This is a genomic window from Streptomyces sp. NPDC015661 (genome assembly GCF_043077765.1).
In the GTDB taxonomy this organism is placed as follows: Bacteria; Actinomycetota; Actinomycetes; order Streptomycetales; family Streptomycetaceae; genus Streptomyces.
The window spans coordinates 115344-230686 of record NZ_JBIBST010000013.1; the positions used below are offsets into that span (position 1 = coordinate 115344).

Annotated in this window: 96 protein-coding genes and 1 pseudogene (2 of these 97 cut by a window edge); 56 read left to right on the top strand and 41 right to left on the bottom strand. The window is 71.9% G+C overall.

Annotated features, from left to right (window positions below):
- The 4 genes from ACF07V_RS31145 to ACF07V_RS31160 all read left to right on the top strand — a co-directional run.
- Window positions 1-1021 carry the 3' portion of an ABC transporter substrate-binding protein gene (locus tag ACF07V_RS31145; RefSeq protein ID WP_392159029.1) on the top strand. The gene continues 227 nt to the left of window position 1, outside the view, so only the last 1021 of its 1248 coding nucleotides appear in the window; the start codon falls outside the window, past its left edge; it ends in the stop codon at window positions 1019-1021.
- A 13-nt stretch (window positions 1022-1034) separates the two neighbouring features.
- The gene (locus ACF07V_RS31150) at window positions 1035-4013 is read left to right on the top strand and encodes an ATP-binding cassette domain-containing protein (RefSeq protein ID WP_392159030.1); all 2979 of its coding nucleotides are present in this window, start codon (window positions 1035-1037) and stop codon (window positions 4011-4013) included.
- On the top strand, window positions 4010-4774 hold the full coding sequence (locus ACF07V_RS31155) for an ABC transporter ATP-binding protein (RefSeq protein ID WP_392159031.1): 765 nt from the start codon (window positions 4010-4012) through the stop codon (window positions 4772-4774). Before ACF07V_RS31150 ends, ACF07V_RS31155 begins: the two co-directional genes overlap by 4 nt.
- A gap of 111 nt (window positions 4775-4885) precedes the next feature.
- Window positions 4886-5308 carry a secondary thiamine-phosphate synthase enzyme YjbQ gene (locus ACF07V_RS31160; protein ID WP_392159032.1) on the top strand — a complete coding sequence of 141 codons (423 nt, stop codon included), beginning with the start codon at window positions 4886-4888 and terminating at the stop codon, window positions 5306-5308.
- Window positions 5309-5422: 114 nt separating this feature from the next.
- Here ACF07V_RS31160 and ACF07V_RS31165 read toward each other — a convergent pair whose 3' ends face one another.
- Window positions 5423-6694 carry a hypothetical protein gene (locus tag ACF07V_RS31165; RefSeq protein WP_392159033.1) on the bottom strand — a complete coding sequence of 424 codons (1272 nt, stop codon included), beginning with the start codon at window positions 6692-6694 and terminating at the stop codon, window positions 5423-5425.
- 154 nt (window positions 6695-6848) lie between these two features.
- On the opposite strand from ACF07V_RS31165, the gene ACF07V_RS31170 reads away from it, so the two are divergent.
- The 8 genes from ACF07V_RS31170 (at window position 6849) to ACF07V_RS31205 (ending at window position 16698) form a co-directional block, all read left to right on the top strand.
- A complete protein-coding gene (locus ACF07V_RS31170; protein WP_392159034.1) occupies window positions 6849-7145 on the top strand; it encodes a phospholipase effector Tle1 domain-containing protein in 297 nt (98 codons plus the stop codon).
- Between the two features lie 351 nt (window positions 7146-7496).
- Entirely contained in the window at window positions 7497-7985 is a 489-nt protein-coding gene (locus ACF07V_RS31175) for a hypothetical protein (RefSeq protein WP_392159035.1), read from the top strand.
- A complete protein-coding gene (locus ACF07V_RS31180; RefSeq protein ID WP_392159036.1) occupies window positions 7982-8626 on the top strand; it encodes a hypothetical protein in 645 nt (214 codons plus the stop codon). Before ACF07V_RS31175 ends, ACF07V_RS31180 begins: the two co-directional genes overlap by 4 nt.
- 3 nt (window positions 8627-8629) lie before the next feature.
- Complete coding sequence (locus ACF07V_RS31185) at window positions 8630-13342, top strand: putative T7SS-secreted protein (RefSeq protein WP_392159037.1); 4713 nt, start codon at window positions 8630-8632, stop codon at window positions 13340-13342.
- A gap of 28 nt (window positions 13343-13370) precedes the next feature.
- Window positions 13371-13970: a pentapeptide repeat-containing protein gene (locus tag ACF07V_RS31190; protein WP_225804783.1), complete on the top strand. Its 600-nt coding sequence runs from the start codon at window positions 13371-13373 to the stop codon at window positions 13968-13970.
- Window positions 13971-14184: 214 nt separating this feature from the next.
- Window positions 14185-14751 carry a hypothetical protein gene (locus tag ACF07V_RS31195; RefSeq protein ID WP_392159038.1) on the top strand — a complete coding sequence of 189 codons (567 nt, stop codon included), beginning with the start codon at window positions 14185-14187 and terminating at the stop codon, window positions 14749-14751.
- Window positions 14748-15311: a hypothetical protein gene (locus ACF07V_RS31200; protein WP_392159039.1), complete on the top strand. Its 564-nt coding sequence runs from the start codon at window positions 14748-14750 to the stop codon at window positions 15309-15311. Before ACF07V_RS31195 ends, ACF07V_RS31200 begins: the two co-directional genes overlap by 4 nt.
- Window positions 15312-15330: 19 nt before the next feature.
- Window positions 15331-16698 carry a pyridoxal phosphate-dependent decarboxylase family protein gene (locus tag ACF07V_RS31205; protein ID WP_392159040.1) on the top strand — a complete coding sequence of 456 codons (1368 nt, stop codon included), beginning with the start codon at window positions 15331-15333 and terminating at the stop codon, window positions 16696-16698.
- 921 nt (window positions 16699-17619) lie between these two features.
- Here the strand turns inward: ACF07V_RS31205 and ACF07V_RS31210 are convergent.
- Window positions 17620-18195 carry a hypothetical protein gene (locus ACF07V_RS31210; RefSeq protein ID WP_392159130.1) on the bottom strand — a complete coding sequence of 192 codons (576 nt, stop codon included), beginning with the start codon at window positions 18193-18195 and terminating at the stop codon, window positions 17620-17622.
- 52 nt (window positions 18196-18247) lie between these two features.
- Here ACF07V_RS31210 and ACF07V_RS31215 point away from each other — a divergent pair, with 52 nt between their 5' ends.
- From ACF07V_RS31215 to ACF07V_RS31225, 3 genes are all read left to right on the top strand, one after another.
- A complete protein-coding gene (locus tag ACF07V_RS31215) occupies window positions 18248-18601 on the top strand; it encodes a DUF4232 domain-containing protein (protein WP_392159127.1) in 354 nt (117 codons plus the stop codon).
- Between the two features lie 166 nt (window positions 18602-18767).
- Window positions 18768-19346, top strand: a complete 579-nt coding sequence (locus ACF07V_RS31220; protein ID WP_392159041.1) for a hypothetical protein — start codon at window positions 18768-18770, stop codon at window positions 19344-19346.
- A gap of 68 nt (window positions 19347-19414) precedes the next feature.
- A complete protein-coding gene (locus ACF07V_RS31225) occupies window positions 19415-21487 on the top strand; it encodes a M48 family metalloprotease (protein ID WP_392159042.1) in 2073 nt (690 codons plus the stop codon).
- Window positions 21488-21496: 9 nt separating this feature from the next.
- Here ACF07V_RS31225 and ACF07V_RS31230 read toward each other — a convergent pair whose 3' ends face one another.
- A complete protein-coding gene (locus ACF07V_RS31230) occupies window positions 21497-22159 on the bottom strand; it encodes a deoxynucleoside kinase (protein ID WP_392159043.1) in 663 nt (220 codons plus the stop codon).
- Between the two features lie 331 nt (window positions 22160-22490).
- Here ACF07V_RS31230 and ACF07V_RS31235 point away from each other — a divergent pair, with 331 nt between their 5' ends.
- The gene (locus ACF07V_RS31235) at window positions 22491-23624 is read left to right on the top strand and encodes a hypothetical protein (RefSeq protein WP_392159044.1); all 1134 of its coding nucleotides are present in this window, start codon (window positions 22491-22493) and stop codon (window positions 23622-23624) included.
- 40 nt (window positions 23625-23664) lie between these two features.
- Window positions 23665-24153, top strand: coding sequence for a hypothetical protein (locus ACF07V_RS31240; RefSeq protein ID WP_392159045.1), 489 nt, complete (start codon window positions 23665-23667; stop codon window positions 24151-24153).
- Window positions 24154-24169: 16 nt separating this feature from the next.
- Here ACF07V_RS31240 and ACF07V_RS31245 read toward each other — a convergent pair whose 3' ends face one another.
- A complete protein-coding gene (locus ACF07V_RS31245) occupies window positions 24170-24385 on the bottom strand; it encodes a dodecin (protein ID WP_392159046.1) in 216 nt (71 codons plus the stop codon).
- A 281-nt stretch (window positions 24386-24666) separates the two neighbouring features.
- On the opposite strand from ACF07V_RS31245, the gene ACF07V_RS31250 reads away from it, so the two are divergent.
- The 3 genes from ACF07V_RS31250 to ACF07V_RS31260 all read left to right on the top strand — a co-directional run bounded on the left by ACF07V_RS31250 (window position 24667) and on the right by ACF07V_RS31260 (window position 27794).
- On the top strand, window positions 24667-25917 hold the full coding sequence (locus ACF07V_RS31250) for an extracellular solute-binding protein (RefSeq protein ID WP_392159047.1): 1251 nt from the start codon (window positions 24667-24669) through the stop codon (window positions 25915-25917).
- Window positions 25918-26055: 138 nt separating this feature from the next.
- Window positions 26056-26898: a GNAT family N-acetyltransferase gene (locus ACF07V_RS31255; RefSeq protein WP_392159048.1), complete on the top strand. Its 843-nt coding sequence runs from the start codon at window positions 26056-26058 to the stop codon at window positions 26896-26898.
- A complete protein-coding gene (locus ACF07V_RS31260; RefSeq protein ID WP_392159049.1) occupies window positions 26895-27794 on the top strand; it encodes a lysophospholipid acyltransferase family protein in 900 nt (299 codons plus the stop codon). The genes ACF07V_RS31255 and ACF07V_RS31260 overlap by 4 nt, the downstream gene beginning before the upstream one ends.
- Here ACF07V_RS31260 and egtD read toward each other — a convergent pair.
- The 4 genes from egtD to egtA are packed head-to-tail and all read right to left on the bottom strand — an operon-like array spanning window position 27689 to window position 31984.
- Window positions 27689-28654: an L-histidine N(alpha)-methyltransferase gene (gene egtD / locus ACF07V_RS31265; RefSeq protein WP_392159050.1), complete on the bottom strand. Its 966-nt coding sequence runs from the start codon at window positions 28652-28654 to the stop codon at window positions 27689-27691. The genes ACF07V_RS31260 and egtD overlap by 106 nt on opposite strands.
- Window positions 28651-29403, bottom strand: a complete 753-nt coding sequence (egtC, locus tag ACF07V_RS31270; protein WP_392159051.1) for an ergothioneine biosynthesis protein EgtC — start codon at window positions 29401-29403, stop codon at window positions 28651-28653. The genes egtD and egtC overlap by 4 nt, the downstream gene beginning before the upstream one ends.
- Entirely contained in the window at window positions 29403-30728 is a 1326-nt protein-coding gene (egtB, locus tag ACF07V_RS31275; protein ID WP_392159052.1) for an ergothioneine biosynthesis protein EgtB, read from the bottom strand. The genes egtC and egtB overlap by 1 nt, the downstream gene beginning before the upstream one ends.
- The gene (gene egtA, locus ACF07V_RS31280; RefSeq protein WP_392159053.1) at window positions 30725-31984 is read right to left on the bottom strand and encodes an ergothioneine biosynthesis glutamate--cysteine ligase EgtA; all 1260 of its coding nucleotides are present in this window, start codon (window positions 31982-31984) and stop codon (window positions 30725-30727) included. The genes egtB and egtA overlap by 4 nt, the downstream gene beginning before the upstream one ends.
- Window positions 31985-32165: 181 nt before the next feature.
- On the opposite strand from egtA, the gene ACF07V_RS31285 reads away from it, so the two are divergent.
- Together ACF07V_RS31285 and ACF07V_RS31290 are read left to right on the top strand one after the other, a co-directional pair.
- Window positions 32166-33035: a TIGR02452 family protein gene (locus tag ACF07V_RS31285; RefSeq protein WP_392159054.1), complete on the top strand. Its 870-nt coding sequence runs from the start codon at window positions 32166-32168 to the stop codon at window positions 33033-33035.
- A 77-nt stretch (window positions 33036-33112) separates the two neighbouring features.
- Window positions 33113-33286 (top strand): hypothetical protein, encoded by a 174-nt coding sequence (locus tag ACF07V_RS31290; protein WP_392159055.1) that lies wholly within the window; start codon window positions 33113-33115, stop codon window positions 33284-33286.
- A gap of 76 nt (window positions 33287-33362) precedes the next feature.
- On the opposite strand, the gene ACF07V_RS31295 is transcribed toward ACF07V_RS31290, so the two are convergent.
- From ACF07V_RS31295 to ACF07V_RS31310, 4 genes are all read right to left on the bottom strand, one after another.
- A complete protein-coding gene (locus ACF07V_RS31295) occupies window positions 33363-34775 on the bottom strand; it encodes a flotillin family protein (RefSeq protein ID WP_392159056.1) in 1413 nt (470 codons plus the stop codon).
- Window positions 34776-34858: 83 nt separating this feature from the next.
- Complete coding sequence (locus ACF07V_RS31300) at window positions 34859-35089, bottom strand: hypothetical protein (protein WP_392159057.1); 231 nt, start codon at window positions 35087-35089, stop codon at window positions 34859-34861.
- 14 nt (window positions 35090-35103) lie between these two features.
- Window positions 35104-35811: an alpha/beta fold hydrolase gene (locus ACF07V_RS31305; RefSeq protein ID WP_392159058.1), complete on the bottom strand. Its 708-nt coding sequence runs from the start codon at window positions 35809-35811 to the stop codon at window positions 35104-35106.
- Window positions 35812-35890: 79 nt separating this feature from the next.
- Window positions 35891-37162, bottom strand: coding sequence for an MFS transporter (locus ACF07V_RS31310; protein ID WP_392159059.1), 1272 nt, complete (start codon window positions 37160-37162; stop codon window positions 35891-35893).
- A gap of 156 nt (window positions 37163-37318) precedes the next feature.
- Between ACF07V_RS31310 and ACF07V_RS31315 the strand changes: the two genes are divergently transcribed.
- The 3 genes from ACF07V_RS31315 (at window position 37319) to ACF07V_RS31325 (ending at window position 40413) form a co-directional block, all read left to right on the top strand.
- Window positions 37319-38353 (top strand): LacI family DNA-binding transcriptional regulator, encoded by a 1035-nt coding sequence (locus ACF07V_RS31315; protein WP_392159060.1) that lies wholly within the window; start codon window positions 37319-37321, stop codon window positions 38351-38353.
- A 453-nt stretch (window positions 38354-38806) separates the two neighbouring features.
- Complete coding sequence (locus tag ACF07V_RS31320; RefSeq protein ID WP_392159061.1) at window positions 38807-39076, top strand: hypothetical protein; 270 nt, start codon at window positions 38807-38809, stop codon at window positions 39074-39076.
- A 149-nt stretch (window positions 39077-39225) separates the two neighbouring features.
- On the top strand, window positions 39226-40413 hold the full coding sequence (locus ACF07V_RS31325; protein WP_392159062.1) for a thiolase family protein: 1188 nt from the start codon (window positions 39226-39228) through the stop codon (window positions 40411-40413).
- A 192-nt stretch (window positions 40414-40605) separates the two neighbouring features.
- Here the strand turns inward: ACF07V_RS31325 and trxA are convergent, their stop codons facing one another.
- Complete coding sequence (trxA, locus tag ACF07V_RS31330) at window positions 40606-40971, bottom strand: thioredoxin (protein ID WP_392159063.1); 366 nt, start codon at window positions 40969-40971, stop codon at window positions 40606-40608.
- A 114-nt stretch (window positions 40972-41085) separates the two neighbouring features.
- Here trxA and ACF07V_RS31335 point away from each other — a divergent pair, with 114 nt between their 5' ends.
- On the top strand, window positions 41086-42528 hold the full coding sequence (locus ACF07V_RS31335; protein ID WP_392159064.1) for a dihydrolipoyl dehydrogenase family protein: 1443 nt from the start codon (window positions 41086-41088) through the stop codon (window positions 42526-42528).
- 7 nt (window positions 42529-42535) lie between these two features.
- On the opposite strand, the gene ACF07V_RS31340 is transcribed toward ACF07V_RS31335, so the two are convergent.
- Window positions 42536-43162, bottom strand: coding sequence for a TetR/AcrR family transcriptional regulator (locus tag ACF07V_RS31340; RefSeq protein ID WP_392159065.1), 627 nt, complete (start codon window positions 43160-43162; stop codon window positions 42536-42538).
- A gap of 153 nt (window positions 43163-43315) precedes the next feature.
- On the opposite strand from ACF07V_RS31340, the gene ACF07V_RS31345 reads away from it, so the two are divergent.
- Together ACF07V_RS31345 and ACF07V_RS31350 are read left to right on the top strand one after the other, a co-directional pair.
- Window positions 43316-44719 carry a purine-cytosine permease family protein gene (locus ACF07V_RS31345; protein ID WP_392159066.1) on the top strand — a complete coding sequence of 468 codons (1404 nt, stop codon included), beginning with the start codon at window positions 43316-43318 and terminating at the stop codon, window positions 44717-44719.
- A 105-nt stretch (window positions 44720-44824) separates the two neighbouring features.
- Window positions 44825-46486, top strand: coding sequence for an amidohydrolase (locus tag ACF07V_RS31350; RefSeq protein WP_392159067.1), 1662 nt, complete (start codon window positions 44825-44827; stop codon window positions 46484-46486).
- Between the two features lie 159 nt (window positions 46487-46645).
- On the opposite strand, the gene ACF07V_RS31355 is transcribed toward ACF07V_RS31350, so the two are convergent.
- The 5 genes from ACF07V_RS31355 to ACF07V_RS31375 all read right to left on the bottom strand — a co-directional run bounded on the left by ACF07V_RS31355 (window position 46646) and on the right by ACF07V_RS31375 (window position 50075).
- The gene (locus tag ACF07V_RS31355) at window positions 46646-47356 is read right to left on the bottom strand and encodes an HAD family hydrolase (protein WP_392159068.1); all 711 of its coding nucleotides are present in this window, start codon (window positions 47354-47356) and stop codon (window positions 46646-46648) included.
- A gap of 27 nt (window positions 47357-47383) precedes the next feature.
- Window positions 47384-48271 (bottom strand): F510_1955 family glycosylhydrolase, encoded by an 888-nt coding sequence (locus tag ACF07V_RS31360; protein ID WP_392159069.1) that lies wholly within the window; start codon window positions 48269-48271, stop codon window positions 47384-47386.
- Window positions 48272-48514: 243 nt separating this feature from the next.
- Window positions 48515-49159, bottom strand: coding sequence for a DUF305 domain-containing protein (locus ACF07V_RS31365; RefSeq protein ID WP_392159070.1), 645 nt, complete (start codon window positions 49157-49159; stop codon window positions 48515-48517).
- 100 nt (window positions 49160-49259) lie between these two features.
- Window positions 49260-49679 carry a DUF6153 family protein gene (locus ACF07V_RS31370; protein ID WP_392159071.1) on the bottom strand — a complete coding sequence of 140 codons (420 nt, stop codon included), beginning with the start codon at window positions 49677-49679 and terminating at the stop codon, window positions 49260-49262.
- 51 nt (window positions 49680-49730) lie between these two features.
- Complete coding sequence (locus tag ACF07V_RS31375) at window positions 49731-50075, bottom strand: tetratricopeptide repeat protein (RefSeq protein WP_392159072.1); 345 nt, start codon at window positions 50073-50075, stop codon at window positions 49731-49733.
- A 104-nt stretch (window positions 50076-50179) separates the two neighbouring features.
- Between ACF07V_RS31375 and ACF07V_RS31380 the strand changes: the two genes are divergently transcribed.
- The gene (locus tag ACF07V_RS31380; protein WP_392159073.1) at window positions 50180-51145 is read left to right on the top strand and encodes a pirin family protein; all 966 of its coding nucleotides are present in this window, start codon (window positions 50180-50182) and stop codon (window positions 51143-51145) included.
- Between the two features lie 171 nt (window positions 51146-51316).
- Here the strand turns inward: ACF07V_RS31380 and ACF07V_RS31385 are convergent, their stop codons facing one another.
- From ACF07V_RS31385 to ACF07V_RS31400, 4 genes and pseudogenes are all read right to left on the bottom strand, one after another.
- Window positions 51317-51760 (bottom strand): MarR family transcriptional regulator, encoded by a 444-nt coding sequence (locus tag ACF07V_RS31385; protein WP_392159074.1) that lies wholly within the window; start codon window positions 51758-51760, stop codon window positions 51317-51319.
- Between the two features lie 16 nt (window positions 51761-51776).
- Window positions 51777-52358 (bottom strand): annotated as a pseudogene (locus ACF07V_RS31390) (MBL fold metallo-hydrolase); the annotation flags it as partial.
- Window positions 52359-52403: 45 nt separating this feature from the next.
- Entirely contained in the window at window positions 52404-53399 is a 996-nt protein-coding gene (locus tag ACF07V_RS31395; RefSeq protein ID WP_392159075.1) for a GlxA family transcriptional regulator, read from the bottom strand.
- A 308-nt stretch (window positions 53400-53707) separates the two neighbouring features.
- Complete coding sequence (locus ACF07V_RS31400; RefSeq protein WP_392159076.1) at window positions 53708-54838, bottom strand: alpha/beta hydrolase; 1131 nt, start codon at window positions 54836-54838, stop codon at window positions 53708-53710.
- Window positions 54839-54918: 80 nt separating this feature from the next.
- Here ACF07V_RS31400 and ACF07V_RS31405 point away from each other — a divergent pair, with 80 nt between their 5' ends.
- From ACF07V_RS31405 to ACF07V_RS31420, 4 genes are all read left to right on the top strand, one after another.
- The gene (locus ACF07V_RS31405) at window positions 54919-57393 is read left to right on the top strand and encodes a SpoIIE family protein phosphatase (RefSeq protein WP_392159077.1); all 2475 of its coding nucleotides are present in this window, start codon (window positions 54919-54921) and stop codon (window positions 57391-57393) included.
- Window positions 57394-57878: 485 nt separating this feature from the next.
- A complete protein-coding gene (locus ACF07V_RS31410; protein ID WP_392159078.1) occupies window positions 57879-59444 on the top strand; it encodes an MFS transporter in 1566 nt (521 codons plus the stop codon).
- 46 nt (window positions 59445-59490) lie between these two features.
- Window positions 59491-60186 (top strand): transporter, encoded by a 696-nt coding sequence (locus ACF07V_RS31415; protein ID WP_392159079.1) that lies wholly within the window; start codon window positions 59491-59493, stop codon window positions 60184-60186.
- Between the two features lie 164 nt (window positions 60187-60350).
- Complete coding sequence (locus tag ACF07V_RS31420) at window positions 60351-60935, top strand: TetR/AcrR family transcriptional regulator (protein WP_392159080.1); 585 nt, start codon at window positions 60351-60353, stop codon at window positions 60933-60935.
- Window positions 60936-61080: 145 nt separating this feature from the next.
- Here the strand turns inward: ACF07V_RS31420 and ACF07V_RS31425 are convergent, their stop codons facing one another.
- Window positions 61081-62724 carry a long-chain fatty acid--CoA ligase gene (locus ACF07V_RS31425; protein ID WP_392159081.1) on the bottom strand — a complete coding sequence of 548 codons (1644 nt, stop codon included), beginning with the start codon at window positions 62722-62724 and terminating at the stop codon, window positions 61081-61083.
- A 307-nt stretch (window positions 62725-63031) separates the two neighbouring features.
- Here ACF07V_RS31425 and ACF07V_RS31430 point away from each other — a divergent pair, with 307 nt between their 5' ends.
- From ACF07V_RS31430 to ACF07V_RS31475, 10 genes are all read left to right on the top strand, one after another.
- Window positions 63032-64486 (top strand): flavin-containing monooxygenase, encoded by a 1455-nt coding sequence (locus ACF07V_RS31430; RefSeq protein ID WP_392159082.1) that lies wholly within the window; start codon window positions 63032-63034, stop codon window positions 64484-64486.
- Between the two features lie 166 nt (window positions 64487-64652).
- Window positions 64653-65258: a hypothetical protein gene (locus ACF07V_RS31435; RefSeq protein WP_392159083.1), complete on the top strand. Its 606-nt coding sequence runs from the start codon at window positions 64653-64655 to the stop codon at window positions 65256-65258.
- 1 nt (window position 65259) lies between these two features.
- Entirely contained in the window at window positions 65260-66615 is a 1356-nt protein-coding gene (locus ACF07V_RS31440; protein ID WP_392159084.1) for a glutamine synthetase family protein, read from the top strand.
- On the top strand, window positions 66612-67724 hold the full coding sequence (locus tag ACF07V_RS31445; RefSeq protein WP_392159085.1) for a Zn-dependent alcohol dehydrogenase: 1113 nt from the start codon (window positions 66612-66614) through the stop codon (window positions 67722-67724). The genes ACF07V_RS31440 and ACF07V_RS31445 overlap by 4 nt, the downstream gene beginning before the upstream one ends.
- Window positions 67721-68497 carry a gamma-glutamyl-gamma-aminobutyrate hydrolase family protein gene (locus ACF07V_RS31450; protein ID WP_392159086.1) on the top strand — a complete coding sequence of 259 codons (777 nt, stop codon included), beginning with the start codon at window positions 67721-67723 and terminating at the stop codon, window positions 68495-68497. The genes ACF07V_RS31445 and ACF07V_RS31450 overlap by 4 nt, the downstream gene beginning before the upstream one ends.
- A 77-nt stretch (window positions 68498-68574) precedes the next feature.
- Window positions 68575-70002 (top strand): aldehyde dehydrogenase family protein, encoded by a 1428-nt coding sequence (locus tag ACF07V_RS31455; RefSeq protein ID WP_392159128.1) that lies wholly within the window; start codon window positions 68575-68577, stop codon window positions 70000-70002.
- A 100-nt stretch (window positions 70003-70102) separates the two neighbouring features.
- Window positions 70103-70969 (top strand): phytanoyl-CoA dioxygenase family protein, encoded by an 867-nt coding sequence (locus tag ACF07V_RS31460; protein ID WP_392159087.1) that lies wholly within the window; start codon window positions 70103-70105, stop codon window positions 70967-70969.
- Between the two features lie 184 nt (window positions 70970-71153).
- Window positions 71154-72182, top strand: a complete 1029-nt coding sequence (locus tag ACF07V_RS31465) for a dihydrodipicolinate reductase (RefSeq protein ID WP_392159088.1) — start codon at window positions 71154-71156, stop codon at window positions 72180-72182.
- Between the two features lie 58 nt (window positions 72183-72240).
- Window positions 72241-73527, top strand: coding sequence for an aspartate aminotransferase family protein (locus ACF07V_RS31470; protein ID WP_392159089.1), 1287 nt, complete (start codon window positions 72241-72243; stop codon window positions 73525-73527).
- Between the two features lie 613 nt (window positions 73528-74140).
- Complete coding sequence (locus tag ACF07V_RS31475; protein ID WP_392159090.1) at window positions 74141-75739, top strand: transporter; 1599 nt, start codon at window positions 74141-74143, stop codon at window positions 75737-75739.
- 101 nt (window positions 75740-75840) lie between these two features.
- Here the strand turns inward: ACF07V_RS31475 and ACF07V_RS31480 are convergent, their stop codons facing one another.
- Genes ACF07V_RS31480 through ACF07V_RS31490 form a run of 3 tightly spaced genes read right to left on the bottom strand, consistent with a single transcriptional unit; the run spans window position 75841 to window position 78991 of the window.
- Window positions 75841-76941 carry a phosphotransferase family protein gene (locus ACF07V_RS31480; RefSeq protein WP_392159091.1) on the bottom strand — a complete coding sequence of 367 codons (1101 nt, stop codon included), beginning with the start codon at window positions 76939-76941 and terminating at the stop codon, window positions 75841-75843.
- On the bottom strand, window positions 76941-78179 hold the full coding sequence (locus ACF07V_RS31485) for an acyl-CoA dehydrogenase family protein (protein ID WP_392159092.1): 1239 nt from the start codon (window positions 78177-78179) through the stop codon (window positions 76941-76943). The genes ACF07V_RS31480 and ACF07V_RS31485 overlap by 1 nt, the downstream gene beginning before the upstream one ends.
- Window positions 78180-78208: 29 nt before the next feature.
- Window positions 78209-78991 (bottom strand): SDR family oxidoreductase, encoded by a 783-nt coding sequence (locus tag ACF07V_RS31490; RefSeq protein WP_392159093.1) that lies wholly within the window; start codon window positions 78989-78991, stop codon window positions 78209-78211.
- A 235-nt stretch (window positions 78992-79226) separates the two neighbouring features.
- Here ACF07V_RS31490 and ACF07V_RS31495 point away from each other — a divergent pair, with 235 nt between their 5' ends.
- Both ACF07V_RS31495 and ACF07V_RS31500 read left to right on the top strand, forming a co-directional pair.
- Window positions 79227-79838, top strand: a complete 612-nt coding sequence (locus tag ACF07V_RS31495; protein ID WP_392159094.1) for a TetR/AcrR family transcriptional regulator — start codon at window positions 79227-79229, stop codon at window positions 79836-79838.
- A gap of 29 nt (window positions 79839-79867) precedes the next feature.
- Window positions 79868-81961 carry a protein kinase gene (locus ACF07V_RS31500; RefSeq protein ID WP_392159095.1) on the top strand — a complete coding sequence of 698 codons (2094 nt, stop codon included), beginning with the start codon at window positions 79868-79870 and terminating at the stop codon, window positions 81959-81961.
- A 151-nt stretch (window positions 81962-82112) separates the two neighbouring features.
- Here the strand turns inward: ACF07V_RS31500 and ACF07V_RS31505 are convergent, their stop codons facing one another.
- The 6 genes from ACF07V_RS31505 to ACF07V_RS31530 all read right to left on the bottom strand — a co-directional run bounded on the left by ACF07V_RS31505 (window position 82113) and on the right by ACF07V_RS31530 (window position 88630).
- Window positions 82113-84137, bottom strand: coding sequence for a S8 family serine peptidase (locus ACF07V_RS31505; protein ID WP_392159096.1), 2025 nt, complete (start codon window positions 84135-84137; stop codon window positions 82113-82115).
- 333 nt (window positions 84138-84470) lie between these two features.
- Window positions 84471-85376, bottom strand: coding sequence for a S41 family peptidase (locus tag ACF07V_RS31510; RefSeq protein ID WP_392159097.1), 906 nt, complete (start codon window positions 85374-85376; stop codon window positions 84471-84473).
- A 224-nt stretch (window positions 85377-85600) separates the two neighbouring features.
- Entirely contained in the window at window positions 85601-86524 is a 924-nt protein-coding gene (locus tag ACF07V_RS31515; protein WP_392159098.1) for a serine hydrolase, read from the bottom strand.
- Between the two features lie 182 nt (window positions 86525-86706).
- Window positions 86707-87369 carry a hypothetical protein gene (locus ACF07V_RS31520; protein ID WP_392159099.1) on the bottom strand — a complete coding sequence of 221 codons (663 nt, stop codon included), beginning with the start codon at window positions 87367-87369 and terminating at the stop codon, window positions 86707-86709.
- Entirely contained in the window at window positions 87366-87944 is a 579-nt protein-coding gene (locus ACF07V_RS31525) for a SigE family RNA polymerase sigma factor (RefSeq protein ID WP_392159100.1), read from the bottom strand. The genes ACF07V_RS31520 and ACF07V_RS31525 overlap by 4 nt, the downstream gene beginning before the upstream one ends.
- 104 nt (window positions 87945-88048) lie before the next feature.
- Window positions 88049-88630, bottom strand: a complete 582-nt coding sequence (locus ACF07V_RS31530) for a hypothetical protein (RefSeq protein ID WP_392159101.1) — start codon at window positions 88628-88630, stop codon at window positions 88049-88051.
- Window positions 88631-88964: 334 nt separating this feature from the next.
- Between ACF07V_RS31530 and ACF07V_RS31535 the strand changes: the two genes are divergently transcribed.
- Together ACF07V_RS31535 and ACF07V_RS31540 are read left to right on the top strand one after the other, a co-directional pair.
- A complete protein-coding gene (locus tag ACF07V_RS31535) occupies window positions 88965-90335 on the top strand; it encodes a flavin monoamine oxidase family protein (protein ID WP_392159102.1) in 1371 nt (456 codons plus the stop codon).
- Window positions 90336-90464: 129 nt separating this feature from the next.
- The gene (locus tag ACF07V_RS31540; RefSeq protein ID WP_392159103.1) at window positions 90465-91046 is read left to right on the top strand and encodes a TetR/AcrR family transcriptional regulator; all 582 of its coding nucleotides are present in this window, start codon (window positions 90465-90467) and stop codon (window positions 91044-91046) included.
- Window positions 91047-91736: 690 nt separating this feature from the next.
- Here the strand turns inward: ACF07V_RS31540 and ACF07V_RS31545 are convergent.
- On the bottom strand, window positions 91737-92990 hold the full coding sequence (locus ACF07V_RS31545; RefSeq protein WP_392159104.1) for a saccharopine dehydrogenase family protein: 1254 nt from the start codon (window positions 92988-92990) through the stop codon (window positions 91737-91739).
- A gap of 314 nt (window positions 92991-93304) precedes the next feature.
- Window positions 93305-93832 (bottom strand): hypothetical protein, encoded by a 528-nt coding sequence (locus tag ACF07V_RS31550; RefSeq protein WP_392159105.1) that lies wholly within the window; start codon window positions 93830-93832, stop codon window positions 93305-93307.
- Window positions 93833-93995: 163 nt separating this feature from the next.
- Here ACF07V_RS31550 and ACF07V_RS31555 point away from each other — a divergent pair, with 163 nt between their 5' ends.
- Window positions 93996-94313 (top strand): hypothetical protein, encoded by a 318-nt coding sequence (locus ACF07V_RS31555; RefSeq protein ID WP_392159106.1) that lies wholly within the window; start codon window positions 93996-93998, stop codon window positions 94311-94313.
- Between the two features lie 59 nt (window positions 94314-94372).
- Here the strand turns inward: ACF07V_RS31555 and ACF07V_RS31560 are convergent, their stop codons facing one another.
- Window positions 94373-95359, bottom strand: coding sequence for a hydroxyacid dehydrogenase (locus ACF07V_RS31560; protein WP_392159107.1), 987 nt, complete (start codon window positions 95357-95359; stop codon window positions 94373-94375).
- A gap of 362 nt (window positions 95360-95721) precedes the next feature.
- Here ACF07V_RS31560 and ACF07V_RS31565 point away from each other — a divergent pair, with 362 nt between their 5' ends.
- The 6 genes from ACF07V_RS31565 to ACF07V_RS31590 all read left to right on the top strand — a co-directional run bounded on the left by ACF07V_RS31565 (window position 95722) and on the right by ACF07V_RS31590 (window position 104506).
- On the top strand, window positions 95722-96678 hold the full coding sequence (locus ACF07V_RS31565; protein WP_392159108.1) for an ABC transporter permease: 957 nt from the start codon (window positions 95722-95724) through the stop codon (window positions 96676-96678).
- Window positions 96679-96850: 172 nt separating this feature from the next.
- Window positions 96851-97711 carry a carbohydrate ABC transporter permease gene (locus ACF07V_RS31570; protein ID WP_392159129.1) on the top strand — a complete coding sequence of 287 codons (861 nt, stop codon included), beginning with the start codon at window positions 96851-96853 and terminating at the stop codon, window positions 97709-97711.
- Between the two features lie 89 nt (window positions 97712-97800).
- The gene (locus tag ACF07V_RS31575; protein WP_392159109.1) at window positions 97801-99519 is read left to right on the top strand and encodes an extracellular solute-binding protein; all 1719 of its coding nucleotides are present in this window, start codon (window positions 97801-97803) and stop codon (window positions 99517-99519) included.
- Window positions 99516-100958 carry a M1 family metallopeptidase gene (locus ACF07V_RS31580; RefSeq protein ID WP_392159110.1) on the top strand — a complete coding sequence of 481 codons (1443 nt, stop codon included), beginning with the start codon at window positions 99516-99518 and terminating at the stop codon, window positions 100956-100958. The genes ACF07V_RS31575 and ACF07V_RS31580 overlap by 4 nt, the downstream gene beginning before the upstream one ends.
- A gap of 8 nt (window positions 100959-100966) precedes the next feature.
- A complete protein-coding gene (locus tag ACF07V_RS31585) occupies window positions 100967-103234 on the top strand; it encodes a right-handed parallel beta-helix repeat-containing protein (RefSeq protein ID WP_392159111.1) in 2268 nt (755 codons plus the stop codon).
- Window positions 103235-103288: 54 nt separating this feature from the next.
- Entirely contained in the window at window positions 103289-104506 is a 1218-nt protein-coding gene (locus ACF07V_RS31590; protein ID WP_392159112.1) for a Gfo/Idh/MocA family protein, read from the top strand.
- On the opposite strand, the gene ACF07V_RS31595 is transcribed toward ACF07V_RS31590, so the two are convergent.
- The 5 genes from ACF07V_RS31595 to ACF07V_RS31615 form a co-directional block, all read right to left on the bottom strand.
- Complete coding sequence (locus tag ACF07V_RS31595) at window positions 104495-105751, bottom strand: serine hydrolase domain-containing protein (protein ID WP_392159113.1); 1257 nt, start codon at window positions 105749-105751, stop codon at window positions 104495-104497. The two genes, ACF07V_RS31590 and ACF07V_RS31595, sit on opposite strands and share 12 nt — an antisense overlap.
- 213 nt (window positions 105752-105964) lie before the next feature.
- Window positions 105965-107566, bottom strand: coding sequence for a hypothetical protein (locus ACF07V_RS31600; protein ID WP_392159114.1), 1602 nt, complete (start codon window positions 107564-107566; stop codon window positions 105965-105967).
- Between the two features lie 26 nt (window positions 107567-107592).
- The gene (locus ACF07V_RS31605; RefSeq protein WP_392159115.1) at window positions 107593-109494 is read right to left on the bottom strand and encodes a DUF2264 domain-containing protein; all 1902 of its coding nucleotides are present in this window, start codon (window positions 109492-109494) and stop codon (window positions 107593-107595) included.
- 52 nt (window positions 109495-109546) lie between these two features.
- Window positions 109547-111937, bottom strand: coding sequence for a polysaccharide lyase 8 family protein (locus ACF07V_RS31610; RefSeq protein WP_392159116.1), 2391 nt, complete (start codon window positions 111935-111937; stop codon window positions 109547-109549).
- A gap of 21 nt (window positions 111938-111958) precedes the next feature.
- On the bottom strand, window positions 111959-113314 hold the full coding sequence (locus ACF07V_RS31615; RefSeq protein ID WP_392159117.1) for a M60 family metallopeptidase: 1356 nt from the start codon (window positions 113312-113314) through the stop codon (window positions 111959-111961).
- Window positions 113315-113491: 177 nt separating this feature from the next.
- Between ACF07V_RS31615 and ACF07V_RS31620 the strand changes: the two genes are divergently transcribed.
- Together ACF07V_RS31620 and ACF07V_RS31625 are read left to right on the top strand one after the other, a co-directional pair.
- On the top strand, window positions 113492-114616 hold the full coding sequence (locus ACF07V_RS31620; RefSeq protein ID WP_392159118.1) for a LacI family DNA-binding transcriptional regulator: 1125 nt from the start codon (window positions 113492-113494) through the stop codon (window positions 114614-114616).
- 371 nt (window positions 114617-114987) lie between these two features.
- Window positions 114988-115343, top strand: the 5' end (the start) of a protein-coding gene (locus ACF07V_RS31625) for a chlorohydrolase family protein (RefSeq protein WP_392159119.1). Its footprint extends 1117 nt past the window's final position; the window shows 356 of its 1473 coding nt (coding positions 1-356); its start codon is at window positions 114988-114990; its stop codon lies beyond the right edge, outside the window.

The window sequence follows — 115343 nt, forward strand, 5'->3', positions numbered from 1 at the left end:
GATCAACGGACGGAGGATCGAGTACCTGGGCGCCGAGGACGACGGCCAGGACCCCGCCAGGAACCTGGCGGCGGCCCGCAAGCTCGTCCAGCAGGACAAGGTCTTCGCCGTCTCCCCGATGAGCTCGGTCACCTTCGCCGGGGCCGACTTCCTCGACGCCCAGAAGGTCCCGACGGTGGGCTGGGGCACGCTCCCCTCGTTCTGCGGGCCCGCGCATCTCTACGGCTTCAACGGCTGCCTCGTCCCGACGCCCGGCGGCACGCTCAACCAGACCTGGCCCGAAGGCCTCGCCACCGTCCTCGGCGGCGCGCGCGGCAAGTCGGTCGCGCTCATCGCCGGCGACAACGACGCCGGCAAGTTCGGCATCCGCACCTTCACCCAGGGCTTCAAGGCGGCCGGCTTCCAGGTCGCCTACGCCAAGGCCGTGGTGCCCGCGACCTCGATGCCCAGCGACTGGTCGGCGTACACCAAGGAGATCCTCCGCTCAGGACCGGGCGGCGGCGCACCCGACGCCGTGGTCTCCGTGATGCAGACGCCGTACAACATCGGCCTTTTCACCGCGCTCAAGCGGTCCGGCTACAAGGGCGTCATCTCCGACCCGACGGACTACGACCCCGGGCTGCTCGCGAAGGACGCGACGAAGCAGGCCCTCGACGGGGTGCACGTACTGCTGCAGTTCCAGCCCTTCGAGTCGGACACTCCCGCGATGCGGCAGTTCAAGGCCGACATCAGGAAGGCCGCCGGCGGCAAGGACGTACCCCTCAACATGCACATGATGACGGGGTACATGAGCGCCGACCTCTTCCTCTCGATCGCGAAGAAGGCGGGCGAGGACCTCACCGTCGAGTCCTTCCAGAAGGCCGCCGACGGCTTCTCCGACACGGGAACGCTCGTGGGCGACCGTGCCGAGCCCAAGGGGAAGAAGGAGAGCTTCGGCTGCGGCGCGCTCGTCCGGCTGAAGAACGGGCGGTACGAGGTGGCGGTGCCGTTCACCTGCTATCCGCCGATCCCCTTCGGCTGAGGGGGCGCGTCACGTGGGTGACCTGCTGGGCTTCGTCCTGAGCGGGCTGGTCTCGGGCGCGCTGTACGCGCTGCTCGCGACCGGCCTCGTGCTGTCCTACTCCGCCTCCGGGCTCTTCAACTTCGCGCACGGCGCCACCGCCTATCTCTGCGCGCTGGCGTTCTACGAGCTCCACTCCGGCTTCGGCCGGCCAGCCGTCCCCACCGCCCTGCTCCTGGTGTTCGTGGTGGCGCCCGGCCTCGGCTGGGGCCTGGACCGGCTGATGTTCCGCAAGCTCGCCGGGGTCGGCGAGACGGCGCAGATCGTCGCCACGATCGGCCTGCTCGTCGCGCTGCCCGCGGCCGGACTGTGGGCGGTCGAACTCCTGGAGCGGGCGGGCGCCCCGGTCAAGCCCGCCGAGAACCAGTTCGGGCTGCCGGGCGTCGGGCCGAGCCCCGCGGTGTCCTGGCAGCCGCTCGACGGCGTGGGCATCGACTCCGACCAGTTGATCACCTGGATCGCCACCGCCCTCGCGGCGGCCGGCCTGTGGCTCCTCATGCGGCACACCCGGCTCGGCCTGCGGCTGCGGGCCGCCGTCGACAACCGCGCGCTGACCGAGCTGCGGGGCATCAGCGCGGACCGGCTGTCCTCCATCGCCTGGATGCTGTCGTCCGGCCTCGCGGGTCTCGCCGGAGTCCTCGCGACCCCGCTGCTCGGGCTCTCCGCGCACGACTACACGCTGTTCCTGTTCGTCTCGGCCACCGCGGCGGTCCTCGGACGCTTCACATCGGTGCCGCTCGCCTTCGCGGGCGGCCTCGGACTCGGGGTGCTGCAGAACCTGGTGGCGGGGTACGCGTCGTTCGCCGAGGGCATCACCGGCTTCCGCACGGCCGTACCGTTCCTCATCCTCTTCGCCGGACTCGTCGTCCTGGGCCGGCGGCGGCGCCGCGCGGCGGGCACGGCGGCCGTGGACCCGCCGCCGGTCGAGTACCTCGCCGGGAAGGGCCGGGGCCGCCGCTGGGGCGCCTGGATCGTGGCCGGCGTGCTCCTCGGCACGGCGTTCTACACCGTCACCACGCCCTTCTGGAGCGGGATCCTGGCCCAGGGGCTCGCGATCGGGCTCGTGTTCATGTCGTTCACGGTGGTCACCGGTCTCGGCGCGATGGTGTCGTTGGCGCAGGCGACGTTCGTGACCGGCGCCGCCCTGGTCGCCGGGCTGCTGATGAGCCACGGCTGGCCCTTCGTCGCGGCGGCGGCGGTCGGCACGGCGGCCGCGGCCCTGCTCGGCGCGGTGGTCGCGCTGCCCGCTCTGCGGCTCGGCGGCAGATCACTGGCCCTGGCCACCCTGGCGCTCGCCTTCCTGGCGGACCAGGTCCTCTTCCAGCTCGGATGGCTGCGCAACGGCGACACCGGGTGGGAGATCCCGCGGCCGGTGGTCGGACCGGTGGACCTCGGCGACGACCGGGCCCTGGGGCTCGCCCTCGTGCTGCTCAGCGGCGCGGTCGTCGCGCTCCTCAGCCGGCTGCGCGGCTCCCGCTGGGGCCGGGCCGTGCTCGCCGTCCGCTCGGCCCCCGAGGCCGCGGCCGCGTCGGGGGTGTCGGTCGTACGGACCAAACTGCTGCTGTTCACGGTGTCGGCGGGCCTCGCGGGCTTCGGAGGGGTGCTCTACGCCTCGTACAACACCAGGATCACGGCCACGGACTTCACGGCGATGACGGGCCTGGTGTGGCTGGCGGTCGTGGTCGCGGCGGGGGTGCGCAGGCCGCAGTTCGCGGTCGTGGCGGGGCTGGTCTTCGCGGTGGTCCCGCACCTGATGACGACGTACGTGACGGAGTCCGCGCATCTGCCGGTGATCCTCTTCGGCCTGGCGGGGCTCGCGCTGGCGAACGACCCGGACGGGTACTGCGCGGCGCTGCCGTCGAGGCTGGCGGCCCGGCGCGCGGCGAAGGCGGGGGCGGTCCGAGGGGGCGTGCCGGGGGCGGCCCCCGCCTTCGCCGGGGCGGCCCGGGGGGCTGTGCCGGGAGCCTCCGCGCCGCGAAGCCGAGGCGGCTCCGCTGCTCAGGTGGGGGACGGTCCGTACGAGGCGCACGCCGCCACGGCCGGAGGCGCCGCCCCGGGACCGGCCGATGGTCCGTACGTGCCGCACGCTGCTGCGGCCGGAGGCGCCGCCCCGGGACCGGCCGACGGTCCGTACGCGCCGCACGCTGCTGCGGCCGGAGGCGCCGCCCCGGGGCCGGCCGATGGTCCGTACGTGCCGCACGCTGCTGCGGCCGGAGGCGCCGCCCCGGGACCGGCCGACGGCCCCCGCGAGGTGCCGAGCGCGCTCGAACTCGTCGCCGTACGCGCCGGGTACGGCGACGCGCCCGTGCTCCACGGCGTGGATCTCGTGGTCCGCGGCGGGGAGGTACTGGTCCTGCTCGGGCCCAACGGGGCCGGGAAGTCCACCCTCTGCCGGGTGGCGGCGGGACTGCTGCGGCCGGCCGGCGGTCTCGTGCGGGTACGGGGCGCGGACGCCACCCGCGACGCGGCCGTCGCCCGGGCGCGCCGCGGGGTGCGGCTGGCCCCCGAGGGGCGGGGGATCTTCGCCGGACTCTCCATCGAGGAGAACCTGGCCCTCCAGCTGACGGGAGCCGAGGACCGCGACGCCGTGTACGAGCGGTTCCCCGCGCTCGCCGCCCGTCGCACCGTCGCCGCCGGGTCCCTTTCGGGCGGCGAGCAGCAGCTCCTCGCCCTCGCCCCGCTCCTCCAGCGACCGCCCGCGGTCCTCGTCGCCGACGAGCCGTCCCTCGGTCTCGCACCGCGCGTCGTGGACGAGGTCTTCCGCATCCTGGCCGAACTCCGCAGCCACGGAACCGCGTTGGTCCTCGTGGAGGAGAAGGCGGCCGAGGTGCTCGGGATCGCCGACACCGTCGCGTACCTCGCACAGGGCGAGATCGCCTGGTCCGGACCCCGGTCCGAGGTGGACCGGGACCGGCTCGCCGAGGCCTACCTGGGGACGGGAGTCCGCCGATGAGCCACACGCTGCTCCGCGCGAGCGGGATCGACGTCCGCTTCGGCGGCGTCCACGCCCTGCGTGACGTGACCGTCTCCGTCGGACCCGGTGAGATCTGCGGTCTCATCGGGCCGAACGGCGCGGGCAAGACGACGCTCTTCGACGTGCTGTCGGGGATGCGGCGCCCGGACCGGGGAGCGATCGCGTACGACGGCACGGACATCACCCGCCGGTCCTCCGTCTGGCGGGCCCGGCACGGCATCCGCCGCACCTTCCAACGCCAGCAGCTCTTCGGCCAGTTGACCGTCACGGACAATCTCGTCGTGGCGCAGGACTGGCGGGGCGGAGTACGGCCCGCGGCGCGCCGCCGTCGGGAACGGGCCGCGGCCGTGCTCCACGAGTGCGGGATCGACGCGCTCGCCGCCTCGTACGCGGGCGGCCTGCCCGTCGGACAGGCCCGCATGGTCGAGCTGGCCCGCGCGCTCGCCGATCCGCCCCGGGTCCTGCTCCTCGACGAGCCCGCGTCCGGGACGACCGCCGAGGAACGCCGCAGACTCGCCGCCGTCGTACGGCACATGGCCGACGAGGAGAACTGCGCGGTGCTGCTCGTCGAGCACAACGTGGCCTTCGTGATGGAGCTGTGTTCACGCGTCGTGGTGCTCGACCTCGGCAGGATCCTCGCCGAAGGGACACCGGCCGAGGTCCACGCGGACCCGGCGGTGCGGGAGGCGTACCTCGGGTCCGTGGGGGAGGAGGAGGTGCCGGACCGGTCGAGCCGGTGACCCACCGGTTCGCGAGACGGGGCTCCTCCGCTCCCTCGGGGGTGTCAGCACCCGCGGGGTCCCCCGCGTGGGAAGTTTGAGCGGGGCGCTCCGTCCACCCACCATGGGGACATGAGCCACGCATTCCAGACCCGCATCCTCGACATCACCACCGGGGCAGCGGAAAACGTCCACGACCTGACCCGGGAGTGCTCCTCCTTCCTTGCCGAGGTGGCGCAGGGCAGAGACGGGCTCCTGAACGTCTTCGCACCGCACGCGACCACAGGTGTGGCGTTGATCGAGACGGGTTCGGGCAGTGACACCGATCTCCTGGCCGCCCTGCACCAGCTCCTCCCCGCGGACGAACGCTGGCAGCACCGCCACGGAAGCCCGGGTCACGGCCGTGACCACGTGATGCCGGCGATCGTTCCGCCCCATGCGACGATCCCCGTGATCGGCGGTGAACTGGCGCTGGGCACCTGGCAGTCGGTGTGTCTGGTGGACACCAACAAGGACAACCCGGAGCGCCAGGTGCGACTGTCGTTCCTCGGGTAGTGCCGGTGGGGTCAGGACTGTAGGGCCCGGACCATCCGGTCCGGCCCGAGCGGCATGGTGGCCTGTGAGCGGCCGGGCGGTCGGCCTCGGGTGGCCGGGGCGTCCCGTGCCTCGCTACGTGGACCAAGGGGAGGGGAGACGCGGATCGGGCAGGTAGGTGCAGTAGGTCCCCGTGCGGATCGTGCGGTCGAGGTGATCGCCGAGCGGCGGAGAGGCGTCGCGAAGGTGTCCGATGGCCTTCCGCAGAGCTTGGGTCACCGCTGACCGGGCCCGTTCGGACGCAGCGCCTGCGCGCCGGTCATGCCCGCCGAGCCCGACCGCCCGGGAGAGTTCGTCGATCAGGAAGGAGCGCTCCAGTTCGGCCTGCTCCTTCCTGGCGAAGTCGTTGTCGGCCCGGGCCTCCTCGATGTCGCCCTCGATCTCGGTGAGCCGACGGCGGTACATCTGTTTGGCACGGTCGTCCAGGAGGGGCCCGACGTCGCCGGTGTCGCGGACGAGCCTGCCCGAGGCGGCGGGGTCGTCGCTGTCGGCGGCGACGAGGTCGAGGACATGGAACTCGCGACCCGGTGCGGCGAGCAGCCGGGCGAGGTGGTGCATGCCCTTGCTGTCGCGGACGGTCAGGCGCCGACCGTCGAAGACGACCCTCCAGTAGTCGGCCTCCCGGACGAACGCGTTCGGCTCTGCCGCGCTCTGTTCCCTCGCGGTCAGCTCCGTCGTGGTGCCCTCGGGGCCCGATCGCGCCCGGTCGGCAGCCGACACGTCGGTCGCGGGTGTTCCGGCTGTCGACACCTCGGTGGTCGGGGCCCCGGCGATCCGTCCGAACGCGACACGGGCTGCCTCCCGTTCGAGCGCCTCGGCCCGAGTGTTGCCCAGGGCCCGCTGGGCGTCCGCGAGGAGTAGTCGGCATTCGGCGACCTCGTAGGGCGCGCCGATGTCGCTCCAGGCGCGGACGGCGTCGGAGAGCCGCTCCACCCCCTTTTCCCGGGGCTGGTGTGCCGTGGTTGCCAGGAAGGCGTGCGCGAGCATGGCGAGGGTAATGTGCCGATACCAGCCGACGTAGCGGCGAACTTCGTACTGGTCCAGGCCGCATTCGTTCTTCGCGGCCTGGAAACACTCCTCGATCGCCCAGCGCGTCCCGGCGATCCGCACCAACTCCTGAACGGTGGTCTCCAAGGGGGCGTAAGCGAGGTAGTAGGCGATCTCGTCGGGCTTGCGGATGCTGCGCCGGGCCAGGGCCCACCGCATCCGGTGGGGGACCTCGCCCTGGTAGTCGAACTCGGCGACGGTCGGCAGCCGCACCGCCGCCCAGTGGTGGACGCGCGCGCCCTTCGCGCCGTCACCGCACGAGATCTTCTCCCACGCTTCGTCCGGGGCCTGCGCGAACAAGCCGTCGATGCGGGTTCGCGGGGACCCGGCAGAACCTGACCGAGTCGTACACGTACGTGATGCAGCCTACGCACCCGGCGACCGGATCCACCTCTTCGGCTTCAGCGGCGGCACGTACACCGCGCGCCCTGGTCGGCCTGCTCAAGTCGGTCTGTTGCGGCCCGGGGCGGAGAACCTCGTACCGCACGCGACCCCCGACGTGGCCCGCGTCCGCCACGCCGTCTCCACCGACGAGAAGCGCCCACCGTACGAGGAGCACCTCGTCCTGCCGCCGAAGGAGCCGGGGGCGCCGGGCCCGCTCATCGAGGAGGCCTGGTTCGACGGAGGCCACTCCGACGTGGGCGGCACCTTCGACGACGACCCGAGACTTCCCACCGTCGCGCCCAAGCGGATCGTGGACGGCGTCCTCGACGCGGGCCTCCTGCTCGAGAAGAAGGCGTACGGCAGGTGATCCGGCTCGACGCGACGGGAGAACCCCGGCTCTTCAACCGTGGGCCCGCGTACCGGAGATGGCGACTCCCGGCGGGTCCGTCCGGGGATTCGGCGGACGGAGGACCCCTCGGCGGCGGCGACAACCGGCGTCCCGGTGGGCGGCTGCTTCGGTGTCGCCGGGGCTCCTCGCGTGCGTGGGGCACGTGTCCCCACCGGATCCGGTTCGGGGTTCCGATGGGCAGGCGTCCCCACCGGGATCCCGACGGGCGAGTGCTCGTACGGTCGATCCGGGGAACCACGCGGGGAGGGAAAGCGTGTACACACGTGAAACGGGGGAGACCCCCGGTACGACGTCGGGGAGGCGGGGTCGGTGGGCGGAGCGACGGTACTTGCGGAACGGATCGCCGAACGGCGGGCCGGGCTCGGCGATCCGAGGGAGCTGGTGGGGGAGCTACGGCGTGCCGTCGTCCTCGTCCCGGTGGAATCCGGCGGTCTGTGGACGGCCGAGCTCGGTGGGGTCCGGTGGATCTGCGCCTTCACCGACGAGGCGGCGCTCGCCCGGTTCGCCCGGGCTCGTTCCCTCGCCCCCGGCTCGCGGGCGGACGACGCCACCCGCACCTGGGACTATGCGGCGCTGCGCGGCGCGCGGCTGCTCGACGAGATCGTGCCCGCCCTGGGCGTCCCCGCCGGGGTGGCCGTCGACATCGCCGATCCGGAGGGGGCGATGGCCTTCCCGCCGGTTCGGGGCATCGTGCCCGACGACGTGGCGATCGACGTCCGGACCGACGGGCCGACGACCTCTCCGCCCGACGGCCCGGCCGCGGCCTCGGGGCCGACCGCCGGCGGTGACGCCCGATGAGCGGGGGCGGCCAGGAGAACCTGCGGTTCGACCAGGAGAGCGTCAAGCGGATCACCGAGGGGATCCGGGCGGCCACCGCCGAACTCCGCGACATCGGCACTGGCACCGGCTCCGTGCTTGGCAAGGGGTTCTCCGAGCTCTCGATGACCGGCATGGAGGCCGGACACCACGGCCTGTCGGCCGACTTCGAGGACTACTGCGAGCGCTGGGAATGGGGCGTGCGAGCGCAGATCCAGGACGCCAACACCCTCGCGGCGACGCTGGGGCTGGCCGCCGGAATCGTCTGGGAGGAGGACCAGTACCTCCAGGGCACCTTCAAGATCGCTGTGAACTCCGCCGTGGGCAACCCGCACGCCTCGGAGGCGGACATCGTCAAACAGGACTGGGGCGACGTGTTCACGCCCGACTACCTCAGCCCTGACTGGAGCGCCGAGTCCTTCGACCGCGCCGGCGACGACATCGCGCAGACCTGGAAGGACACCGGACGGGCCGTCCTCACGGAGGGCGAGGGCGGGAGCCGGGCGCGGATCCTCAACGAGCTCCTCGGGGTGGACCAGGGCGACTTCGACCGTGCGGTGGACGAGACGTTCGGCCCGTCCCCCGAGGAGAGGGCCCAGCAGCGGAACAGCGGGGGGAACTGAGCGGTGGGCATCGGGGACTTCATCAGCGACCTCACACCGGACGTCGTCGAGGACGCGGTCGAGGACGGGGTCGAGTGGGTCGGCAACCGGGTCGAGGACGCCGGCAACTGGACCGCGGACCGGTTGGACGACGTCGGCTGGGAGTCCGGTGCGGACTGGGTGCGCGAGCAGTCGCGCTCGGTGGCGAACCGGATGGGCGCCGAGGTCGACGAGATGGACCTCGGTCAGACCGAGGACAAGACCACGCTGATCTACGGCAGCCCGTCCAAGCTCCGCTCGACCGCCTCCCACCTGCGCGACCTGCAGGCCTCTTTCGACAAGGTGGGTCAGGGGCTCAAGGGTCTCGACGCGTCCGCCGTGAAGGGCGAGGCCGCGGACGCCTTCCGGGAGAAGGTGGCGGTCGAGCCGCCGAAGTGGTTCAAGGGCGCGGACGCCTTCGGCAAGGCCTCCGACGCCTTGGCGAGCTTCGGCCTCACCGTCGAGTGGGCCCAGGGACAGGCCCAGACGGCCATCGACAAGTGGAAGCAGGGCACCAAGGCGTCCGAAGACGCGGCGAACGCCCATCAGAAGAAGGTCGACGACTACAACAAGGCCGTCGACCGGTACAACGCCGAACCCGCCGACAAGCGGAACCCGGCCTCCCTGCCACCCAGGCCGGGCGCCTTCAGCGACCCCGGCAAGGCCCTGATGGAGGAGGCGCAGGAGATCCTCGCCGAGGCCCGGAAACAGCGCAACGCCGCCGCCGAGACCGCCCGCACGGCGATCCGGGCGGCCCGGGACGCGGCCCCTCCCAAGCCCTCGTACGCCGAGCAGGCCAAGGACGGCCTCGACGAACTACAGGTGATGCAGACGCACTTCGGCGGCGGCATCGTCAAGGGCACGGCCGGACTGCTCAGTTTCGTCCGGAGTGTCAACCCCACCGACCCGTACAACCTCACCCACCCCGCCGAGTACTTCACCCAGCTCAACAGCCTCGCCTCCGGACTCGTCCTCATGGCCAACGACCCGTGGGGCACGGGCAAGCAGATGCTCGACAACTTCATGAAGGACCCGGCGGAGGGCTTCGGCCGGCTCGTCCCCGATCTGTTGCTCACCGCCGCCACCGCCGGCGGTGGCGCGGCCGTCAAGGGCGTCCGGGTCGCGGCCGAGGGAGCAGACCTGGCGTCCGACGCCAACCGCGCCCGCCGCCTGATCGACGGGTCGCCGAACGGCACCCACAACCGCCCCGACGCCCACCGACTCGTCGACGAGACCGACCCGGTGGACCTGGCCTCGGGCCGGATGTTCCTGCCCCAGACCGACGTCTCCCTCCCCGGCACCCTCCCGCTCACCTTCACCCGACGCGTCGAGTCCGGCTACACCGCCGGACGCTTCTTCGGCCCCTCGTGGTCCTCCACCGTCGACGAGCACCTGGAGATCGACGCGCAGGGGGTCGTCCACGTCACGGACGACGGCCTCCTGCTCCCCTACCCGCACCCCGTGCCCGGTCTCCCCACGCTCCCCGAGTCCGGCACCGGCCGTCGGCCGCTCGCCCGCGACGAGCCCGGCGACTACACGCTCACCGATCCGGACACCGGTCTGACCCGGCACTTCGCCGCGCCCGCCGGCACCGAACCGGGCGGCGACGGAGAGGCATGGCTCGTACGGACGGTGGACCGCAACGGCAACGCCGTCACCGTCGACCGCACCGAGGACGGAACCCCGCTCGCCCTCGTCCACACGGCGGGCTACCACGTCGACGTCACGACCGAGAACGGCCGGGTGACACGCCTCGCCCTGCGCCTTCCCGACGGCACCGGACAGGAACTCGTCCGCTACGGCCACACCGACGGCGACCTGACCGCGGTCACCAAGCCCTCCGGCGCCACCCTCACCCTCGCCTACGACGACCGGCACCGGGTGATCACCTGGACCGACTCCAACGGCAGCCGCTACGACTACGCCTACGACGAGCACGACCGGGTCATCGGCGAGGGCGGCGAGGACGGCCACGTCCAGCTCACGCTCGCCTACGGCCACCCCGATCCGGCCACCGGCCACCGCACCACCACCCTCACCACCGCCGACGGACGGGTCACCCGCCATCTGATCGACGGTTCCTGCCACGTCCTCGCCACCGTCGACCCGCTCGGCCACACCACCCGGCTCGGCCACGACGCCCGCGGGAACCTCCTCAGCCGCACCGATGCCCTCGGCCGGACGACCGGCTTCTCGTACGACGACGAGGGCCGACTGCTCACGGTCCTCCGGGCCGACGGCAGCCGGCTCTCCACCGTCCGTGACGACCGGGGCCTGCCCGTGGAGTTCATCGACGCCGACGGCGGGCGGACCCGCCAAGAGTTCGACGACCTCGGCAACCTCACCGCCGTCACGGACCCCGCCGGCCACACCACCCGCTACGCCTACGACGACCGGGGCCACCTCGCCACCATCACCGACCCCTCCGGCGCCGTCACCACCTTCCGCTGCGACCCCGCCGGACTCCCCCTTGAGGTCGGCGATCCCCTCGGCGGCACCACACGGTGCGAGCGCGACGCCCACGGCCGGCTCGTCCGCGTCACCGACCCGCAGGGCGCCGTCACCACCCTGGAGTGGACCGAGGACGGCGAACTCGCCCGGCGCGTCCGCCCGGACGGCACCGTCGAGGCATGGGCCTACGACGGTGAGGGCAACTGCACGGCGTACACCGATCCGAACGGCCTCACGACCCGCTTCGAGTACACCCACTTCGACCTGCTCGCCGCCCGCACCGGTCCGGACGGCGCGCGCCACGCCTTCGAGCACGACGCGTCCCTCCGCCTCACCCGGGTCACCGACCCCCAGGGGTTGACCTGGGACTACACCTACGACCGGGCCGGCCGCACGGTCGCCGAGACCGACTTCGACGGGCGGACCGTCGCCTACGAACTGAATGCGGTCGGGCAGGTCACCGCCCGCGTCACCCCCACCGGCCAGACCATCCGCTACGACCGGGACGCGCTCGACCGGATCGTCCGCAAGGACGCGGCCGGAGCCGTCACCACCTACGCGTACGACGCCGCCGGCCGGATGGTCCGCTCCGAGGGCCCCGACAGCGAACTCGTCCGGCAGTACGACCGCCGCGGCGAACTCAAGGCAGAACTCGTCGACGGCCGCCCGCTCACCTACACCTACGACGACACCGGACGCCTCTCCCGCCGCATCACCCCCACCGGACACGTCACCAGCTACGCGTACGACGCCACCGGCCGGCTCGCCCAGCTCACCAGCGGCGCCCGGCGGATCTCCTTCACCCACGACACGGCGGGACGGGAACTGCGCCGTGCCTTCGGCGACGCCCTCGAGCTCACCACGTCCTGGGACGGGTCCGGGCGGCTGGCCGGCCAGCACCTGACCGCGGGCGGCCGCACCGTCAACCGCCGCGCCTACACCTATCGCGCCGACGGCCACCTCACCGCGCTCGACGACGCCCTGCGCGGCTCCTTCCGCTACGGCCTCGACATCACCGGCCGCGTCACCACGGTCACCGCCGCGGGCTGGAAGGAGTCGTACGCCTACGACGCCTCCGGCAACCAGACCTCCGCGTCCTGGCCCGGCAGCCACCCCGGCCAGGACGCCACGGGCCCTCGCAGCTACACCGGCACCACCCTCACCCGCGCCGGAGCGGTCCGGTACGAGCACGACGCCGGCGGCCGGATCACCCTGCGCCGCCGGGTCACGCTCTCCGGAAGAGCGGACACCTGGCGGTTCACCTGGGACGCCGAGAGCCGCCTCACCGCCGTCACCACGCCCGACGGGACGCGTTGGCGCTACCGGTACGACCCGCTCGGCCGCCGCACCGCGAAGCTGCGGCTCGCCGACGACGGCAAGACGGTGGTCGAGGAGACCCTGTTGACCTGGGACGGCCCGACCCTGTGCGAACAGGTCACGACCGCACCCGGGCTGCCCCGCCCCGTCGCCCTCACCTGGGACCACCGGCACGCCAAGCCGCTGGCCCAGACCGAACGCGTCCTCGGCGCCGACGCCTCCCGGGAGGCCGTCGACGAGCGCTTCTTCGCCATCGCCACCGACCTCGTCGGAACCCCCACCGAACTCGTCGACGAGACCGGCCGGGTGGCCTGGCACAGCCGCGCCACGCTCTGGGGCACCACCACATGGAACAGCGGCGCCACCGCCTACACCCCGCTCCGGTTCCCCGGTCAGTACTTCGACCCCGAGACCGGTCTCCACCACAACTACTTCCGGCAGTACGACCCGGAGACCGCCCGCTACCTCACCCCCGACCCGCTGGGGCTCCTCCCCGCCCCCAACCCGGCTTCCTACGTCCACAACCCGGTCACCTGGTCCGACCCTCTCGGCCTCTCCCCCTACCGCGGGCTCGGACTCAGCGACGAGGCGATGAACGCCATCCAGAAGCTGGAGAACATCAAGGCCGACCCGATCGGCCGCATCAACTCCGAGCCCAACCACAACCACTACTCGGCGGCGCGGCGCGAGGCGGGCGGCGAGGTGGTGGCCCGCAAGCCGGACGGCACCCCCTTCGACCACGTCCAGGACCTCACACAGGCCGCGAACGGACTGGAGAACGTCCGCAAGGCCCTGTGGAAGGAGATGGAGAAGCTACCGGACGGCATGACCGAGCGCGGGCTCGAAGTGCTCCTCAAGAAGCACGACGAGACCGTCTACCACCTGGACCGTGTGAAAGGCTTCCTGCACCAGATCAAGCAGCAGCCATGACCGATCCCAGAAACGGAACAGTGCGCCCATGACCGACGAGAACAGCCACGCCACCGAGGTACGCGAGCGGTGGGCCCGCCCGGAGAACGCCCCCGCCCTCGAGGGCATCCGCGCCGCCCTCGCCGGCGGTGGCGACTGGCGCGCGCTCGTGCGCGAGTGGACCCTGCCCTGGGGCACCGAGAACGATCTGGCCGGCATTCCGCTCGCCGGCGCGGGCCTCGGCGGCGTGGACCTGAAGGACGTCATTCTCAGCTACGCCGACCTGCGTGGCTGCGACCTGAGCGGCTGCGACCTCACCGACGCGTTCCTGACGGGCACCGACCTGCGCGAGGCCACGCTGGTGAACGCGACCCTCACCCGCGTGAACGCCGGGCTCTGCGACCTCAGCGGGGCCGACCTCAGCGGCGCGAACGCGGACGACGCCGTGTTCTCCCGCGCCCGCCTCGTCGGCACCCGGCTGTCCGGCGCCTCCCTGCGCCGGGTGAAGTTCGTCGCGGCCGAACTCGGCGACGCGGACTTCTCCGACGCGGACCTGTCGGACGCCGTGATGGTCGCGGCCAGGACGGCGGGCACGATCTTGGACGGCGCACGCCTGGAGGGGACCCGCCACGGCTCACTGAGGCCGTAGACCCTCAGCTGTCGACGGACCACGAAGGTCCCCTCACCGATCACGAGGGCTGCCGCGAAGGCGGCGGCCCCACCGATCAGCCGTCACCCCGCGCGCCACGGGTGCCGCAGTCGCTTGGGGCCGTGAGGCCGACCGCCGATCGCACCCCCCTCCGCGACCGGTGTCCGAGGCCCGCCGTACTCTTCCCCGGGTTCGACCGCCCCGGGAGATCCGCTTGCCCGTTCACGCTCGGCTCCGTGCCACCGTCCTCGCTCTCATGCCCTCGTCGCAGGCCGGTCCGCCGGAGATCGCGGGGCTGCCCGGGCGCAGGCTGCTCGTCCAGCGGAGCGACGACGAGATCGTGGCCCGGCCCCTGGACGACGCCTTCGTCGCACGCGCAGGGGCGAGTGTTCGCTTCCCCGCGCCCTGGCCCCGGACTCGCGGAACGCGGGAAGTGGCGCCGGACGCGAGTCTGGCCGTCTTCGCCGGGGTCCATGCCGTGCGCGCGGTGGATCCGTCGGGAGCGACGCGTTGGGAGGTCCGCCATGGGTGCTGGTACGGCGCGTGCCGCGAGATGCACGAGGCGTACGACGAGTACGCGGCTCGGCAGGACCATCGGTACCCCGAGAGCGGCTCGGTCGGTTTCTCGGCGGACGGCAGGCTCGTCTGGGCGCACGTACGCGGCCCGTCGTCCGAGGGCGAGCCGAACCCCGACACGGCCGACCAGTGGCTGGTCGTCGACGCCGAGAACGGTCGCGTGCTCGCGCGGGCCGACGCCGAAGCGGCAGCGACCGGTTCATGACCGTCTCCCACGACCAGGACTCCCTTTCCGTACGAGACTCTCGCGGCGCCGTCAAGGCGCTGGACTGGAACGCCGAAGCAGCGATTCCCCGCCACCCGGACGCTCCCACCGCCATCGCCACGGACGGTGACGCCGCCGAGGACGAGGACGAACTGGACGTCTGCTGGGATTGGGCCGGCGGTTTCCTCGACGAGACGACCCTTGCCGCCTCGACTGTCGAGTGCGACGAGGAGTGGGGGCGGGGCCGGCACTGGCTGGTGGACACGACGGGCAGGAACGGTTTCGTGCGGATCGACTGCCCCTCGCCAGTACCCTCCGAGCCGACCGCGCTGGGGGGCGGTGTCCGGTCGACGCTGTCCGGGACTCGTGACGGCCGCGGGTCCACGATGCTGTACGCCATCTCAGCCCACGGCGGCAGGTCGAGGGGTCCTGACGTCGTGGGGACCGGGGCGAATCCGTCGCCCCTGTCCGAAGGAACAAGGCAGCCGGAACACATCCGGACACTCCCTCCGGATCTCGCGCGGAGCCCCGACCGCGGTCGGCTTGCGGGGCGGCGGTGACGGTCGCATAGTCCGAGGTATGGACGCGCGTGAGGCGGCGCTCCGACAGGCTTACGACCATGCTGTCCGATGGCTGGCGAGCCTGCCCGACCGTCGGATTCCCGCCCGCGCCTCGGTCGACGAGATCGTGAGTGCGCTCGGTGCCGAGCTGCCTGCCGGCCCCGGCACGCCCGCCGACGTCGTCGACCTGCTGGCCACGGCCTGCGAGCCGGGGCTCACCGCGTTCCCCAGCGGCCGCTTCTACGGGTTCGTGGTGGGCGGCACCGAACCGGCCGCGCTGGCTGCCGACTGGCTGGTCAGCGCCTGGGACCAGAATTGTGTGATGCGCACCGTCTCGCCCGCGTACGCGGCGGCAGAGGAAGTCGCCGGCGCCTGGTTGCTCGATCTGCTCGGCCTGCCGAGGAACAGCTCCGTGGGCTTCACCACGGGTGCGACGATGGCGAACTTCACCTGCCTCGCCGCCGGGCGGGACACGGTGCTGCGGCGCACCGGCTGGAACGTCGCCCGCCACGGCCTCACGGGTGGCCCGCCCGTGCGTGTCGTCGCCGGCAAGTCCCGGCACATGGCCATCGACCTGGCGTTGCGCTACCTCGGACTCGGCCGGCCCGACCTGGTCGCGGCGGACGATCACGGACGCATCGAACCCGAGGCCCTGCGGAAGGTGCTGACGGCCGGCGGACAGAGCCCCACGATCGTGATCCTCCAGGCCGGCGACATCCATTCCGGCGCCTTCGACCCCTTCGCCGCGAGCATCCGCGCGGCGCGCGAGGCAGACGCCTGGGTCCATGTCGACGGCGCGTTCGGACTGTGGGCAGCCGCCGCGCCGCGCCGCGCCCACCTGACGGCGGGCTGCGCGGACGCGGACTCCTGGGCGACGGACGCCCACAAGACGTTGAACGTCCCCTACGACTGCGGACTCGCCATCGTGCGCGACGCGTCCGCGCTCCGGGCGGCGATGGGCCAGCGTGGCGACTACCTCATCCAGCACGAACACGGTGACCCCATCGACAAGGTGCCCGAACTCTCACGGCGCGGCAGAGCGTTCACCGTGTGGGCCGCCCTCAGGTCCCTCGGCCGATCAGGCGTCTCCGACCTCGTCGAACGGCTGTGCCGCCACGCCTCGGCGTTCGCCGCCGGCATCGCCGGGATCGAAGGCGCGACCGTCCTCAACGAGGTCGTGTTCACCCAGGTCTGCGCCGAGTTCGGCAGTGACGAACGCACCGACCGGGTACTCGCCCGGCTGCTCGACGACGGCACGGCGTGGATCAGCGGCTCCACCTGGCACGGCAGACGCGTCATGAGGATCTCGGTGAGCAACTGGTCGACCACCGACGAGGACGTGGCGCGCACGCTCGACGCGATCCGTCGCGCGGCCGCCGGGGCCTGACGACCGTCGCACCGCCCGTCGCGGGCCTCCGCACCCCACAGTGCTACGAGCTCCCGTTCCCTGACGGGGCGTTCTGGGGGGCGCCTGCGTGTGATGGGCCGTATGTCCGTCACCTGGACGGATTCACGTCGTGGCTTCCTCCTCAGCGGCACGGGGTTGCGCGACCCGGATTCGGGCGGGGTGCGCCTTTCGCGTGCGCCTGTACTGTGCGGCGCCACCGCAGGTGCAGCATGTCGAAGGAAATGGCCGATGACGCGTCGCCCCAACATTCTGCTGATCGTCACCGACGAGGAGCGGGCGGCGATCCCCCGCCCCGATCGAACGCCACCTCGGCCAGGTCGTGGAGCGACACCCTGAGCACGCCCTCTCCTGCGTTCACATGTCCGCTGGTCGCCCCTGCCTCGCGCTCGCCGGGCCGCGCGGTGCAGGGCCGGATCCAAGCACCACATCCGCTGGGCCTATACCACCCGGATCGCAGCCCTTCCCACCGACGAGTTTCGACGGCCACGCGGTGCTTGTCCTTGACCACACCCCCATGGCTGCCCGAACCCCTCGCCCGTCTCCTGGCCGGTCTCGCCGATCAGGGACCGACCTCCGGGAGGCCGCGAACTCACCCCGCCGATGGCTCTTCCCGGGCATCCGGCCCAGCCCGCACCACCGCGCTGATCCGACTCGCTGAGGACCTGCCGCCGGCCGTCCTCGCACCGATGCTCGGCCTCCATGTCATCACCGCCCGGCAGTGGCGCCGCGGCGCGTCCGCCGACTGGACCGCCTACCAGAAAGCCCGCCGGTCCAGCAGCCGGACGACCTGAGCCCTCCGTCGTTCCTCGGGTAGTGCCGGTGGGGTCGGGACTGCGGGCACGCGTGCGCGGAGGTGGCGGACGCCGGTTCGGGGGCACTCGGCGCGCCCCGGCCATCCGCTCACCGGTCCCATGACGGGCAGGAGTCCGAGGAGGAGAAGCCGACCGCTGCGTGCTCGGTGGACCGGGGCACCGGTGCCCGGATCGAGGCGGTCGGGCTGTGGTGCCGGGTGCCGGGGCGAGCGTACGGTTGAGGAATGGTCGAGGCCCGTTCAAGGCTGCCCGGCGGAGCCGGGGCGGAACGGGACCGCGAGGGTGAACCGCGTGGCTGCGGACGATGTGCGAAGCCGCCGTGGTGGACCGGCAGAGGAGAGAACATGGTTGCCGCGAAGTCTCCACGGCCGAGGACGTGGAAGCACAGGGCCGCGCTTCCGGTCGCCACCCTCTTCGCCGCGTCGCTGGCCATGACGGCCTGTTCCTCCTCCGCCCCGACGCCGACCGCGTCGACCCCGTCGGCTCCGCCCGCGCCGTCCGGTGGTGCGAGTTCCCCGTCGGCTCCGCCCGCGCCGTCCAGCGGTGCCGGCTCCCCGTCGGCCCCGCCCCCGTCGTCCAGTCGTACGAGCTCTCCGTCGGCACCGTCGTCGCCGGGCGCGAGCACGCGGTCGTCCAGCCCGAGCGGCTCGTCCAGGGAGTGCACGACCGGCCAGCTCTCGGCCGCCCTGACGAGTCCCGAACCCGCCGCGGGCTCGATCTACGCGACCCTGGTCTTCACCAACCGCTCCACCGTCACGTGCACGATGACCGGCTACCCGGGCGTGTCCTACGTGGCGAAGAACGGTGTGCAGTCCGGCAACGCCGCCGTACGCGAGCCTGGCACGAAGACCTCCGTCACCCTCCCGCCCGGCGGACGGGCGAACGCCTCACTGCGCGACGCGAACGGCATCAGCGGCTACGACCCGGCGCAGTGCATGCTCTCTCCCGCCGAGGGCCTGCGGATCTACCCGCCGGATCAGACGGCCGCGCTCTTCGTCCCGTGGAAGACGGAGCACTGCGCGGGCCCGACCGTGCACGCGCTGACCGTCGGACCGGTCCAACCGGGCTGACCCGGCCAGAGGCCCGGCCGCCACGTCCGGCTGTCGTTCCTGGGGTGACGCCGGTGGGAAGCGCGCGCCACGACGTCGGGAGCGGTCTCGGCGGGGGGTTCCCAACACCACGGTAATCATGATGAGTTGAGGGAAGAATCGGATGACGGGGGAGGCGTCTGATCACATGCGCGGATACGAGTGCCAGGGCCGGGACGGCGACGTGCGTCGCCATGACAGCGGGACGGCGACCCGGCTCGCACGTCGTGCCGTGGAGGTGGCGGCGCCGCACGAGCTGCCCCAGTTCCCGATGACGGCCGAGGCCTTCCACCAGTCGTCCGCGAAGCACCGGCTGTGGCCGGTCCACCGTGACGAGCCGTTGGCGATCGGCCTCGACGTGGTCGCCGCGCTCATCAGCACCGCGGCGCTCTCCGCGGCGGTCCAGGTCCTCGACCACCTCGCCCAGCGGTCCACCGAGCAGGCCGTGGACACCACCCGGAACCGATTACTGCCCCGGTGGTTGCGCCGCCCCGGCCGACCGGCCCCCGAGCCGGCCGCCGTGCCCGTGGAGGCGGAGCGGCTGACCGCCGAGCAGCTGACCCGGCTGCGCGAGGTGGCCAGGCAGGCGGCGCTCCGGTGGCGGGTGCCCGAGCAGCAGGCGCAGGCGATCGCCGACGGCATCGTCGCCGAGCTCGCCACGCTGCCCCCGGAGCGGCAGGACGCCGGCGAGCCGGGCGGGGAGGGGCCGGCCGAGGCCGCCCGGTGAGGCGGCGTACGCCGGGACCGGGGGCGCGCGGCCGCCCGGGCCCGTTCACGCTTCCCTCCGGCACGTCCGTGCGCTTCGCGCTGCTGATCGCCGCGATGGCCACCGTGTCGGCCCTCCTGGTGAACGGCACCTCGTCGGTCCTGCTGTCCTCGGTGCGGTGGGAGGAGCTGCAGGAGTACCACGACTGCTACGCCCGGGCGACGGAGGCGGCGGCCCGTGAACGCGACTCCGCCACGGACATCCGCGTCCCCACCGAGCTCGACATGGGCGACTGCGAGGACCCGCGCGCCGGGTCGAGCCGACTGGTCACCGCCGGAGTCTCGGCCGGCCTGCTCCTCGCCCTCCTCGCCGCCTATGCCGGACTGCCCCGGTACCGGATCCGGCGGCGCGGCTACCGGCCGCTCAGCGGGATGCCCGAGCTGTCCGCGTATCTGGCGGGTCTGCTCCGCGAGTCGGGCGTCCGCGCGCGGGTCGGCTTCCTCGCGGAACCACTGAATCCGGCGGTCCACGCCCTCGCCTTCGGGCGTCTCGGACGGCGCCGGGTGGCGCTGAGCGGCGGGCTGCTCACCCTGTACTCCCTCGACCGGGGGGCGTTCCGGAGCATCGTCCTCCATGAACTGGCGCACATCCGCAACCGGGACCTGGACATCGCCTTCCTGACGCTGATCCTGTGGCGGGCGAGCATGCCCACGCTGGGGGCGCTGACCGTCGTGGCGGCCCCGGCGTCCCTGCTTTTCGGTGCCGCGCTCGCGGGCTCCGTCCTGGCGTTCGCGGCCCAGCTGCCGTTGCTCGCGGCGCTGGTGGTCCTGCTCAAGAACGCGGTGCTGCGGAGCCGGGAGCTGTACGCCGACGCGCGGGTGACGGAATGGGAGGGCTCGGCCGACGGTCTGCGCAGACTGTTCGGCGCCGCTCCTGCCGGGGAGGGCGGGAAGACCGGCCGTGGTCTGCTGAGCGTCCACCCGCCGCTCGCGCGGAGGGCGCGGGCGCTGGCCGACCGCGGGGTCCTGTACGAGGTCGGCTTCTGGGACATGAGCGCGGTCGGGGCGGCGGGCGCCTTCGTCTACGACATGGTGAGACTGGGGCCGATCGGCGGCGGCAGCCAGGCCGGACCGGTCGCCGAGCTCGCCGCGACGGTCCTGTCCGGGGTCCTGGTGGTGGGCGCGGCGGGGACGGTGCTGTGGCAGGCGGCGGCGCACGCCCCGGGCTCCCTCACCCCGGCGCGGGTCCGGCGGGCCGGCCTCGGCCTGGGCCTCGGCCTGGGCGTGTTCCGGCTGCTGTCCCCTTCGATGGCCTTCAGTGCGGTGAGCGTGGGCGGGAGAGGGATGTCGCTGGCCGTCCCGTACCTCGCCCTGACGAGTCTGTGCGGCTGGGCTCTCGTACGGTGGCTGGTGCTGGTCGCGCGGGCCTGGGGCCCGGTCCTGGCCCGCGGCCGCCGGCCACGACGGGTGCTCTGGACGGTTCTCGCGGTGAGCGCGGCCGGTGTGCTGCCGATGGTCGGCTTCCTCCTGACGCTTCCGCTGATGACGCTGTACGCGGCGGCGTTCATCGCGCCGTCGCTGCCGGGCGCGCTGGTCTTCCTCGGAGGCACCGGGGTTCTGGCGTTCACCCGCATCACGTCGCTGGTGGTGCCGGTGATGCTCACGGCCGTGGTGGTGCCGCTGGTGGGGCAGTACGTGTCCTGGCGTCCCGGTGCCCGGCACACCTTCACCGGGTTCGGCCCGCCGGGGCCACCGCCTGGGGTCCTCGTCCGCTTCGGCGTCCCGGTGGCACCGGCGGCCGCGGTGTCGGCGCTGCTGGTGGCGGCGACCGGCCTCCCCGCCGCCGAGCTGATGGTGGTGGGCGTGCTGATCGCCGGCCAGGTGGCGGCGGCCTTCTGGGCGGGCCGGGGCCACGCGCCGATCCCGCTAGCCCGGGGCGCCCTGGCCGCGTTCGGGGCGGGCCTGCTCGGCATGGAGGCCTTCGGGGTGCTGATCAGGCTCATGGGCTGCCTCTCCCCGGGCCCCGACGCCTGCGTCCCGCTCCCCGGCGCGGCCCCCTTCCGTCTGGCCCTCACGACGGCCGCCGTCGGCACCCTGCCCGCCTGGGTCGTCCACGCGCTCGCCGTCCGGGCCCGCCGGGCCCGGACGTGGATCCGGCAGTAGGGCGCCGGATCAGGCCCGGCGTCCGGTCGCCGCCAGGGCGTCCTTGACCTCCCGCGCCACACGGGCCGCGTCCTCGGGGTTGTTCACCACGTCCGTGTGGTTCATGTCGACGACGAGGACCTCGCTGGCCGAGTAGTGCTTGTGGACCCAGTCGTCGTAGCCGGACCACAGGGTCCGGTAGTACTCGACGAGGCTCTCGTCCTGCTCGAAGTCGCGTCCCCGCAGCCCGATGCGGTGCAGCACCGTCTCGAAGTCCGCCTTGAGGTAGACCATGAGGTCGGGGGCCTTGCGGTACGGCAGGCCGTCGATCTCGCGCATCATCTCGTCGAGCAGGCCCTCGTACACCTGCATCTCCAGGGAGCTGATCCGGCCCAGGTCGTGATTGACCTTGGCGAAGTACCAGTCCTCGTAGATGGAGCGGTCGAGCACGTTGTCGCCCTGCTTGTACGCCTCCTTGATCGCGGCGAACCGCGTCTGCAGGAAGTAGAGCTGGAGCAGGAAGGGGTAGCGCTTCGCCTCGATCTCCTCGGGGCTCGCCGAGTAGAAGAGCGGAAGGATCGGGTTGTCGTCGACGCTCTCGTAGAAGACGTCGCTGCCGAGCTCCTTGGCGAGGATTTCGGCCACGCTCGTCTTGCCGATCCCGATCATGCCTCCGACGCAGATCACCGGCATACCTCACTTCTCCCTGGGGGTCTTCTGTTCGTGCCGTGGACGGGGTGAGCCGGGCTTCCCGCACCACTGAGACGCACGCCGGTGGTCACACGATTCCCGCGATGCTCGTGATCAACGTCATGAAGACCGTCAGGCCCGAGCCCCCCCCCGCGACGGGCCGCAGCCCCGTGGCCGCCCTGCATCTTAGATGACGATTTCGCCCTACCGTGGCGGTCGGTGCACCGGGCGGGCGTCCGACCGCCGTACCGGGCCGATGCCTCCGGGGCCGTACCGGGCCGGGAAGGACCGCGCGCCCAGCATCGCCACCGAACCGGCCCTGGAGGATCCGCGCATGACCCGCACCACGCCCCCGCGCCCCGTCGACATCGAAGCGGCGTTCCCCGCCCTCGCCCGGCACCGGCGCACGACGACGCGGCTGCACCCCCGGCGGGGCAAGGCGAAGCCGGAGGAGAGCTCGGTGGCGGGGCCCCTGCTGTGGCCCGCGGACGAGCCGTGGCCGGTGTGCACCGCCGTGCACCCGAAGGGCACGGGGCACCTCCTCTCCGACGTACGGCTCCGCCGGCGGGTCCAGGACGAGGCCCGGGGACGGGACTTCACCGTCGAGGAGCGGCGGCTCCTCGACGGGCTGACGCGGGGGAGGCACGTCCCGGCGCTCCGCGACGAGGACCCGCTGCCGATGCTGGCCGTCGCCCAGCTCCACACCCGGGACGTGCCGGACCTCGTCGGCCCCGGAGGACACGACCTGCTCCAGGTGTTCTGGTGCCCCTTCGAGGTCCACGGCCCGGAGCGGACCGTCGACGTCCGGCTGCGGTGGCGCCGCGCGGCCGACGTCGGCACCGTCCTCGCCCCGCAGCCCGAACCGCCGGTCGCGGGGCGCGAGGAGTGCGTCCCGACGTCCTGCGTCCTCCACCCGGAGCAGGTCGTCGAGCACCAGTACCTCGGGCTGCTCGCGGAGGGGCTCCAGGAGGAGATCGCCGAGTGGGAGGAGGGCCTGCTGGACGAGCTGGACGAGCTGGACGAGCTGGACGAGCTGGACGAGCTGGACGATCAGGACGAGCAGGACGAGGACGCGTGCGACCCCTCCGTGTCCGTGACCTACGCGACGTACGAGGAGTACGAGGCGGCCATGGCCGCCGCACGCGCGCGGGAGCCCGAAGAGTTCGACTACATGAGCGACCTCTCGATCGCCCCGGGCTGGAAGGTCGGCGGCTTCGCCTCCTGGCACCTGACCGACCCCCGGCCGGTGGACTGCCCCACCTGCGGGACGCCGATGCCGCCGCTGCTCACCGTCGCCGCGGTGGAGTGCGACGGCGCCTCACGGAGCTGGCTTCCGGTCGAGGACCGCGACGCCGCGGGCGACCCGCGGGTGATCGACCCGGTCGGCGTGTACCTCGGGCGCGGCCTCATGCGCGTCCACACCTGCCCCGCCGACCCGACCCACCCGCACCGGCTCAGCTTCCAGTGACCCGACGGAGAACCCGCCCCGCGGCTCCTAGGCTGGGCAGGTGACTTCGGACAACAGGCCCCTGGCCGTCTTCGACCTCGACAACACCCTGGCCGCGACCGCGCACCGCCAGCACTTCCTGGAGCGCAAGCCCAAGGACTGGGACGCGTTCTTCGCGGCGGCGCCGGACGATCCGCCGCTGGACGAGGGCGTCGCGCTGTGCCTGGAGGCGGCCGAGGAGTGCGAGGTGGTCTACCTCACCGGGCGGCCGGAGCGGTGCCGCCGGGCGACCCGGGAGTGGCTGGCCGGGCAGGGTCTCCCGGAAGGGCCCGTCCACATGCGGCGCAACCGCGACTTCCGGCCCGCCCGGGTGACCAAGGTGGAGATCCTGCGCCGCCTCGCCGTCGACCGCACGGTCAGGATGCTGGTCGACGACGATCTGGCGGTGTGCGACGCGGCGGAGGCGGCGGGCTTCCGTGTCGTACGGGCCCGCTGGGCCGAGCCCTCCGAGGTGCTGAGGGAGGCTCAGGAGAAGGAGGGTCGCACCTGACGGTGCCCGGACCCGGTCAGTCTTCGTCCTCCAGGCGGAAGCCGACCTTCAGGCCGACCTGGTAGTGCTCGATCGCGCCGTCGACGAGGTGGCCGCGTACCTGCGTCACCTCGAACCAGTCGAGTCCCCGCAGGGTCTGGGAGGCGCGCTGGATGCCGTTGCGGATGGCCTGGTCGATGCCCTCGGTGGAGGTGCCGACGATCTCGGTGACGCGGTAGGTGTGATTCGACATGGGGGCCGAACTCCTCTCGGTGCGGTCCCTCCACGGTGCCCCAGGGCGCGTCGGCGCGCGACACGACGGGGGCCGGGCGATCCACGAGTAACTACCGACGGTAAGCGAGCAGGCCGTCCGTCCGGATGCCGAACGGGATCGTCAAGGACTTGACCATCCCGTTGGTCCAGACCAGAATCCAGTGCCACATACCCGCGCGAACACCCCGTTCGGTCCCCCCATGCCGGGTCAGCCCCCCATGCGCACGACCCTGTGCTGAACCTGAGCAGAAGGTGACCTACGTGAAGAATCGCCATCTCGCCTGCCCCCTGGCCGCCGCCACCGCGCTCGCCCTCGCCGGCTGCGGCATGCTGCCGGGCGGCGACGGCGGGACGAAGACCGTGAACATCTGGCTCATGCGGGACAGCGTCAGCGAGGACTTCCTCTCGCGCTTCACCGAGGCGTACGAGAAGGAGCACACCGGGGTCGAGCTCGAGTTCACCATCCAGGAGTGGACCGGCATCGGCAAGAAGGTCACCGAGGCGATCCAGGGCTCCGGCGGCCCCGACATCATCGAGGTCGGCAACACCCAGGTCGCCCAGTACGCCGACACCGACAAGCTGTTCGACCTCACCCTGGAGTCGGTCCGCGACCTCGGCAGCGAGGACTGGCTGCCCGGTCTCGCCGAGCCCGGCAGCATCGGCGGAGCCCAGTACGGCATCCCCTGGTACGCGGCCAACCGCATCGTCATCTACAACAAGGAGCTGTTCGAGGACGCCGGCCTCGACAAGCCGCCGGCCACCCGCGCCGAGTGGCTCGACGACACCGAGAAGCTCAACAAGAACGGCTCCCAGGGCATCTACCTCGCCGGACAGGACTGGTACACCCTCGCCGGCTTCATCTGGGACGAGGGCGGCGAACTCGCCGACGACAGGGGCGGCCAGTGGGCCGGCGCGCTCGACAGCCCGGCCGCCCAGCGCGGCATGGCCTTCTACAAGGAGCTCCAGTCCCTCGGCTCCGGCCCGAAGAACGCCGACGAACAGACCCCGCCGCAGGCCGAGGTCTTCGCCAAGGGCGATGTCGCCCAGCTCATCGCCACGCCCAGCGCCGTCGCCGCCATCCTCAAGGCCAACCCGGACCTCGAGGACAAGCTCGGCTACTTCCCGATACCCGGCAAGCAGGCCGGCCGTCCCTGCGCCGTCTTCACCGGCGGCTCCGACCTCATCATCCCGGAGAACGCGCCCCGGCGCGGCGCGGCCCTCGACGTCGTCAAGGCGCTCGCCGGCGAGAAGTGGCAGACCGAACTCGCCCGCGCCATGGGCTACGTGCCCAACAAGAAGAGCCTCGCCTCCGTCGTCGCCGGCCAGGAGGCCACCGCCGTCATGGCGAAGGGCGCCGCGCGCGGCCGGGCCACGCCCAACTCCCCGCAGTGGGCCGACGTCGAGGCCGACAACCCCATCAAGCCGTACATGACGGCCGTCCTCCAGGGCGAGGACCCCCTGAAGGCGGCGAAGAAGGCCTCGACCGCGATCACGGACACCCTCGCCGAATAGCATTCAGCGTTCGCACACCCGCGAGCCCCCGGACGGTCATGTCGAATCCAGCCGGCGACGGAAGAAGTAAGGGGCCGGGCCACCGCTCACGCGGCCCGGCCCCGCCCCTTCCCCTTCCGTCCGCCGGAGGAGCCCGCCATGTCCGCACCGACGCACACGCTCGCCGTCCCCGCACAGCCCCTGGCCGTCCCCGCGCAGCCCCAGGCCCGCGACCTCACGGCGCAGGACGCGACCCCCGCCGAGCAGCCCACGCCCCGGTACCTCGTCGGTCTCGCCCGGGACCGGGAGGACGTACGGGCCGCCCAGCGGCTGCGCCACCAGGTGTTCGCCGGTGAGATGGGCGCCCTGCTGGACGGCCCCGAGCCCGGCCTCGACGGCGACGCCTTCGACGCGTACTGCGACCACCTCCTGGTACGGGAGGAGAGCACCGGCGAGATCGTCGGCACCTACCGGATCCTGCCGCCCGACCGGGCCGCCGCCGCCGGGCGCCTCTACTCCGAGAGCGAGTTCGACCTCACCCGGCTCGCGCCCGTCCGCCACGACCTGGTGGAGGTCGGCCGCTCCTGTGTGCACCCCGCGCACCGCAACGGCGCCGTGATCGCCCTCATCTGGGCCGGCCTCGCCCGCTACATGACCCACACCGGCCACAACTGGCTCGCCGGCTGCTGCTCGATCCCGCTCGCCGACGGCGGCACCCTCGCCGCCACCACCTGGGACACCGTCAAGGCCAAGCACCTCGCCCCCGAGGAGTACTGGGTCACCCCGCACAAGCTGTGGAGCCCCGACGGCGTCACCCGCCCCGAGGGCCGCGCCGAGCTCCCGCCGCTGCTCCGCGGCTACCTGCGGCTCGGCGCCTGGGTCTGCGGCGCCCCCGCGCACGACCCCGACTTCGGCACCGCCGACCTCTACGTCCTGCTCTCGCTGCGCCGGACCAACCCGCGCTACCTCAACCACTTCCTCTCGCTCGCCCCGGCGCGGTGAACGGGTCCACGGCTCCCTCGCCGTGGCTCCCCACGGCGCCCTGCACCCCGGGGCACTGCGCCGCCCACCCGCCCGGCGGCCGTGACCACGGGTGGGAACGGGCCGGTGCGGTCCTCGCCGCGGCCCGGCTGACCGCCGGGATCGGCACCGTCCTCGTCGGCATCCTGCTCGCCCCGGCCGCCGGGCTGCTCCCGGCGGCCGTCCGGCTCGCCCTCGTCCGCGGCTGGCTGCGGGCGGTGGTCCGCGCCTTCGGCGTGCGCGTGCGGTACGAGGGGACGGCCGCCGCCGTCGACGGCCCGCTGCTCGTCGTCGCCAACCACGTCTCCTGGCTGGACATCCCCCTCGTCGCCGCCGTGCTGCCCGGCCGGATGGTGGCCAAGGCGGAGGTCCGCCGCTGGCCCCTCCTCGGCACGCTCGCCGCCCTCGGCGGCACCCTCTTCATCGACCGCGACCGGCTCAGGGCCCTGCCCGGCACCGTGCGGGCGATGTCCGGAGTGCTCGGCGGCGGGGGCCGGGTGGTCGTCTTCCCCGAGGGGTCGACCTGGTGCGGGCGGGCGCGGGGGCGCTTCCGCGCGGCCGCCTTCCAGGCCGCCCTGGACAGTGGATGCGCCGTGCTGCCGGTACGGATCGACTACCGGCCCACCGGAGCCGCGGCGTACGTCGCGGACGATCCGCTGGGCGCGTCCTTGTGGCGGGTCGTCAGCGCACGGCGGATGGTCGCCAATATTCGAATACTGGATCCGATATCCAGTATTCGGTATCCGGACCGGCGTTCCCTGGCCGCCGCCGCTCAGCGAGCCGTCGCCAGGGACAGCGCGAACCTGCCCTCGTCGTCCGTCCACCAGCGGGCCAGCTCCAGGTCCGCGGCCGCCAGCTCCTTCCGTACACCGGCCTGACGGAACTTCGCCGACACCTCGGTCCGCATCTCCTCGCCCGCCGCGAACGGCACCACGAGATCCAGCTCGGGGATCTTCACGGTCAGCGCGCGGCGGGCGCGCAGCCGCATCTCGATCCACTCCTGCTCGTCGTCCCAGACCGCCACGTGGTCGAAGGCGGCCGGATCGGCGTCCGCGCCCAGCTCACGGTCGATCACGGACAGCACGTTCTTGTTGAACTCGGCCGTCACCCCGGCCGCGTCGTCGTAGGCCGCCACGAGCGTGGCCTCGTCCTTCACGAGGTCCGTGCCGAGCAGCAGCGCGTCGCCCGGCGCGAGCATGGCGCGGACCGAGCGCAGGAAGGTGTGTCGCTCGGCGGGGAGCAGATTGCCGATCGTGCCCCCGAGGAAGGCCACCAGACGCGGGCCCGGCGTCCCCGGCAGCGCGAGGCCCCGGGTGAAGTCGGCGACGAGCGCGTGCACCCACAGGTCCGGCCGGTCCGCGAGCAGCGACTCGGCCGCACCGACGAGTGCGGACTCGCTCACGTCCACCGGCACGTACGCGTCCAGACCCGGAAGGAGCGCGTCGATCAGGAACCGCGTCTTCTCCGAGGAGCCGGAACCCAGCTCCACCAGCGTCCGGGCGCCGGTCGCGGCGGCGATCTCCGGTGCCCGGGCTACCAGGATCTCCCGCTCCGCGCGCGTGGGGTAGTACTCGGGCAGCCGGGTGATCTCCTCGAAGAGCTCGCTGCCCCGGGCGTCGTAGAACCACTTGGGCGGCAGCTCCTTGGGGGAGCGGGTCAGACCGTGGAGGACGTCGGCGCGGAGATCGGCGCCGGCGGCGTCCGCGGCAAGGGTGCGGGTCAGCTGGAACGGGCTCACGCGGACGGCTCCTTGAGCGGGGTGAGGGTGACATCGGCGCGGTCGGCGGTGACGAGCGTGTACTCGGGCACCTCCCGCCAGCGCGGATCGTCGTCGTACGGTTCGGAGGCCACGGCCACCCGGCCGGGGCCCGACAGGTACCAGAGGCTGTTCCGCCAGGCGGTCGCGGCGATCCGCTCCCCGTCGGTGAGCAGCAGGTTCAGCCGGGAACCGGGGGCCGCGGCCGCGACCTCCCGCACGGTGTCGGCGAGGGCGGCCCCCGGCTCGTCCCCGGCCCGCAGCCGGTGCAGCACGAGCGCCCACAGCAGCGCCGAGTCGGTGCGCGCCTCCAGGCGCAGCAGTTCCCCGGCCGGCAGCCCCCCGGCGAGCGCCGCGAGGGAGTCCGGCCAGCCCCCGACCGCGCCGTTGTGACTGAACAACCAGGGCTCGGCGCTGAAGGGCGCCGCCGCGGCCTCCCCGTCGGCGCCCGGGAGCGTGGCCCCCCGGACCGCCCCGAGGAACGCCCCGGAGCGCACGACCCGGGCGAGGTCCGCGAAGGACAGGTCGCCCCAGATCGGGCCGGCCCGCCGGTACCGCGCCGGCACGGGATCCCCCTCGGCGTACCAGCCGACGCCGAAGCCGTCCGCGTTCACCACGCCGCTGTCCTGGGTACGGGGCTCCCAGGACTGGCGCAGCAGGGCGTGCGGCGGCCGGACGAGCAGCTCTCCCAGCGCCACCGGCCCGCCCACGTACGCGAGATGACGGCACATCAGTCCAGCTCCGCGGACCGCGCCGTACGGAAGCCGGAGAAGATCTGGCGCCGCACCGGCAGGTCCCAGTTGCGGAAGGTGCCCCGGCAGGCGACCGGGTCCACCGCGAACGAACCGCCCCGCAGCACCTTGTACTCCGGACCGAAGAACACCTCCGAGTACTCCTTGTACGGAAAGGCCGTGAACCCCGGGTACGGCACGAAGTCGCTCGCCGTCCACTCCCACACGTCACCGATCAGCTGCCGTACGCCGAGGGGCGAGGCGCCCGCCGGGTAGCTGCCCGCCGCCGCGGGCCGCAGGTGCCGCTGCCCGAGGTTCGCGTGCTCCGGACCCGGATCGGCGTCGCCCCACGGGTAGCGGCGGGAGCGCCCGGAGACCGGGTCGTGCCGGGCCGCCTTCTCCCACTCCGCCTCGGTCGGGAGCCGGCGCCCGGCCCAGCGGGCGTAGGCGTCCGCCTCGTACCAGCTGACGTGCAGGACCGGCTCCTCCTCGGGGACCGGCTCCGTCACCCCGAACCGGCGGCGCAGCCACTGTCCGCCGTCCTTGCGCCAGAACAGCGGGGCCCCGATGTCGTGCTCCCGGATCTGCGCCCAGCCCTCCGGCCGCCACCAGCGCCGGTCCGTGTAGCCGCCGTCGGCGACGAAGGCGAGATAGGCGCCGTTCGTGACGGGTGTCGTGTCGATGTGGAAGGCGGGGACGACGCGGGCATGCGCGGGGCGCTCGTTGTCCAGGGCCCACGGCTCCTCCGAGGTCCCCATGGTGAACGGACCGCCGGGGACGAGGACCTCGGGAGGAAGCGGACCGGACCGCAGCAGCGGAGGCGGGGGAGCGGTCAGCGCCGCCGGTCCCTTCCGCAGCTGATGGGTGATCAGCATCGTCTCGTCGTGTTGCTGTTCGTGCTGGGCGATCATGCCGAACGCGAAGCCCGCGTCGACCAGTGGTCGCCCCTCCAGCGGGGTGCTCTCCAGGACGTCGAGCACCCGTGTCCGTACGTCGCCGGCATAGGCCCGGGCCTCGCCGGGCGAGAGCAGCGGCAGCGACGGGCGGGAGGCGCGCGGGTGCTGGAACGCGTCGTACAGCGAGTCGATCTCGGGCCGCAGCGCCTCGCGCCCCGCGACGGCCCGCCACAGCCACTGCTCCTCCTGGTTGCCGATGTGCGCCAGGTCCCAGACCAGCGGGGACATCAACGGCGAGTGCTGCGCGGTGAGTTCGGCGTCCTCCACGCAGGAGGTGAGGAGCGCGGTGCGGTCCCGCGCGACGGTGAGGGCGTCGAGGGCCCGCCGCCGCAAGGCCTCGGGGTCTGCCCCGGTCTCGGTCGCGGTCATGACGCCACCACCTGGAGGTTGTCGGCCGGGCAGCTCCCGGGAATCACGTACCGCTCGTGGAAGGCGGCGACCGCCCGCCGCACCTCCTCGCTCGCCCCGATCCGGGGCAGTGCGTCGAGCGCGGCGGAGAACACCGCACGAGCGGCGGCGTGCAGCTCGGGATCGGTGAGACCGTCACGGGCCGCCGCCAGCCAGAGCGGATTGCGCGGGGCGGGAGCGGAACCCGCCTGCTCCGCGAGGGGCTTCACCGCCCGGTACACGGTCTCCGCCGCCTCCGGATCGTCGAACACCGCCGTCGTCACCGCAACCGGCACCATCCAGCCGTCCGGCCCCGGCTGCGCGTCCACCATCCGCAGCTCCAGATGACCCCGCGGCCGCACCGGCGGGAACAGGGTCGTCATGTGATAGCGCAGATCGTCGGCGTGGGCCGGACGGGGGAGACCCGTCCGCAGCCACTCCCGGAACGTCAGCCCCTCCGGCACCGCCCACGGGCCCTCCTCGGCCCGTACGCACATCACCGGAGTGTCCAGGACGTGCGCCGCCCACTCCGCGCGCGGCTCCCCGTCCGGCGGCGGGGCGAGCGCCCGCCGCGGGTCGAGGTCCGTCCACAGCGCCTGCCGCGTCGAGCGCCAGCCGGTGCGGCGCCCACCGTGCACCGGGGAGTTCGCGAAGGCGGCCACGAGCACCGCGCCCAGGAGGTGGGCGAGCTGCCAGCGCCGGTGGTAGCCGAGCGGACCCGGCTCCTCCAGGCCCGCGTCGAGGCAGATCTGCACCGAGGCCGAGTCGCACATCATCGCCCGCCCGGACGGTCCGGTCCGGTCGAGCGCGGTCTCCATCGCGTCGTACCGCGGCTCGTGGAGCACCCGGCCGCGCGGGGCGTGCCAGGGATCCACCCCGTATCCGCTGAGGGTCAGGCCGAGCGGCCCGAGCGCCGCCCGCACCGCGCCCAGGTCGGCGGCGAGCGAGTCGAGGCACTCCATGAGCGAGCCGGCCGGGCGCGAGCTGAGCTCCAGCTGCCCGCCGGGTTCGAACGTGAGGGCCGACACCAGCGGCAGGGCCCGTACGGTGTCCAGCGCGGCCGCCAGCCTCGGCGGCCGTACGGGAAGACGGGGGTCGCGCAGCTCGTGCACGAGCCACTCCAGCTCCACCCCCACCGTGCGGGGCGGACCGGTCTTGAAGCAGATACATCGCAGCAGGTCCTCCGCCTCCGCCTCCGTGAGAGGGGGGCCGCCACGCGGTATGCCGCTCGGCGACATCCGTGCACCTCCTGGTCCTCGGGGTCGAGCTGCTGCTTCCACCTAAAGCCACCACGGGGCGGCGTGCAAGAGCGCCCCGGAGGCGCCGCATGCGCCCCCTGCGCCCCTGCTCGTCCGAATTTCCCCGCAGCCCCCGAAAACCCTTTGTTCTCACGCATACGAAACGATCAAGCTGGGAGACATGAGTGCACGACTGCGCGAGATCGCGCGGCGGACCGAGGAGATCGTCGCGGCGGGCCACTACCGCGCCCCCGACGGCCGCACCGTCTCCCTGACCGAAGACCTGGCCGCGGCCCTGGCCGGAACCCGACTCCACGGCCCCGCCCCCGTCCCGGTCACCCCGGACACCGACCGCACACCCACCCTCACCGTCACCCCCGAGAGCAGCCTCGCGGCGGCCCGCCGGATGACCACGGCCGACACCACCCGCCCGGTCGCCGTCCTGAACTTCGCCTCGGCCCGGAACCCGGGCGGCGGCTACCTCAACGGCGCCCAGGCCCAGGAAGAGGCCCTCTGCCGGTCCTCCGCCCTCCACGCCACCCTGCTGCGCGCCCCCGACTACTACGCCCACCACCGGGCCGAGCGAAGCGAGCGGGGGGTCCCCCCGGCCGGAGGCCGGGGGAGGGACGCCTTCTACACCGACCGGGTCATCCACTCGCCCCGGGTCCCGGTCTTCCGCGACGACCGCGGCACGCTGCTCGCCGAGCCCTTCACCGTCGGCTTCCTCACCTCACCCGCACCCAACGCGGGCGTCGTCCGCCGCCAGACCCCCGAGCTCGCCGGCCGGCTGCCGGCCGTCCTCGCCTCCCGCGCGGAACGCGTCCTGGAGACGGCCGCCGCGGCCGGCTACCGACGGCTCGTCCTCGGTGCCTGGGGCTGCGGCGTCTTCCGGAACGACCCGGCGGAGGTCGCGGGCACGTTCAAGGCCCTCCTCACCGGCGAAGGCCGCTTCGCAGGCCACTTCGAGGAGATCGTCTTCGCCGTCCTGGACCGGGCGTCCGGCACCCCGACGCTCGCCGCGTTCGAGCGGGTCCTCGCGCACCCGCTCTGACATGCGGGTCTCCCGCCCCCGTGCCAGGCTGAGGGCATACGGACCACTGTCCGACACCCGTCACGGGAGGCACGATCGTGGGCAAGAAACAGACCCGGACGAACCGGGGAGCCCGTACCGGCGGCCATGAGCACCGCACCGAGGCGGCCGCGAAGGAGAAGAGCGCGCCGACGCCCACGAGAGACGTGGCACCGACGCCCCTCGTCGAGCACGCGTCCCACCGCAAGGAGCGCAAGTTCGGCCACAACTGAGGCCACGCTCGGTCCACGGGATCGCACGGACGGGCCCGGTGCCAGGGACGGCGCCGGGCCCGTTCGTCGCTTCCTCCTACTTGTCGTCGCCCACAGGGATCTCCACGGTCTCCTCGGGGCGCTGGACCGGCAGAACCGCCCCGGCCACCTTCTCCTGCGTTGCCGGGCTCATCGTGGCCAGCAGCTGGCGGGCCAGGCCGAGGCCCGTCCCGCCCATCGTCAGGGCCTTGGCGAAGACGTCCGCCATGCCGTCGGCGCCGTTGAGCAGCACCATCTGGTCGACGTTCCCGAAGGCGGAGGCACCCGCCGAGACGATCTCCGGCCACTTCTCGGCCAGCTGCTGGGCGACCACGGCCTCCTGGTTCTCCGCGAGCGCCGCCGCCCGCGCCTTGATCGCCTCGGCCTCCGCCAGACCCTTCGCACGCGTCGCCTCGGCGATCGCCAGGCCCTTGGCGTGCTGTGCCGCGGCCTCCGCCTCACCGGTGAGACGGGTCGCCGTCGCCTTGGCCGCGCTCGCCAGCTCCGTCTCCTTCGCCTCGGCCTCGGCGGCCGAGATCCGGGCGTCACGCTCGGCCGCGGCCAGCGTCCGGGTCTCGTACGCCATGGCGTCGGCCGGCTTGCGGACCTCCGCCTGGAGCTGCTGCTCCTTGCGGTGACCCTCCAGCTCGGCGACCCGGGTCTCCTGGACGACGACCTCCTGCCGCGAGGCGGCGTCGGCCAGCGGACCGGCCTGCCGGGCCCGGGCCGAGGCCTGGTCCCGCTCGGCCTGGTAGCCCGCCTGGAGGATCTCGCTGTCGCGGGTCGCCTCCGACATGCGCGCCGCGGCCTGCTGCTCGGCCTCGGTCGCCCGCCGGTTCGCCTCCGCCTGCGCGATCCGCGCGTCCCGCTGGACGGCGGCCGCGTGCGGGGCGGCCAGGTTCTTGATGTACCCGGTCGGGTCCTCGATCTCGTGGATCTGCAGCGAGTCGACGATCAGACCGAGCTTCTCCATCTCCGTGCCACAGGCCGACCGCGCCTGCCCGGTCAGCTTCTCCCGGTCACGGATCATGTCCTCGACCGTCAACCCGCCGACGATGGCGCGGAGATGACCGGCGAAGACGATGTGCACCCGCTCCGACATCAGCTTCTGCTGGTCGAGGAAGCGGCGGGCGGCGTTGGCGATCGACACGAAGTCGTCACCGACCTTGAAGATCACCACACCGCGGACCTTCAGCGGAATGCCCTGGTGCGTCACGCACTCCACCGACAGCTGCGTCTCGTTGAGGTCCAGTGACAGCTTCCGCACCGCCTGGACGCCGGGGAGCACGAGGGTCCCGCGACCGGTGACGATACGGAACCCCATGCCGTCGCCGAGGCCCTCGTTCTTGTGGTTGGAACCGGAGATGATCAGCGCCTCGTTGGGTTCCGCGACGCGCCACATCAGTTTGAACACACCGATCAGAACGGCGAGAGCGCCGACGACGACTCCCGCCAGAATGCCGATGCCCATGGACAAGGTCCCCCTTCACCGGAGCCGTGCGGATCCGGTGAAGGGAGTGTGCGCCCGTGACGGGCGCACACTCAACGGTTCGGTCAACTGTCGTACGCGGCTGTGACATAGACGGTGCGTGGAGGGAGATGTTCCATGACCATCACCACCGTTCCGACCTCGATCCGCTCCTTCGGCGTGGCGGGATACGCGAGGAAGTGCTCGGCCCCTCCGCGGATCCGGACGATCACCTCGCCGACGAGGCCGGGGCCGACGGTGCCGGTCACCCGGCCGAGCAGTCCCACCATCGAGCTGTGCATCGACGCGTCGTCCATGGCTGAACGGTACGTCAGATCCAGCCGTCCAGGGCGGACATGAACCCGTCGAACTCGTCCCGGTGGACGGTGTGGCCCGCCCCCTTCACCGTACGGAGCTCGAATCCGCGCTCCGCCAGCATCCGGGCGTGCTCCGGCCGGACCAGGGTGCTCGGATCGGCGAGGGTGACGAGGGAGGGCACCACGGGCCGTACCGGCCACAGGTCGGCGCCCACGAACGGCGTGAGGCCGTGGGCCGTCCGCTCGTCCCAGTCCCGCACCGACGCCATCTCGACGTCCACGTCCTCGTCCGGCCAGTGCGGGTTGAAGCCCTTGATCTGCTCCCGGGTCATCGACTTGCCCCGGACGAAGAGCTCGGCCCGGTAGCCGCACGGGCCGGACGCCAGATGCCAGGCCGGGTCGGAGTACACCGCGCGGGCCGGTGCGAGGCGCTCCACCGCCTGGGCGAGGACGAGTCCGCCGAGCGAGTGCCCGATCGCCAACTCGGCCCCGGTGGGCAGGGATTCGACGAGGTCGTCGGCGTGGTCCGCCGGGCGGTACGCCTCCGGGCCCGCGGCCCGCCCGCTCGCCCCGTGCCCCCGCAGGTCCACGGCGATCACCCGGTAGCCGCGCTCCGCGAGCGCCGGACCGACCCTGCGCCAGGTGCGGTGGTCGGCCATGATGCCGTGGACGAGCAGGGCCGTCCGGTCACCGGACCCCCACGTGGTGGTGTGCAGGCGCACGCTGCCGCCTTTCCTGCGGTGCTCGGCGGGCGCCGACGGGGTCGACGCCCGCCGTGGGACGGAGCGCGGCCGACGCCGGTCAGCGCACGCTGCGGATGGGGCGCACGGCCAGCGCGCCGAGTACCGACAGTACGGCCGCGACCACGAAGAGCGCCGTGTATCCGCCACTCAGCGACACGATGAGCGAGGCCACGAAGGGGGCGACGATCTGCGGGCCGGCGTTGGCGACGTTGAGGACGCCCATGTCCCGGGCCGCGTCCTCCGCCTTGGGCAGCACCATGGTCACCAGGGCGGTGTCGACGGCCATGTAGCAGCCGAAGCCGAGGCCGTTGACGACGGAGAAGGCCAGCATCGCGGTCCAGCTGGTGGAGAGGGCCGGGATGAGCAGCGCGACGGCGGCGAGCGCGGCCGAGGCGCCCACGAAGAGCTTGCGGCGGTCGAAGCGGTCCGAGAGCCAGCCGCCGAGGACGGTGGAGACCACCATGGCGACCGAGTTGACCGGCATGAGGATCGCCACGGCCTCCTCGGCGCTCAGCCCGGCGGGCAGCTCGGTGTGGTCCTTGAGGATGTACAGCTGGAAGCCGGCCACCGCGAAGTAACCGAGGATCAGCAGGGCGCGGCCGATGAAGGCCCAGCGGAAGTCGTGGTTCTTCAGGGCGCTGCCGAAGGCCGCGATCTGCTGCTTGACCGGCATGGGCGCCTTCGGGGGCATCCGCTCCTCACGGGCGCAGGTCGTGAACAGCACCGCGGTGGCGGCGACGATCGCGCCGAAGACGAGGTAGCCGGTGCGGTAGTGCTCGGAGAAGGCCGCGCCGAGGAGGGCGCCGATCGTGGAGCCGATGGGGAGGCCGAGACCGACGGCGGCGGAGGCCTTGCCGCGCGCGGCCACGGGGACCCGGTCGGGGACCACGGAGGTGATCGCCGCCTGGTAGATGTTCATGACGGCCTGCCCCAGACACCAGGCGATGGTGACCAGCAGGATCGTGTGGACGCTGCCGAGGAGCAGCATCACCGGGAGGGCGAGCAGACCTCCGGCGAGGATCCACGGGTTGCGGCGGCCGGAGCGGTCCGAGAGGGCGCCCGCGACGGGGTTGAAGACGGTGGCGAAGATCGCGGATATGCCGGAGACGAGGCCGAAGTTCGCCACCTTGTCGGCGGGGTCGATGGCCTCGATCTGGAGCGCCAGGAGCATGCCGGGGACGCCGATGTACAGCGCGTACATCGCGGTGTTGCCGGCGAGCAGCAGGGGCAGCAGGCCGCGCGTCGGCCGGGGGGCCGCGGAGGAGCCGGGGGCGGTGGTGGTGCCGGGGGCGCCCGTCTCGGAGCCGGTCCCGGGGGAGGAAAGGGCCACTGTGCCCTCCTGAGGAGATCGCCCGATGCGGGGGCGAGAAGCGGATGGAACGAGGGAGGTGACACGTGTCAGTGACTCGTGTGAGCATTGTGTAGCACTCAAATCCGGCCATCCGCCAGACCCCGGGCCGGATTGTTCTGGAAAGATGCCGGATCGATGAGCAAGCCAACCGAACAGTCCCCCGAACGCCCCACCGGGCGCGCGGTCCCGACCAGCGCCGACGTCGCGCGCCTCGCGGGCGTCTCCCGGGCCACCGTCTCGTACGTCCTGAACAACACCTCGGCCGTCCGCATCAGCGAGCCCACCAGGCAGCGGGTGCGGGAGGCGGCCGAGGAGCTGGGCTACGTCCCGCACGCCGCGGCCCGCAGCCTGCGCGCGGGCCACAGCCGCATGGTGCTGCTCCCGAGCCCGCACGTCCCCGTCGGGCCGCTGTACAGCCAGTTCTTCAACGACCTGCAGTGGGCCCTGCGCCGCCTCGACTACACGGTCGTCCAGTACGGCAGCGTCGGCCTGGAGGCCGAGGACGCCGCCCGCGCCTGGGCCGAGCTGCGGCCGGTGGCCGTGGTCTCCCTCGGCGAGGTCGAGCTCACCGAGCAGGGCGTCGAGATCCTCAAGCGGTCCGGGGCCCGGGCCGTGATCACCCTCGGCACCCAGCGCGTCGCGGGCACCCACGCGCTCGTCATGGACCAGGGGCGGATCGGCGAGGTGGCCGCCGAGCACCTCCTGGAGACCGGCCGGCGCCGCATCGGCGTCGTCGTACCCGAGGAGCCGGGCCTCGGCATGTTCTCCGGGCCCCGCCTGGAGGGCGCCCGCCGCGCGGCCGAGGGCACCGGCGCGACCGTCGTGCCCGTGCCGCTGCGGTACGAGGAGGAGTCGGCGGACGCCCTCGCCGCGCGGTGGCGCGAGCTCGGGCTCGACGGCGTCTTCGCGTACAACGACGAGTACGCGATGCTCCTGATGCGCTCGCTCCAGGACGCCGGGATCTCCGTGCCCGAGGACACCGCCGTCATCGGCGCCGACGACCTGCTCCTCGGCCGGCTGCTGCGGCCCCGGCTCAGCACCGTGCGGGTCGACATGGTGGTCGGCCGCGAGCTGGCCGAGCTCGTCGACCGAGCCGTCCGCGAACCGGACGCCGAGCCCCTCTCCCGCGACCTCCTCGACTCGCAGGTCGTCCGGAGGGAGTCCAGCTGAGGACGGCGGCCGGAACCACGGACGCCGCGCCCGGGCTGACGCCCGGGACCGCCTGGGCGCGCCCGGGCTGACGCCCGGGCTGACGCCCGGGACGTCGTGCGGTGGGAGTCGGGCCGGAGGCGGCCGGGCGGCGGGGACGTCGGCCGGCGCTCGGGGACCGCGTCCGGCGGACGTCGGGCCGGAGGCGGCCCGGCGGTACGGGATGTCTTCCGGGGGAGTCGGGCCGGAGGCGGCCGGGTGCTGGGGACCTCGTCCGGGGGGTCTGGCCGGAGGCGGCCGGGTGCTGGGGACCTCGTCCGGGGGGTCTGGCCGGAGGCGGCCCGGCGCTGCGGGACGTCTTCCGGGGCAGTCCGGCCGGAGGCGGTCCGGTGCCTAGGGCGTCGTCGGCCGGGCGTCCTGGCGAGGGTCCCGCTCGGGCGGGCGCGGCTCCTGCCGAGCGCTTAGCTTCGGTGCATGAGCAACCATCCGAAGCGGTTCGAGATCCTGCTGGTGCCCGAGCACGTCGAGGACCGCGGCGGCGCCGCCGTCGCGGACAGCGCCGTCCGCACGGCCGTCGTCGAGGCCACCGGGCGGCACGGCGAGACGGGCTACCCGATCTACGAGGGCCACGGCATCCGCGCCGACATCGACACCGAGACGCTCACGGTCGAGGCGCTGCTCGTCGACGGCCGCGAGCTCGACTACGGCCTCACCGCCCTGGTCCGCCCCTCCGCGCCCCACTGAGCCCCCTCCCTCCCCGGTGTCCCGAAGCGGCCCGTTGACATGGCGGGCCGTCGGACAGAGACTCTGCGCGCGCAGTGCGGCGAAGATTGTTTCCCCAGGCGAACAGCGTCGTCGTTCCGAAGGTCCGAAGGTCACGTGGGAGAGAACCGATGAGCATCCGCGACGTCTACATCGTCGACGCCGTACGCACCCCGATCGGGAAGTTCGGGGGTGCCCTCGCCTCCGTCCGTCCCGACGACCTCGCGGCCCACGTGGTCCGCGCGCTCGTCGACCGTTCGCCCGCGCTCGACCCCGCGCGCGTGGACGACGTCTACTTCGGCGACGCCAACGGCGCCGGCGAGGACAACCGTGACGTCGCGCGCATGGCCGTCCTCCTCGCCGGACTGCCCGTCAGCGTCCCCGGTGTCACCGTCAACCGCCTCTGCGGCTCCGGCCTCGAAGCCGTCATCCAGGCCGCCCGCGCCATCGCCGTCGGCGACGCGTCCGTGGCCATCGCGGGCGGCGTCGAGTCGATGTCCCGCGCCCCCTGGGTGCTGCAGAAGCCCGAGCGGGCCTTCCCCGCCAGCCACCAGCAGCTCCACTCCACGACCCTCGGCTGGCGCATGACGAACCCGAGGATGCCCGCCGAGTGGACGGTCGCCCTGGGCGAGGGCGCGGAGCTCGTCGCCGACAAGCACGGCATCACCCGCGAGCAGCAGGACGCCTTCGCGCTCGCCAGCCACCGCAAGGCGGCCGAGGCCTGGGCCAAGGGTCTCTACGACGACGAGGTCGTCCCCTACCCCGGGGTGGATCTCACCCGCGACGAGTGCATCCGCGACACCACGTCCATGGAGGCCCTCGCCAAGCTCAAGCCCGCGTTCCGCCCCGAGGGCGGCACCGTCACCCCGGGCAACTCCTCGCCGCTCAACGACGGCGCCGCCGCGCTGCTCCTCGTCGACGAGGACGGGCTGCGCGAGACCGGCCGCGAGCCCCTCGCCCGGATCCGTACCTCCGCCGTCACCGGGATCGAGCCCCAGCTCTTCGGCCTCGGCCCCGTCGAGGCGGTCCGGCGGGCCCTGCAGAAGGCCGGGCGTTCCTTCGCCGACCTCACGACCTTCGAGCTCAACGAGGCCTTCGCGGCCCAGTCGCTCGGCTGCCTCGCGGAATGGCCGGAACTGGACCCCGAAATCGTGAATCCTCGCGGCGGAGCGGTCGCGATCGGCCATCCGCTGGGCGCGTCCGGTGCCCGACTGGCCGGCTCGGTCGCCCACCAGCTCGCGGCGGCCGGCTCCGGCACGGGCCTCGCGGCCCTCTGCATCGGCGTCGGCCAGGGCCTCGCGCTGGTCCTGGAGCGCTGACGCCTCACAGCACACGCGACGCCACGGGAGGCTCTCCCGTACCCGTACGACACACGAGCGGGGTACGGGTACGGGAAGCCCACCCGTACCCGTACGACACACGAGCGGGGTACGGGTACGGGAAGCCCACCCGTACCCGTACAACACGCGAGGGGGGTACGGGAGGCTCTCCCGTACCCCCCTCGCGGTGGGTCACTTGGCCTGCGCTTCCTCGATGGACTTGCGGACCTCGTCCATGTCCAGCTTGCGCGCCTGCCCGATGACGTCCTCCAGGGCGTTCTCCGGCAGCGCGCCCGGCTGCGCGAACACGGCCACGTTGTCACGGACGATCATCAGCGTCGGGATCGAGCGGATCTCGAACGCCGCGGCCAGCTCCTGCTGCGCCTCCGTGTCCACCTTCGCGAAGACCAGGTCCTGGTGCCGCTCGGACGCCGCCTCGAAGACCGGGCCGAACTGACGGCAGGGACCGCACCACGAAGCCCAGAAATCGATGAGCACGAATCCGTTCCCGCTCACGATCTCGTCGAAGTTGTCCTTGGTGAGCTCTACGGTGCTCATGCTGCCTACCTTTCGGGTCTCCTGGCGTGGTCCTCACGGTCCCCTGGGGACTCGCCCGGCACAACGGCGTATCGAGCCGCGCTATTCCGCACCGCTGCCACCAGACTGGGACCCATGACGCGAACGGTGGAAGACGAGCACAGCTACGACGTCGTGGTGATCGGCGCGGGCCCGGTCGGAGAGAACGTCGTCGACCGGGTGCGCGCCGGCGGCCTCACCGCGGCGATCGTCGAGAGCGAGCTGATCGGCGGCGAGTGCTCGTACTGGGCGTGCATGCCCAGCAAGGCGCTGCTGCGCCCGGCGATCGCCCGCTCGGACGCCCGGAAGGTCGCGGGACTGCGCGAGTCCGTCTACGGTCCGCTGGACGCGATGGAGGTCTTCGCCCACCGGGACAGGGTCGTCGGCCACTGGAAGGACGAGGGCCAGGTCGACTGGCTCGACTCGATCGGCGTACGGGTCTTCCGCGGCCACGGCAGGCTCCACGGGCCCCGCAGGGTCGAGGTCACGGGCCCCGAGGGCGAGCGTCATGTGCTGACCGCCCGGCACGCGGTCGCCGTCTGCACCGGCACCCGCCCCCTCCTTCCCGCACTTCCGGGACTGCCCGCGGCGCACCCCTGGACCAGCCGCGAGGCGACCAGCTCCGACCGGGTGCCCGAGCGGCTGATCGTGGTCGGCGGCGGAGTGGTGGGCGTGGAGATGGCCACCGCCTGGCAGGCCCTCGGCGCGAAGGTGACCCTGCTCGTACGGGGCGGGGGACTGCTGCCGCGCATGGAGCCGTTCCTCGGCGAGCACGTGGCGGCCGCGCTCACCACGCGCGGCGCGGACGTCCGTACCGGCGTGTCGGTGAGCGCGGTGGTACGGGACGGGGGCACCGGCCCGGTCACCGTGGTCTTGGAGGGCGGCGACCACGTCGAGGGGGACGAGGTGCTCTTCGCGACCGGCCGCAGGCCGCGCACCGAGGACCTCGGCCTGGAGACGGTCGGTCTGACCCCGGGCTCCTGGCTCGACGTCGACGACAGCCTCCGGGTCGACGGGAGCGACTGGCTCTACGCCGTCGGCGACGTCAACCACCGCGCGCTCATGACCCACCAGGGCAAGTACCAGGCACGGATCGCGGGCGCCGCGATCGCCGCCCGCGCGCACGGCGGCGACTCCCTGGACACCGGGCGGTGGGGCGCGCACGCGGCCACCGCCGACCACGCGGCCGTGCCGCAGGTCGTGTTCAGCGACCCCGAGGCGGCCTCCGTCGGCCTCACGCTCGCCGAGGCGGAGCGCGCGGGGCACCGGGTCCGGGCCGTGGACCTCGACATGAGGCAGGTCGCGGGGGCCGGCCTCTACGCCCAGGGGTACCGGGGGCACGCCCGGATGGTCGTGGACCTCGACCGGGACGTGGTCCTCGGCGCCGCCTTCGTGGGGCCCGGCATCGGGGAGCTCCTCCACTCGGCGACGGTCGCCGTCGCGGGCGAGGTGCCGATCGCCCGCCTGTGGCACGCCGTCCCCGCGTACCCGACGCTGAGCGAGGCCTGGCTGCGGCTCCTGGAGGCCTACCGGGGCTGAGGTTCCGTCACTTTCCTTCGCTCTCCCCGGTGTCGAGGGGGATCAGGGCGCGCGCCGCCGAGCGTGCGGCCTCCAGGGCGGGCCGGGGGTCCCGGACCGGTTCCTGGCCCAGCACCACGCGGGTGCTCAACCCGTCGAGCAGGGCCAGGAGTTCGGAGGCGCGGGCGGCGGCGTCCAGCGGCGCGAAACGCCGGCGCGCCACGCCCGCCGCGAGCAGGTTCTCCAGGTCCTCCTGCCAGCCCGTGTCCAGTTCGGCCTGCGCCTCGCGGAGCGCGGCGTTGCCGGGGGTGCGGGCCCAGAGCTCGATCCACAGGGTCCAGCGCGGATCGCGCGGGCCGCGCGGGAGGTAGAGCCGGAGGAAGAGGTCGAGCTTGCGCTCGGCCGTGATCCGCCGGGCGAGCAGCGCGCGCCGCTCCTCGGCGAGCGCGGCCTCGCTCCACCGGAGGGCCGCGAGCAGCAGCAGGTCCTTGCTGCCGAAGTAGTACAGGATGTGGCCGCCGCTGGTGCCGAGCCGCTCGGCGAGCGCCGACATGGTGAGGGCGGCGAGACCGTCCTCGGCGATGGCCGCCATCGCCTCCTCCAGCATCCGTTCCTGGGTGACGTGTCCGTCCCGCCGTCGTGCCGCGCCTGCCACTGCCGCCGTCCCCGTCCTGCCGTTCCGCTCTGTCCTCCGCCTGCGGGATCGACCTTAACCGCAACCTTCCGGGGTCTTGACGTGGCCTGAACCCATCGCACATCTTGAATGCCGTTCTAAAACTTAGAACGGCATTCAAGACAGGAGTGCGGTGTGCTCGAACACGAGACGGCGCCCGGGATCACGGGCCGGACAGCGACCGACGAGGTCTTCCAGGTCGAGGAACACGGAATCGACCCCATCCCCGACGCCGAACGGCACGGAGGGGCCAAGGACGTCTTCTGGCTCTGGTTCGGCTCGAACCTGACCTTCACCTACGTCATCAACGGCGCCCTCGCCGTCGCCTTCGGGCTCTCCTTCTGGCAGGCCACCGCCGTCGTCGTGCTCGGCGGCCTCTCCTTCCTCGCCATCGGCGCGGCCGGACTCAGCGGCGTGCGCACCGGCACCGCCACCCTCGTCATCTCCCGCGCGGCCTTCGGCCGCCGCGGGAACTGGCCCGCCGGCCTGCTGAACTGGATCGTCAGCATCGGCTACACCATCATCAACACCGTCGTGGGCACCCTCGCCCTCGAAGCCTTCTTCGTCGACCTCGGCTGGAACGGCGGACACGCCGCCCGCGCGCTCGCGCTCGCCGTCACCCTCGCGCTGACCTTCGCCGTCGCCCTCTGGGGCCACGCCACCGTCCAGTTCGCCGAACGCTGGATGGCGTACGTCCTCGCCGCCGGCTTCGCCGCCCTGCTCGTCCTCGTCCTGCCCGGCGCCGACACCTCCGCCCCCGCAGCCGCGCCCGGCGCCTCCGGCTGGAGCCTCGCCTTCGTCGTCATGCTCGCGGGCCCCTTCTCGTACCTCCCCATGCCCGCCGACTACACCCGCTATCTGCCCCGCACCACCAGCCTCAAGGCCGTCACCTGGAGCGGCGCCCTCGGCGGCTTCGTCTCCTCCGTCGCCCTAGGCGTCGCCGGCGTGGCCGCCGCGACCCAGGTCGACATGACCGATGCCGTCGCGGGCACCGAGAGCCTCCTCCCCGGCTGGTTCCAGCCCCTCTTCCTCGCCCTCGTGCTCGGCGGCTCCGTCACCAACTCGATCATCACGCTCTACTCGTCGAGCCTGAACCTCCAGGTCCTCGGCATCCCCTGGAGCCGGGCCCGGGCCATCGTCATCAGCGCGGCCGTCACCGCCGTCGGCTCCCTCGGCGCCCTCTTCCTCACCGACTTCACCACCTCCCTCCTCTCCTTCCTCTCCCTCCTGATCATCGTCTTCGCGCCCTGGGGCGGCGTCTTCCTCGCCGACATGGTGCTCCGCCGCTGCACCTACGACTCCGCCGGCCTGCACGCGGACACCGGCGGCGCCTACTGGTACCGCTCCGGCTGGCACCCGGCCGGCATGACCGCACTCCTGGCCGGCCTCCTCTTCTCCGCGCTCACCTGCGACTCCGAGCTGTGGACCGGCCCCCTCGTCGCCCCGCTCGGCGGCGCGGACCTCACGCTCCTCGGCGCGGTCGTCTCCGCCCTGGTGTACGTGCTCCTCGCGCGCCGCACCGTCGCCCCCGCCACGTAACCGCCCCCGACCCCCTCGATCCCTTCCCCATCCCTCTCGATCCCCCTCGGCTCGTCTCCTCCCAGCTCCCCTCTTCCCCTCCCGTACGACACGGAGTCCCGCCCCATGAACCGCACCGCCCCTGCCGACCTCGTCCTCACCGGGGCCCGCATCCACACCGTCGACCCGGCGCTCCCCAAGGCCCAGGCCCTCGCCGTCCGTGCCGGCCGCATCGTCTGGGTCGGCCCCGACGCCGAAGCGGCCGCATGGACGGGCGCCGACACCCGGATCCTCGACGCCGGCGGGCGGCTCGTCCTGCCCGGCTTCGTCGACGCCCACAACCACGTCCGCCTCGGCTCCGACGACGCCTGCGTCCAGCTCGCCGGCGCCCGCACCCTCGACGAGATCCACGCACGCATCCGCGGCTGGCACGAGGCCCACCCGGACGCCGGGTGGATCGAGGCCGAGGCCTTCGACTACTCCGCGATCCCGGACGGGCGGATGCCCACCGCCGCCGACCTCGACCCGGCCACCGGAGACACCCCCGCCCTCGTCCTCAGCTACGACGTCCACACCGCCTGGCTCAACACCGCCGCCCTGCGCCGGCTCGGCGTCGACCGCGACCGCACCGAGCTGCCCTTCGGACGGGCCGTCACCGACCCCGCCACCGGCGAGCCCACCGGATTCGTCAAGGACTTCGCCGTCAAGGGCCTCTCCCGCGAGGGCCACCGCGCCCTGCGCGAGCTCGGCCTCCCCTGGGCCTCGATCGACCGGCAGTACGGACGGCTCGCCAAGAGCCTGGACGACGCCATCGGCTACGGCATCACCACCGTCGTCGAACCGCAGAACTCCCTCGACGACCTCGCCCTCTTCGAGCGCGCCCGCGACGAGGGCCGGCTGCGCTCCCGGATCGTCGCCGCGCTCTTCCACCCCCGCGGCACCACCGAGGCGGACCTGGACGCCTTCGAGACGGCGGCCGACGAGTACGCCGACGACCGGCTGCGGGTCGGCCCGCTCAAGCTGTACATCGACGACGTCGTCGAACCCCGCACCGCCGCCCTCCTGGAGCCGTACGCCGGCTGCTCCCACCACCGCGGCGACACCTTCTACCCGCCCGAGGAGTTCGCCGAGCTGCTCACCCGGCTCGACGCGCGCGGCTTCCAGTGCTTCGTCCACGCGACCGGCGACCGGGGCATCCGCACCGTCCTCGACGCCGTCGACCGGGCCCGCGCCGTCAACGGTCCGCGCGACGCCCGCCACCAGGTCGTCCACGTCGAGTGCCTCGACCCGGCCGACACCCCGCGCTTCGCCGACCTCGGCGTCGTTGCCTGCATGCAGCCCCGGCACGCCGCCCCCGACATCGCCGGGCCCGGCCAGGACTGGGCCGAGAACGTCGGCCCCGAGCGCTGGCACAAGGCTTGGCCGTTGCGCAGCCTGCACGCGGCCGGTGCGGTGCTCGCCCTCTCCAGCGACTGGAACGTCGCCGAGATGGACCCGATGGTCGGCATCCACGCCGCCGTCACCCGCCGCCCGCCGGGCGGCGGCGAGGCATGGACCGCGGGCGAGACGATCGACGTCGCGACCGCCGTCGAGGGCTACACGATGGGCTCGGCCTACGCGAACTTCCTGGAGCACGAACGGGGCTCGCTGACGGTGGGCAAGCTGGCCGACTTCGTCGTCCTCTCCCGCGACATCCTGCGCATCGCCCCCGAGGAGATCCTGGGAACGGTGGCGGAGACGGTGGTGGTCGGCGGCGAGGTGGTCGTGGACCGCCGGCCGATGGGGTGACGGGGTGACGGGCGGGGTGACGGCGTGACGGCGTGAGGGGTGTGACGGATCCTCGCCCGCTCGGCCCGATACCCCGTACCCGATACCCGGTACCCCGTACCCGGTACCCGATACCTGGTACCCGGTACCCGGTACCCGCTCCAGGATCGGGGCTGTCGCTCAGACGGCGAGCCGCTCCAGGACCGGGGCCAGGGCGGACGGCCGCCGGTCCACGGGCAGCGGGTCGACGAAGTGCACCGGGCACCCGAGCGCCCTCGCACCCCCGTCGGCCGTCCGGTTGTCACCGACCATGAGCACCTCGGGCGGCGCGACCCCCAGCAGCTCGCAGCCGGCCCGGAAGATCGCCGGATCGGGCTTCAGGGCCCCCACCTCGTACGAGAGCACATAGCCGTCGACGAGCTCGTCGAACCCGTGGGCGCGGAACACGGGACGCAGGTCCCAGCCGATGTTGCTCACCACGGCCACCGGTACGCCACGGCTGCGCAGGGCGCGCAGCGTGGCACCGGTGTCCGGGTACGGCTGCCAGGCCGCCGGGCTCATGTGCCGCTCGTACAGCGCCGTCACGAGCCCGGGGTCGGTGAGCCCGGCCTCCCGGGTGAGCCCGGTGTACGCGGCACGGTGGCTTTCCGGTGACAGGTCCCGCTCGTCCCACAGCCGCTCCAGATGGCCGGGCACCCGCTCCGGTTCGGCGCCGCCGGGCAGCGCCCCGTACCGCGTGAGCCGCTCGACGAGGTCGTCGAAGGACTTCGTGCCCGGTGCCGGGCCGCCCCTCGGGCCGACCACGGCAGCGGCCCACTCCTCCACCGGTTCGATGTGCAGAAGGGTGCACGAGAAGTCGAACATCACTCCGTTGACCGCTGCGGTGATCATTCCGGGATCGTAGGCCGCCGGGGCCGGTCAGTGGCCGCCGTTCCCGGATTCCACCGCGAGACGGCGCTCGAAGGAGCGGCCCGCGTCGCGTGACTCGTACACCCCGTCCTGGGTGGCGACGAGCAGCCGGCGGGCGTCCACGGCGGTGAGCGCCTGCGGGGCGCCGCCGGGTACGGGAGCGACCGGGGTCCAGGACGTGCCGCCGTCCGTCCCGCGGTAGAGGACGCCGTCCGGGGCGACGCCGAAGAGGGCGTCGGGGGCGGTCCACGACACGTACGCGAGGACGTGCTCGGAGGCCGGGGCGAAGCTCCGGCCGCCGTCCGTGGAGCGGACCACGCCGGTCTCGGTGGTGGCGAGGACGGTGCCGGGGGCGGCGGGGGAGACGGCGATGTCGAGGGCGCGAAGGGTGGCGCGGTCGTCCCAGGTCACGCCGTCGGCGCTGACCCGCAACAGGCCGTTCGCGCTGTCCAGACCGTAGACGGTGGAGTCGGCCGCGGTGTCGAGCGCGTGGAAGTCGACCCTCCCCGCGAGGGACTTCTCCCGCCAGGTGCGGCCGGAGTCCGCCGACGCGATGAGCCCGAGGTCGGCGGGGCCTCCGCCGCCGGGCGCCGGGTGCCCGCTGGCGAGGAAGTCGCCCTTCGGGGTGACGGTGAACCCCATGAAGTCGTCGCGGCGGTCGCCGACCAGGACCGGCCGGCCGTCGGCGTCCGGGCTGTGGAGGCCCTGGTGGGTGGCGACGTAGAGGGTGTCGCCGCGCATCCCGAGGCCATGGATGTGGCTGAGCGCCGATCCGGAACCGGCGTCGTCGTCGGCCGGGTCACCGGAGGAGCAGCCGACCAGGGTCAGAGCGAGGGCGGCGGCGGTGAGGGCGGCGCCGAGGGTCGTGGCCGGGCGGCCGGAGAAGTACGTCTTCATGGTTCTTTCGCCAGGAGTACGGGGGGACGCGGGGTGGGGGAGGGACGCGTGGTCGGGGGGCGACGCGGGTACGGCGGCGGGGGCGGCCCGTCCCGGGAAGGGACGGGCCGCCCGTGACGCACGCGCACGCGTGGCGGGGGAGCGGAAGAACCGGCTCAGAACCGGCTCAGCGTCAGCTCAGAGCCGACTCAAGGCCGACTCCAGGCCGACTCCAGGCCGACTCAAGGCCGACTCAGAGTCGACTCAGAGCCGGTCGAGGATCTTCCGCAGCTGGGCGACCTCGGCGGACTGGGTCCGCACGACGTCGTCGGCGAGCTTCTTGGCCGTGGCGTTGCGGCCGCTCTGCTGCTCGTCCTTCGCCATGGCGACGGCGCCTTCGTGGTGCGCGATCATCAGCTCGGCGAACTTGCGGTCGAAGGCCTTGCCCTTGACGGCGGCCAGGTCTTTCATGGCCTGGTCGGACATCATCCCGGCCATGCCGTGTCCGGAGCCGTGCCCCGCGGACTCGGGCTTGCCCCAGCCCTTCAGCCAGGCCTTCATCTTCTGGATCTCCGGGTCCTGGGCCTGCTCGATCGCGGCGACCAGCTTCTTGACCTCGGGGTCCTCGGCCCGGCCGTCCGCGAGCTTCGCCATCTCCAGGGCCTGCTCGTGGTGGGGGATCATCATCTGCGCGAACATGACGTCCGCGTCGCTGAAGTCGCCGGGGGCCGAGTCGGCGCCGGGGGCGGCGGGAGCGGAGGCGGACGCGGTGGACGTGGCGGACGTACCGCCGTGGTCCATTCCGCTCATGCCGTCGTCGGTGCCACAGGCGGTGAGGAGCAGTCCGGCGGCGGCGAAGGCCCCGGCGAGGGCGAGCTTGCGGGTGGTGCGGTTCGTGAAGGCACGCATGGTGATACCTCGTGTGTGCTGTGTCTACGTACAGGCGGAAGGGGAGACCGAAAGGCGCGTGCGGGCAGCGCGAGGCGACCCGTGGCGCGTCGGGTTCGGTCTAGATCCGCAGGACGGACAGTCGGGCGAGGTCCGGGGGACGAGGGGGAGGGGCGTGCGGCCCGAGCGCGGGGGTGAGCCGCGCGAGGAGGAGGGTGAGCCAGTCGGGGCGGCGTCCGAGCGCGGCCCGGAGGAGGCCCGCGAGCAGCCAGGCGCCGAGGACGGCCACGCAGAGGGTGGTCATGTCCATTCCCGTACCCGGCTCGTGCCGGGCGTCGGAGCTGTCGCCGTGATGCGCGGGGGCGGCCTGCGCCGGGGCGCTGTGGTGCGAGGCGGCCGTGGTGTCCATGCCGCCGCCGGAGCCCTCGGGGTGGCCCACCGCGTGCATCAGGAACACACCGAGCGCGAGCACGACGACGAGCAGGAGGTGCCCGATGGCACCTCCTGCTCGTCTGCCGCGTTCCGCTCGGTGTGCGCGCACGATTCAGGGCCTCCTGGCCCGACGATACCGTGCGGGGGTATCAGCCGCGCGTCAGGACGGGGTCTCGCCCGTCATGGCGGCGGCCAGCCGCAGGTGCGGCGCGGCCTCGTCCCGGCGGCCCTGGCGCTCCAGGGTGCGCCCGAGCATCAGCCGGGCGTAGTGCTCGACCGGGTCGCGGTCGAGGACGGCGCGCAGCTCGGTCTCGGCGCGGGAGAGCTGCGCGGAGTGGTAGTAGGCCCGGGCGAGGAGGAGCCGCTGGGCCGTCTGCTCCGGGTGTTCGGCGACGAGGCCGCTCAGGATGCGGATGGCGGTTCCGTACTCCTTGGCCTCGAAGAACAGCTGCGCGCGGTCCCAGCGTTCCCCGGCCGTTCCGAACTCGTAGTACGTGTCGCTCACTTGCTCTCCCTTTCCGGGGCTCCGGATCTGCCACCCTGTGGGGTGGTCGATCCCGTCAACACCGCCGGTTAGTTGAACATTCCACCAAGGATGGGTTGAGCGTCATGAGCAATCTCGATCGTCAGGCCGCGCTGACCGTGTGCGGCGGCCGCGGCTTCGTCGTCGCCGAACCCGTACGGGAGCTCCTCAGCCCCCGCCGCGTCCAGCTCGGCGAGTCGACCGAGGTCCGCAGACTGCTCCCGAACCTGGGCCGCCGCATGGTCGGGGCCTGGGCCTTCGTCGACCACTACGGCCCCGACGACATCGCCGACGAGCCCGGCATGCAGGTCCCTCCCCACCCGCACATGGGGCTGCAGACCGTCAGCTGGCTCCACGAGGGCGAGGTGCTGCACCGCGACTCCACCGGCAGCCTGCAGACGATCCGCCCGCGCGAACTGGGTCTCATGACCTCCGGCCGGGCGATCTCCCACTCGGAGGAGAGCCCCCGGCCGCACGCCCGCTTCCTGCACGGCGCGCAGCTCTGGGTCGCCCTGCCCGACGCCCACCGGCACGTCGAGCCGCACTTCCAGCACCACGCCGAACTGCCCCGGGTCACCGCGCCCGGCCTCACCGCCACGGTGATCCTCGGCGCCCTCGACGGCGCCGCCTCGCCCGGCACCACGTACACCCCGCTGGTCGGCGCGGACCTCGCGGTCACTGCGGGCACCGAGACGCGCCTGCCCCTGGAGCCCGACTTCGAGTACGCGGTCCTCGCCATGTCGGGCGAGGCCCGTGTCGACGGCGTCCCCGTCCTGCCCGGCTCCATGCTCTACCTGGGATGCGGCCGCGCCGAACTCCCCCTCCACGCCCTCTCGGACGCCGGCCTGATGCTCCTCGGCGGCGAGCCCTTCGAGGAGGAGCTCGTCATGTGGTGGAACTTCGTGGGCCGCACGGACGAGGAGATCCGCAAGGCGCGCGAGGACTGGATGACGGGCGACCGCTTCGGCGAGGTGAAGGGCTACGACGGCGACCGGCTCGACGCCCCGGAGGTGCCGGCGACCCCGCTGAAGGCGCGGGGGAGGGTGCGCTGACCTGGGGACCGGCGGGGCGGATCTCGGCGGTAGCGGCCGGTCGTCTCGAAAAGCGACCGGACACGCGGAGCTCGTCCAGGTCGGGGACGTGGCTGTCGAGCGTGCTGGGGCTGGTCGGCCGTATGCCAACCGGTGATCACGCGATGGCTGCACCCGTGCACGGGTGACTCCCTACACGGGATCGCAAGACCAGGACGGACTCCCAGGAGTTCCGTCGCGCTCGACGTTGGCCACCATCCTGCGCAGCACCTTCAGCGCGGCCACGTACTCCTCGTCGCTGATGCCCCGGTGGACCACGGCGCGTGCCTCGGTCGCCGGCTCACGGATCCTCGCTCTGGCGCCTTCCCCTGCATCCGTCAGGTGCAGGCGCTGCCCGTCATCGAGTCGGAGCCATTCGCGATGGAGCAACTGGTCGATGCCCCTGGCCATGGCGTCACGCAGTGGCTCGGGATGATTCCTCGTCCGGATCCTGTGGTCTGGTGCGCAGGCGGCCTCGGGCTGCTCGGCGTTCGAGCTTGCGCTGTTCCGCTGTCGCCCAGCGGTCGGCGCGGGTCGGGTTGAGGGGTGTGCCGTGGCCGACGTGGAGCCGGGTGGGTTCGAGGTCGAGCATGGCACGGAGGCTGGCGAGGTTGGCGAGCGGGTCGTCGTGGAAGGGCGGGTTTGCGGGGCGGCCCCTGATCAGGCCCATGAAGGAATTGGAGATGAGGTCGCCGGCCACCAGGTCGCCGTCGTCGGTGAGGACGGAGACGGAGCCGGCGGTGTGGCCGGGAGTGGGGATGATCCGGCCCTCGACGCCGAAGTCCGCCAGGCCGGTCGTGTCCCGGACGACGAGGTCGGGTTCGAAGGGGTCGGCCTGTTCGTGGAGTTTCGGGCTCCGGGCCATGAGCCGTCCCATCGGCCCGGTGGGCAGGTACGGTTCGCGGACCCGGCCGGTGCGGTAGGGGCCCAGGTCGGCGGCGTGTGCCGCGATCGGCGCGCCAGTGAGGCGGCGTAGTTCGGCGGCGGAGCCGAAGTGGTCGATGTGGCCGTGGGTGACGACGATGAGGCGGACGTCCTGCGGATCGACGCCGTGGGCGGCGACCTGTTCGGTGATGCGCATGCCGCTGCCGGGGGTGCCGGCGTCGACGATGATCGGGTGTCGGCCGATCAGCAGGTAGGCGTTGACGGCGTGCCGGCCCAGGACCGGTATGGGGATGACCTTGGTGGGGGACAACGGGGTGCTCCTCAGGGAAAGGGGAGTGCGAGCGGTGAGTCTGGTTCAGCGGGCGGTGGCATGCGGCCGGAAGCGGCGGCGGTACTCGGCCGGGGTGGTGCCCAGGCGGCGACGGAAGGCCCGGTGCAGGGTCTCCACCGACCCGAGGCCACTGGCGGCCGCGATGTCGGGCAGGCTGCGTGCGGACTCCTCCAGGAGGCGGCGGGCCGCCTCCACCCGGACCGCCTCCAGGTAGTCGGCCGGGGTGCGACCGGTGCAGTCGCGGAAGACCCGGGCGAAGTGGCGCACGCTCAGGTTCAGACGGGCGGCCATGGCCTCGACCGGGATCCGCTCGGTGAGGTGGTCGTCGATCCAGCGGCGGAGTTCGTCGATGCGGTCGTCGGTGCTCGCCTGGAGGGAGAGCGGCACGCTGAACTGCGTCTGTCCGCCCGGGCGTTTGACGTACATCACCATGGCGCGGGCGGCGTCGAGGGCGATCGCCGGCCCGTGGTCCTCGGCCACCATGGCGAGGGCGAGGTCCAGGGCGGCGGTCACGCCCGCACAGGTCCAGATCCGGCCTGCGCGGATGAAGATGGGATCCGGATCGACAGTGATGTCCGGGTGGTGCTCGGCCAGTTGGCCGGCGGTGAGCCAGTGGGTGGTGGCGGGCAGGCCGGCCAAGAGTCCGGCCTCGGCGAGCAGGTGGACGCCGGCGCACACGCCGCCGACGCGGCGCGCTGCCGGGGCCGCCGTGGTCAGCCACGCGACGACGTCGGGGTCGATGACGGCCCGGTAGTGGCCGCCGGCGTTGTCCATGGCGCCGGCTACGAGGAGGGTGTCGACGCCCGGGCTCATCTCGGCCAGCGAATGATCGGCGACGAGGCTGATCCCGGCCGCGGTGGGCAGTGGGCCGGTCTGCGCGGCGGCGATCTCGACCCGGTAGGCGGGCGCGTCGCCTCCCGCCAGGCGGGAGGCGACGGAGAAGACCTCCGCCGGGCCGGTTACCTCCAGCAACTCGACCCCCGGGAAGGCAACGATGACGACGGTGCGCGGTGCGGGCATGCCGCGATCCTTCCGCCAGTCGGGCCGTGGCTGCAATGACCGGGTCGTGTCAGATCCGGCCATCGGCCGGCGGCCACCGCCGTCGTGGCCGAGGCCCCAGGCGGCCACGTTCGTTCGCGGATCGGTCAGGCCGGCTCAGGGAGGGGAGGCGTTGCGGTACGGGATGGTCACCGCCTGCGGGAGTCGCCTGGAGGCCCCGCGCAGGTCGACCGGACCCGCCGCATCGTGCTGCTGCGCGCCACCGGACCGCCGGGACTCGATGGGCTCTGCCCGAGAGGTGCCGGCGGGAAGGGGGCCGACCGTGTACGTCATGCCGGGAGAGCTCCGTCGGTGAAGACGCCGCGCAGGCTGGTGCACGCGTCCATGACGGCTTCGGTGGCCTTCGTGAAGGCGGAGATCTCGGTGAAGAAGCCGTGGTACACGCCTCGATACCGGCGGTGCCGCACCGGGACGCCCTCTGCCCCGAGCCGTCGCGCATACGCCTCGGCGTCGTCGCGCAGGCAGTCCACTTCCGCGGTGATGACGTGGGCGGGAGCGAGACCGGCGAGGGTCGCGGCCTTGAAGGGCACCGCGAGTGAGCCGGGAGCAACGCCGTCCTCGCCCACGTACTGGCGCCAGAACCATTGCGCGTCGGCGGCTCCCATCAGGGGGGCGTCCGCGAACTCGGTCCAGGACGGGCGTGCGAAGGAGTCGTCCACCGCCGGGTAGACGAGGACCTGGAGCGCGGGCTGGGGCAGCCCGCGGCCGCGCAGGTCGAGGCAGAGCGTCGCCGCCAGTCCTCCGCCGGCCGAGTCGCCGCCGACCGCGATGCGGCGGCCGTCGATGCCGAGGCGGTCCGCGTTCTCGACGAGCCAGGAGTGGGCCGTCCTGGTGTCGTCGACGGCGGCGGGGAACGGATGCTCGGGGGCCAGTCGGTAGTCGACCGAGACCACGACGCACTCGGCGTGGTGGCTGAAGAGGCGGCACACTTCGTCGACGCCGTCCAAGGTGCCGACCGTGAAGCCCCCGCCGTGGAGATAGAGCAGGCAGGGCAGGCCGGCCGTACCCGTACCCGTACCCGTACCCGTGCGCGGCACGGGCGGCCGATAGATCCGCACCGGCACGGAGTGGACCACCCCGACCGGGTCGGTCCAGGTCGCGTCCTCTTCCGTCACGGACGCGACCTGGGTCCGTCGGGGCGGAGGTTGCGGGGCCGCGAACCGCCGCACTGCCTCCAGGCCCAGGGTGTGCAGAGGCTGCGGGAGCACCTCGGCCAGAAAGTCGACTGCCAGGAGTGACTCGGGATCCAGGAGCCCGCGCCACACGGGCGGAGCCTCCGCCCCGGTGGCGGTGGCGGTGGAGGTGGCGACCGGCCGGGCCGGGCTGCCGTCCTGGCCGGGAGCCGATGTCGGTCGCTCGACGGGAGGGGTGTCGGGATGGGTCACAGGGGTGCTCCGCACGCAGGGATCTTGACAAGATCCAGCCGATTGGACAGGGTCAATCGACTGGATCATACGATCAACATATGGAAATGGGCTAGGTGCGGGATCCGGCGATAGATTGGACAGGCCACAGCTCCGTGCGGCGGACACTCGGAACGGCCATGACTGAGCTCAGCAGCCCCCAGGACGCGGGATCCTCACGAGGTGGTCCTTCCGCGGGTGTGTCCGCGGCCGATGACGCGATCATGGTGCTGGACGACGAGCGGCGGCTCGTGGGGTGGAGCCGGGAGGCCGAGACGTTGTTCGGGTATCGCCCGGACGAGGTGCTGGGTCGTCCCGCCGACGCGGTCCTGGCCCACGCGGACACCGGCACCGGTGTGTTCGCCGACAGGGGGCCTCGTGGCCGGACGCCGGAGATCCGACCGGTACGCCACCAGGACGGGCACCGCGTCGACGTGGCCGTCGACTGCCGCCGGCTGTCCGACGCCGCATCCGGGGTCGCCTGGCTCGTCCGGGCGGTGCCCGCGAGAGAACTGCGCGAGCAGGTCGTCGATCGGGCCGTGACCGCCGGGCTCCACCACGAGTCACCCGTCCTGCTGACCATCTACGAGACGGACGGCCGGATTCGCTGGTTCAACGACGCGGTCGAGGCTCAGTTCGGAGTCTCCGTGGAGGAATGCGCCGGGAAGTTCCAGAAGAGCCTCCTTCCGGAGGGGGTGCTCCTGTACGACGCGGGTCGTGAGGTGCGCGACATCGAGGACATCATCCGGGGCGTCGCGCGGACAGGCGAACCGGTGATCGACATGCGCTACCGGAGCGTCACCCCGCTCGAGCCCCTGCGTGAGCACGTCTGGACAGCCTCGTACTTCGTGCTCAACGACGAGGAAGGCGTACCCCTCGGGGTCTGCGAGACCGGCGTGGACATCAGTGAGCGTTACGTGGCGCAGCAGCGCCTGGAGTTGCTGAGCAGGGCGGGGAGCAGCATCGGGGGAACTCTGGACATGCGGCGTACGGCGGGTGAGCTGGGCGATCTGGTGGTTCCGGAGTTCGCTGACGCGGTCGTGGTCGACCTGTTCGCGTCGGTGCTGAGCGGGCAGGAGCCCCCGGTGCCGGTGACCGGAGGCAAGGCCGGCTCCGAGTTGCGCGAGGTGGCGCGGAAGGCTCGTGCCGGGGCGCTCGGTGACATCGCGGCCGCGGCCCTGGTCGGGGCGGGTCCGAAGTCTCTTGCGGACGCCGCGCCCGTCTCCGACCCGGAGTCCGGTGCTCTGGTGGTGCCGTTGGAGTCCGGGGACGTGGCGATGGGGGTGGCGGCCTTCGTGCGATCCGCGCCGCGTGATCCCTTCGATGCCGAGGAAGTCGCGCTGGCGGCGGAGTTGGCGTCCCGCACCGCGGTGTGTGTGGACAACGCCCGCCGGTACGCCCGGGAGCACGCGACCGCGCTGACGCTGCAGCGAGACCTCCTGCCCCGCGCGCTGCCCCGGCCTGCCGGGGTGGAGTGCGCCCACCGCTACCTGCCGGCAGCGGGGCCGGTGGGTGTCGGTGGGGACTGGTACGACGTCATCCCGCTGTCCGGGGCGCGCGTCGGGTTCGTGGTCGGGGACGTGGCCGGCCGTGGAATGCACGCGGCTGCCACGATGGGGCGTCTGCGTACCACCGTAGCGGCCCTCGCGGCGCTCGATCTCGCGCCCGAGGAACTCCTCGCTCGCCTGGACGACCTGGTGGTCCAGTCCGGTGCCGTCCGGACCGCGGACGAGCCGGAGGACCAGGCGTTCGGCGTCACCTGCCTGTACGCGATCTATGACCCGGTCTCACGGCGCTGCGTCATGGCGCGTGCCGGGCACCCCCCTCCTGTTCTGGTCGCGCCCGGCGGACGGGCCGAACTCCTCGACCTCCCCGCCGGGCCTCCGCTGGGCCTGGGCGGCCTTCCCTTCGAGAGCGCGGAAGTCGAGGTGCCGGAAGGCGCGGTGCTCGCGCTGTACACCGACGGGCTGGTGGAAAGCCGGGACCGGGACATCGACGTGGGGGTCCGTGCCCTGTGCGAGGCGGTTTCCCGCCCTGGGGCCGAGCCGCTGGAACAGCTCTGCGACCGTGTCACCGCCGCGCTGCTGACGCGGCCGCCGGAGGACGACGCCGCTTTGCTCCTGGTTCGGATGCACGCCCTCGCGGAGGACCGGGTGTCCACCTGGGACATACCCGCCGACCCCGGCGAAGTGGGCCGCGCGCGGTCGCTGCTCCGTGAACGGCTCGAACGGTGGGAGGTCGACGAGGGCGCCTCCTTCACGGCGGAACTCGTCGTCAGCGAACTGGTCACCAACGCGATCCGCTACGGTCGCGCCCCGGTCCGCCTGAGGCTGATCCGGGAACGCGGACTCATCGTCGAGGTCTCGGACGGCGGTCACACCTCCCCGCACCTGCGGCGAGCCGCGATGGAGGACGAGGGGGGCCGCGGCCTCTTCCTCGTCGCACAGATGACGCAACGCTGGGGAACCCGCTACGCGCGGGACGGCAAGACGATCTGGACCGAACTGTCGTTGGATCCCGGCGAACTCACGCCCCTGGCGTTCGATCTCTGACCGGCCGGTCGGCACCTTCCATCCGGTGATGCTCTGACCTCTGCCCGGGAGGGCCCCGGAGCGCTCTCCCGCCCCGGGGCCCTCCCGTGGAAGCCGCGCGCGCTGACGTGGCCGAGCCATGGATCCACTGACGTGGCCGAGCCATGGATTTTCTTAGTCGTATGTCTTGAACGGATGACTAACTTGGTCTTAGCGTACGGGGCAGCGCCGCTCCCCTGCGCCCCAGCCACTGCGGCGGAGCAGCCCTGTCATGGCAAGAACAAACTTGCCTACCTCCCTGCCTCCCTGCCGACGCCATCGCAGGCGCCGCGATCGAAGTGATCACGAGCGACAACGGCGTGATCACCGAAGGGCTCTCGACGGGCGACGACCTCGCTTGCCTGTGCCCCGGGGAAAAAACCCCTCCTCACCTACGCACTCCAGCGGATCCGCCCGTGGGGCCCAGGCCGGTGGGCGAATGCCCACCCCCATGGACCTGCTCGGCCGTGAAGGCCGCATCGCCATTGCCATCGCCATCGCCTTCGCCTTCGCCATCTGCGCCGGGCGCCCGGGCCGCATCCGATCAGGAACCGGAGAAACCCATGACAGAAATCCATCAGCCCGACGCACTCGCCCGCGAGGTGCCTTCTCGCCCTGCGCCGAACAAGGGGGTGCTCATCGGCGTAGCCGCGCTGCTGGTCGTCCTCACCAACGCGGTCGTCTTCGTCCTGCCGCCCCTCCTGCCGATCATCCAGGCGCAGTACCACCTCGCCACCGTGGCCGACACGACGTGGGTCTACTCGGTGCTGACCCTGGGCGGGGGGGCCGGCTTCATCCTGTTGCCGCGCCTCGCCGACGTGTACGGCGACCGGAACGCCTCCGTGGCGGCCTCCGCGTTCCTCACGGCCGGCGCGCTCATCCCGGCCGTCGGTGACTCGTATCCGACGCTTCTGGTCGGCTGCACCCTGATGGGCTTCGGTGGCGCGGCACAGCTGCTCCCGCTCGGTTTCCTGCGCCGCAATCTCGGCGAGAGCGGTATCTCGGTGGGAGTCGCGGTCCTGGTCATCGCCACCGGTGTCGGCATCGTCGTCGGCATGATCGGCGGCGGCTTCATCGTCGAGAACCTGTCGCTGCGAAGCTTTTTCGTCATCCTCACCGCCGCATGCGCGGCCACGACCGCAGCGTCCTACGCCACGATCCCGCACGCCCCGCCCGCCGAGCGTGCGCGCCGCGTCGGCGTACTCGGCACGGTGTGGATGGTCGCCTGGGTCGCTGCCATCCTGCTCACACTGACGCAGGGCCTCGTGTGGGGCGAAGCCGCACTCATTCCGCTGGCCGCCGGCGTCATCGGCGGCATCGCCTGGGTGCGCGTCGAGCGCAGGTCGTCCTCGGCGGTGTTCGACGTGGCGCTGATGAAGGCGCCATTGGTCACCGCTTCGTGCCTCTGTATCGCCTTGTTCGCGGCGGTGAACTCGGCCTTCATGCTCCTGCTCAGCACGTACGCCCAGATCGCTCCCGGGGCGCTTCGGACCGCGGACGCCTACGGCCTCGGGTTCACTGCGCTGGACACGGCGTGGCTCATGGCGCCCTTCGCGGCTGCGTTCCTGGTCCGCGGTTCGGTGCTCGACCGCGCGTTGTTCAACGGGCGTGGTGTGCCCGTCTTCGTCCTCGGAGCGCTCATCAGCGCGACGGGAATGGCCTGGCTCGCCGTGGCGCACGACCGGCCGTGGCACTACCTCGTGGGCGCTGCCGTCATGGGCCTCGGATGCAGGATCGGCTACACGGCGAGCTTCACCCTGGTGCAGATGGCGGTGCCCGAGGAGAAGGCCGGAATGGCCGCCGGTGCCGCCGGCACCTTCATGGCCGTCGGTTTCGCCCTGGGCACGGCACTGGTCAGCGGCGACCTCAGCGCCTCCCTGGTTCCGGTGCCCGGAACCGGTCTCGAGGTCGCCGCAGAGAGCCTCTACGGCGTCGGCTACGGGATCTCCGGCGTTCTCGCCCTGCTCGTCGTGGTGACCGTGCTGATCTCACGCGCCCGGTCCGGTCGGCGGGCCGAAGCCGCCGTGTCCTGAACCAGCCTCCTCGCTCGGAGAGGCCTGACCAAAGGAACCGCACGCCATGAAAGAACTGCTGCTCATGCTGGCAGACATCTGGATGATCTTCGCCGGCTTCTTCTACGGATGGAAACTCATCCGACGGTACGGAAACTACCTGCTCGGTCTGGAGTGGTTCATCATCGCCACATCCGGCTCGAACTTCCTCGTCTGGTCCGCCCTCGGAGGCGACGCGGGCAGTCCCCTCTACTCCATCGCGTACTTCTTCGACGCCTTCTCGCGCTCGGTGGGCGTCTCCCTGATTCTCGTCATGGGCCTGATGCGCGTGACGCACCGGTACAAGCCCACGCCGGCGGTCGACATCGGCGTGTTCGCGCTGGGCATCGTCGCCGGGCTGTATCTCCGGCAGTTCCACGGCCACGGGCTCCACGTCGTCCCGGCGACGTTCTACGTCGTCGTCAACGCGCTCTCCACCGTGTTCCTCGCCTATCTCTCGTGGCGACTCTGGAAGATCCGTGCCAGGGGCCTGGCCGTCGGTGCCGCGCTGACCACGGCCGCGGCGGCCGCGGTCGCCGTCACGTACGACTTCTTCCCGATCCCCGGCGACGACGAGTACGGCACCATCTTCTACATCTTCGCCCTCACCACCTGGGGAACCCAGGCCTTCGTGTACTTCCTCTCGTACCGCGCTCTGCACGACCACAACGTGGCGACGGGTGCGGAGCCGACCTCGGACGAAAGGAGCGTTGCCCGGGCCTGAGCGGCGCACCGAGGGCCCGACGCTCGTGCCGGGCCCTTCGCCGGAACAAGGCGGCCGGCCGGAGGCGTACAGCGCCGACCGCTTTCTTCGCCATGAGGAGATGTCTGGACCATGATACGTTGAAGTGGTTCAAATGACTGAGTCAGTTCCTCTGGGGGTGTCGGATGGCGTACGTGTCGGCGGAGGCGCGGCGGGAGCAGTTGATCGAGGCGGCTGTGCGGGTGATCGCTCGCGAGGGTGCCGACGGGGCCACGACCCGGAAGATCGCCGATGAGGCGAAGGCGCCTCTCGCCTCCCTCCATTACTGCTTTCAGAACAAGGAGAACCTCCTGCTCGCCGTCTTCGCGCAGCTCTCCGAGGAGCTGCCCGTCGACGTCGACCTGGCGGAGCACGAGGACGTGAGTCTGGGACTCGTCGTCGAGCAGTGCTTGACGCGCGCCATGCAGTGGAGTGCGCGGAACCCCGTGCGGATGCGGGCCATGATCGAGGTCACTCTGTGGGCCGAGCGCTACGATCCCGAGCTCTCCGTCAGCTTCTACGACGCCTTCCTCAAGTCGTCGGAGGCCGTCCTGCGCCAGGTCGACGTACCGCTCACGGACGAGGAGCTCCACTCGGTGTTGCGGGTCGCCATATCCCTGGTCGACGGGCTCTCGCTGCAGATGCTCACGAACGGCGACACGGAGCGCACGCTGCGCGACACGGCGACCGCCTGCGCGATGCTGAAGGCCTTCCTGAACGAGAGCGCGTGAACGGCCGATGCGGTGGGGGATTCCGCGATCGCGTAACCAGCGCCGCGGGTGGGAGTGACGAAGCGGGGCTCCCGTCCCGGCTTCGTCCACTCCGGGAAGCGCCGGTGGGCCGTCGTTCCCGACGGCCCACCGGCGCGGCCGCTCCCTAGGTCAGGCGGATGGAGGCGAGCCGGCCGTCGGCGTACTCGCGACGGAGGACCTTCTTGTCGAACTTCCCCACGCTGGTCTTGGGGATCTCGGCGACGAAGGCCCAGCGTTCCGGGAGCTGCCACTTGGCCCAGCTCTCGGCCAGGTGCTCCCGCAGTATCGCGGCGTCGGTCGCTTCACCCTCGCCGCTCCTCAGGACGACGGCCACGCAGGGCCGTTCGTCCCAGCGCTCGTCGGGGACGCCGAAGACGGCCGCCTCGGCGACGGCGGGATGCGCCATGATGTCGTTCTCCATGTCGATGGAGGAGATCCACTCGCCGCCGGACTTGATGACGTCCTTCGCCCGGTCGACGAGAGTGAGGAACCCGTCGGGGCTGATCCGGCCCACGTCGCCGGTCCGCAGCCATCCGTCGTCGAAGGCGCCCGCTTCGACCGGCTCCTCGTCCGGGCTGTAGTAGGAGCCCGTGATCCAGGGCCCCCTCACCTCCAGTTCGCCGAGCGACTCGCCGTCGTGGGGCACGGAAGTGCCGTCGTCGCCCTTGAGCCGGAACTCGACCAGCGGCGCGAACCGTCCCTGGCTCATCCTGTAGCGCCACCGGTCTTCACCGGTCGCACGGGCCGGCGGGTGCGCCACGGTGCCCACGGACGAGGTCTCGGTCATCCCCCAACCGTGGACGACCCTGACTCCGTGGTGCTCCTCGAAGGTCTTCATCAGCGTGGGCGGCATGGCCGAACCTCCCACGACGACTTCGCGAAGGTGGCTGATGTCCTGCGGGTGGGTCGCGAGCCTCGCGGCGAGCCCCGTCCAGATGGTCGGTACGGCGGCGGCCGAGGTCGGTCGCTCCGCTTCCATCATGGCCAGCAGCGGCTCGGGCTGGAGGAAGCGGTCGGGCATGAGGAGCGACGCGCCGGAGAGCATGGACGCGAACGGCAGGCTCCAGGCGTTGACGTGGAACATCGGCACGATCGCCAGACACGTGTCGCTCGTCGCCAGCCCCATCGCGGCCGGAGTGGTCACGTGCATCGCGTGCAGGAAGAGCGAACGGTGGGAGTACACCACGCCCTTGGGGTCGCCCGTGGTGCCCGAGGTGTAACACATCGCCGCGGCTGAGCGTTCGTCCGGCACGGGGAAGTCGTACAGGGCGGGCTGCGCCTCCAGGAGGGGCTCGTAGTCGTGGACCTCGACCCCCCGAGGCGCGCGGAAGCCGGCCGCGTCGCCGTTCACGACGACGACATGACGCACGGTGCGAAGCCGGGGGAGCACCTCTGCGAAAGCGGGGGCGAGCGACCCGTCCACGAACACCACGCGGTCCTCGGCGTGGTTGGCCGTGAACACGAGCTGCTCGGGGAAGAGGCGGATGTTCAGGGCGTGCAGCACCGCGCCCATGGCGGGGACCGTGGCGTAGACCTCCATGTGCTCGGTGTTGTTCCACATGAACGTCGCCACGCGATCGGAAGGCCCGACGCCCAGGCCGCGCAGGGCGTTCGCCAGCCGGGCGGCCCGCGTGCCCAGTTCACCGAACGTGCGTCGGCGGGCCGCCCGGCCCGTCCAGGTGGTGACCGTGGCGTCGGCGTGCACGGAGGTCGCGTAGCGCAGCAGATGGGCGAGCGACAGCGGCCCGTCCTGCATGGTGCTCAGCAATTCATTGCTCCTTGGGTGGGGCGGTCGCCATGTCGGCGTGCGGGTGGGTGCGCGGGTGGGTGCGCGGCCGTGGTGATGCCCGGCCGCGGAGGACGCGATCGACTTCGCCGGGGGTTGACGCTGGGCCGGAGGGCCTGGCTACCATCATGTGGGGCGATTGATCTAGACGTCCGATCCAGTCAAATGACTGTACTCAACTCCGCGAGGCCGTCGCAATGCCCTGTCGAGGGGCGACCGGCAACCCCGGGCACGTGGTGCCGGGCCGGTCCGACGTGCCGAACGCATCGTGCGAACGGAAGTGACCCTTATGGACCAGACCATTGAGCGCGTCGACGTGGTGATCGTCGGCGCCGGCCTCTCGGGCATCGCGGCGGCGGTCGAACTGACGGCGACGCACCCCGGGCGGTCGTACGTCATGCTCGAGGCGCGCGACGACATCGGGGGCACGTGGGACCTGTTCCGGTACCCCGGGATCCGGTCCGACAGCGACATGTTCACGCTCGGGTACGGCTTCAAGCCGTGGACCGCCGAGAAGTCGATCGCCTCGGGCGAGGCCATCCTCGACTACCTGAAGGAGGCCGTCGACGAGTACGGCCTGGGTCGGCACATCCGCCTCGGGCGCCGGGTTCTCGGTGCCGACTGGTCGCAGGACGACCGCTCCTGGATCCTGGAGGTCGCGGGCCCCGCCGGTCGCGAACGCGTCGCCTGCTCCTACCTCTACATGGCAGCGGGCTACTACGACCACAACAGCGGCCACAAGCCGGAGTTCCCCGGACAGGCGGCATTCCGCGGATCGATCGTCCACCCCCAGCAGTGGCCGACCGACCTCGACTGGGCCGGAAAGCGGGTCGTCGTCATCGGATCCGGTGCCACCGCGATCACCCTGGTCCCGGCCCTCGCCCAGACCGCGTCGAAGGTCACGATGGTGCAGCGGTCGCCCACCTATGTGGCCATCGACTCCGATGTCGACGAGGAGGCCAACCGGCTGCGCGCCGAGGTGGGGGACCAGGAGGCGTTCACGCGGATCCGCCTGCGCAACGTCCGCGACCAGCAGGTCAGGTACCACTTCGCCCGCACCGATCCGGAGGCCTTCAAGAAGCCCCTCTTCGACGCGATCGAGAAGATCGTCGGCCGCGACTGTCGGGAGAGGCACTTCACCCCGGCCTACGAGCCCTGGGATCAGCGCCTGTGTCTGGTGCCCAACGGGGACCTCTTCCACGCCATCCGGCAGGGCAGGGCCGACGTGGTGACCGGGCACATCGAGACCTTCACGGAGAGTGGTCTGCGGATGGCCTCCGGCGAGGAGGTTCCGGCCGACGTGATCGTGACCGCGACCGGCCTGCAGCTCGTCACGCTGGGGAAGATCCGGTTCAGCGTGGGCGGTGAGCCGATCGACTTCTCGAAGACCGTCACCTACAAGGGGGTCGCCTTCAGCGGGATCCCGAACCTCCTGATGGCCTTCGGCTACCTCAACTCCTCCTGGACGCTCCGCCTCGAACTGGTCAACCGGTTCTGGAGCTCGCTGCTCACCAGGATGGACGAACTGGGCGCGACGGTCGTGACGCCTGTGCTGCGCGACGAGGACCGGGAGATGTCGCGGGGGCCCTGGATCCAGGACGTCTCCTCGGGCTATCTCGTGCGCCACATGGACGACATGCCGGCCCAGGGCGACCGCGAGCCGTGGATCAATCCCCAGGTCCACGAGCGGATGAAGGACCTCCTGGGCGCACCTCTCGAGGACGGCGTCCTGCGCTTCGCGTAGCGCCGGGCACGGGCCGATTTCTTTGCCGCCATGTGATTGACACCCGCCCTTCACCGGGACTACGTTCAAGTCAAATGACTCAGTCAAATGAGCAAGTCATTTGATCCAATTCTGCGAATGGCGCCGGCACTCCGTGTTCGGCCGCGAATGATTGAGGTGAGTGCCCATGAGTGGCGCTGTGAGAATCGAGGTCGAGCCGGATCCGACTCCGCTCGTGCTCTCGCTGGCGAGGGTCTTGCGCGAGAGCGCGGCGGTTCCCGAACTCCGTGATCTCCTCACGGGGCTGACCGGCACCGTGGCGCTGCGATCGCAGCTGGACGCCCAGGCCGCGACCCTGCTCTTCGCCGAGGGCGGCGTGGACATCCACCACGGCGTGGACGAGGGCGTCGAGGCGATTCCCCTCGTGCCCTATTCCGATTACGCGCTCGCCGAGACGCCCGATGCGCTCGCGTCGGCAGTCGAGACACTGCTGAACCCGCCGGTGCCCGCCTGGCGTGATGCCGCATCGTCCTTCTGGGCGGCGAACCAGGGCTCGTACGGATTCCCCGAGGGGCTCCGCGTGGTCTGCCAGACCGAGGAGCAGGAGGTCCGCTTCGGCGAGGACGCACTGGCGTACGAGGTGCACGGCCCCGCGGAGGCGCTGGCGGCGGCGTTCAGCGGCCGCGGCGAGACTTTTCTGTTCGCCATCGCGACCGGCGTCACCGTCGTCGGCAGCGTGGCGCACCTGTCGGCAATGTGTGGCGCGCACTGGAAGGTGAGATTCGGTGTCTGAGATGACCATTGATGAGCTTGACCGCTGGCTGGATGAGCACGGCATCACGTCCGTCGAGATCCAGGCGACGAACCTCGACGGCACGTTCATCGGGAAGACCCTGTCGCGGGGCAAGTTCCTGGGCAGCGTCGAGCAGGGATTCGCCTTCGCGGATGTCGTGTTCGGCAACGACCTGGGCAGCACCCCGATCCTCGGTATCCCCTTCCCGTCCTGGCGCGGCGAACTCGCGGACATCTTCCTTCGCCCCGACCTCGGCACGCTGGTGGTGTGGAAGCCGGGCAAGGCGGCCGTCATCGGCGACTTCTGGACCCAGGACGGCACCCCGGTCTCCGTCTGTCCGCGCAACCTGCTGCGCCGCGTCGAGGACGACGCCCAGCAGCTCGGTTTCACGGTCAACACCGCCATCGAGATCGAAGCGACCATTTTCGAGGAGTCGGTTCGCGAAGCCCGCGCCAAGGGCTACGAGAACCTCACTCCGCTCGGCGGCACGTGCGGAGGTGCCTACGTGCTCGCCAAGGACGCGGACTGGCGCGCGTACCTGGAGCGGGTGGAGGAGCGGCTGCGGGCCATCGGCATCGACTGGGAGGCCTGGAACGACGAGGCCGCCGCAGGCCAGATCGAAGTCAATGTCGCGATGGGCAGTGCCGTCGAGGTCGCCGACCGGTGGGCGCGATGTCGTCAGGTGATGCGCGAGGTGGGCCACGAGCTCGGCCGGACCGTGACGTTCATGGCGAAGTGGTCGGACGCCTGGGGCCAGGCGTCGCACCTGAACCTCTCGCTGGCAACGCCGGACGGGAACGCCTTCTACGGCCCCGACGGTCCGTCCGACGTGATGAGCCGGTTCATCGGCGGCGTGATGCCGGCGATGGCGGGTACGACGTCGATCTCCCTTCCCTTCATCACCTCGTATCGCCGGCTCATCCCCGCCGAGGGTCCGCCCACGACCATCAGTTGGGGAGTCGGTAACAAGACAACGGCGGTGCGCGCCGTCGTGGACCACCCGAAGCAGTCCCGCATCGAGTACCGCGTGCCCGGTTCGGACGCGAACATGTACCTGGTCACCGCGGCCGTTCTCGGCGCGGGCCTCTTCGGAGTCCGCAACGAACTCGACCCGCCCACCGCCTTGACCGGCATGGCCTGGTTCCGCCCCGACGGGGAGCCGATCCCGGCGAGCATCACCCAGGCGGCCTCGGCACTGGAGGCGGACAAGATCCTGCCCGAGGCGCTCGGCGGTGAGTTCGTCGGCTACTGGATCGGCACGCGCCTGTCGGAGTGGCTGTCGTTCCACACCGGTGGGGGCGATCCCGACTCCGGGATCACCCCGTGGGAGCGCAGCCGATACTTCGAGCTGGCATGAGCACCCGGATAGCGGCCGCCGTCCTGAACACGGCGCCGGGCTCCCTCGAGATCGAGGAGCTCGTGATCGACGACCCGGGACCGGACGAGGTCCTGGTGAAGGTGGCGTACGCCGGTCTGTGCCACTCGGACCTCCACGAGATCGACGGCACCTTCGAGACCCAGCCGCCGATCGTCCTCGGCCACGAGGCGGTCGGCCGGGTCGTGGCCGCCGGCACGGGCGTGCCGGAGTTCGCGCCGGGGGACACGGTCGTGACGTGCCTGTCCGTCTACTGCGGCACCTGCGAGTACTGCGTGACCGGCAGGCAGACCCTGTGCCTGCACCGCTCACGACTGCAGCAGGAGCGATCCCGGCCGCGGCTGACCAAGCGCGACGGCCGGCCGGTGCGGCCGACCGCCGGCATCGGTGCCTTCGCGGAGATGATCCTCGTCCACAAGAACAGCCTCGTCACCATTCCGGACGACATCCGTCCGGAGACGGCCAGCGTGCTCGGCTGCGCCGTCACGACAGGCATGGGCGCGGTCCTGCACAGCGCCTCGGTGCAGGCCGGGCACAGCGTCGCCGTCGTCGGACTGGGCGGGGTCGGCTTCGCCGCCCTCCAAGCCGCACAACTGTCCGGCGCAGCACAGATCATCGGGATCGACGTCGTGCCGGGCAAGCTGGAGCGGGCCCTCCGGTTCGGCGCGACGCATGTGGTCAACGCCAGGGAAACCGACCCGGTCGCGGCAGTGCGGGCGATCACCGGCACCGGCGTACACCACGCGTTCGAGGCGGTCGGCTCGGCCGCCACGGCCGGACAGGCGTTCGCCATGCTCCGGCCGGGCGGGACCGCCACCGTGATGGGCATGATCCCGGACTCGCAGCCGATCCCGGTACGAGGGGCGGAGCTGTTCCTTGAGGAGAAGCGCATCCAGGGCTCGTTCATGGGATCCAACCACTTCAAGGTCGATGTCCCGTTGTATGCGCACTTCAACCGCATGGGACTGCTCCAGCTCGACGACCTGGTGACGGCCAGGTGCGATCTGGCCACCATCAACGAAGGATTCAAGGCCCTGGCGTCCGGACGGGAGATTCGCGTCGTCGCCCGGGTCGGGGAGGTGTGCGCATGAAGCCGTTGATCGGAATCACGGGACGCCGCCTGAGCCTGGGCATGGTGAAGGGGACGTCCCGCCGCTTCCAATTCGAGTTCATCAACTCCTACTTCAGCGCCTTCGGCGACAAGGTGGTGGCCGCGGGCGGAATACCGGTCAACCTGCCGTTCCATTGCGACGCCGAAGACGTGGTCGAGCGACTCGACGGACTCATCGTCACCGGCGGGCAGGACGTCCACCCTTCCCGCTGGGGCGGAAACGCCCAGGTCGACCCCGAGGCCGACCCGAGGTGGCACCACGACGTGCCGGACCTCGAACGAGACGAGTACGAGGCGGCCCTGATCGTGGCCGCGCTCCAGGCGAACATTCCGCTCCTGGGTGTGTGCCGCGGTCACCAGCTGCTCAACATCGTCCTCGGCGGCACGCTCGTCGAGCACATCGAAGAGGGCCCGATCGTCCACGCGTCCCCGAACTTCGCGCGTGACGACGGCGATGACGCACACACCGTCAGCTTCACGCCGGGAAGCCTCGCCCACACGCTCTACGGACCTCGGCGCGTCGTCAACTCCTGGCACCACCAGGCGGTCGACCGCCTCGGCCGAGGCCTCGCCGTCATGGGAACCACCGCCGACGGCGTCGTCGAAGCCATCGGGCTGGCCGACAGCCCGGTGGTGGGGGTGCAGTGGCATCCCGAGTGGATGGCCTCCCCCGACCCCGTCTTCGACTGGCTCGTCGACCAGTCGGCGGCGAACGCCCTCGGACCCGCCATGACAGGAGGCGCGACGTGGTGAACACGGAACGAACCGGCGCCGCACGCTCACTGGACGACTGGCTCGCTCTCAAGAGCCGGCTGAGTCCGTCCCGCGGAATGTGGATCAACGGCGAACGGGCCGAATCGAGGACCGGCCGGACGGCCACCCTCGTCAGCCCGCGCGACGGACTGCCCTTCGCGGACGTCCCCAGCGCGGACCGCGACGACGTGGACCGGGCCGTCCAAGGAGCCAAGCAGGCGTTCTCGTCCCGGGTCTGGGCGGGTCTGGAGCCCCGCGAGCGCGGCGCCGTGCTCATCCGCTGGGCGGACCTGCTCGACAAGCACCGTGACGAACTGGCCCTGCTGGTCGCGCTCGAGATGGGCAAGCCGGTCACGGTGGCATGGTCCGTCGAACTGCGTACCGCCATCAACACGATCCGCTGGTACGGCGAGGTCGCGGACAAGCTGATGGACGAGTCGCCGCGCGGCCGCAACAACTCCGTCGCCCTGGTGACGCGGGAGCCGCTGGGAGTCGTGGGCGCGATCACGCCGTGGAACTTCCCGATGACACTGTCGATGTTCAAGATTCCCGCGGCTCTCGTGTCGGGAAACAGCGTCGTCGTCAAGCCCGCGACACAGACACCGCTCTCCCTCCTGCGCGCGGCGGAACTGTCCGCCGAGGCAGGCCTGCCGGCCGGGGTGCTCCAGGTCGTCACCGGCAGCGGTGCGACGGTCGGCTCGGCCCTGGCCCTGCACAACGACGTCGCCACGCTGACCTTCACCGGCTCGACCGAGGTCGGAAAGCAGCTGCTGACCTACTCCGGACAGTCCAACGCGAAGCCGGTCTGGCTGGAACTGGGAGGCAAGTCCCCGAACATCGTCTTCCCCGACGCGCCGGACCTCGACGAGGCCGCGCGGATGGCGGCCTGGGCGATCTCCTTCAACAGCGGGCAGATGTGCACGGCGGGTTCCAGGCTTCTCGTGCACGAGGACATCCGTGACGAGCTGGTCGCCAGGGTCGTCGATCATCTCGGCCGTCACCGGATCGGCGATCCGCTGGACCCGGAGACCACGATGGGGCCGCTGGCCTACGAGCGGCATCGCGACGACGTGCTGGACGAGGTGCGCAAGGGGATCGCGGACGGAGCCCGGCTCGTCCTCGGATCGGACCGGAAGAGGACCGACGGCCTGTACGTGGATCCGGTGGTCTTCGTGGACGTGGACCAGCACAGCCGCCTCGCCCAGCACGAGATCTTCGGCCCTGTGCTGTCGGTCACGACGTTCCGCGACGAAGCCGAGGCGATCGCGATCGCCAACAACTCCGACTACGGACTCGGGTCCGCCATCTGGACCGGCGACCTCGCCCGGGCCCACCGCATGGCGCGGGACATCCAGGCCGGCCTGGTCTGGGTCAACTGCTACGAGGAGGGCGACACCTCGGTGCCCTTCGGCGGTCGGAAGCTCTCCGGTCACGGGTCGGACCGGAGCCTTCACGGCCTCGACAAGTTCACGACCCTGAAGACGACCTGGATCGAACTCGCCTGATCCGTCGCGAAGACGGTGCGCAGGAGACCAGGGAGCCGGAATACCCGCGGCTGATCGAGCGGTCGATCAACCGTGATTCAGATGGAGAGAGAGAATTCCCATGGCAACACAGAAGAAGGCCCAGGCCCTGACGTCGGTGGCGAACGACACGCCGACGGAAGAGATTCTCAAGATCGTGACCCGCGACGGCGGCGTCATCGTCAAGAGCTTCCTGACGCAGGAGCAGATCGCACGCTTCAACACCGACATCGAGCCGCCGATGCAGGCGCTTCGCCCGGGCTCGACCCATGAGAACGAGATCGTGGCCGCGTTCCACGGCAGCAACACCAAGCGCCTCACGAACCTGGTGACGCACAGCGCCACGTTCCGCAACGAGATCCTCGAACACCCCCTGGTCCACGAGGTCTGTGACCTCACCTTCCTCCCGGAGTCGGGCACGTACTGGATGACCACCGCACAGGTCATCGAGATCGGCCCCGACAGCCAGGCGCAGATGCTGCACCGCGACCTGGAGAACTGGTTCCCGTTCATCGGGATGGGGCCCAGCGGTCCGGAGGTCACCATCAACTTCCTGATCGCCCTGACCGACTTCACCGAGGAGAACGGCGCCACCCGCGTCATCCCCGGAAGCAACCACTGGAGCGACTTCGAGGACCGCGGAACTCCCGATCAGACGGTTCCCGCGATCATGAACGCCGGTGACGTCCTTCTCTTCAGCGGCAAGACCGTGCACGGCGGTGGGGCGAACCGGACCGGGGACGAGTACCGGCGTGCCGTGGCCTTCGCCCTCAACCCGGGCTTCCTCACCGGCGAGGAGGCGTACCCCTTCCTGGTCGACATGGAGATCGCCCGGACGCTCTCGCCGCGTGTCCAGCGCATCCTCGGCTTCCGCTCCCAGTACCCGACGGGCTCGCCCGGCCTGTGGCAGGTCGACTACGCCGACCTGGGCGACTACCTCAACCTCTGAGGCCGACCTGACCGGCTCACGCGGCCTCGTCGTCGAGGCCCCGTGAGCGAGACGTCCCGCAGAGAGCCCTCCACGGGCCTTCTGCGGGACGTCGTCCAGGTCCGGCCCTCGTTCCCGCTCATCGATCTACGGGACGCCGGATTCGGTGCCGCCGTCCCGCGTGTGCTGAAGGAGGCACTCGAACATGACCAAGCCGACCGGTGTCGTTCTCGTCGGACTCGGAGCCACGGGCATCGCCATCGCCGAGTCGCTGGTGAGCCGACGCGACTGCGCACTCCTGGGTGCGCTGGACATCGGGATCGACAAGGCAGGGGTGCCCCTCGCCGACTTCGTCGCCGGTGCGCCGCCCGTCCCCGTGGTCTCTTCCGTCGCGGAGCTGCCGCCTGCCGACGTCGCCGTCGTCGCCACGTCGTCCTGGGTGGACGCGATAGAACCGACGCTCACCGCCCTCATCGAGCGGGGGACGAACGTCGTGTCGATCTGCGAGGAGCTGCGGGATCCGACCCGGAGCCACGCCCAGGCCGTGGCCCGCCTGGACCGGCTCGCGCGCGAACACGGCGTCTCCGTACTCGGCACCGGCTGCAATCCGGGGATGCTCATGGACACGCTTCCGCTGGTGCTGAGCGGCCTCACGCTCGGAGTGGACCGTGTGTCCGTGCGGCGCACTGCGGACATGAGCCGCTACGGAGCGATCCTCAAGAAGTTCGGGCTGGGTCTCACGCCGGCCGAGTTCGACACCGAGCGCGATGCCGGCCGCGTCATGGGGCACGTCGGCTTCGCGCAGAGCATCAGCGCCCTGGCCCGTGGACTGGAGTGGGATCTCGATGCGATCGAGGTCGACATCGTCGAGCGGGACCTGATCGCGGAAGCGGAACGCAACGGGCAGCACGCCGTCATCCCCGCGGGAACCGTGACGAGCGTCCTGCACCGGGCCCGCGGACTGATACGGGGCAAGGCCGTCATCGAACTGGCCACCCGGTTCGGCATCTTCGACCCGGAGGACGCCGTCGAACGCGGCGACGGCCTCCTCCTCGTCGGTCGCGAGCAGACGATCGAAGTCGTCGTGCCCGGCGGGTTCGAGAGCTTCCTCTCCACCGTGGCCATGGCATCGAACGCCGTGACCGCGGTCGTCGAGGCGGAGCCGGGTTTCCGCACCGTCGAGGACCTGCCGGTGGGCGCCCTGGCCAGCAAGGGTGCCCGCTTCGCCCCCTGAGGCTCCCGCAACACCTCGCCCGGGGGAACCGGGTGCCTGAGAAAGGAAGAAACGTCAGATGAGCCTGGAGTCATCGCGCATCGCCTTCGAGCGAGCCCGGCGCAGCGTGGGAGCAGGCGTGGGCTCCGGCCTCCGCGCGGCCATGCAGCCGCATCCGCTCTTCGTGAGCGAAGCACGGGGAGCCCATGTCTGGGACCTGGACGGCGACCGCTACATCGACTACGTCATGGCGTGGGGTCCCCTCGTCCTCGGACACGGCGACCCCCGCATCGTGGACGCCGTACGCGATGTGGTCACGCGGATGCAGGTCGTCGGCACCGGCCACGTCCTCGAGTACGCGGCGGCGGAGGCGGTTCTCCAAGCCGTCCCGCACGGCGAACGCCTGCTCTGGAGCAACACCGGGACCGAGGCGGTCCAGGTCGCGCTGCGCCTGGCGCGGGCGGCCACGGGCCGTCGGCGGGTGGTGAAGTTCGCCAAGAGCTACCACGGATGGCACGACACGGTGTACGCAGGCCTGACCGACACGGACCCCGACGCCGACAAGGACGAGGTCGCGATGCCGGCGAGTCGAGGCCAGAGCCCCAGCGTGCTCGACGACCTCGTGGTGGCGCGGTTCAACGATGTGGAGATGATCGAGCGCATTCTCGCGGACGCCGTCGAACGGGACATCGCCGCTGTGCTCGTCGACCCGATCATGAGCAATGCCGGCGTCGAGGCACCCACGCAGGACTTCCTGCAGACCTTGCGATCCCGTTGCGACCAGCACGGGGTGGTGCTCATCTACGACGAGGTGATCGCCGGATTCCGGATCGCCCGCGGTGGCGCGGCCGAGCGCTTCGGGGTGCACCCCGACCTGTCCGTCTTCGGCAAGGCCATGGCCGGCGGCTTCACCCAGAGCGCCGTCGTCGGTCGAGCGGACCTGATCGACCAGGTGACCGACGGCGTGGTCCACGCCGGGACGTTCAACGGAAATCCCGTCGCGCTGGCTGCGGTACAGGCGACCATGCGCGTACTCGAGGACCCCTCCGTCCACGAAACGCTGGAGAGCGTCTCCGCCCAGTTCGAACTCGCGATCGGGAACCTGCTGGCCTCCGCGCCCCAACCTGCCCGCCTCAACCGCGTCGGTTCCCTGCTCCAGTTCGTCCCGGAGCTCGATGCCACCGGCCTGCACGGGACGGGCGGCCTCTGGCCGCAGATTCTGGGCGGGATGCTCGCCCACGGCGTGATGTTCATGCCCTCGGGCAAGATCTTCCTCAGCACTGCGCACCGCCAGACGGACATCGACGCCACCGCCGACGCCCTCGACAAGGTTCTGCGTCAGCTGCGGGGGCCCGCAGCGGGCTGACCGCCCCGCGCTGCCCGACGTCGTCGACATCCTGATCGACACCCCGCGCATCCGGCGTCTCGCACGCCTGTATCCGGCCTCCTGTGCCACGCCGCAAGGCGACCAACCCTCATCAATCCTTCATCAATCCCTCGTCAACTGCCGTTGTGACGCCGGACCGGCGCCTCGGCATCAGGCCGTCCCCTCTCCCGATCGGTGGGGGCCGCAGCCGACCGACTCCTGTCGCCCGTCCCCGACGGCTGCGACCGCCCCCACCCCCGTGCGCCGTGGCCGTCCTCCTCCTTCCGGAGAGAGGTCCTGTGCCCTCCGTTTCCTCCCGACCCCCCGTCCCGCGACGGGGGCTTTTCACGCCACCGCCCCACTCGTCCCCTCGTGACACGCGGACGCTGGTCACGATCAACGCGCTGCCGCTCGCCGTCGGCGTCCTGCTCTCCTGCTCCACGGCCCTCGGAGCGACCGCCGTGTACGGACGCCTCACGCTCGGCCTGGGATGGGCGTTCGTGCAGCTCGCCGTCCTCGTCGGCGGGACATGCCGGTACGAGCACCGGACCGCGTCCTCCTGCGCATCGGCGTCGGCGACGACCGCCGCCTCTCCTGCGGTCGGTGAAGCGCGATGACCGTTCACCTCCTGGGCGCCGGCTCGCTCGACCCGATCGGCTCCGAGGCGAGGGGCGCCGTGATCAGCGCGTTCCTCGTCTTCATCGGCGTCTGCCTGCTGTGGATCTTCATGCTCGCCACCCAGGGCGACGACCTGGAAGGTCTCTACGTCGCCGACCGGTCCCTCGCCCCCGTCTTCAACGGCGTCGCCATGGCCGGCGAACAGATCACGGTCGTCATCCTGGTCACCCTGCCGGGATCCATCGCCCTCTTCGGCTACGACGGGGTCTCGATCGCCGTCGACAGCGCCCTCGCCCTCGGCGTCTTCCTGCTCCTCGCCCCGAGGATCCGCGGCACCGGCCGCTACACCCTCGGCCGGCTGTTCTCCCTGCGTGCCGAGGGGCCCGCGGCCCGGACGGCGGGCGCGGTGGTCACCCTGTGGATCGCCATCCCTCTGCTCATGGTCCAACTGCGCGCCGGCGGCGTCACCACGGCTCTCCTGATCGGCATGCCGAGCGAGACGGCCCAGGTGGTGTGCACGGTCATGATGGGATGCCTGATCGCCTGCTTCGCCGGCGTGGCCGATCTGCGCGGCACCAGCTTCGTGCAGGTCGTCAAGGTGCCCGTGGCCCTGGCGACGCTCGCCGTGGTGACCCTGCTGGCGCTCCGCGTCTTCGCCTGGAGCCCCGGAGACCTGCTGTCGGCCGCCGTGCACCAGAGCACGTCCCCGCACGGGTACCTCAGTCCGGGGCTGTGGGCACACACCACGGGCCTCGGGCCTCTCAGCGCGATCAGCGACCACATCGTCGTCATCCTTGGCACCGCGATGATGCCCCACCTGATCCTGCGCGTCAGCGCAGGCCGGGACGTGCCCGCCGCCCGGCGCTCCATGAGCATCGCCGTAGCACTGAGCGGTCTCTTCTTCCTGCTCCTGATCACGACAGGCTTCGCCGCGGCCGCGGTGGTGGGCAGCGGACAGATCGGGGCGGTCGACGCGAAGGGACAGGGCGCCCTGATCCTGCTGGCGTCGAGCGTCCTGCCCCACCACTCCACGGGCCGGGTCGTCCTCATCACGCTCGTGGCCTGCGTCGCCTTCCTCGCCGTGCTCACAGCCGTGGCCGGCGTGACCTTCGCCGCCGGCGTCTCCATGGCCCGCGACCTGTTCGGACGGAAGGACCGTTCCAGGAGCGGGATCGGAGAGCTGGGAGTCCTGCGGCTCTCCGTCGTCGCGCTCTGCGCGGTGAGTCTGGTCCTGACCGTCGCCGCACACCGCTACCCCATCGAGTTCCTGCTCGCCTTCTCCATGAGCGTCGCGGCCTCGTGCGTGTTCCCCGCGCTCGTCTACTCCTTTCTCTGGCCCGGCTTCAACCGGCAGGGGCTCCTGTGGCAGGTGTACGGAGGACTGTCCCTCTGCATACTCCTGACCCTTTTCTCACCCGGTGTCTCCGGGACGGTCTACGCGCTCCTGCCCCAGGAGGACTTCGACCTGTTCCCGTTCGACACCCCCGGGGTGGTCTCCGTACCGGCGGCCTTCCTCCTGGGATGGCTCGGCAGCACGCGTCCGTGGAGGGGGACCGCCCCGATCCGGCGAACCCGGAGCGGTGTCACCGGCTGAGTCCACGGGGCGCCCCGAACCCCGGTCATGAGGGTGGCGGGGCCTCCGTGAGGGAGGCCCCGCCACCAACGACGTCCAGGAGCGGCCGACACCGTCGGGCGTCAGCGGCGACTGGTCGCCGACAGGCAGGCGTATTGCCCGGCCCGCTCCAGCAGACGGGGGACACCCGTCTCGAGCGAGGGGCCGAAGACCGTGTCGTGGGGACGCTCACCACGCTGCCAGCGGGTGTAGATGGCCTCGCAGAAGATCGCCGCCTTCCACAGCGCGAGGGTCTGGTACCAGGGCAGAGACGTCAGGTCCAGGCCCGTGCGGCGCTGGTAGCGCTCTGCCAGCTGAAGCTGGGTGAGGTAGCCGGGCGACCGGGTCACCTTGGTGAGTTCGAGCGGGGTGGTGGGGCGGCCTGCCTCGGAGTAGGTGGCCGTGAGGTACCCCAGATCCGCCAACGGGTCACCGAGCGTCGCCATCTCCCAGTCCAGGATCGCGAGGACCCGGGCGGGTGCCTGCGGGGCGAACATGAGGTTGCCCATGCGGTAGTCGCCGTGCACCACCGAGGCCGCCTGGCTCGCCGGCAGGTTGCGGGTGAGCCAGTCCGAGATGCGCTCCACCGCGGGCAGACTGCGTGTGGTGTTGACCTCCCAGAGCCCGCGGAACCTGTCGACCTGGCGCCGGAGGTATCCCTCGGGGGAGCCCAGGGTGGCGAGTTCCCCTCCGGTCACGTCGATGCCGTGCAGGGCCACGAGGGCGTCGACGACGGCCTCGCTGGTGGCCCGGCGCTGTTCGGCGGGGGAGAGGTGGGCCGGGATCGTGTCGGTGACGACCGTCCCGTCGATGCGGGACATGAGGTAGAACGGCACGCCCAGGAGCGACTCGTCCTCGCAGACGGCGACGATCTCCGGCACCGGCACCCCGTGCCCGCCGAGGATCTTCTGGATGCGGGCCTCGCGCACCATGTCGTGCGTCGACTTCGGCAGCGGTGGCCGCGGGCCGCGGCGCAGGACGACGCGATCGCCACCGCGCTCGATCAGATAGGTGATGTTGGAGTGGCCGTCGCCGATGCGCTGCCACGCGAGCGGGCCGCTGCCGATGCCGTGTGCGTCGAGGAAGCCGGCGATCGCGTCGAGGACCAGCAGCGGAGGACTGTCGAGGTGACGGGCCTCCTCCCGGCTCGCGACGACCTCCACGCCGTCGGGGACGGTGTCCATCAGGCACCCCCGTCCCGGCCGACGAGGGCGTCGCCCCGGTACGGCTCACCGGCGCGGACCGCGGCGCCGCGGCCGGCCGAGGCCCGGCGGGCGATGGCCCACCGGTGGGTCTCGTTGGAGCCGTCGTAGATGCGGAACGGGCGGACCTCGTTGAGGTACTGCGCCAGCGGGAGCCCGTCGGAGACCCCGTCGCCGCCGCAGATCTGGATGGCGCGGTCGATCACCCGGTAGATCGCCTCGGAGCAGTGGACCTTCGCGATCGACGACATCGCGGACCCCGCCTTCGGGGCGTCGTGCAGCAGCGCCGCCGTCTTGGTGATGATCGCGTCGGACGTCTCGATGTCGATCACCGACTCGGCGATCAGGTGCTGTGCCAGGCCGAGCGAGTCGATCGGACCGCCGAACAGCTCCCGCTTCGCGGCCCGGTCCAGCGCGATGTCGTGCGCGCGGCGCGCCAGCCCCAGCCACCGCATGCAGTGCGTGAGACGGGCCGGTCCGAGCCGGACCTGGGCGTAGCGGAAGCCGAGCCCCACCTCGCCGAGCACCGCCGCGTCGGGGACGAAGCAGTCCTCGATGTACAGGTGCGGGTGGCCGCCGTCGATGGAGCGGTCGACGGTGTGGATCGCCTCACCGATCCGGATGCCGGGGTTGTCCATGTCGACCAGGAACATGGTGGCCCCTTCGGGGGAGCCGTCCACGGCCGGCGTTCGCGCCATGACGATGCAGAACGCCGCGCCGACGGCACCGCTGGTGAACCGCTTGTGACCGTCGATGATCCAGCCGCCGTCGGCACGCACGGCCGTGGTCCGCAGCGCCGCCGGGTCGGAGCCCGCTCCGGGGTGGGGCTCGGTCATGCCGAAGCACGACCGTACGTCCCCCGCGGCCAGAGGCGCGAGATAGAGCTTCTTCTGCTCCTCGGTCGCGATGAGGTTGAGCATGTGCATGTTCCCCTCGTCGGGGGCCATGCAGTTGAGCACGCTGGGGCCGATCGGCGAGTACCCGGCCTCCTGCAGGATCGGCGACCAGTGCTCGATGGGCAGACCCTGTCCGCCGTACTCCTTCGGCACGTGGGGCGCGAAGACGCCGGCCTCCTTCGCGGCCGCCTGCAGCCGGTCACGCGTGACCTGGTCGAGACGTCCGCCGGGTGCGGGCTCGGAGTCGATGACGACCTCGCGGATGAACCGGCGGGTGCGCTCGCGCAGCTCCGCCACTTCGGGGGGAAGGTGGGTGAAAGTCATGACAGTCCTTTCGGGGGTGGGCGCGGTCGTTACGCGGTGCCGCCGGCGACCGTGAGGCCGCCGTCGACGGTGAGGACGTGGCCGGTGACCCAGGAGGAGTCCGTCGAGGCCAGATAGGCCACGGCGGAGGCGATGTCCGAAGGCACGCCCAGGCGCCGCAGGGGGTAGTCCTCGGCGACCTCGGCCTCCTTGCCCTCGTACAGGGCTTCGGCGAACCGCGTCTTCACCACGGCGGGAGCCACGGCGTTGACACGGATCTCCGGGCCGAGTTCGACGGCCAGGGTCCTGGTCAGGTGGGACACCGCCGCCTTGCTCACTCCGTAGAGGCCGATGCCGGGAGCGGGGGTGTCGCCGGTCACCGAGGAGAGGTTCACGACGGTGCCGTGGCGCTCGGTGAAACGCAGGCCCTGGTGGGCCACCGCGTCCTGGACCCAGGCGAGGGTGGCGAGGACGTTGACCTCCAGCACCTTGCGGGCGACATCGAGGTCCAGGCCGACGAGGGGGCCGTACGCCGGGTTGATGCCCGCGTTGTTCACGAGGACGTCGAGCCCGCCGAACTCGCGCGCGACGGTGTCGAAGACCTCGCGGCGGTGGACGGGATCGTCGGCCTTCCCGGCGACGGTGATGACGCTGCCCCGGGGGAGAGCGGCCGCGGCTTCTTCGAGCGGTCCGGCCTTGCGGGCGGTGAGACACACGCGCGCCCCTTCGGCGACGAGCCGTTCGGCGACGGCAAGGCCGATGCCCCGGCTCGCGCCGGTCACGACGGCGGTGCGGCCCGAGAAACGGCCCTGGTCGGTGTGGTGGTCGCTCATGGATCAGTCCTTCGAGGGGAAAGCCGGGCCGAAAGGCCGACGATGCCGAACACCGCCGCGAGGTCTTCGACACCGTCACCGGCGGGCGTACCGAGCGGTCGCTCGGTTACCGAGCGGCCGTTCGGTAAAGTGAAGGGAAGTGCCGGAGGTATGTCAAGAGGGCTGCTGTCGGACCGGGTGGGGCGGCGCTGCATACTGTGCCGACGCGATCGGGAAACGGGGGAAGGAGAGGGCTGTGACGGACACCGACGCCACAACGGACTGGAGGTCGTACCTGGGCAGCGGACTGCCGCCGATCCTCATGAGCGCGCTCGCGTGCTTCATGGAGCACGGCTACCACGGGACCACGGTCCGGGAAGTGGCCGCGCGCGCGGAGCTCTCGGTGCCCGGGCTGTACCACCACTACCCGGCGAAGCAGGACCTGCTGGTCGCGATCGTCTCGCACGCCATGGACGACCTGTGGGAACGCAGCACCGCGGCTCTGGAGGAAGCCGGTGCCGACGTCCGGCGACGGCTCGACCTGCTCGTGGAGTGCCTCGTTCTGTTCCACGCCTACCGGCGGGATCTCGCGTTCATCGCCTACAGCGAGATCCGCAGCCTCGTCGGAGAGGTGCGCGACACCTACATCGGTGCCCGTGACCGTCAGCAGCGCCTGATGGACCAGGTGCTCCAGGACGGCGTCGCGGGGAAGGCCTTCACGACCGAGTACCCCCGCGAGGTCAGCAGGGCGATCGTCACCATGTGCACCGGCGTGTCCCAGTGGTACCGGCCCGAGGGCGAGTACAGCCCGCAGCAACTGGCGGAGCGCTACTGCGCGATGACGCGCATGATGGTCGGCGCGGACTGACCGCGACAGCTGGGCTACCCTCCATCCTCGTGGACCAGTTGATCGCCGAAGACCCGCCCCACATAGGCCCCTACCGCCTCATCGCCCGCTTAGGCGCCGGCGGCATGGGCCGGGTCTACCTCGCCCGCTCCGAAGGCGGGCGCACCGTCGCGGTCAAGGTCGTGCAGGGCGAGTTCGCCCAACACGCCGAATTCCGCGCGCGGTTCGCACGCGAGGTCACCGCGGCGAAGCGGGTCGGTGGGGCCTGGACCGCGGCCGTGCTCGACGCGGACACGGACGCGGAGACGCCCTGGGTCGCGACGCAGTACGTTCCCGGTCCCGATCTGCACGCCGTCGTCGCCGAGCAGTATGGGCCGTTGCCCGAGCAGTCGGTGCGGGTCCTGGCCAACCGGCTCGCGCTCGCCCTGCAGGCCATCCACGGGGCGGGCCTCGTCCACCGCGACCTCAAGCCGTCCAATGTCCTGGTCACCGTGGACGGGCCCCGGGTCATCGACTTCGGTATCGCCCGGGCGCTGGACAGCGTCAGCGGGGACAGCCTGCAGACCCGCACGGGCATGGTGATCGGCTCGCCCGGCTTCATGTCGCCGGAGCAGGTGCGCGGGCTCCACGTCACGGCCGCCTCCGATGTGTTCTGCCTGGGGTCGGTCCTCGCCTACGCCGCCACGGGGCGCCAGCCCTTCGGGGCGAGCGGCAACGGGCTGCACGCCCAGTTGTTCCGGGTCGCCGAGGAAGATCCGGACCTGGACGGGCTGCCGGAGGCGCTCCTCGGACTCGTACGGGAATGCCTGCGGAAGGACCCGGCGCAACGCCCCACGCCGGAGCAGGTCGCCGCCCGCACCGCCACAGAAGGCGCCGGCGAATGGCTGCCGGGCGCGTTGCTCGGTCGACTGGGACGGCACGCCGCGCAGTTGCTGGACTTCGACCCGCTGCGCCCGCACACGGCCCTCGTGCCGGGCCAGGGTCCCCTTCCGTCGGTGCCTGACCGGCCCGCGTCCACACCCCGACCCGTGCAAGCGCCCGCGTCCACACCCCGACCCGTGCAAGCGCCCGCGCCCACACCCCGACCCTTGCGAGCGCCCGCCGCACCTCAGCCCCTGCGAGCGCCTGCCGCATCCCCGCCGGACGCGCTCGCGTACGCGCTCACGGTCGGGCCGGGACACGACGAAACGGCACGCTCGTACGGTCCGGAGCAGGCCCCGGACCGGCCGCGTCGTCCGGCCGTCGTGGCGGGGGTGGCAGCCGTCGTGGTGCTCGTCACCGTCGGCGGACTGCTCGCGCTCCGCCCGTGGCAGAGCGGCAAGCACGGGACGGGGGAATCACCGTCGCTGACTGCTCCGAAGGCGTTGCAGGGGAGCTGGGAGGCGGCTCTCGACCTGAGGGACACCGACGGCCTCCGCATCGAAGGGGTGACCGCACGCCTGCTCATCGACGCGAAGGGCACCGCCGAGTACTCCCTGCTGAACAAGGACCGGCTGTGTGTCTGGGACAGCACCATCACCGACTCCACAAGCGACTCGGTCAAGCTCGGCTCGAGTCGGCTGAAGAGCGCAAGCCCCACGTCAGAGGCGGGTCGCTGCGAGGACAACACCGATGACTACGGCTCCTCCACCCCGGACGGCACGGGGGCGTTCGTAGCCGCATGGGACGGGACGTACAAGTGGGAGGACGACCCGGGCTACTACGACCACCGCAACGACGGGCAGACGCTCTACGAACCCGACACGTTCGTGAAGGCGTCGTCCGCCGAGGGCGCGCTGCCGGCGAACTATCGGGGCTCGTGGAGCGGCCGGGGACAGGACGGCACCTACAGCCTCGAAGCCACGATGGGCCGGGGGGCGACGAAACGCGACATCCGACTCGTGTCCATCAGCGGGATCGGGGAGAGGTGCGAGTACACGGCGCGGGTGTTCTCCCAGGAGTCGGCCCTGCTCCGCACCGCGCCCGCGGAGCTCGCCGACGGCAAGCAGCCGTCGGGCTGCGCCAAGAGCGCCCCCTCGTTGTCCTTCCGGGAGAGCGAGGAGAAGGGGAGACGGACGCTGTCGTGCGAGCCCGTCGGCGGCGCCACCACACCCCTCTTCGAGGCCCGGCACTGGCTGGCGCAGCTGACCGCCCCGGGCACCTAGAGCGTGTCTCCGTGACGGGTTGGTCAGCTGATCGGACGTGTCCGTCCGAAGGCGTCTCGGCGGCGAGTCCGTGGTGCTCCCGGACATGCGGGCGCTCGCGGGCGGGCCGCCGGTTCCGTGGCGGCCCGCCTTTCCACCGGCGTCGTACGCCTCAGAGAATGCGCCAGGCGACGGCGTACGGCTGGGCGAACTGGGTGATCCTGAAGGCGCTGACGACGACCTCCGCCTCCCCGGCCGGGATGTTCCGCCAGTCGACCTGCTCGACGTTGTTGACGCGGTCGAACCCGGGATCCGTGCCCATGTTGCCGTGGCGCTCCTGGCCGCCCGCCCGGACGATCAGGTCGAGGTCGTTCTGCAGGGCCTTGCCGGGAGGGTCCGACCAGACGAGGGTGACCTTCAGGCGGGCCGCCCCTTCAGGGATCGGGATGAGGAACGCACGCTCTTCTCCCTGCTCCAGCTCCTTGGCGTCGGTGAAGCCCGCCCGGCCGGCATCCGTCGGCAGGACGACGGCCTGCTGGAGGTTGACGATGCCGAAGCCGGAGTTGTTGTTGGGGGAGGGGCCCGCCTCGCTGGGGACGTACTGACCCTTCAGTTCGTCGGCGCCGTTGATCAGCATGGCTTTGATGAGCGCCGCGCTGGGCTTGGGCGTGCCGTTCTTCACCAGCGTCTCGCGCAGCACCGCCACGCAGCCGGCGACCAGCGGGGTGGCCATGCTGGTGCCGCTGTCGAACATGAACGCGGGATCCGTGGAGACGCCGAAGAGACCGTTGTCGGGCGCGATCCGCGAGCGCGTGGAGAGGATCGCCGTGCCGGGAGCGACGATCTCGGGCTTGATCCGCCCTTCCTGGGTGGGCCCGCGGCTGCTGAAGGCCGCCATCCCGCCGGGGTTGTCCGCCATCCTGTCGCCGCGGATCGGAGGGGCGGGGTAGGAGAGCGGCCTCAGGTCGTCGTAGGTGTGGGGGATCTGGGGACGGTCGCCCTCACTGGCGCCGACGGTGATGATGTTCTTGGCGCCGGTCTCCCCGCTGACGGCCCTCAGGTTGATCCGGCCGTCACCGTCGTGGTCCGTACCGTCGTTGCCCGCGGCGAAGCAGATGACGAAGTCCTTGTTGTCCCAGACGAACTGGTCGACCTCGCGCGCGCTCTTGTTGTACGGAAGGCCCGGGGTGACCGGACCCCACGAGTTCGTGTGGATGCGCACCCCGTCCTCCAGGAACGGCGGCTCGAACAGACTGCGCAGGTTGATCGGGATGCCGGACAGCGAGCCGTCGTCCGCCAGCACGGACTGCAGGACCAGTCGTGCCTCGGGAGCCGTGCCGGTGATGGCGCCGCCCATCGACGCCGACGTGCCGTCGCCGAGAACCGAGCCCGCCACATGGGTGCCGTGCCCGTCGGGGTCGTCCGTCCTCGCGGGGCTCGTACGGCCCAGGGCGACCAGACGCTTGACCCGGCCGGTGAAGGCGGGGTGCACATGGGTGGTCGACCCCTTGTCGAACCCGGTGTCCGCGACACACACGATCTGGCCCTCGCCGCGGAACTTCGTGCCGTTGAGGGACACATGGGCGTGCATGAGGTTCCCGGCGACGGTGTTGTACAGCACCCTCTCGGGAACTTCCTCGATCTCCTTCACCTCGTCGAGCGCGGCCAGCGCGGGCAGGTCCTCCTCACGGACCGTCATGCGGACCTTGTCGCCGTCGGGCTCCACGGCGCCGGGGCTGACACCGGCCGCAGCCGCGATCCGGTCGCGCAGCCCGTCCGCGCTCACCTCGACGTCGTCGTGCAGCACGATGTCGACGGTCCGGGGCCGGGAACCCACCGCCTCCAGGGGGTCGGCCAGCACGGCGACCCCGGGGCGGAGGCGGTTCGACCGCAGCGACTGGGCGATCTTGAAGCCCTTGAAGTACACGTCCGCCCAGGCCACGAAGGGCAGGGCGCGTACCGCGTCCAGATCCGTGGACCGGAAGCCGCACAGATAGGTGTCGTCCGGAACGTATTCGTGGATGGCCACCCCGAGCGCCGTGAGCTCGTCCTTCTCCTCGGCCGTGGGCGGGTGTGTGGTCTGGACGAGCACGTAGTCGGACGCGGCGGCGTCCTCTGACACCAGCCAGGCGGTGGCCATCTCCTCGGACTGGGACAGCGGGTCCACCGTCACGCCGTTGATGGTGATACGGGACATTCCGAACTCCCGGAGGGTGCGGGTGATGACGAAGGCGCGCACCGGGTGGTCGTGAGGGTCTCCGCCACTGCTCGTGCCGGTGCCCGACCGTCAGGAGTCCTTCCGGAACCATGGCACGGCGGGCTGCGCGTCACTTCCGTTCGGCCAACACGCTAGGCCCGTGACCGCCCCCGGGCACGCGGAGTTCCCGGAGCGACCGCCATCCGGGCCCCATGTTGCTCCGAAGGGGGCCCTTCCCGATGAACGGCGACTTCGGCTCCGGCTGATGCACCCGGCTGCCGGACCCGTGGCCGTCCAGGAGGGCACGCCGTGCTCTCGACGCGCTGGACCGGGTCAGCCTGCCAGTCGGGCGAGGGCCAGGGAGTGAGCGCGGTCGAGGGAGTCGGCGGCGGCGCACGGGATGTCCGGCTGCACACCGGTGCCCTCCCAGTTCGTGCCGGAGACGGGGTTGACGGCGCGGCCGACGGGGATGGTGGCTTCCAGGTGCGGGTGCACGGTCCAGCCGTTGCACGGATGTGCGCCGCCGCGGGTGGGCTCGCCGACGACCGTGGCGCGGCCGAGCTGCTGGAGGTCGTACGCCAGCTCCTCGGCGGCGGAGAAGGTGCTGTCGCTGGACAGGACGTACAGCGGCTTGCCGCCGCCGAAGCGCGCGCCGGGGACGTGCGGGAGGCTCCAGGACTGTTCGGTGCGCTTGCCGCCGCGCCATTGCATGGTGTTGAGGTGGGTGGGCTCGTCGAGCAGGTAGCTGCAGACGAAGGCGACCGTGTCCGGGTCGCCGCCGCGGTTGGCGCGGAGGTCCACGATCAGCGCCTGGGCGCGGGAGGCCAGGGTGAGCGCGGCGCTCAGCGGTTCGGCGGCCCACTCCAGCGGAAACAGCATCGGGGCCAGCTCCACCACGGCCACCCCTCCGTCGAGCAGCTGCACCCGGGGCGCACCGCCCAGCGAGGCGTCGAAGTCCCGGCGCATGGCGTCCAGGGTGGCCGCCCCCTGCTTCGTGGGCACCTGGTCGGCGTGGTGCTTCAGTCTCAGGTGCCGGTCACCGTTGACGGACTGCAGGTCCGTGGTGACCAGCCGGGCGAGTTCCTCGGCGTCGTCGACGTCGTAGGCGCCCTCGGCGAGGCGTCGTTGCAGCAGGCCGGCGAGCTGCTCGGCTGTCTCGGGGAAGACGTACTGCTCGGTCAGCAGCCGAGCCGTCTCGTCGACGACAGGGGCCGGCAGAAGCTTTGTTGGAGTGGTCATGCCAGGGAGTAGAGCACCGCCCCCGCGAAAGCGTCAAAGAGTTACGGCACTTCTGCCGCCTCCTCCTGAGGAGGGCCCCGAGACCGGTGTGACCGAGGCCCGCACCAGCGCTTTCGGTGCGGGCCTCGGTCATGCCATGGGCGTTTCCCGGGAAGCGGCGGAAGGCGCTGCCGAGCGTCCGGCCGGCGTGCTCCCGTTCGCCCTCTTCCCGCGCGATCCGGGCGTCAGCCCTGGGGCACCGCCACGTACGCCTCCTGGGGCGTGGTGGTCGGCGTGTACCGGGTGGCGGTGGTCGCGGTCGGGATCAGGTCCCGGTGGATGACCTTGGCCACGGCCTGGATCGTGGTCACGCCGTAGTTCATCGTGCTGTTGCCGTCGGTGAGCACGGTGATGGTGTAGTCGTGGCCGCCGCCGTTGAACGTGCCGATGCTGTGCACGCGCCAGCCGCGCGTGGCGCGCTGCAGCCAGCCGTTCTTGACGTGCACGGACACGGAGGAGGGCGCGCCGGCGGGGGTGCCCCACCTCTGCGAGGTGATGACGTTCCCCATGAGCTTGAGGATGTAGGCGCGGGAGTTGTCGCTCAGGACGGTGTTCCTGGCGGTGATCAGCGAGAGCAGCCGCTGCTCGTCGTTGACGTTGATCCGGGTGAGCCCCCAGTAGCCGCCGGACCCCGGCACCGTCCGCGTCATGCCGGCAGCCGCCAGGAAGCCCTTCACCTTGGTGACGCCGAGCTGGTTCCACAGCGAGGTGGTGGCCGCGTTGTCCGACTTGGTGATCATGGCGGTGGCGAGGCTCGCCTCGCGGGAGGTCAGGTACCGGTTGGTCTTCTTGGCGTCCCAGAGGAGCGTGGCGAGGACGGTCACCTTCACGACGCTGGCCGAGTCGTACGAGGTCGTGGCGCGCAGGGTGCAGGTGGTGTTCGTCGTGCGGTCGCGCAGGCCGACGGCCACCGTGCCGGTGCGCGTGGCGAGGGCGGCGGTGATGTCCCTCTGCAGCTTGGCGGCGAGCCCGGCCTTGCCCGACGTGCAGCTGACCTGCGGCGCGGTGGCGGCCGAAGCGGGCGCCGCGCCCGCGACGACGGGCACGAGCATCCCCGCGGCGACCACGGCCGGAAGCACGCGGGCACGCAGGGATATGTGGTGAGTCATGTGGGTCCCCCCTGGAAACGAAAACGAACGCGCCTCCGGCGCACTCGCCCTACATGACTCCCTGATCGTGCGGATGGTTGTACGAATTCAGTGGAACGGGGGGATCGGGCGTTCGGTGGACAAGAGTTGGCCGTGAGAAGACCCGGCTCCCGGTCCTGGGACCAGCGGCCGGGTCACTCGGTTCAGCTCCGGGGCTTCTTGGTCAACGACGCCAGGACCGTGCCGTCCGTCGCTCGTACCGTGATGGTGACCCCCGACCGGCTCGTCGCCCCGGCGTGCGCGTCGTCCGCGTGGAAGGCGACCCAGCCGGGAGCGCCGGACAGGGTGACGACCCGGGCGTCCATGCTCCTGCCGTCGACGGACACGGTGACCCGGGCCGGGGCTCCGGGGCCGCGGTAGACGCCGGTCCACAGGGTGCCCGAGGCGTCCGCGGAGACGGAGGTGGAGATCGTCCCGCCGGGCACCTCGGACGCCTTCGTCAGCCGTACTTCGGCCCTGCCGGCCGTCGGCACCTCCAGGAACACGCCCTGGTCGGTCAGCCACATCGCGTGATGTCCGGCCAGAGGGATCCGTTCGCCAGGATCCACCACCGTCACCTCCGAGGACGCCGGCGGGACGGCGGGCACGGCCGGTGCGCTGTCGGAGCCGGGCGGCCTCAGGGAGAGCGTGGCCGCTCCGGCCACGGGAACGAGCAGCGCGGCGACCAGGACCGCCGAGCGCGTCACCCGGTGCCGCCGCCGGATGGCCTTGCCCCGGCGCATGACGGCGGCCGTCGGCGCCGATGTCGTCGGCGCATGTGCCGCGGCCTCGCGGAGCGCGGCGGTCAGGGCCTCGTCAGGGGTCATCGGGACACCGCTTTCTGCTTCTGCTTCCGCTGCTGTGGCTCCGACGGTTTCGGTCGCCGTGGTGCTCCGGCCAGGTCGGTGAGGACACCGTCGGCGCGGAGCCTGGCCAGACCACGCGCGATCTGACTGCGTACGGTGCTCTCCCTCGTGCCGAGGGCGGCGGCGATCCGACCGTGCGGCAGGTCCTCGAAGTAGTGGAGCACCACCGCGGTCCGCTGCCGAACGGGCAGCCGGGCCAGCGCCGCCATGAGAGCGCCGCGGTGCTCCAGCTGTGCGTTCCGGTCCTCGGCCGCGGTCTCGGGCACCCAGGGGGTGAACCATTCGCGGACCGTACGCCTGCGGAACCGGTCCGCGTTGACATGAACCATGATCTTGCGGATGTACGCGGTCATGTCGTCGCTGCGCCGGACCTTGTCCCACTTCGCGTACGCCCGGGCCAGTGCCGTCTGGGCCAGGTCCTCGGCGTCGTGATGGCTTCCGGTCAGCAGGTAGGCCGTCCGCAGCAGGCTCGGCCACCGGTCGGTCATGAACCGGTGGAACTCGTCGTCGGTGTCGGTGTCGGTGTCGGTGTTCACTCTTCGTTCGGACCTCGCCCTGCTCCCGGAGCGCCTCTGCTGTGTGGTGTCGCGCGCCCGCGCCGCTCCGCGCCGAGGCACGGAGCAGCGCGGGCAGGGCCGGTTCAGGACGTCTTCTTCACCATCCGGGCGAGAACGGTCCCGTCGGCGGCCTCGACGGTGATCTCCGGCGCCGTGGAGCCCGTCCTCGGGTCGACGGCGTAGAAGGCGGCCCATCCGGGCTTGCCCGCGAGGGTGACCACCTTGCCGGTCAGCGTCCTGCCGTCGATCTCCACGGTCACCTTCGCAGGCGTTCCGGGGCCGCGGTAGACGCCGGCCCACAAGGTGCCCGAACGGTCCGCGGACGCGGTGGCGGAGATCGTCCCACCGGGCACCTCGGACGCCTTCGTCAGCCGCGTCTCGGAGCCGCCCGACACGCTCGGCGTCGCGAGGACCATGCCCTGCCGGTTCAGCCACATCGTGTGGCCGAGGCCCGGCTCGACCTTCTCGCCCGGGCGCACCGTCCTCGGGTCCGTCGCCGGCGTCGCCGGGGTCAGGGAGGTCAGGGCGGGAACCTGCTTCGGGGCCGTCGAGCCCTGGGCCGCGGCGAAGGAGACCCCACCGCCGGCCACCACGAGCACCGCTCCGGCGACGGCGACGACCGAACGCGCCGACAACTTGCGCTTGTTCCGGCTCACTGATGTCACGGATTCTCCTCACATCCATGGACGGGCGCGTCCCGTCCACCCTCCAGACGGCGCGCGCGCCGCGAAACGCTGCTCGCTCGCCATGACGGAGGGATGTGATGCCGGTCACGCCCGATCGGCGAGAGGTGCGGGCGCTGGCGGTGACGCCGAGTGATGGTTCTGTCGCCGTACGGGTCGCGATCCACTCGTTACGGAACCTTCAATGAACTCGATATAGAATCGAGTTCGAGTTTACATCCGCGGTCCGCGGTCCGAGGTCCGCGGTCCGACGTCCGAGGTCCGAGGTCCGAGGTCCGAGGTCCGAGGTTCGAGGTTCGAGCAGAGGAGTTGACGCATGGCTTCCATGAATGCGGTACGCGAGCAGGCCTGTGAGGTCGTCGTGGTCGGCGCGGGCATCGCCGGCCTGATGGCGGCGAACACCCTCGCCGACAAGGCCGACGTCGTCGTGCTGGAGGCCGCGGATCGCGCGGGCGGACGCGTGGAATCGGTGCGCAAGGACGGCTACTGGCTCAACATGGGAACCCAGTTCACCGAGGGCACCGGAACGCTGATCGAGGCCCTCGACCGCCACGGCGTGGTGCGCGGCAGCCTGGCGGGCAAGAAGGTGGCGCTCGGCCTCAACGGGCGGCTGGTGGACACCGCCAACCCCATCGCCCTGATGCTGCGCGCCCGCATGTCCATGAAGGACCGGATCGGACTGGCCCGGGTCGGCGCCCGCATCATCTGGGCCGCGGTGAATCTGGAGATGGAGCCGGGCGGCGGCCGGCTGCGCCGCGCGCTCGACAGGCGGATGCGCAGGCGGCTCGACAGGGAGTCGGCGTCCTACTTCCTGCGCGGAGTGGGCTCGCAGGTCGCCCACGCGATGGTCCGTTCGTGGTCCGGGCAGTGGATGGGCTGTGATCCGGGGGAGACCGCGGCGACCCAGTTCGTCATCTCCGTCTCGATCGCCCTGGCCGACCCGGCGAAGGTTCCCAACTTCTCGCTGCCCGAGGGGGGCAACCAGACCCTCACCGACATCCTCGCGGGGGATCTCGGCGACCGGCTCCGGCTCGGCTCGGCCGTGGAGGCGGTGGAATGGCGGGACGGCGAGGTGACCGTCCGCTACTCGGACGCGGAGGGTCCGGCGGTGCTGCGGGCGAAGCGTGCGATCCTCGCGGTTCCCGTCGACGTCGCCACGCGGATCGTCACCGCCATGCCGCAGGCGCACCGGGACGCCTGCGCCGACATCTCGTACGGCAGGTACGTGGTCGTCGGGTACTTCACGGACGAGGACGGCCCGCAAAGGTGGGACGACTACTACGGCGTGTCCACGCCCCAGTTGTCGTTCCAGGCGATGTTCAACCACGCGGCCGCGCTGCGCGGCGACGGCGTGCGCAAGCCGGGCGGTGCCCTGGTGTGCTTCGCCGGGGGCGGCAAGGCGGACGCGCTCTTCGCCTGCACCGACGCGGAGATCGCCGAACGGTTCGGCCGGGATCTGCTGGGGCTCTATCCCGAACTCGAGGGGAAGCTGGGAACGCCGATCGTGAGCCGCCACCACCGCGTGGTTCCCTTCTGGAGCGCCGGCAAGCGCGTGTCGCTGCCGGTTCTGAGGAAGCCGTTCGGCCCCGTGCACCTCGCGGGCGACTACCAGCTCGACATCCCCTCCCTGGCCGACGCCGCCGCCTCGGGGGAAGCAGCCGCCAAGGCGGTCCTGGCGAGCCTCTAGGCCCGCCTCGCGGGCGGCCTTCCTGCTGCGGGGATGACCCGGCCTTGACTGATACGATCTCAAATCGTGTTCGAGAAAAAGTCGAAATCTCAGGAATCCACCCGACCGGCCGGGGTACAGCGCCGTGGTGTGGAGCGGAGGAAGGCCATCCTCGACGCCGCCGAGGCGCTGCTGGCCGAGCAGGGCTACGAGGCCGCCACGCTCAAAGCGATCGGCGAGCGGGCGGGAATCCCGGTCGCGTCCATGTACCACTACTTCCCCGACCGCCACCAGGTCGATGTCGAGCTGCTCCAGCGCCATACGGAGGCGCTGGAGGACCGTATCGTCGCCTCGCTCGAACGTCCCGGAGCGGACGCGCTGCCCGAAGCCGTCGACTCCGTGGTGACCCCCATCCTCGACTACTTCCGTGAGCATCCGAGCTGCACGGAACTCTGGTTCAGGGGGCGCAGCGAGGCGATCGACGACATGGTGCGCGCCTTCGACGAGGCACAGGCCGTGCGGCTCTGGCACGTCCTCATCGCACGCGGGCGCATCCGCCCCGACACCCCCGTGCTCGTCATCCAGCTCGCCTTCGAGGCCGGCAGCCGGCTCTTCGACGTGGCCTTCCGGCGCTCCCCGACCGGCGACGACGCCACGATGGCCGAGGCCCGGCGGCTGGTCACCGCTTACTTGCAGACCTACGCCCCGGAGGCGCGCGAGCGACAGGGCTGACCCGGCCGGCCGCCGGAGCAACACGATCGGCCCCGGTGGACATGCAGATGTCCACCGGGGCCGCAGCCGTTCGGGGCAGACCCGTGTCCCGCTGCCGCAGCGCGTGCGCCCCATCGCACCTGGTCGCGCAGCTGGGCTTGAAGAACCCGCGGAGCATGGGAAGCCCTCGACCGCAAGGGCGCGAAGCTGCTGTTCCAGATCTTCACCGAACGTTCCGCTGCACGCCGATCCGGACCGGCACCGAGTCCTACCGCCTCCAGACCACCCAGGAATCTCCCTTTCCCCACCAGGGCTGACGCACCTGTCGGCGTACGCGAGGGAATCACGCGCAGTTGGGGCAGTCGACCACGTGGCTGGTGTGCAGGGACTTGATCAGGGCGAAGTCGGCGTCGACTGCACGACGGGAGTACGAGGCGAGGGCGCCGAGTCCTACCGACAACCCCGCTCCAGCCCCCTTGGGCACTCCGTCCAGCCCCACCAGGTCACCCGATCAGTGGCCCCCGATCTCGCCGGAGAACACCGACCACGGTCGAGTACATCGCCGCCACGAACGGCCTGCACCCGGCTCCCGTTCACACCGAGGCAGTGGCTCTCGTATGACCCGATGAAATCAGCCGGGGCACCGCCGCCGGCCGCCCTCGCGTGCGGCTGCGGTGGTGCCCCGGCCGGTGTCGAGGCCGGAGGCGTCCGTCAGCGCACGGACTCGACGATCTCGGAGCGGGGCGTGCCGACCCGCTCCAGGGCCGTGTAGAACGCCTCGGGGTCGGCCCAGTCCTCGGGGGAGAACGCACCGGCACGCTTCCCGGCCTCGTCGAGGGCCAGCACCATGAACGCGGCGCAGGCGGTGCCCGTCAGGGTCCCCATGCTGGCCACCAGGTAGGTGTGCGGTCCGCTGACCGATGTACGCCGGACCGCCACGGCCGGCCGGCCGTCCCGGGTGCCGGTGACGCGGGCGACCAGGCCGCCGCGCCACGCGTACCTGCGGCGCAGGGCGGACAGCACCAGGAACCTGATCAGTGTGCCCGCGCTGCTCTCGCCCCGCCGGACCTGGGCGATCATGCCGCCCAGCATCGCCTTCAGGGCGCGGGTGTTGCCGAAGAAGCGGTTGTTGAGGACCTCGATGATGTAGTCGACGGCCTCGTCGGTCGTGAGCCTGCCGTGCTCGATGGCGAGGGCCAGTCCGCGTGCGAGGCCGTTGAACGGCGCCGGGTCGAGGCCGCCGACACAGCGGATGCGCTGTGCCGTGGGGTATTTGCGGGGCAGGGTGACCGGTTCGGGGTGCGCGGTCTCGTACAGGAGGATGTCGCCGACGCCGCCGCCCATCGACATGGTGACGGTCTCGACGTACGACTCGTGGACGACCGGGCCGCCGTGGCGCCAGGTGAGGCAGTCGCCGGCGGCGATGTGCATCAGGTGCTGGAGCACGGCCCGGCCCACGTTGGGCCGCTCGTCGCCGACGAGCCAGCCGAGGTCGATGTTCTCGACGGTGTCGAGTTCGCTCGCGGCGTCGGCGGCCAGCACGTTGCTCATGCCGGGCGAGGCGCCGCAGCCGACGTAGATCGGTATGCCGGCCTCCTTGGCCTTGTCCTCGAGGGAGAGCGCGTGCTGGGTGCTCTCGACGTCGTCGTCGAAGTCGAGGTACGGCACCCTGGCCTCCAGGCAGGCCGTGATCACCGGCTCGGAGGTGCGGATGTAGGGCCCCGCGCCGAGGACGACGAGGGCGGCGCCGTCGATGACCTCGCGCAGCGCGGTGGGGTTGTAGAGGTCGAGTTGACGGACCGTGGTCCGGCCGGCCGGCAGCCGCTTGGCCAGCGGGTGGACGAGCTCCGGCCGGATGTCGCAGAGGACGAGGTGCCAGTCGCCGTCCGCCTTGGCGAAGCGCTCGATGGCGATCTTGCACATCTCGCCGGCGGCGCCGATGAAGACGACCCGTCGCGCGGTCATGCGACGCCTCCGAGCTTGAACGCCACGACGTGGAAACAGTGGGCCATGACCCGCTCCGTTCTGATGCCTCGCCGTGCACGCGCGGCGAATCCGTGTCGCCGTCGGCGGTCCAGGACGACCGAAGGCATGAGATTCGAGCTCGAATCGACTTCGAGTTTAATCGCCGGTCGGGTGCCGTCAAGGTCTCCGTGCATCCGGACCGGACGAGAAAGCGCGCCCGGCGTCGTCAGGACGCCGGGCGCGCGGGGCCCGTGCGGTTCGGGGGAGGGGGGCTGTTCGGCCCGGATGGCCTGGCCCTCGCGGCTGGACCGGGGTCAGGCGGTGTTCCTGGCGACGAAGTCCGCGACGGCGCCCTCCATCTGCCGCGGGCCCGGGTCTTCGAGGGGGTAGTGGCCCGCGTTGTCGAGCATCACGCTGTGGACGGGAACCTTGGTGATGCGGGAGAGGACCGGCACGCTGAGGTGGTGGGGGTCCGGCGGTCCTCGGCGGGAGGTCGCCCCAGCCGTCGTAGGAGGCGTGGTCCCGGGCTTGACCCGGGTGAGGCCGTAGCCGAGGTCGTCCCGGGCGACGGTCTCGAAGCCGCGCTGGGCGAGCGGGGCGCCGAGGATGAGGGACATCTGCCGGCCCTTGGTGCCGACGCCGTGGTGAAGGACGACCTTGGCCTTCGCGTCGGGGTTGCGGTAGCGGTCGAGATGGACGCGGTGGCCGCGCCAGTCCCGGAACTCCTCCTCGGGCGCGGTGGCGTCGGTCAGGCGCAGCCGCTCGGGCAGGAACCGCTGGAGGTCGCGCCCTGCCTGCTGGTCGCGGTAGTGCGTGGGGGTAGGGGTGGGGGTGGTGTTCATGAGGGGGCGCTTTCCGACAGGTCTGACGGGCATGTCAGGTGGGGGTGGGCGCGGGGTGGGGGAGGGCCCCGCGGTGATCGTCCGTACGCCTGCCCGGAGCTCGTGGCGCACGGCGTCGACGTCGCGCAGGTCGTCCTCCAGGCCCCGGGTGAAGGTGGGCAGGATGGCGGCGGCCTGCCGCGCGGTGTCCGGGGTGATCTCCGACAGGGCCGAGGTCAGGAGTGCCGCCAGGCCGTCGATGGAGGTGGCGACCAGTTCGGGTGCCTGGGCGGTGGCGGCCTACAGCAGCTCCTGGGCGTGTGCGGGGCCGTCCTGCCAGAGCCGTAGGGCGACCTCCAGCTTCACCGTGAGCACGGCAAGGACCTTCGCCTCCGGCGTGCCCGCGGCCTCGGCCGCCGCCCGTGAGGCCGCACCGGCCCGTTCCAGCAGGGACTGGACGACCCTGACGATCGCCTCCTCCTTGCTCCCGACGTACTCGTAGACCGTCGGGCGCGACAGCCCTGCCTCTTCGACGATGTCGGAGACTCGGGTCGCGCGCGGTCAGGCGCGGCGGGCCAGGTCCTCGTGGCGGACCGGGTGCAGAAACGGCTCGCCCCGTGCGTGGCGCGCGAGCTCGTCCACCGCCAGCGCGCCCAGCCGGCCGATCTCGTTCCCCAGGGCGCCCGCGAGGTGCGGCGTGAGGAAGGCGTTCGGCAGGGACCACAGGGGGTGGTCCGGGGGCAGGGGCTCGGGGGAGGTCACGTCGAGGACGGCGTCGAGGCGTCCGGCGATCAGTTGCTCGGTGAGCGCGTCCGTGTCGACGAGCGCGCCGCGCGCGGTGTTGACCACGACCGTCCCGGGACGCATCAGGCCCAGCAGGCGGCGGTCGAGCAGGTGGTGTGTGTCCGGGGTGTGCGGCGCGTGGATCGACACCACGTCGCTGGTCGCGGCCAGGGTGTCCAGGTCGACCAGGGTCCAGCCCTCGCGCTCGGCCTCGGCACGGCTCACGTACGGGTCGTGGAGCAGGACCGTGGCGTCGAGCATGCGCAGCATGCCGAGCAGTCGGCGGCCGGTGTACGAGGCGCCGATGATCCCGATGGTCAGCCCGTGTGAGCCGAGCCAGGGGCGGATGCTCAGGTCGGCGGGGGTGCGGTGGGTGCGCCGCGTCCGGAAGGAGCCGGCCAGGGGGAAGGCGCGTTTGGCTCCGAACACGATCGCGGCGAAGGCGAATTCGGCGACGGGAACCGCGTTGGCGGCGGCCGCCGAGGAGACGGCGATGCCGCGGGCGTGCACCTCCGGGCTGAGGAAGGTCTTGACCGTGCCGGCCGCGTGGATCACCGCCCGGAGCCGCGGCGCGGCTTCGAGGACCTCGGTGTCGATCGGGGGGCACCCCCAGCCGGTGAGCAGCACCTCCGCCTCGGCGAGAACCGACCGTGCCGTCGTCGACGCGAAGTCCGTGACGGGTCCGGGGTGCAGCAGATCCGCGGTCGACAGCAGCCGTGCGTGCACGTCGGGCGGGAAGACGCTCTCGACGTTCGAGGGGTCCATGGCGAGAGCGGTGCGTGGTCGGTGGAGGGTTGCGGCCGCCGCTGACGCATCGGAGTCGGCACGCATCTGCTGGGGCGGCTCGTCGCTGATATCCACCTTGGCTCCAGATAGTAAACGTGTACTGCCGGGAAGGGGCACGTTAGGGACGCATCCGACGGGGCGTCAAGGGTGGCCTTGTGGAGTGAAGGGCGCTATGACCGGGCCTACTTGGGCGAACTCGGTGGCAATCCCCTTGGGGGAGTGTGTCGATTCGCGCCGCTCCTCTTGACGAGTGGGTTAAGCGCTTACTACCTTCCGCCGACAGATGACCGCTCCATGCCCCTGGCCCGATCGGGGCGCCTCCCCGCCGAACAGGACCGCTCATGGCTGATTCCACGCACTCCCCGCCGCCGGCCGTCCACCGTCTGTCGCTGCGGCAGCGGCTTCGGCGCGACAAGGTGATGCTGCTGCTCACCCTGCCGGGGCTGCTGTACTTCGTCGTCTTCCACTACGTGCCGTTGCTCGGCTACGTCGTCGCCTTCCAGGACTACCAGCCGTACCTGGGCTACCTGCACAGCGCCTGGGCGGGCGTCGAGAACTTCTCCTCCGCCTTCGCCGACCGGGCCTTCTGGTCCGCCACCGGCAACACCCTGAAAATCGCCCTTGTCCAGCTGGTGTTCTTCTTCCCCGTGCCGATCGCCCTCGCGCTGCTCCTCCACAGCATCGTCAGCGACCGGGTGCGCCGCTTCGTGCAGAGCGTCGTCTACCTCCCGCACTTCATCGGCTGGGTCATCATCGTCTCGATCTTCCAGCAGATACTCGGCGGCGCGGGCGTCGTGCCCGACCTCCTCGGACAACTCGGCCTGCCGCGCTACGACATGACGACCGACCCCGACGCGTTCCCCTGGCTGCTCGCGCTCCAGGTGGCCTGGAAGGACGCCGGCTGGGGCACGATCATCATGCTCGCCGCCCTGCTCAACATCGACCGCGGGCTCTACGAGGCGTCCGCCATCGACGGCGCCGGACGCTGGCGGCGCCTGTGGCACGTCACGCTCCCCGGGCTCTCCCCGGTCATCGTCCTGCTGCTGATCCTCAACCTCGGCCAGATCCTGTCCGTGGGCTTCGAGCAGGTCCTGCTCCAGCGGGACGCGGTGGGCCCCGACGCGGGCGAAGTACTCGACACCTACGTGTTCTTCCACGGCATCCAGAACAGCGAATGGGGCACGGCCGCCGCCGTCGGGCTCGTCAAGGCGGTCATCGGCACCGCGCTCGTCCTCGGCGCGAACACCTTCGCCCACCGGCTCGGCCACGAAGGGGTGTACCGCGGTGCTGACCGCTGAGCAGCAGAAGCAGAAGCAGAAGCAGAAGCAGAAGGACAAGAACAAGGACAAGAAGAAGGACAAGAAGAAGGACAAGAACAAGGAGAAGCGGACGACCACCCGCCCCCGGCTCCGTACGGCCGAGGCGCCTCGCCCCCTACGGGTCAAGGACTCCGGCGGCCGGCCCCCGTGGATGGAGAAGCCCACGCGCATCGGCCTGCTGGGCAAGGGGATCGTCCTCACCCTCGTCGTCGCGGCCGTCGCCTACCCCCTGCTCGGCGTCATCGGCACGAGCTTCGCCTCGCAGAGCGACATCATCAAGAGCCCCGGCCTGGTGCTCTGGCCGGAGCACCCGACCACCGAGGCCTACCGCACGGTCCTCGGCGGCGGGGTCGTCACCCACGCGCTGCTCATCAGCATCGGTGTCACCCTGGTGGGGACGGCGTGCAGCGTCCTGGTGACGATCGGCATGGCCTACGGCCTGTCCCGCCGCGACGTCACGGGCTCCCGGTTCATCCTGATGACCGCCCTCCTCACCATGCTGTTCGACCCCGGGATCATCCCCAAGTTCCTCACGGTCAAGGAACTCGGCCTCTACGACACCCTGGCGTCGCTCGTCATGCCGACGCTGGTCAGCGCCTTCAACCTGGTCGTCCTGCGCTCCTTCTTCATGAACCTGCCCGAGGAGCTGTACGACGCCGCGAAGGTCGACGGCGCCGGCGACCTCCGCATCCTGATCCAGGTGGTCCTGCCGCTGTCCAAGGCGGTCCTCGCCGTCATCAGCCTCTTCTACGCGGTGACGTACTGGAACGCCTTCTTCAACGCCATGCTCTACCTCAACGACAGCCAGAACTGGCCACTGGCGATGGTCCTGCGCACCTTCGTCCTGCAGGGCCAGTCCCTGGAGGGCGCCTCCGCCGGCGAAACGCTCGCCCCGCAGCAGTCCGTGCAGATGGCGGTCCTCGTCATCGCCGTCGTACCCATCCTCTGCGTCTACCCCTTCCTGCAGCGCTACTTCACCAAGGGCGTCCTCACCGGAGCCGTCAAGGGCTGACGTCCCCCGTCCGCGCCACCCGACGAGGGACGCGGCAGCCACCACCCCACCCCCCGCGTTCATGTCACCTCCCCATCGAGGAGTTCACCGTGTCGCGCTCCACCCCCATCAACCGCAGGACCGTGCTCCGCACCACCCTGGGCCTCGGCATCGGGCTCGCCGCCACCCCGCTGCTCACCGCCTGCGGCGACGGCGCGGCGGCCGGGAAGTCCACCGCGAAGAACCGGAGCGCGCTTCCGGCCACCGTCCCGGCGAACAGCGTCCGCGCCGACCTGCCGGGGACGCCCGCCGGAGTCCCCAACGGCTTCTACACCTACCCCAGGACACCCGTCCGCTCCGTCCGGGGAACCCCGCTCAAGGGCGCCCGGCCGGTGCGGGCCATGACCGAGACCTTCGCGCCCCCGGGGGCCGCCCGCGACAAGAACGCCGCCTGGCAGGCCATCGAGAAGCGGCTCGGCGGCACCGTCGACGTCGTCGCCGTCGCGGCCGACGACTACCCGGCGAAGTTCTCCACCATGGTCGCCGGCGGCGACCTCGCGGACGTCTTCATGTACCCCGAGACCGGAGGCGTTGACCAGAAGGCGGCCTTCCTCGCCGCCACCTGCGCGGACCTGACACCGTTCCTGGGCGGGGACGCGGTCAAGGCGTACCCGAACCTCGCGGCGATCCCGGCGACCGCCTGGCAGCAGGGGCTGTACGGCGACAAGCTGTACGGCGTGCCCATCACCCGCTGGGGAACCGCGGGCGCCGGCTTCTACCGGCACGACCTCTTCCGGCAGGTCGGCGTGGACAGCCTCGACGAGATCACCGACCTGGAGCGCTTCTTCGAGGTCTGCAAGGAGCTGACGCGGCCGAAGAAGCAGCAGTACGCCATCGTCGCCGGGGCCACCACCATGCTCGCCATGTCGGCGGGAGCGCCGTACGCCTGGGCGATGGACAGGAAGACCGGGAAGTTCACCGTCGACCTCGAGACCGACGAGTACCGATCCGCGGTCGAGACGGCCGCCAGGCTGTACGAGGCCGGCTGTTACTACCCCGGCACGCTCGCCATGTCCGGCGCGCAGAAGGCGCAGTACACGGACCTCTTCAAGAACGGCCGGGGTGCCTACGTCTTCGACGGGATCCCCGCCTACCTCCAGCCGTCCACCGGGTACGTGGACGCGATGGCGGCCATCGACAAGAGCTTCGACGTGCGGCCGTTCGTCCCCGTCGGCGCGAAGGCCGTCTCCTGGACGAACAACGCCACCCTCAGTCAGTCGTACCTCAAGAAGGCGTCCGAGGAACGGGTCGAGCAGGTCCTGAGGCTCCTCGACTTCATCGCGGCCCCCTTCGGGACCGAGGAGTACACCCTCATCACGTACGGGGTCGAGGGCACCGACCACCGGCGCGACGCCCGGGGCAACCCGGTGCTCACCGAGCAGGGCAGCCAGGACGTCGCCGTCCCCTGGGGCAAGCTCGCCTCCGGTGTCCCCGCGCTCTTCTCCACGACCTCCCAGGACGCCGTCCGCCACGTCCACGAGGCGTACACCAGGATGATTCCGAAGCTCGTCCAGGCCGACTTCCTGAACTACACGTCGCCGACCTGGGACTCCAAGGGAAGCGGCAGCCTGGCGACCCTGAAGCTGGACGGCCTCAAGGACATCATCTCCGGCCGCAAGTCCATGAAGGACTACGACGCCCTGGTCAAGGACTACCTCGCCAAGGGCGGGGAGAAGTGCCGCGGCGAGTTCGAGGAAGCCGCCCAGAAGGAAAGCGCCCAGAAGGAAAGCGCCCAGAAGGAAGCCGCCCGGAAGGGAGCCGGCCAGTGACCCGAACCCTCCGTGCCGCCCTCGCCACCGTCTCGGCCGTGGCGCTCCTCGCGCTCGCCGCCCCGGCCCAGGCCGAGCCGTTCGATCCGAAGCCCGGCTCCGACGGCGTCGGCGACCCGCTGTTCCCGACACTCGGCAACGGCGGCTACGACGTCCGGCACTACGACCTGTCGTTCGACTTCACGCCGGTGACCTACGACTTCACCGGCACCATGAAGATCTCCGCCACGGCCACCCAGGACCTCTCCTCCTTCAACCTCGACGTCGACTCCCTCGCCGTCGACGCGGTCACGGTGAACGGCGAGAACGCGGCCTGGACCGTCTCGCCGGGCAGGAGCGGCCAGGAACTCACCGTGATCCCCGCCGGCGGTCTGCACGAGCACCGCCCCTTCGACGTCGCCGTCCGCTACCACGGGAACGGGAGGACCAAGCCGATCAGCGCCCCCGGCTGGCGCTACGTGAGCGACGGCGGCTTCGTCTCCGCGGCGCAGTCCTCCCGCGCGGACACCTTCGCCCCCGTCAACGACACCCCGGGGGACAAGGCGAGCTGGACGTTCCACCTCACCGCGCCCGACGGCTGGACGCCCGCCGCCAACGGCACGGCCACGGGCACCCGCCCCGCCGGCGAGGGGAGGACCACGTACGACTTCCGCCTCGACGCCCCCATGGCCTCCGAACTCCTCGGCATCTCCGTGGCGAAGCAGACCCTCCTGACCGGGGACGGACCGCACGGCGTGCGGCTCCGCCACTACGTTCCGGCCGACCAGGTCGACACGTACCGTCCGATCGTCGAACAGACCGGCGACCAGATCGCCTGGCTGGAGCAGACCCTCGGCGTCCGCTACCCCTTCGACACGTACGGGATGCAGATCATCCGCGACGGCTACGGCGACGCCCTGGAGAACCAGACCCTGTCGCTGTTCGGACCGGGCTGGTTCAAGAACGCCGCCACCTCGACGACGTACACGAACGTCATGATCCACGAGCTGACCCACCAGTGGTTCGGCGACTCGGTCACTCCGACCGACTGGCAGAACGCCTGGCTGAACGAAGGACCGGCCGTCTACTACGCGGCGCTCTGGGCCGACCAGCGGGGCACCGCCTCCCTGGAGGCCAAGATGCGCACGGCGTACGGGAAGCTCGACGCCGTCCGCAAGACCGACGGACCGCCCGGACTGCCCACCGCACTCGGCGGGTTCAACATCTACGACGGCGCCGCGGTCACCCTCTACGCCCTGAACCAGCGCGTCGGGCAGCAGGAGTTCGACGCGATCATGAAGTCCTGGCTGCTCAAGAACCGGCACGACAACGCCGGCTCCCAGGACTTCATCGACAACGCCGTACGCGTCACCCACGACGCCGGCCTGCGGCCCTTCCTGGAGGACTGGCTGTTCGGCGAGGACAACCCGGCCATGCCCGGACACCCCGACTGGAGCTGAGGCCCACCATGAACCGCGTCCGCCTGGCGACGGGGCTCGCCGTCGCCGCCACCCTGCTGACCTCCGCGCCGGCCGCGCACGCCGATCCGGCCCCTCGCACACTCCACGCCGCTCCCGACGGCGCGGGCTCGTCCTGCACCCCCGCCCGGCCCTGCTCGCTCGAAGGCGCCCGCGACGCCGCCCGCACCGTCGACGGCCGCGACGTACGCATCGAACTGGCCGACGGCACCTATGTGTTGAGCCGTCCGCTGGAGCTCGGCGCGGCCGACTCCGGACGCGACGGGCACACCGTCACCTGGACCGCCGCACCCGAAGCCGACCCGGTGCTCTCCGGCGGCCGGGCGCTCACCGGCTGGTTCGCGAACCCGGACGGCACCTGGACGGCCCGGGCTCCCGAGGGCGTCACGCCCCGCCAGCTCTTCGTCGACGGCGAGCGGGCCGTCCGGGCCCGCGGCGAGGCCTGCCCCGCCGCCGTCTGCGACGCCACCAGGACCGGCATGACCGGCGCGCGGGCCACCGGCATCGCCGACTGGGCCCGGCCCACCGACGCGGAGGCCGTCATCCGCGTCCGATGGCGGAACTACCACTGCCGGATCGCCGGCGTCAGCGGCGACACGATGACCTTCGCCCAGCCCTGCTGGACCAACTCGTCCGGAGGCACCGACCGCACGGGACCCGCCTGGGACACCACCACCGTCGACTCGACCCGCTACACCGAGGTCTCCTTCTTCGAGAACGCCCGCGAACTCCTCGACGAACCGGGCGAGTTCGTCTGGGACTCCGCCGCGCGCACGGTCACCTACCTGCCGCGCGCGGGCGAGGACATGCGCCACGCCAAGGCCGTCACCCCGGTCACCGAGAACCTGCTCGCGCTCGACGGCGCCCACGACGTCCGCGTCACCGGCATCGGTTTCACGTACGCCGCCTACCGGCAGCCCTCCACCGACGGGGGCTACGCGGGCACCCAGGCCGGCCTCACCCTGACCGGCGCCACCGGGCCCGTGGACCACGCCGGCCGGCACTACACCAAGCCCGCCGCAGCGCTCACCGTCCGCGGCGGCAGGAACGTCCTCGTCGAAGGAGCCGTGTTCAGCCGGCTCGGCGGCGCGGGCGTGATCTTCGAGCGGGGAACCCAGGACTCGACGCTCACCCGCTCCCGCTTCAGCGACCTCTCCTCCGGCGCCGCCTACATCGGCGACACCGAGCCCGCACCGGCCGCCGAGCTCACGGGGGCCCGCAACACGGTGTCGTACAACACCGTCCGCCGCACCGGCGTGGAGTACACCGACGCCGTCGGCATCTGGGCGGGCTACGAGGCCGGGACCGTCATCGACCACAACACGCTCGACGACCTGCCGTACTCCGGCATCTCCGTCGGCTGGGGCTGGAACCAGCCCGAGGCCCGGGACTCCGTCCTGCGCGACAACCGCATCACGAACAACCGCATCACCAACGTCATGCGCGCCGCGTACGACCAGCACGACGGCGGCGCGATCTACACCCAGGGCGCCCAGCCCGGCACCGTCGTCTCCGGCAACTACGTCAACCGCAGCGCGTACGGCAACACCGAACGCGACGGCAACGGCATCTACCTCGACGAACAGTCCAGCCACATCACCGTCACCCGCAACGTGATCACCCGCGTCGGCTACAAGTGGGTCTCCAACTGGGCCGACTACGGCATCGACAACCACGCCACCGGCAACTGGACCGACACCGCGGCCCCCGCCCTCGCCGGCACGGGCTCCACCATGACCGACAACCTGACCGGGCTCGACCTCCTGCCCGCCGAAGCCCTCGCGGTCGCCGAAGCGGCGGGCGCGGGCGGCCGCGGCCGCGTGGAACAGCTCCGCCCGGACCTGGCCCGGACCGCCACGGCGACCCAGTCGTCCACGGACGGCACCGCCGTCGCCGCACGCGCCACCGACGGCGACACCACCACCGACACCCGCACGCTCGCCGAGCCCGGTGCCTGGTGGCAGCTGGACCTCGGCGCCGTGCGCCGCATCGGACAGATCGAGGTGTGGAACAACAGCTCCATGACCACTGCCGACTTCGACGTCCTGCTCGCGACCGCGGCCGACTTCTCCGACGCGACGACGCTCCACGTCACGGGCCGGGCGCTGCGACCCACCCTGCTCGACACCGACACCGACACCGACACCGACACCGACACCGACACCGACACCGACACCGTCACCGAGGCCCGGTACGTACGGATCCGGCTCACCGGAACCGGGCGCGTCGCCCTGTCGCACGTCCTGGTCCACCCGTAACCCTCGTAACCCTCGTAAACCCTCGTAAACCCTCGTACGAGAGAAGGCAGGCCCATGAACGCCCCCACCGATCTGCGCCTCGGCGTCCTCGGCTACGGACTGCGCGGCTCCCTCGCCCGCACCGCCCACCGGCCGGGCGCCGGCTCCCGCGTCACCGCACTCGCGGACCACGACGCCGCGGCGCGGACGGCGGGGGCCCTCGCCTTCCCCGGCGCCACGATCAGCGGCGACCACCGGAAGGTGATCGCCGACCCCGACGTCGACGCGGTCCTCGTCCTCACCCCCGACCACACCCACGCCGACCTCGCCTGCCAGGCACTGCGGGCGGGCAGGCCCGTCTTCGTCGAGAAGCCCCTCGACATCGGCGTCGAACGCTGCGACGAGATCCTCCGCACCGCGTACGAGACCGGCACCCGCCTCTACGTCGGCCACAACATGCGCCACATGCCGGTCGTCCGCCTGATGCGCGACATCATCGCGCGCGGCGAGATCGGCGAGGTCAAGACCGTGTGGGTACGGCACTTCGTCGGCTACGGAGGCGACTGGTACTTCAAGGACTGGCACGCCGAACAGCGCTGCACCACCGGGCTGTTGCTACAGAAGGCCGCCCACGACATCGACGTCCTGCACTGGCTGGCGAACGGCTGGACACGGCGGGTCCAGGCCCTCGGCGACCTCATGGTGTACGGCGACAACCCGCACCGCCGCGCACCCGGCGAACCCAAGCCGGACGACTGGTACACCAAGGACGGCCACTGGCCCCCGCACACCCAGCGCGGCCTCAACCCCGTCATCGACGTCGAGGACGTGTCGCTGGTCAACATGCGCCTCGACAACGGTGTGCTCGCCGCCTACCAGCAGTGCCACTTCACCCCCGACTACTGGCGCAACTACACCGTCATCGGCGACGCGGGCCGCCTGGAGAACTTCGGCGACGGACCGGGGGGAGTGGTGAAGGTGTGGAACGCGCGCCGCTCCGGACACCGCCCCGAGGCCGACGCCGAGTACCCCGTGCCGGCGGCCGAGGACAACGCCGGCCACGGCGGCGCCGACCCGCTGCTCGTCGACGAGTTCCTGCGCTTCGTCCGCGAGGGCGGCCGCACCGACACCTCGCCGGTCGCGGCCCGCATGGCCGTCGCGACCGGCGTCCGGGCCACCGAGTCGCTCCGCGACGGCGGCAGCCCCCGCGAGGTCCCGCCCCTCGCCCCGGAGCTGGTCGCCTACTTCGAGGGCGGGCAGAGTGCCGGCCGCCGGATCACCTCAGCCACCTGACCCGCCGCCGGGCGAAGCCCCGGTGACGGCCTGTGTCTCCCGCCCGATCATGTCCCGCAGCGGCACGCCGTCGATGTTGCCGAGGATGACGCCGACCCAGCCGGTGTACGGGTAGATGGTCCAGTTGGCGGCGACACCGGGGTTGCCTCCGGCGCGCTGGTACTGCCACTGGCCGTTGACGATGGAGACCGGAATCCCGTACGCGCCGAACCTCGCCGGTCCGTGGGGGAGCTTGGCCCCGGTGAGCACGTCGGCCCAGGGCCGGTCGAGGAGCGTGCCGTCACCCAGTGCGCGCGCGAACCGGACCAGATCCGGCGCGGTGGCGAAGCCACCGTCCCCGGGGGCATCGATGAAGGCGCGGCCCGGATTCCTCCCGAGTACGTTCGGGTCCGGGCTGCTCTGGTCCAGATTGCGGACGGCGTCGACCTGGCTGCCGTCGGCCAGCGTCATGTACGGGTGCGCGAGGTGCGTGTCGGTGAGCCACTGCGGCCTGGTGGAGAACGCCGCGCCCGTCATGCCGCAGCGCTTGAAGACGTGTTCCTCGACGTAGTCCCAGTACGTCGTGCCGGCCACGGCCTCCACGATCAGCGCGGAAAGGGTGACCTCCGCCTCCGCGTGGTCGGCGGCGGCGGTGCCCGGGACGCTCACCAGCTTCGCCTGCCGGGCCCGCCGCGCGTAGTACTGGTGCACCTCGTCCCGGCTCTGGAAGACGCGTTGCACGTCTTCGTCCGGGCTGTCCAGTCCGGAGGTGCCGGAGAGCAGGTGGTGGATGGTCACCTGCTCGGCGATGTCCTCGGCGAAGCCCCGCAGATGGGTGCCCACCGTGTCCGACAGCTTCAGCTTGCCCTGCTGCGCCAACTGCAGGACGGCCACCGCGCCGAACGGCTTGCCCGCCGAACCGAGGCTGAACGCGACGCCCTCGTGATTGCGGATCCCCTTCTCCTCGTCGGCCGTGCCGTAGCTGCGGGACAGCACCGTCCTGCCCTGGTGCGACAACAGCACCACGCCGGAGAACCTGCCTTCGGCGGCCAGCTTCGCCACGTACCGGTCGTAGGCTCCGCCGGGACGGGTGTCCGGTGGGACGTCGGGGTGGGTCGGGGCCGGACGGTGCTGTCCCGCAGCCACGGCTTGGTCGGGCCGGGCGCCCACCACCGGCGCGGCGGCCGCCACCACGCCGGCGGCTGCCCACCCGCCCCACCCGAACAGCCGCCGCCGGCCGAGACCACGTACGGAATCCGAGTCCATGATCACGATCCTCTCCCGATCGACAAACCGACCGCCGCAGGTCTGCTGCGGTCCGTGCCTCCACTGAAGACGGAAGACTGTTGTGGTGGCGTAGGGGATTGTCGAAACGTCCGCGATACACGGCAGCCCCGGCTTCAAGGACCGGGACCGCCTCAAGCAACTGCATTGACGGGGGAGGGAGGCCCCGGCCGCCGAGGCCTCCCCGGGCGCACGTCAGCAGCCGGGCGGTGTCGTTCCGCCGACGGAGACCCGGAGGTCCGCACCCTGGGCTCCCACCGAGCAGACCGTCACCGCCGCGCCGGCGATCTCGTCGGCGAGCGTCATGCCCGCGGTGAGCGGGGCGTCGGCCGTCGTCGTCGTGGCGGGCGTCGTGTCCACGAGCCGGTTGTGGACGGTGCCGCCGGTGGTGACGATGCGGACGATCACGCCGTTGACCAGCGGGTCGGTCGAGAGGTAGTCGTCGTACGGGGGTGTGGCGCGGCGGTACTCCAGCGACAGGTAGCTGCCGTCACCGCGCGCGATCCGGTACTCCTGGATCCCGCTCTCCCCGAGCACGCCCAGCTGCCGGCTGCCGCTCGACTCGACCTTCACGACCTGGGTGTCCGGCACCCAGCCGGCGAAGTGCCGGTAGTCGACGGGGTAGAGGTGCATGCCGCCGCCACCCATGGTGTCCGTGGGATCCGCGCCGCCGCCGACCGTGCAGGCCGTGGTCACCCGGGTGATGCTTCCGGCGGTGGGGCAGGCCCTGAGCGTGTCGGAGTGCTGGAAGCCGAGGTTGCGGCCGAACTCGTGCGTCCACATCCAGGTCTTGTGGCCCACGCCGTTCGAGATGATCCAGTTCCCCGGCATGGAGGCGAGGCCCTCGAAGGCGCAGCCCGAGTGGCGGGAGATGTCGATGAAGAGGTAGTCGTACGTGTCCGGGTCGACGCCCCGTGCGAGCGCGGCGGCTTCGGCCGAGCTCCGGATCGCCGTCGTGTCGCACGTGGCCGGGCGCGTGCCCAGGTCGACGTCGGCGAGCAGGTCGCCCCTGAGGTCGAGCGCGCCTCCGGACACCTCCTGGAGGTACGAGCGGAGCGAGGGGTACGCGTCGCCCAGCGTCGCCTGGAGCACCGCGGCCGGATCGGCGGGGGTGGCGTCGTTCCAGTGGGTCGCCATCACCAGGGCCCGCTTCTGCCCGGTTACGGGACGGACCGGCCAGCCGGAGCGGAACGTGTCGCCGTCCCACAGCCGCATGGAGGTGTACTCGCCCGCGGCGGGGGCGCAGGCGCCGGTCTGGACGATGCTGCCGCCGCTGAAGGTGCGCAGGCAGTTCCCCGCTCCGGCGTCGGCCTTGTACTTGTTCTGCAGCTGGACGTAGCCGTTGCCCTGGTCGACCGCCTTCCACAGGCGCATGGAGGTGTATTCGCCGGCGGCCGGGGTGCAGGCGCCCACCTCGACGGTGTTGGTGCCGCTGAACGCGCGCAGGCAGTTCCCCGCTCCGGCGTCGGCCTTGTACTTGTTCTGCAGGAGGACGTAGCCGTTGCCCTGGTCCACCGCCTGCCACTGCCGCATGGAGGTGTACTCGCCGGCGCCCGGGGTGCAGGCGCCCACCTCGACGGTGTTGGTGCCGCTGAACGCGCGCAGGCAGTTCCCCGCTCCCGCGTCCGCCTTGTACCTGTTGCCGACGAGCGAGTAGCCCGCGGCCTCGGCCTCGGCCTGCCGGACCGGCGGCGCGGCCGTCGCCGGCGCGTACGAGACCAGCGCCCCGAGCGCGACGATCGCGGTCATGAGGGCGGCGGGCCGGGCGGCGCGCCGTCGTACGGACGAACGTGTCATCTCTCCTCCATCGCTTGCTGTCGATGTCAGGCGTGCAGTTCGGTCCCGTCCGGGAAGCGGATGGTCACGGCGGCGGTGTCCGTGCCGTCGCCGTCGAGGACCGCGACCCGGACGGCCTCGCGGAGTTCCCGGGGATGGACGGCGTCGCCCGAGAGGACCACCAGGGTCACGTGGACGCTGCGCCCTCCCGGGTGGGCGGCGGACCGGACGTACGGGACCGCCGAGTGCGGGCCGAAGGCGTTGGCCTCGACGTCGCGGGCCACGGCGGCCGTCTCGTCCCACCCGTACAGACCGACGACCGCGCTGGTCAGGCCGTCGGGCCGGCGGGCCGTGGCCCAGTGCGGTCCGGTGTGCCCGGCCGGCCGCTCCGTCCCGGCGACCGCGTGCCCCCCTTCGCGCACGGTGACACCGGGCGGTGCCTCGACGCGGTGCACCCGGACCTCCCACGGCCCGTGCAGCAGCGAGGTCGTCTCGATGCGGTACGCGGTGTCGTCGCCGGGGAGCCGGGCCGCGTGCCACGAGGAGGCCCGGCGTTCCGAGGCGCCGAGGGGGTGGATGCGGACCCGGCGGCTGACGGCGCCGTCGGCGTCGACCAGGGCGATGTGGTTGTCGACCGCCCGCTCCCAGGCGTGCGGGGCGCTCTGCGGCGCCGTGTGGGTGGAGTAGGCGAGGGCCGCGTAGTGCGGATCGGCCGAGACCTCCGCGGGCTCGGGCGGATGGTGGTCGCTGCCGTGGTTGACCAGCCGGACGATCCCGTCGTGCCGGGTGCCGTGCAGCAGCCAGCCCGGCACCGGCAGGGCCGTGTACTGATCGTCCCCCTCGACGGGCAGGGGCAGCTCCCGTGCCGTCCACACCTCGTGGTCGGCCGGCAGCAGCAGCCCGAGGAAGCCCTTGCTCGCCCAGTACGGCGAGGCGGGTCCCGAGTACGGCTGGGTGCCGGGCAGGAAGGTGTCGTACCAGCCCAGCGGGAGCAGCCCGCGCTCGTCGGGGACGCCCCGCTCGGTGAAGTGCCGTACGGCACCGGATGCCAGACGCCGCGTCAGTCCGGGCGCGTACGGGGTGGCCCCGGTCAGCGCGCCCATCCAGACCGGCGCGAGGGCGGCGTACCGGTACGCCAGCGAGCGGCCGTGGTGCACGGGCGCGCCGTCGCCGCCGAAGAAGTGCACATGGTCGCGGAGGAAGGCGGTGAGGCGCTCCTTGTAGACCTTCGCCCGGCCACCGTCCTCGTCTCCGGCGATCCGTGCCCACAGCAGCGGGTACAGGTGCAGGGCCCAGCCGTTGTAGTAGTCGAAGTTTTGGCCGTCGCCGTCGGTGTACCAGCCGTCGCCGAGGTACCAGTCCTCGATCCGGTCCAGTCCGCCGTCGATGTCCGTCTGGTCGTACGGGGCCCCGACGGAGGCGAGGAACTGCTCGGAGACGACCTGGAAGAGCCGCCAGTTGTTGTCCCAGGTCCGGCCGCCGACGAAGCCGGAGAACCAGTCGGCGACCCGCTCCTGGACCCGGTGATCCAGCCGGTCCCAGATCCAGGGCCGGGTCTCGTGCAGGCCGATCGCGATCGACGCGGCCTCGACCATCTGCTGCGAGCAGTCCGTGAGCCGTGGCCAGGCCTCCCCGGACGCCGGATCGGTCCCGGCCGCGAGCCCCGCCGCGTACCGCTCGACGAGCCGGGGATCCGCGTCGCCGCCCGCCCCGGCGATGCGGAAGGCCGCGAGCAGGAACGTGCGCGCGTAGCCTTCGAGACCGTCGCAGACGATCCCCGACCAACTGGCCCGGCCCGGCAGCCGGTACTGGGCGAAGCCGGGCGTGGCGTACGGCGCCACGCCCGCGAGCAGGGCGTCGGCCACCGCCTCCCAGTGGGCGCGGGTCCACCCGGTGCGCGGCGAGAGCATCCGGTCGGTGGGCGGCAGGGACACATGGGGCGCGGGCATGGAACCCCTCACTTCCTGGTCGGGGCGGCTGCGTGGGAACGGGCCTCGGAGGTCAGTACAGTTCGGCGGCGTGCGTGTGTCCGCGCGAGCCGCCCACCCGGACGGTCAGGACCGGGCGGCGGCCGGGGGCGACCGTGACCGTGTCGTCGGCGCTCCGCACGCCCTCTACCGGCCACGGCAGTTCGACGGTGAGCGTGCCGCCCGTGCGGCCCGGGTCGGCGACCGCCACGGACACGCCGTCGTCGCGTCGCCGGAGCAGGACCGTGCCGGGGCCGCTCGCGGTGATCCCGGCGGCGGTGCCCGCGGCCCAGAAGTGCACGGCGATCAGCCCGAGCGCACGCACCTGGATCGCCTGTGCCGCGGGGGTGTTGGCGACGACCTCCACCGGGCGGGACGCCGCCCAGGAGGCGGTACGGGCCGCGCCGAAGCCGGGCAGCAGCACGTAGGCGTAGCCCGCGCCGGCCGGCGAGACGCCGTGGTCGAACCAGAGCGTCGCATAGCGCCGGGTGGTCGTCTCGTCCGAACCTCCGGTGTCCGCACCGGTGTTGATGTCGCTCCAGGCGCCGGTGCGATCCTCGCGCAGGGCGTGTACGTCGGCCCCGCCGGGGAAGACGTAGCCGCCCACGCCCTCCAGGTGGGCCCAGCGCGCTCCGGGGACGAGGGTGCCGGTCACGTCCCGCCCGTCGACGGTGAGCCGGTTCGCGCCTCCGGCGTGCAGATTGCGGTTCTCGACGACGGTCTCGACCGCGCGGCCGTCGGAGGCCGTGATCCCGGCCCCGAGCGCGACCACCGCGTCGTCCAGGCAGAACCACGCCTTGCGGGCCCGCAGTGTGCTGCCGTTCCCGATCAGCTCCATCGCGGCGGCCCCGTAGCGGCCGTCGAGGACGGCCCCGCCGGCGACGGCGTTGGCGGGCCGGTACGTGCTCGTCCCCGGCGCGCTGCCCGCGTCGGCGCGCGGCCGCGTGTCCACGGTGGTCCCGGGCAGCCGGTACGGGTCGACGGTGGGCCAGAAGTCGTCGGAGTACTGGGCGCGATCGGCGTCGTACAGGTACGTCATCCCGTCGCCGGTGTACCAGCCGTGCAGGTTCTCGCCGTTGCCCGCCTCGTAAGCGGCGATCCGCTTCGACGACAGGCTGAGGGCCAGCGTCCATCCCGGGCGGCGGTGCACGATCCGGTCCATGTCGGCGAAGACCGTGTGACCGACGGCGGGCGGGGCGGCCGGGATCGCCGGGTCGGTGAGGACGGCGCTCGCCCGGCGGGTCGCGGCGATGCCGAGGAGCGGGAGGTAGGGCGTCGTGGTGTTGCGCTCGATCCAGCCCTTGGCGATCGCACGCCATCGGGCGGCATGCTGCGGGGGCGCGCCCATGGCGAGGAGCAGCATGTTGGAGGTCGTGCCGGCGCCGGTGTGGAAGTCCCGCTCCCGGTTCCGGGAGATCGCCCGGCCTCGTACCGCGTCCATCATCAGCCCGTCGAAGGTGACGGCGGCGAAACTCCGCTCGACGGCCTCGTGGATCACGGAGACGCCGGTGTCGGTGATGCGCCACTCCGAGTCGGCGAGCAGCGCCGTGAGGTAGGCGACCCTGCTGAGCAGGACGTTGCCGTAGGTGCCGGTGTAGGCGACGTAGTCGTGCTGGACGAACGAGCCGTCGGGGTAGAAGCCGTCGCCCGAGGCAACGTACCGGAACAGGCTGTTCCGGCCCGCGTCGCGGGTGTCGGACAGCCCGTCACGGGCCAGGGCGAGCTTGTCGGCACTGCCCCCGACGATGCCGCGCAGTGCGACGATCGCCGCCTTGTCGGCCCGGTTGGCGCCGGTCTCGGCGAGGCTGGGCAGGTTGGTGCGACGGTCGGGATTCGCGCAGAACCGGTCCACGACGGCGCAGTAGTCCGCGATCCGCCCGGGAGCGATGCGGTCGTGGAGCAGGACGCACACGTCCATGAGGCTGCGCGGCGCGCCGATCTCCCAGAACCACCAGTTGCCGGACTCCGGCTTCGCGGGATTGTAGGCCCGGTCGAAGAGGAAACCCAGCGCCTCGACGACCGCCGCCGCGACCTCCTCGTCGCCGTGCAGCACGGCACCCGGAGTGGCCCAGGCGGTGGCCAGGGTGAGCAGCCGACCGTACGAGAGGGCGAAGTTGGACGGTGCGGCGACGGGCGCGAGGTCCGTCCAGAGGGCCGTGCGGGCGGTGCTCCGGTCCAGGGCCTCCCACTGCGCCGACGCCGAGGCGTTCAGGGACGTCAGCGCGGTGGCGTACACCGGGTCGAGGGGGTCGATGGCGCCGCCGGTGGCCAGCTCCGCCGCGCGGGCCCGCAGGGCGGCGAAGGGGTCGGGCGCCGGGGGAGCGGGGTCGGCGTGGGCGGCGCCCGTCCCGGTGGTGACCGGGAGGAGGAGGGCGCCGATGCCGGCGGCGAGCAGGGTGCGTCTGCGGGTCTTGAAGTCGGTCACGGTCGTCCTCCCGGACAGGCGTCAGTCGGTCAGGGTGCTCGGGTCGACGGTGGGCGCGGGCAGGTTCAGGGCGGCGATCTCGGCCCTGCCGGCGGCGTCGACCGGGAACGCCCAGCGGTCGAGGAAGAACGTGGTGAGGTCGCGGCCGGCGACCCGGCTGGAGTACGTCGCCAGCGCGCGGTACCGCTTGGCCGTCTCCGTCCAGTCGGACTGCGGGTTCTCCTCGCGGACCAGCCGGTGCAGACGCGGCCAGAAGTCCTCGCCGAACGCCAGCTCCAGCTGACGCAGAGGGACGAGCTTCTCGTACGCGGAGAAGGACTTCTCGTAGGCGAGGCCCGCGCTGCCGAACTTCGCCCGCGCCGACTGGAAGGGGTTGAGGCCGGTGGTGGCGTTGACGGTGAGCAGGTTCGACGGCTGGCCCAGGGTGCGCTGCGCCGCCAGGGAGTAGATGTTCACGGTCACTTCGGTGAGACCGCTGGGCTTGTACGCCATCTGCTGATGGAGGTGCCCGAGCTCGTGGTACAGACCCCAGCCCCGGGTGCGCAGGCCCTCGACGGTGGTGAGCCGGTCGAGATAGGCGCGCGGGAAGCCGTTGTAGCCGTGGGTGGCGTAGGCGCCGACCCCGGTGGGGACCCGGGAGACCTCGGTGAAGTGGTAGGGGCCGGCCTTGCGGCGGTGCACCGGCGCGGATCCGTCGAGGCCGCTGATCGCCGCGTGCGAGTCGATGACGGTCTCCAGGAGCCGCAGCAGCGCCTCGTGGTCCTGGTCGCGGTGGAGCAGCGCGCCCTCGCGGGTGAGGGTGAGGATCGTGTGCGGCGCGGTCAGCTCGACGTACGGGACGTCCGTGAGCGCGTCGAGTGCGGCCTGGTACTCGGCCTCGGTGGTGCGGCCCAGGTCGAGCGTGGCCATCGGCACCGCCCCGGACCGGAACATGACGGCGGCGCGCTGCCCCTCACCGGCCAGGGTCAGGTAGACGGGGCCGCCGTGCGGGTCGGTGACGGTGTTGGCGCCGGGCTTGAGCGGATAGGAGCGCGGCGCGGTGATGGTGCCGTAGTTGTCCCACAGGCCGATCCACAGCGTCGGCACGAGTTCGTCGTACGGCAGCACGTTGAGGCCGAGCTCGGCGCCCGGCGGGACGTACAGACCGGTCGCGGTGAACTCGCTGCCGCGCAGCGCCTGGGCGAGGCGGAGCCGCTCGCTCTCCGCGTCTGGTCGCGCGGTCACGGTGACGGTCACGGGCAGGCCGGCGGGAGCGGCCTGGGCTTGTTCCGGGGCGGTGGCGGCGTGGGCCGGGGCGGTGCCCAGGAGGGCGGCCGCGCCGGCGCCGGCCAGGCCCGTGAGGACGGAACGACGGTCGACAGCGGGGCGGTGGGGCATCCGGTCTCCTCGGGGACGGAGGGCCTGAACAGACTGCCCGACAGGATGTAAGCGTTTTCTGTGCCAGGCAAGAGGAGGGCCGGAGTTTCTAAGATTTACTACGATGCAGTACGGGAGTTGCCGGAGCATCGAGCAGTAAACGCTCTCCGCCGAGGCGCACACAGAGAGGCGGGACCGATGAAGGGGAGCCGACAGCAGCCGGCGGGGGAGCCGCGGCGCGCAACCATCAGGGACGTGGCCGCACGCGCCGGTGTGTCGACGGCGACGGTGTCTCGGGTGCTCAACCGCAACTATCCGGTGGCGGAGGAGACCCGCGACCGGGTCGAGGGCGCGATGCGGGAGCTCGGCTATGTGGTGAACGCGCACGCGCGGGCGCTCGCCGGCACCTCCAATCGCACCGTGGGGATCATCGTCAGCGAGATCGTCGACCCGTTCTTCGCGTACATCGCGCGGGGCGTCGAGCGCGAGGCGGCCCGCACCGGACGGCTGTGCCTGGTCTGCTGCACGCAGGGCGACGCCAAGCGCGAGCTGGCCTTCGTCGACCTCCTGCACGAGCAGCGCGCCGACGTCGTCGTCCTGGTCGGGGGCAGCGTCGTCGACCGCGCCTACACGGCCGAACTCACCCGCCGGGCGGAGGAGCTGCACGCCGGAGGGTCGTCCCTGGTGCTGTGCGGCCGGCCGTCGCTCGGCGGAAAGGTGCCCGCGGCGGTCGTGGAGTACGACAACGAGGGCGGGGCCTTCGCCATCACCGACCACCTGCTGACCCAGGGCCACCGGCGGATCCTCTACCTCGGGGGTCCGCCCGCCGTGTCGACCACGCTGGACCGTCTGGCCGGCTACCGGCGGGCGCTCGACCTGCGCGGCGTCCCGTCGGACGAGGCCCTCGTGCACACCGGCGCCTTCAGCAGGGCCTTCGGCTACCGCAGGACCCTCGAACTCCTCGCCGAGGGGCCCGACTTCACGGCGATCTTCGCGGCGAACGACATCGTGGCGGCCGGCGCGGCGCAGGCGCTGGAGGAGGCGGGCCTCCGCGTTCCCGAGGACGTCTCCCTCGTCGGGTACGACGACGTGCCCGTCGCCCAGGAGATGCGTCCGCGGCTGACCACCGTGCACATCCCCCTGGAGGAGATGGGGCGTCAGGCCGTACGGCTGGCCACCCCGGCGGACGAGGACGACGACGCCTGGCAGGCGCCGGTCTCGGGCCCCCACCGGCTGGGGACGCACATCGTCGTCCGTGACTCGGTGGCCCCGCCGAGGACCGGCCGCGCGCGCGGGGGCGCCCGGCGCCCGCGGAGTCACTGAGGGACCGTCACGGCCGCCGGCCCACCAGCTCCGTCCGGTCGGCGACGACGACTCCGTCGTGCAGGACGGTGCGGTCGGTGCCGCGGTCCATCACGGCACTGGTGGGGGTCCCGCCGTCCACGAGCAGCAGGTCGGCCCGGTCGCGGGAGGCGGCCCGGTCTTCACGGCCGCGGTGCGGTGGTGCGTACGGATCGGCGACTCGTGCGGATCCGGCACGTCGGCCCTTCGGTATTCGGGGGAGGGGATGGTCGGGATGGCATACCAAAGGAGTGCGTCATCAACGGGGCTTGGCCCCATTGAGAAGGTGCCATCTTCCATTCCGTATACCAAGGCCTACGATGGCGGCCCGGTCATGAGCCCCAGGAGGTCGTATGCGCACCCGTTGGCGCGCCCGCCACGTACTCGCCCACCAGGACGGCGGTCACGCACTGCTGCGGGACGGCGAGGTGGTGTGGGAGGACGACGCCCTCGTGTACGTCGGCCCCCACTACGACGGCCCGCTCGACGAGGACCGCGACCTCGGGCACTCCCTCGTCATGCCGGGTCTGATCGACCTCGACGCGCTCACCGACATCGACCACCTCGTGCTCGACTCCTGGTCCGACCCCGAACGCGGCCGTGGACTCCAGTGGTCCCTGGACTACTTCACCCACCGCCGGCACGACGTGTTCACACCCGAGGAGCGGCACACGATCCGCGAGTACGCCCTCGTGCAGCTCGCGCTGCA

Bases quoted from the DNA above. Each gene is read 5' to 3' on its own strand.
- ACF07V_RS31155 (WP_392159031.1), top strand. From the start codon at position 4,010: ATGAGCCACACGCTGCTCCGCGCGAGCGGGATCGACGTCCGCTTCGGC.
- ACF07V_RS31560 (WP_392159107.1), bottom strand. From the start codon at position 95,359: ATGGACCCCTCGAACGTCGAGAGCGTCTTCCCGCCCGACGTGCACGCA.
- ACF07V_RS31325 (WP_392159062.1), top strand. From the start codon at position 39,226: ATGAGCATCCGCGACGTCTACATCGTCGACGCCGTACGCACCCCGATC.
- ACF07V_RS31600 (WP_392159114.1), bottom strand. From the start codon at position 107,566: ATGACACGTTCGTCCGTACGACGGCGCGCCGCCCGGCCCGCCGCCCTC.
- ACF07V_RS31235 (WP_392159044.1), top strand. From the start codon at position 22,491: ATGACCCGCACCACGCCCCCGCGCCCCGTCGACATCGAAGCGGCGTTC.
- ACF07V_RS31590 (WP_392159112.1), top strand. From the start codon at position 103,289: ATGAACGCCCCCACCGATCTGCGCCTCGGCGTCCTCGGCTACGGACTG.
- ACF07V_RS31420 (WP_392159080.1), top strand. From the start codon at position 60,351: ATGGCGTACGTGTCGGCGGAGGCGCGGCGGGAGCAGTTGATCGAGGCG.
- ACF07V_RS31200 (WP_392159039.1), top strand. From the start codon at position 14,748: ATGACCGTCTCCCACGACCAGGACTCCCTTTCCGTACGAGACTCTCGC.
- ACF07V_RS31315 (WP_392159060.1), top strand. From the start codon at position 37,319: ATGAGCAAGCCAACCGAACAGTCCCCCGAACGCCCCACCGGGCGCGCG.
- ACF07V_RS31255 (WP_392159048.1), top strand. From the start codon at position 26,056: ATGTCCGCACCGACGCACACGCTCGCCGTCCCCGCACAGCCCCTGGCC.
- trxA (WP_392159063.1), bottom strand. From the start codon at position 40,971: ATGAGCACCGTAGAGCTCACCAAGGACAACTTCGACGAGATCGTGAGC.
- ACF07V_RS31465 (WP_392159088.1), top strand. From the start codon at position 71,154: ATGACCAAGCCGACCGGTGTCGTTCTCGTCGGACTCGGAGCCACGGGC.
- egtB (WP_392159052.1), bottom strand. From the start codon at position 30,728: ATGACCGCGACCGAGACCGGGGCAGACCCCGAGGCCTTGCGGCGGCGG.
- ACF07V_RS31585 (WP_392159111.1), top strand. From the start codon at position 100,967: ATGAACCGCGTCCGCCTGGCGACGGGGCTCGCCGTCGCCGCCACCCTG.
- ACF07V_RS31285 (WP_392159054.1), top strand. From the start codon at position 32,166: ATGAGTGCACGACTGCGCGAGATCGCGCGGCGGACCGAGGAGATCGTC.
- ACF07V_RS31205 (WP_392159040.1), top strand. From the start codon at position 15,331: ATGGACGCGCGTGAGGCGGCGCTCCGACAGGCTTACGACCATGCTGTC.
- ACF07V_RS31440 (WP_392159084.1), top strand. From the start codon at position 65,260: ATGACCATTGATGAGCTTGACCGCTGGCTGGATGAGCACGGCATCACG.
- ACF07V_RS31545 (WP_392159104.1), bottom strand. From the start codon at position 92,990: ATGACCGCGCGACGGGTCGTCTTCATCGGCGCCGCCGGCGAGATGTGC.
- ACF07V_RS31335 (WP_392159064.1), top strand. From the start codon at position 41,086: ATGACGCGAACGGTGGAAGACGAGCACAGCTACGACGTCGTGGTGATC.
- ACF07V_RS31615 (WP_392159117.1), bottom strand. From the start codon at position 113,314: ATGCCCCACCGCCCCGCTGTCGACCGTCGTTCCGTCCTCACGGGCCTG.
- ACF07V_RS31360 (WP_392159069.1), bottom strand. From the start codon at position 48,271: ATGAAGACGTACTTCTCCGGCCGCCCGGCCACGACCCTCGGCGCCGCC.
- ACF07V_RS31445 (WP_392159085.1), top strand. From the start codon at position 66,612: ATGAGCACCCGGATAGCGGCCGCCGTCCTGAACACGGCGCCGGGCTCC.
- ACF07V_RS31295 (WP_392159056.1), bottom strand. From the start codon at position 34,775: ATGGGCATCGGCATTCTGGCGGGAGTCGTCGTCGGCGCTCTCGCCGTT.
- ACF07V_RS31300 (WP_392159057.1), bottom strand. From the start codon at position 35,089: ATGGACGACGCGTCGATGCACAGCTCGATGGTGGGACTGCTCGGCCGG.
- ACF07V_RS31160 (WP_392159032.1), top strand. From the start codon at position 4,886: ATGAGCCACGCATTCCAGACCCGCATCCTCGACATCACCACCGGGGCA.
- ACF07V_RS31555 (WP_392159106.1), top strand. From the start codon at position 93,996: ATGGCGGCGGCCTGCCGCGCGGTGTCCGGGGTGATCTCCGACAGGGCC.
- ACF07V_RS31595 (WP_392159113.1), bottom strand. From the start codon at position 105,751: ATGGACTCGGATTCCGTACGTGGTCTCGGCCGGCGGCGGCTGTTCGGG.
- ACF07V_RS31470 (WP_392159089.1), top strand. From the start codon at position 72,241: ATGAGCCTGGAGTCATCGCGCATCGCCTTCGAGCGAGCCCGGCGCAGC.
- ACF07V_RS31395 (WP_392159075.1), bottom strand. From the start codon at position 53,399: ATGCCCGCACCGCGCACCGTCGTCATCGTTGCCTTCCCGGGGGTCGAG.
- ACF07V_RS31460 (WP_392159087.1), top strand. From the start codon at position 70,103: ATGGCAACACAGAAGAAGGCCCAGGCCCTGACGTCGGTGGCGAACGAC.
- ACF07V_RS31455 (WP_392159128.1), top strand. From the start codon at position 68,575: ATGTGGATCAACGGCGAACGGGCCGAATCGAGGACCGGCCGGACGGCC.
- ACF07V_RS31450 (WP_392159086.1), top strand. From the start codon at position 67,721: ATGAAGCCGTTGATCGGAATCACGGGACGCCGCCTGAGCCTGGGCATG.
- ACF07V_RS31485 (WP_392159092.1), bottom strand. From the start codon at position 78,179: ATGACTTTCACCCACCTTCCCCCCGAAGTGGCGGAGCTGCGCGAGCGC.
- ACF07V_RS31365 (WP_392159070.1), bottom strand. From the start codon at position 49,159: ATGCGTGCCTTCACGAACCGCACCACCCGCAAGCTCGCCCTCGCCGGG.
- egtA (WP_392159053.1), bottom strand. From the start codon at position 31,984: ATGTCGCCGAGCGGCATACCGCGTGGCGGCCCCCCTCTCACGGAGGCG.
- ACF07V_RS31490 (WP_392159093.1), bottom strand. From the start codon at position 78,991: ATGAGCGACCACCACACCGACCAGGGCCGTTTCTCGGGCCGCACCGCC.
- ACF07V_RS31570 (WP_392159129.1), top strand. From the start codon at position 96,851: ATGGAGAAGCCCACGCGCATCGGCCTGCTGGGCAAGGGGATCGTCCTC.
- ACF07V_RS31180 (WP_392159036.1), top strand. From the start codon at position 7,982: ATGAGCGGGGGCGGCCAGGAGAACCTGCGGTTCGACCAGGAGAGCGTC.
- ACF07V_RS31245 (WP_392159046.1), bottom strand. From the start codon at position 24,385: ATGTCGAATCACACCTACCGCGTCACCGAGATCGTCGGCACCTCCACC.
- ACF07V_RS31620 (WP_392159118.1), top strand. From the start codon at position 113,492: ATGAAGGGGAGCCGACAGCAGCCGGCGGGGGAGCCGCGGCGCGCAACC.
- ACF07V_RS31520 (WP_392159099.1), bottom strand. From the start codon at position 87,369: ATGACCCCTGACGAGGCCCTGACCGCCGCGCTCCGCGAGGCCGCGGCA.
- ACF07V_RS31220 (WP_392159041.1), top strand. From the start codon at position 18,768: ATGCGCGGATACGAGTGCCAGGGCCGGGACGGCGACGTGCGTCGCCAT.
- ACF07V_RS31320 (WP_392159061.1), top strand. From the start codon at position 38,807: ATGAGCAACCATCCGAAGCGGTTCGAGATCCTGCTGGTGCCCGAGCAC.
- ACF07V_RS31230 (WP_392159043.1), bottom strand. From the start codon at position 22,159: ATGCCGGTGATCTGCGTCGGAGGCATGATCGGGATCGGCAAGACGAGC.
- egtC (WP_392159051.1), bottom strand. From the start codon at position 29,403: ATGTGCCGTCATCTCGCGTACGTGGGCGGGCCGGTGGCGCTGGGAGAG.
- ACF07V_RS31355 (WP_392159068.1), bottom strand. From the start codon at position 47,356: ATGATCACCGCAGCGGTCAACGGAGTGATGTTCGACTTCTCGTGCACC.
- ACF07V_RS31435 (WP_392159083.1), top strand. From the start codon at position 64,653: ATGAGTGGCGCTGTGAGAATCGAGGTCGAGCCGGATCCGACTCCGCTC.
- ACF07V_RS31480 (WP_392159091.1), bottom strand. From the start codon at position 76,941: ATGGACACCGTCCCCGACGGCGTGGAGGTCGTCGCGAGCCGGGAGGAG.
- ACF07V_RS31605 (WP_392159115.1), bottom strand. From the start codon at position 109,494: ATGCCCGCGCCCCATGTGTCCCTGCCGCCCACCGACCGGATGCTCTCG.
- ACF07V_RS31505 (WP_392159096.1), bottom strand. From the start codon at position 84,137: ATGTCCCGTATCACCATCAACGGCGTGACGGTGGACCCGCTGTCCCAG.
- ACF07V_RS31510 (WP_392159097.1), bottom strand. From the start codon at position 85,376: ATGACCACTCCAACAAAGCTTCTGCCGGCCCCTGTCGTCGACGAGACG.
- ACF07V_RS31550 (WP_392159105.1), bottom strand. From the start codon at position 93,832: ATGAACACCACCCCCACCCCTACCCCCACGCACTACCGCGACCAGCAG.
- ACF07V_RS31475 (WP_392159090.1), top strand. From the start codon at position 74,141: ATGACCGTTCACCTCCTGGGCGCCGGCTCGCTCGACCCGATCGGCTCC.
- ACF07V_RS31415 (WP_392159079.1), top strand. From the start codon at position 59,491: ATGAAAGAACTGCTGCTCATGCTGGCAGACATCTGGATGATCTTCGCC.
- ACF07V_RS31350 (WP_392159067.1), top strand. From the start codon at position 44,825: ATGAACCGCACCGCCCCTGCCGACCTCGTCCTCACCGGGGCCCGCATC.
- ACF07V_RS31380 (WP_392159073.1), top strand. From the start codon at position 50,180: ATGAGCAATCTCGATCGTCAGGCCGCGCTGACCGTGTGCGGCGGCCGC.
- ACF07V_RS31430 (WP_392159082.1), top strand. From the start codon at position 63,032: ATGGACCAGACCATTGAGCGCGTCGACGTGGTGATCGTCGGCGCCGGC.
- ACF07V_RS31190 (WP_225804783.1), top strand. From the start codon at position 13,371: ATGACCGACGAGAACAGCCACGCCACCGAGGTACGCGAGCGGTGGGCC.
- ACF07V_RS31565 (WP_392159108.1), top strand. From the start codon at position 95,722: ATGGCTGATTCCACGCACTCCCCGCCGCCGGCCGTCCACCGTCTGTCG.
- ACF07V_RS31515 (WP_392159098.1), bottom strand. From the start codon at position 86,524: ATGACTCACCACATATCCCTGCGTGCCCGCGTGCTTCCGGCCGTGGTC.
- ACF07V_RS31535 (WP_392159102.1), top strand. From the start codon at position 88,965: ATGGCTTCCATGAATGCGGTACGCGAGCAGGCCTGTGAGGTCGTCGTG.